This window comes from Streptomyces sp. T39 (assembly GCF_008042045.1).
Lineage (GTDB): Bacteria > Actinomycetota > Actinomycetes > Streptomycetales > Streptomycetaceae > Streptomyces.
This window is the reverse complement of the sequence record NZ_RDBP01000015.1, coordinates 1-100210: the sequence shown is the minus strand read 5'-3', so window position 1 is coordinate 100210 and position 100210 is coordinate 1. Positions and strand designations below refer to the sequence as shown.

General features: G+C 73.0%; 86 protein-coding genes and 7 pseudogenes. 57 read left to right on the top strand and 36 right to left on the bottom strand.

Features of this window, described 5'->3' with window-relative positions:
- Positions 1 to 181: pseudogene (locus EAO77_RS40100) on the bottom strand (LacI family transcriptional regulator); the annotation flags it as partial.
- 65 nt (positions 182 to 246) lie between these two features.
- On the opposite strand from EAO77_RS40100, the gene EAO77_RS18610 reads away from it, so the two are divergent.
- Entirely contained in the window at positions 247 to 1287 is a 1041-nt protein-coding gene (locus EAO77_RS18610) for a LacI family DNA-binding transcriptional regulator (RefSeq protein ID WP_147989406.1), read from the top strand.
- Positions 1288 to 1943: 656 nt separating this feature from the next.
- Here the strand turns inward: EAO77_RS18610 and EAO77_RS18605 are convergent.
- The gene (locus tag EAO77_RS18605; protein ID WP_147989405.1) at positions 1944 to 2540 is read right to left on the bottom strand and encodes a short chain dehydrogenase; all 597 of its coding nucleotides are present in this window, start codon (positions 2538 to 2540) and stop codon (positions 1944 to 1946) included.
- 70 nt (positions 2541 to 2610) lie between these two features.
- Here EAO77_RS18605 and EAO77_RS18600 point away from each other — a divergent pair, with 70 nt between their 5' ends.
- Complete coding sequence (locus EAO77_RS18600) at positions 2611 to 3468, top strand: LysR family transcriptional regulator (protein WP_147989404.1); 858 nt, start codon at positions 2611 to 2613, stop codon at positions 3466 to 3468.
- 231 nt (positions 3469 to 3699) lie between these two features.
- Here the strand turns inward: EAO77_RS18600 and EAO77_RS18595 are convergent, their stop codons facing one another.
- Positions 3700 to 4929 carry a saccharopine dehydrogenase C-terminal domain-containing protein gene (locus tag EAO77_RS18595; RefSeq protein WP_147989403.1) on the bottom strand — a complete coding sequence of 410 codons (1230 nt, stop codon included), beginning with the start codon at positions 4927 to 4929 and terminating at the stop codon, positions 3700 to 3702.
- Positions 4930 to 5160: 231 nt separating this feature from the next.
- On the opposite strand from EAO77_RS18595, the gene EAO77_RS18590 reads away from it, so the two are divergent.
- From EAO77_RS18590 to EAO77_RS18530, 13 genes and pseudogenes are all read left to right on the top strand, one after another.
- On the top strand, positions 5161 to 5859 hold the full coding sequence (locus EAO77_RS18590) for a TetR/AcrR family transcriptional regulator (RefSeq protein WP_147989402.1): 699 nt from the start codon (positions 5161 to 5163) through the stop codon (positions 5857 to 5859).
- A gap of 73 nt (positions 5860 to 5932) precedes the next feature.
- Complete coding sequence (locus tag EAO77_RS18585) at positions 5933 to 6964, top strand: phosphotransferase family protein (protein WP_147989401.1); 1032 nt, start codon at positions 5933 to 5935, stop codon at positions 6962 to 6964.
- Positions 6965 to 7062: 98 nt separating this feature from the next.
- A complete protein-coding gene (locus tag EAO77_RS18580) occupies positions 7063 to 7554 on the top strand; it encodes a nucleoside deaminase (protein WP_147989400.1) in 492 nt (163 codons plus the stop codon).
- A 569-nt stretch (positions 7555 to 8123) separates the two neighbouring features.
- On the top strand, positions 8124 to 10202 hold the full coding sequence (fusA, locus tag EAO77_RS18575) for an elongation factor G (RefSeq protein WP_261994017.1): 2079 nt from the start codon (positions 8124 to 8126) through the stop codon (positions 10200 to 10202).
- Positions 10203 to 10378: 176 nt separating this feature from the next.
- Complete coding sequence (locus tag EAO77_RS18570; RefSeq protein ID WP_147989399.1) at positions 10379 to 11134, top strand: DeoR/GlpR family DNA-binding transcription regulator; 756 nt, start codon at positions 10379 to 10381, stop codon at positions 11132 to 11134.
- On the top strand, positions 11131 to 12078 hold the full coding sequence (gene pfkB / locus EAO77_RS18565) for a 1-phosphofructokinase (protein ID WP_147989398.1): 948 nt from the start codon (positions 11131 to 11133) through the stop codon (positions 12076 to 12078). Before EAO77_RS18570 ends, pfkB begins: the two co-directional genes overlap by 4 nt.
- Positions 12079 to 12187: 109 nt before the next feature.
- Positions 12188 to 12838: pseudogene (locus tag EAO77_RS18560) on the top strand (PTS sugar transporter subunit IIA); the annotation flags it as partial.
- A gap of 233 nt (positions 12839 to 13071) precedes the next feature.
- A pseudogene (locus EAO77_RS18555) lies at positions 13072 to 14241 on the top strand (flavoprotein); the annotation flags it as partial.
- Between the two features lie 31 nt (positions 14242 to 14272).
- The gene (locus EAO77_RS18550; protein WP_147989397.1) at positions 14273 to 14734 is read left to right on the top strand and encodes an ArsI/CadI family heavy metal resistance metalloenzyme; all 462 of its coding nucleotides are present in this window, start codon (positions 14273 to 14275) and stop codon (positions 14732 to 14734) included.
- A gap of 141 nt (positions 14735 to 14875) precedes the next feature.
- Positions 14876 to 15958, top strand: coding sequence for a YihY/virulence factor BrkB family protein (locus tag EAO77_RS18545; RefSeq protein WP_147989396.1), 1083 nt, complete (start codon positions 14876 to 14878; stop codon positions 15956 to 15958).
- Between the two features lie 1005 nt (positions 15959 to 16963).
- A complete protein-coding gene (locus tag EAO77_RS18540; RefSeq protein ID WP_147989395.1) occupies positions 16964 to 19159 on the top strand; it encodes a discoidin domain-containing protein in 2196 nt (731 codons plus the stop codon).
- A gap of 176 nt (positions 19160 to 19335) precedes the next feature.
- Positions 19336 to 21531: a discoidin domain-containing protein gene (locus EAO77_RS18535; protein WP_147989394.1), complete on the top strand. Its 2196-nt coding sequence runs from the start codon at positions 19336 to 19338 to the stop codon at positions 21529 to 21531.
- Positions 21532 to 21680: 149 nt separating this feature from the next.
- Positions 21681 to 22772, top strand: a complete 1092-nt coding sequence (locus EAO77_RS18530; protein WP_147989393.1) for a DUF1996 domain-containing protein — start codon at positions 21681 to 21683, stop codon at positions 22770 to 22772.
- 282 nt (positions 22773 to 23054) lie between these two features.
- Here EAO77_RS18530 and EAO77_RS18525 read toward each other — a convergent pair whose 3' ends face one another.
- The gene (locus EAO77_RS18525; RefSeq protein ID WP_147989392.1) at positions 23055 to 24365 is read right to left on the bottom strand and encodes an ROK family protein; all 1311 of its coding nucleotides are present in this window, start codon (positions 24363 to 24365) and stop codon (positions 23055 to 23057) included.
- 182 nt (positions 24366 to 24547) lie between these two features.
- Between EAO77_RS18525 and EAO77_RS18520 the strand changes: the two genes are divergently transcribed.
- The 4 genes from EAO77_RS18520 to EAO77_RS18505 all read left to right on the top strand — a co-directional run bounded on the left by EAO77_RS18520 (position 24548) and on the right by EAO77_RS18505 (position 29199).
- Positions 24548 to 25864 carry an extracellular solute-binding protein gene (locus tag EAO77_RS18520; protein WP_147989391.1) on the top strand — a complete coding sequence of 439 codons (1317 nt, stop codon included), beginning with the start codon at positions 24548 to 24550 and terminating at the stop codon, positions 25862 to 25864.
- Positions 25865 to 25875: 11 nt separating this feature from the next.
- The gene (locus EAO77_RS18515; RefSeq protein WP_147989390.1) at positions 25876 to 26868 is read left to right on the top strand and encodes a carbohydrate ABC transporter permease; all 993 of its coding nucleotides are present in this window, start codon (positions 25876 to 25878) and stop codon (positions 26866 to 26868) included.
- Positions 26869 to 26941: 73 nt separating this feature from the next.
- Positions 26942 to 27781 carry a carbohydrate ABC transporter permease gene (locus tag EAO77_RS18510; protein WP_147989414.1) on the top strand — a complete coding sequence of 280 codons (840 nt, stop codon included), beginning with the start codon at positions 26942 to 26944 and terminating at the stop codon, positions 27779 to 27781.
- 35 nt (positions 27782 to 27816) lie between these two features.
- A complete protein-coding gene (locus EAO77_RS18505; protein ID WP_147989389.1) occupies positions 27817 to 29199 on the top strand; it encodes a GH1 family beta-glucosidase in 1383 nt (460 codons plus the stop codon).
- 202 nt (positions 29200 to 29401) lie between these two features.
- On the opposite strand, the gene EAO77_RS18500 is transcribed toward EAO77_RS18505, so the two are convergent.
- Positions 29402 to 30619 carry a serine hydrolase domain-containing protein gene (locus EAO77_RS18500; RefSeq protein WP_147989388.1) on the bottom strand — a complete coding sequence of 406 codons (1218 nt, stop codon included), beginning with the start codon at positions 30617 to 30619 and terminating at the stop codon, positions 29402 to 29404.
- Between the two features lie 287 nt (positions 30620 to 30906).
- On the opposite strand from EAO77_RS18500, the gene EAO77_RS18495 reads away from it, so the two are divergent.
- Positions 30907 to 32292 (top strand): MFS transporter, encoded by a 1386-nt coding sequence (locus EAO77_RS18495; RefSeq protein ID WP_147989387.1) that lies wholly within the window; start codon positions 30907 to 30909, stop codon positions 32290 to 32292.
- A gap of 216 nt (positions 32293 to 32508) precedes the next feature.
- Here EAO77_RS18495 and EAO77_RS18490 read toward each other — a convergent pair whose 3' ends face one another.
- On the bottom strand, positions 32509 to 33105 hold the full coding sequence (locus tag EAO77_RS18490) for a TetR/AcrR family transcriptional regulator (RefSeq protein ID WP_147989386.1): 597 nt from the start codon (positions 33103 to 33105) through the stop codon (positions 32509 to 32511).
- A 147-nt stretch (positions 33106 to 33252) separates the two neighbouring features.
- Between EAO77_RS18490 and EAO77_RS18485 the strand changes: the two genes are divergently transcribed.
- The 6 genes from EAO77_RS18485 (at position 33253) to EAO77_RS18460 (ending at position 40715) form a co-directional block, all read left to right on the top strand.
- Positions 33253 to 34833 (top strand): class I adenylate-forming enzyme family protein, encoded by a 1581-nt coding sequence (locus EAO77_RS18485; protein ID WP_147989385.1) that lies wholly within the window; start codon positions 33253 to 33255, stop codon positions 34831 to 34833.
- Between the two features lie 30 nt (positions 34834 to 34863).
- Positions 34864 to 36060 (top strand): acyl-CoA dehydrogenase family protein, encoded by a 1197-nt coding sequence (locus EAO77_RS18480; protein ID WP_147989384.1) that lies wholly within the window; start codon positions 34864 to 34866, stop codon positions 36058 to 36060.
- Between the two features lie 139 nt (positions 36061 to 36199).
- Positions 36200 to 36820 (top strand): TetR/AcrR family transcriptional regulator, encoded by a 621-nt coding sequence (locus EAO77_RS18475; RefSeq protein ID WP_147989383.1) that lies wholly within the window; start codon positions 36200 to 36202, stop codon positions 36818 to 36820.
- Between the two features lie 461 nt (positions 36821 to 37281).
- Positions 37282 to 39231, top strand: a complete 1950-nt coding sequence (locus tag EAO77_RS18470) for an alkyl/aryl-sulfatase (RefSeq protein ID WP_147989382.1) — start codon at positions 37282 to 37284, stop codon at positions 39229 to 39231.
- A gap of 183 nt (positions 39232 to 39414) precedes the next feature.
- Positions 39415 to 39723 carry an immunity 53 family protein gene (locus tag EAO77_RS18465; RefSeq protein WP_147989381.1) on the top strand — a complete coding sequence of 103 codons (309 nt, stop codon included), beginning with the start codon at positions 39415 to 39417 and terminating at the stop codon, positions 39721 to 39723.
- Between the two features lie 122 nt (positions 39724 to 39845).
- A complete protein-coding gene (locus tag EAO77_RS18460) occupies positions 39846 to 40715 on the top strand; it encodes an AraC family transcriptional regulator (protein ID WP_147989380.1) in 870 nt (289 codons plus the stop codon).
- Positions 40716 to 40838: 123 nt separating this feature from the next.
- Here the strand turns inward: EAO77_RS18460 and EAO77_RS18455 are convergent, their stop codons facing one another.
- The gene (locus EAO77_RS18455; protein ID WP_147989379.1) at positions 40839 to 41126 is read right to left on the bottom strand and encodes a putative quinol monooxygenase; all 288 of its coding nucleotides are present in this window, start codon (positions 41124 to 41126) and stop codon (positions 40839 to 40841) included.
- Positions 41127 to 41279: 153 nt separating this feature from the next.
- Positions 41280 to 41909, bottom strand: coding sequence for a hypothetical protein (locus EAO77_RS18450; protein WP_261994015.1), 630 nt, complete (start codon positions 41907 to 41909; stop codon positions 41280 to 41282).
- Positions 41910 to 42001: 92 nt separating this feature from the next.
- Between EAO77_RS18450 and EAO77_RS40095 the strand changes: the two are divergent.
- The 9 genes and pseudogenes from EAO77_RS40095 to EAO77_RS18405 form a co-directional block, all read left to right on the top strand.
- Positions 42002 to 42238, top strand: a pseudogene (locus EAO77_RS40095) (nucleotidyltransferase domain-containing protein); the annotation flags it as partial.
- Positions 42239 to 42339: 101 nt separating this feature from the next.
- A complete protein-coding gene (locus EAO77_RS18440; protein ID WP_261994014.1) occupies positions 42340 to 43317 on the top strand; it encodes an acyl-ACP desaturase in 978 nt (325 codons plus the stop codon).
- Positions 43314 to 44942 carry an MFS transporter gene (locus tag EAO77_RS18435; RefSeq protein WP_261994013.1) on the top strand — a complete coding sequence of 543 codons (1629 nt, stop codon included), beginning with the start codon at positions 43314 to 43316 and terminating at the stop codon, positions 44940 to 44942. The genes EAO77_RS18440 and EAO77_RS18435 overlap by 4 nt, the downstream gene beginning before the upstream one ends.
- 107 nt (positions 44943 to 45049) lie before the next feature.
- Positions 45050 to 45322, top strand: a complete 273-nt coding sequence (locus EAO77_RS18430) for a phosphopantetheine-binding protein (RefSeq protein ID WP_147989378.1) — start codon at positions 45050 to 45052, stop codon at positions 45320 to 45322.
- Positions 45319 to 46542 (top strand): beta-ketoacyl-[acyl-carrier-protein] synthase family protein, encoded by a 1224-nt coding sequence (locus tag EAO77_RS18425; RefSeq protein WP_147989377.1) that lies wholly within the window; start codon positions 45319 to 45321, stop codon positions 46540 to 46542. Before EAO77_RS18430 ends, EAO77_RS18425 begins: the two co-directional genes overlap by 4 nt.
- Positions 46543 to 46698: 156 nt before the next feature.
- On the top strand, positions 46699 to 47625 hold the full coding sequence (locus EAO77_RS18420) for an acyl-ACP desaturase (protein ID WP_261994012.1): 927 nt from the start codon (positions 46699 to 46701) through the stop codon (positions 47623 to 47625).
- Positions 47625 to 48374 (top strand): GDSL-type esterase/lipase family protein, encoded by a 750-nt coding sequence (locus EAO77_RS18415; protein WP_147989376.1) that lies wholly within the window; start codon positions 47625 to 47627, stop codon positions 48372 to 48374. Before EAO77_RS18420 ends, EAO77_RS18415 begins: the two co-directional genes overlap by 1 nt.
- A 193-nt stretch (positions 48375 to 48567) precedes the next feature.
- Positions 48568 to 49158 (top strand): isochorismatase family protein, encoded by a 591-nt coding sequence (locus EAO77_RS18410; protein ID WP_147989375.1) that lies wholly within the window; start codon positions 48568 to 48570, stop codon positions 49156 to 49158.
- Positions 49159 to 49739: 581 nt separating this feature from the next.
- A complete protein-coding gene (locus EAO77_RS18405) occupies positions 49740 to 51074 on the top strand; it encodes an APC family permease (protein ID WP_147989374.1) in 1335 nt (444 codons plus the stop codon).
- Between the two features lie 516 nt (positions 51075 to 51590).
- On the opposite strand, the gene EAO77_RS18400 is transcribed toward EAO77_RS18405, so the two are convergent.
- On the bottom strand, positions 51591 to 52376 hold the full coding sequence (locus tag EAO77_RS18400) for an alpha/beta fold hydrolase (protein WP_147989373.1): 786 nt from the start codon (positions 52374 to 52376) through the stop codon (positions 51591 to 51593).
- Between the two features lie 363 nt (positions 52377 to 52739).
- Between EAO77_RS18400 and EAO77_RS18395 the strand changes: the two genes are divergently transcribed.
- The gene (locus EAO77_RS18395) at positions 52740 to 53486 is read left to right on the top strand and encodes an SAM-dependent methyltransferase (RefSeq protein ID WP_147989372.1); all 747 of its coding nucleotides are present in this window, start codon (positions 52740 to 52742) and stop codon (positions 53484 to 53486) included.
- A gap of 125 nt (positions 53487 to 53611) precedes the next feature.
- Here the strand turns inward: EAO77_RS18395 and EAO77_RS18390 are convergent, their stop codons facing one another.
- Together EAO77_RS18390 and EAO77_RS18385 are read right to left on the bottom strand one after the other, a co-directional pair.
- On the bottom strand, positions 53612 to 54595 hold the full coding sequence (locus tag EAO77_RS18390) for a tetratricopeptide repeat protein (protein ID WP_147989371.1): 984 nt from the start codon (positions 54593 to 54595) through the stop codon (positions 53612 to 53614).
- A gap of 311 nt (positions 54596 to 54906) precedes the next feature.
- Positions 54907 to 55503 carry a TetR/AcrR family transcriptional regulator gene (locus tag EAO77_RS18385; protein ID WP_147989370.1) on the bottom strand — a complete coding sequence of 199 codons (597 nt, stop codon included), beginning with the start codon at positions 55501 to 55503 and terminating at the stop codon, positions 54907 to 54909.
- Between the two features lie 162 nt (positions 55504 to 55665).
- On the opposite strand from EAO77_RS18385, the gene EAO77_RS18380 reads away from it, so the two are divergent.
- The 3 genes and pseudogenes from EAO77_RS18380 to EAO77_RS18370 all read left to right on the top strand — a co-directional run.
- Positions 55666 to 56631: an alpha/beta hydrolase family protein gene (locus EAO77_RS18380; RefSeq protein WP_147989369.1), complete on the top strand. Its 966-nt coding sequence runs from the start codon at positions 55666 to 55668 to the stop codon at positions 56629 to 56631.
- Positions 56632 to 56978: 347 nt separating this feature from the next.
- Positions 56979 to 57887 carry a hypothetical protein gene (locus EAO77_RS18375; protein WP_147989368.1) on the top strand — a complete coding sequence of 303 codons (909 nt, stop codon included), beginning with the start codon at positions 56979 to 56981 and terminating at the stop codon, positions 57885 to 57887.
- A gap of 135 nt (positions 57888 to 58022) precedes the next feature.
- Positions 58023 to 58289 (top strand): annotated as a pseudogene (locus EAO77_RS18370) (Ku protein); the annotation flags it as partial.
- Between the two features lie 103 nt (positions 58290 to 58392).
- On the opposite strand, the gene EAO77_RS18365 reads toward EAO77_RS18370, so the two are convergent.
- From EAO77_RS18365 to EAO77_RS18350, 4 genes are read right to left on the bottom strand one after another with little or no spacing between them, the layout of a single operon-like run.
- Positions 58393 to 59253 (bottom strand): ABC transporter permease, encoded by an 861-nt coding sequence (locus EAO77_RS18365; RefSeq protein ID WP_147989367.1) that lies wholly within the window; start codon positions 59251 to 59253, stop codon positions 58393 to 58395.
- Between the two features lie 11 nt (positions 59254 to 59264).
- A complete protein-coding gene (locus EAO77_RS18360) occupies positions 59265 to 60218 on the bottom strand; it encodes an ABC transporter ATP-binding protein (RefSeq protein ID WP_147989366.1) in 954 nt (317 codons plus the stop codon).
- Complete coding sequence (locus EAO77_RS18355) at positions 60215 to 60559, bottom strand: transcriptional regulator (protein ID WP_147989365.1); 345 nt, start codon at positions 60557 to 60559, stop codon at positions 60215 to 60217. Before EAO77_RS18355 ends, EAO77_RS18360 begins: the two co-directional genes overlap by 4 nt.
- A complete protein-coding gene (locus tag EAO77_RS18350; protein ID WP_187283301.1) occupies positions 60556 to 61056 on the bottom strand; it encodes a hypothetical protein in 501 nt (166 codons plus the stop codon). Before EAO77_RS18350 ends, EAO77_RS18355 begins: the two co-directional genes overlap by 4 nt.
- Before the next feature lie 218 nt (positions 61057 to 61274).
- Between EAO77_RS18350 and EAO77_RS18345 the strand changes: the two genes are divergently transcribed.
- Positions 61275 to 62087, top strand: a complete 813-nt coding sequence (locus tag EAO77_RS18345; RefSeq protein WP_147989364.1) for a DUF427 domain-containing protein — start codon at positions 61275 to 61277, stop codon at positions 62085 to 62087.
- On the opposite strand, the gene EAO77_RS18340 is transcribed toward EAO77_RS18345, so the two are convergent.
- From EAO77_RS18340 to EAO77_RS18330, 3 genes are all read right to left on the bottom strand, one after another.
- Entirely contained in the window at positions 62074 to 62277 is a 204-nt protein-coding gene (locus tag EAO77_RS18340; RefSeq protein WP_147989363.1) for a hypothetical protein, read from the bottom strand. The two genes, EAO77_RS18345 and EAO77_RS18340, sit on opposite strands and share 14 nt — an antisense overlap.
- Before the next feature lie 12 nt (positions 62278 to 62289).
- Entirely contained in the window at positions 62290 to 63261 is a 972-nt protein-coding gene (locus tag EAO77_RS18335) for a Ppx/GppA phosphatase family protein (RefSeq protein WP_147989362.1), read from the bottom strand.
- A gap of 296 nt (positions 63262 to 63557) precedes the next feature.
- Positions 63558 to 64244, bottom strand: a complete 687-nt coding sequence (locus EAO77_RS18330) for an SDR family oxidoreductase (protein WP_147989361.1) — start codon at positions 64242 to 64244, stop codon at positions 63558 to 63560.
- A 119-nt stretch (positions 64245 to 64363) separates the two neighbouring features.
- Between EAO77_RS18330 and EAO77_RS18325 the strand changes: the two genes are divergently transcribed.
- Entirely contained in the window at positions 64364 to 64924 is a 561-nt protein-coding gene (locus EAO77_RS18325) for a TetR/AcrR family transcriptional regulator (RefSeq protein WP_147989360.1), read from the top strand.
- A gap of 290 nt (positions 64925 to 65214) precedes the next feature.
- On the opposite strand, the gene EAO77_RS18320 is transcribed toward EAO77_RS18325, so the two are convergent.
- Complete coding sequence (locus EAO77_RS18320) at positions 65215 to 65706, bottom strand: SRPBCC family protein (RefSeq protein WP_147989359.1); 492 nt, start codon at positions 65704 to 65706, stop codon at positions 65215 to 65217.
- Positions 65707 to 65955: 249 nt separating this feature from the next.
- Between EAO77_RS18320 and EAO77_RS18315 the strand changes: the two genes are divergently transcribed.
- Positions 65956 to 66468, top strand: coding sequence for a DinB family protein (locus EAO77_RS18315; protein WP_147989358.1), 513 nt, complete (start codon positions 65956 to 65958; stop codon positions 66466 to 66468).
- A 128-nt stretch (positions 66469 to 66596) separates the two neighbouring features.
- Here the strand turns inward: EAO77_RS18315 and EAO77_RS18310 are convergent, their stop codons facing one another.
- On the bottom strand, positions 66597 to 68090 hold the full coding sequence (locus EAO77_RS18310; protein WP_147989357.1) for a hypothetical protein: 1494 nt from the start codon (positions 68088 to 68090) through the stop codon (positions 66597 to 66599).
- A gap of 105 nt (positions 68091 to 68195) precedes the next feature.
- Here EAO77_RS18310 and EAO77_RS18305 point away from each other — a divergent pair, with 105 nt between their 5' ends.
- Positions 68196 to 69047: a GNAT family N-acetyltransferase gene (locus EAO77_RS18305; RefSeq protein WP_147989356.1), complete on the top strand. Its 852-nt coding sequence runs from the start codon at positions 68196 to 68198 to the stop codon at positions 69045 to 69047.
- A gap of 171 nt (positions 69048 to 69218) precedes the next feature.
- Here EAO77_RS18305 and EAO77_RS18300 read toward each other — a convergent pair whose 3' ends face one another.
- Positions 69219 to 73613 (bottom strand): serine protease, encoded by a 4395-nt coding sequence (locus EAO77_RS18300; protein WP_147989355.1) that lies wholly within the window; start codon positions 73611 to 73613, stop codon positions 69219 to 69221.
- A 110-nt stretch (positions 73614 to 73723) separates the two neighbouring features.
- A complete protein-coding gene (locus tag EAO77_RS18295; RefSeq protein ID WP_147989354.1) occupies positions 73724 to 74101 on the bottom strand; it encodes a CU044_2847 family protein in 378 nt (125 codons plus the stop codon).
- A gap of 303 nt (positions 74102 to 74404) precedes the next feature.
- On the opposite strand from EAO77_RS18295, the gene EAO77_RS18290 reads away from it, so the two are divergent.
- The 4 genes from EAO77_RS18290 (at position 74405) to EAO77_RS18275 (ending at position 76671) form a co-directional block, all read left to right on the top strand.
- Complete coding sequence (locus tag EAO77_RS18290) at positions 74405 to 74863, top strand: SRPBCC domain-containing protein (protein ID WP_147989353.1); 459 nt, start codon at positions 74405 to 74407, stop codon at positions 74861 to 74863.
- Positions 74860 to 75195 carry an ArsR/SmtB family transcription factor gene (locus tag EAO77_RS18285; RefSeq protein WP_147989352.1) on the top strand — a complete coding sequence of 112 codons (336 nt, stop codon included), beginning with the start codon at positions 74860 to 74862 and terminating at the stop codon, positions 75193 to 75195. The genes EAO77_RS18290 and EAO77_RS18285 overlap by 4 nt, the downstream gene beginning before the upstream one ends.
- 32 nt (positions 75196 to 75227) lie before the next feature.
- Complete coding sequence (locus EAO77_RS18280) at positions 75228 to 75668, top strand: SRPBCC family protein (RefSeq protein ID WP_147989351.1); 441 nt, start codon at positions 75228 to 75230, stop codon at positions 75666 to 75668.
- Positions 75669 to 75834: 166 nt separating this feature from the next.
- Positions 75835 to 76671: a helix-turn-helix domain-containing protein gene (locus EAO77_RS18275; protein ID WP_147989350.1), complete on the top strand. Its 837-nt coding sequence runs from the start codon at positions 75835 to 75837 to the stop codon at positions 76669 to 76671.
- Positions 76672 to 76832: 161 nt separating this feature from the next.
- Here EAO77_RS18275 and EAO77_RS18270 read toward each other — a convergent pair whose 3' ends face one another.
- The 3 genes from EAO77_RS18270 to EAO77_RS38670 form a co-directional block, all read right to left on the bottom strand.
- A complete protein-coding gene (locus EAO77_RS18270) occupies positions 76833 to 78455 on the bottom strand; it encodes an alpha/beta fold hydrolase (RefSeq protein ID WP_147989349.1) in 1623 nt (540 codons plus the stop codon).
- Positions 78456 to 78903: 448 nt separating this feature from the next.
- On the bottom strand, positions 78904 to 79410 hold the full coding sequence (locus EAO77_RS38675) for a polysaccharide biosynthesis/export family protein (RefSeq protein WP_187283298.1): 507 nt from the start codon (positions 79408 to 79410) through the stop codon (positions 78904 to 78906).
- A 47-nt stretch (positions 79411 to 79457) separates the two neighbouring features.
- Entirely contained in the window at positions 79458 to 80873 is a 1416-nt protein-coding gene (locus tag EAO77_RS38670) for a hypothetical protein (RefSeq protein WP_187283297.1), read from the bottom strand.
- A gap of 696 nt (positions 80874 to 81569) precedes the next feature.
- On the opposite strand from EAO77_RS38670, the gene EAO77_RS18260 reads away from it, so the two are divergent.
- A complete protein-coding gene (locus EAO77_RS18260) occupies positions 81570 to 81992 on the top strand; it encodes a hypothetical protein (RefSeq protein ID WP_147989348.1) in 423 nt (140 codons plus the stop codon).
- Between the two features lie 340 nt (positions 81993 to 82332).
- Here EAO77_RS18260 and EAO77_RS18255 read toward each other — a convergent pair whose 3' ends face one another.
- From EAO77_RS18255 to EAO77_RS18240, 4 genes are all read right to left on the bottom strand, one after another.
- Positions 82333 to 82731, bottom strand: coding sequence for a hypothetical protein (locus tag EAO77_RS18255; RefSeq protein ID WP_147989347.1), 399 nt, complete (start codon positions 82729 to 82731; stop codon positions 82333 to 82335).
- A gap of 82 nt (positions 82732 to 82813) precedes the next feature.
- Complete coding sequence (locus EAO77_RS18250; RefSeq protein ID WP_147989346.1) at positions 82814 to 83788, bottom strand: GNAT family N-acetyltransferase; 975 nt, start codon at positions 83786 to 83788, stop codon at positions 82814 to 82816.
- Positions 83789 to 84139: 351 nt separating this feature from the next.
- The gene (gene htpG / locus EAO77_RS18245; protein WP_147989345.1) at positions 84140 to 86056 is read right to left on the bottom strand and encodes a molecular chaperone HtpG; all 1917 of its coding nucleotides are present in this window, start codon (positions 86054 to 86056) and stop codon (positions 84140 to 84142) included.
- A 129-nt stretch (positions 86057 to 86185) separates the two neighbouring features.
- A complete protein-coding gene (locus tag EAO77_RS18240) occupies positions 86186 to 86836 on the bottom strand; it encodes a type III effector protein (protein WP_147989344.1) in 651 nt (216 codons plus the stop codon).
- 128 nt (positions 86837 to 86964) lie between these two features.
- On the opposite strand from EAO77_RS18240, the gene EAO77_RS18235 reads away from it, so the two are divergent.
- From EAO77_RS18235 to EAO77_RS18225, 3 genes are all read left to right on the top strand, one after another.
- Complete coding sequence (locus EAO77_RS18235; RefSeq protein ID WP_147989343.1) at positions 86965 to 87396, top strand: Hsp20/alpha crystallin family protein; 432 nt, start codon at positions 86965 to 86967, stop codon at positions 87394 to 87396.
- 98 nt (positions 87397 to 87494) lie between these two features.
- A complete protein-coding gene (locus tag EAO77_RS18230) occupies positions 87495 to 87890 on the top strand; it encodes a DUF2267 domain-containing protein (protein ID WP_147989342.1) in 396 nt (131 codons plus the stop codon).
- A gap of 177 nt (positions 87891 to 88067) precedes the next feature.
- Positions 88068 to 89342: a HEAT repeat domain-containing protein gene (locus EAO77_RS18225; RefSeq protein WP_147989341.1), complete on the top strand. Its 1275-nt coding sequence runs from the start codon at positions 88068 to 88070 to the stop codon at positions 89340 to 89342.
- Positions 89343 to 89601: 259 nt separating this feature from the next.
- Here the strand turns inward: EAO77_RS18225 and EAO77_RS18220 are convergent, their stop codons facing one another.
- Positions 89602 to 89946: a cupin domain-containing protein gene (locus EAO77_RS18220; RefSeq protein ID WP_147989340.1), complete on the bottom strand. Its 345-nt coding sequence runs from the start codon at positions 89944 to 89946 to the stop codon at positions 89602 to 89604.
- A gap of 214 nt (positions 89947 to 90160) precedes the next feature.
- Between EAO77_RS18220 and EAO77_RS18215 the strand changes: the two genes are divergently transcribed.
- From EAO77_RS18215 to EAO77_RS18205, 3 genes and pseudogenes are all read left to right on the top strand, one after another.
- Positions 90161 to 90694: a hypothetical protein gene (locus EAO77_RS18215; protein ID WP_147989339.1), complete on the top strand. Its 534-nt coding sequence runs from the start codon at positions 90161 to 90163 to the stop codon at positions 90692 to 90694.
- Positions 90695 to 90717: 23 nt separating this feature from the next.
- Positions 90718 to 90927 (top strand): annotated as a pseudogene (locus EAO77_RS18210) (ABC transporter permease); the annotation flags it as partial.
- A 44-nt stretch (positions 90928 to 90971) separates the two neighbouring features.
- Positions 90972 to 91652, top strand: coding sequence for an ABC transporter ATP-binding protein (locus EAO77_RS18205; protein ID WP_147989338.1), 681 nt, complete (start codon positions 90972 to 90974; stop codon positions 91650 to 91652).
- Positions 91653 to 91866: 214 nt separating this feature from the next.
- Here the strand turns inward: EAO77_RS18205 and murQ are convergent, their stop codons facing one another.
- Entirely contained in the window at positions 91867 to 92826 is a 960-nt protein-coding gene (murQ, locus tag EAO77_RS18200) for an N-acetylmuramic acid 6-phosphate etherase (RefSeq protein ID WP_147989337.1), read from the bottom strand.
- A gap of 59 nt (positions 92827 to 92885) precedes the next feature.
- Complete coding sequence (locus tag EAO77_RS18195; RefSeq protein ID WP_147989336.1) at positions 92886 to 93803, bottom strand: MurR/RpiR family transcriptional regulator; 918 nt, start codon at positions 93801 to 93803, stop codon at positions 92886 to 92888.
- A 67-nt stretch (positions 93804 to 93870) separates the two neighbouring features.
- On the opposite strand from EAO77_RS18195, the gene EAO77_RS18190 reads away from it, so the two are divergent.
- Both EAO77_RS18190 and EAO77_RS18185 read left to right on the top strand, forming a co-directional pair.
- Complete coding sequence (locus tag EAO77_RS18190; RefSeq protein ID WP_147989335.1) at positions 93871 to 94227, top strand: hypothetical protein; 357 nt, start codon at positions 93871 to 93873, stop codon at positions 94225 to 94227.
- Positions 94224 to 94493 (top strand): DUF4031 domain-containing protein, encoded by a 270-nt coding sequence (locus EAO77_RS18185; protein ID WP_147989334.1) that lies wholly within the window; start codon positions 94224 to 94226, stop codon positions 94491 to 94493. The genes EAO77_RS18190 and EAO77_RS18185 overlap by 4 nt, the downstream gene beginning before the upstream one ends.
- A gap of 55 nt (positions 94494 to 94548) precedes the next feature.
- Here the strand turns inward: EAO77_RS18185 and EAO77_RS18180 are convergent, their stop codons facing one another.
- The 3 genes from EAO77_RS18180 to EAO77_RS18170 all read right to left on the bottom strand — a co-directional run bounded on the left by EAO77_RS18180 (position 94549) and on the right by EAO77_RS18170 (position 99025).
- Positions 94549 to 95763, bottom strand: a complete 1215-nt coding sequence (locus tag EAO77_RS18180) for a Cmx/CmrA family chloramphenicol efflux MFS transporter (protein ID WP_147989407.1) — start codon at positions 95761 to 95763, stop codon at positions 94549 to 94551.
- Positions 95764 to 95922: 159 nt separating this feature from the next.
- Positions 95923 to 96591 (bottom strand): hypothetical protein, encoded by a 669-nt coding sequence (locus tag EAO77_RS18175; protein WP_147989333.1) that lies wholly within the window; start codon positions 96589 to 96591, stop codon positions 95923 to 95925.
- A gap of 148 nt (positions 96592 to 96739) precedes the next feature.
- Positions 96740 to 99025, bottom strand: a complete 2286-nt coding sequence (locus EAO77_RS18170; protein ID WP_147989332.1) for a heavy metal translocating P-type ATPase — start codon at positions 99023 to 99025, stop codon at positions 96740 to 96742.
- A gap of 249 nt (positions 99026 to 99274) precedes the next feature.
- Between EAO77_RS18170 and EAO77_RS18165 the strand changes: the two genes are divergently transcribed.
- The gene (locus EAO77_RS18165) at positions 99275 to 99973 is read left to right on the top strand and encodes a copper homeostasis protein CutC (RefSeq protein ID WP_147989331.1); all 699 of its coding nucleotides are present in this window, start codon (positions 99275 to 99277) and stop codon (positions 99971 to 99973) included.
- Positions 99974 to 100024: 51 nt separating this feature from the next.
- Here EAO77_RS18165 and EAO77_RS18160 read toward each other — a convergent pair.
- Positions 100025 to 100210, bottom strand: a pseudogene (locus EAO77_RS18160) (copper homeostasis protein CutC); the annotation flags it as partial.

Below are 100210 nucleotides of genomic sequence, written 5' to 3'. Positions count from 1 at the left end.
GCCGGAGGTAGGCGATCGCCTGGGCCCGGGCCGCGCTCGTCTCGGCGAACATCAGCACCGGGTGCATCGAGCGCCCCCGCAGGAAGGAGACCACTCCGCTGACGACCCGGCCGAAGAAGGGGTCGGCGAACACCCGGGCCGCGAAGGCGTCCTGCTCCTCCTCGGAGGCGTCGCCCGCCCCGCCCCGGCGGCTCGTCCGGGAGAGCGCTCTATGCCTCTGGCCGGGCAGAACGTTAGGGTGCGCACATGAACAGACAGGTCCCGACGCTGGAGGACGTCGCACGGGAGGCCGGTGTCTCACGGGCGACCGTCTCCCGGGTCATCAACGGGATCCGCAACGTCGATCCGCACATCCAGGACTCCGTGCGCCAGGCCATCGCGCGCACCGGGTACGCCCCGAACCGGGCCGCGCGGTCCCTGGTCACCCGGCGCGCCGAGACGATCGCACTGATCGTCTCCGGGGCGGGCGACGCCTCCGAGGAGGAGCAGGACGCCTTCGCGGCCCGGGTGTTCGCCGACCCCTTCTTCGGCCGGGTCGTCAGCGGAGTGGTCTCCTTCCTGCGGGGGCGCTCGATGCACCCGGTGCTGATGTTCGCCGAGACGAGCGCGGCCCGGGCCCAGGCGATCGCCTACCTCCGGCAGGGCAGCGCCGACGGAGCGCTCGTGGTGTCCACCCATGCCGACGATCCGCTGCCGCGGATGCTGGCCGAGGAGCACCTGCCCGCCGTCCTGTTCGCCCGGCCCGCCCACCCGGTCCCGCTGAGCTACGTCGACCTCGCCCACCGGGACGGCGCCCGCCTCGCGGCCGACCACCTCCTCGACCGGGGCTGCCGCCGGGTCGCCACGGTCTGCGGCCCGCAGGACGTCCCCGCGGGACAGGAGCGCCTCGCCGGGTTCCGGGAGGCGCTCGCCCGCCGCGGGCATCCGTACGTGCCCGTCGCGGAAGGCGGCTTCACCCTGGACAGCGGTGCCGCCGCGATGATCCGGCTGCTGGACGAGCACCCCGGCATCGACGGCGTGTTCGCCGCCAACGACCTGATGGCACAAGGGGTGTTCCAGGTGCTGCGCGAGCGGGGGCTGCGGGTCCCCGAGGACGTGGCGGTGGTCGGCTTCGACGACTCCAGTGCCGCCGCCGTGTGCCGGCCGCCGCTGACGACCGTGCGGCAGCCGGTGGAACGGATGGCCTCCGCCATGGCGGGGCTGCTGGACGAGCACATCCGCGGCGTGCGGACCGAGCCCACCTCGCTCGTCTTCGACCCCGAACTGATCGTGCGCGCCTCGGCCTGACGGGCCGCCCCCGCACGGCCGGTGTCTCGCGCCCGCCGCTCCCGCGTGCCCGGGCGCAAGGGGAGCCGGGGCCCGCCCGGCCCCGGAGGACGGGGACGGGGCGGGCCCCGGCGTACCGGTCCCCCGGATCGGCGTACCGGGGGACCGGCCGATCGGGGCGGCCGGTGGTGCTCGTCGAGCGCCGCCGGCGTGCGGCGCGGTCCCGACGTCGCGCGAGGTGCATGGCGCTCGCCCGGCTCGGAGCCCCGCCGGGTCCCCCGGCCGGGTCCGGAGAGCGCTCTCCGAGCCTCTCGCCGGGGATGCCGCCTGTCAATGCATCCGGCGTCACCTTCTGGAGAACCATCGGCGGAGGAGCCCTGGAGGTGCCGGAACATCGCGCCGGACGGGCCCTGGAGGACCCGGTCGTCCGTCGGGCCGAGCCGGCTCTCCCTCCAGGACCCGGTCCTCGCCCGGACCGCAACGATCCCGCCACCGGAACCGCCACGGTCCGGCCGCGGACCGGGTCCTTCGGCCGGACCGTGGCGGTTCCGGTGGCGCGCTGTGCGGTCGGTCCTCGTGCGGCGGCAGGGGCCGCACCCCCGCGGGGGGCCGCGGCCCCAGGAGGGAGCCGGACGTCCCTTCCCGCCCGAAGCGCCTCCGCCGTGCCGTCCCGCCTGCTACATCTCGTAGACCTGACCGGTCTGGGCGCCCTCGACGGAGCGGACGTACGCCTCGGTGACCTCCGCGAGCGGGACGGGCTTCATGCCCGGGAAGGAGCTCCCGTAGTCCCCGAGACTCTCGGTGAACACCGTCGGGCTGACCGCGTTGACGCGCCGCGGTGCGATCTCGACGGCGGCGGCCCGCACGAACGCCTCCAGCGCCCCGTTCGCCATCGAGGCGGCGCTGCCGGTGAGGATGGGCACCCGCGCCAGGACGCCGGTGATCAGGGTGAACGACCCCCGCTCCGCGACATGGTCCAGGCCCTGGCGCACCAGCTCGATCTGCCCCAGCACCTTGCCCCGGAAGGCGTCGGTGAAGTCGTCCGGAGTCAGTTCGGCGAACGGCCGGTACGGCACCGACCCGGCGGCGCAGACCACCGCGTCCACCGGTCCCGCCTCCGCGTACAGGGCGGTGATCTGGGCGGGGTCGGTGATGTCGCAGCGCAGGTGGCCGTCGCGGCGTGCCACCGTCAGCACCTCGTGCCCGCGGCCGGACAGTGACTCGTGCACGGCCGAGCCCAGGGTGCCCGAGCCGCCGATCAGGAGAATCCTCATGGCCCCGACGCTACGGCGGGTCCGTCCCGGCGGGGAAATGCCTTCCCGCACGCATTTATGCTCGGGAGTCATGAATGTGGAGCTGCGGCATCTGCGGGCGCTCGCCGCGATCGGCGACGAGGGAACGGTGACCGGAGCGGCCGCCGTTCTGCACGTCGGCCAGCCCGCGCTCTCGCGCACCCTGGAGCAGTTGGAGAGCCGGCTCGGCGTGCGTCTGGTGGAACGCACCACCCGCACCCTGCGCCTCACCGACGCGGGCCGCCGCCTGCACGAGCGCGCTCACCGGATCCTCGCCGACCTCGACGACGCGCTGCTCGACGCCACCCGGGGAGCACGGCCGCTGCGCATCGGCTTTCCCTGGGCCGCCCTCGGCGACCGCACCGTGCCGCTGCTGCGCACCTGGCGCGAGGAGAACCCCGGCAGCCCGGTGCGCGCCCACCGCGGCGACGACCCCGAGGCCGCGCTGCGCCGCGGCGAGATCGACGCGGCCCTGCTGCGCACCCGCCCGGCGCCGGACGCCCGACTCGTCGTGGAGGAGCTGTACACCGAACGCCGTGTGCTCGCGGCCGCGGTCGACGACCCGCTCGCCGTCAGGGGGTCGGCCGGCCTGGGCGACCTGTCCGGCCGGTCCGTCGCCGTGTGCGCCACCGCCGCGACGACGGACGGGCTCTGGCCGTCCGCCGGGCCGCGGACGTTCCAGGTGGCCAACACGGACGAGTGGCTCACCGTGATCGCCACCGGTGAGGCCCTCGGCGTGACCGCCGAGGCCACCGCCCAGAGTCACCCCCACCCGGGCGTGCGCTACCTGCCCCTGCCGGACGCGCCGCCGCTCACCGTCCGCCTGGTCCGTCCACGGGTCCCCACACACCCGGCCACCCTCGCCTTCCTCGCCCACCTGCGCCGGATGACGGGACGTCAGGGCGGCTGAGGCGGCCGGCCGCGGCCGCGGCGACCCGGCGGGTCGGCACGGCACTCCGGCCGCACCGGCCCCGAGCCGCTGCGGCGCCGCACCGGCCCCGCACGGGCACCGCGCCCGCTCCGGCACCGCGCCCGCTCCGGCGCCGGGCCCGCTCCGGCGCCGGGCCCGGCGCCGGAGCGGCCAGGTCCGTTCGACCGGACCCGAGCGCTCCGGCCCGCCGGGGCACCCGGACGGGAGGCCCTACTGTTCGCGCACGCCCCACGGCGAGCCGTACGCGGTCAGCAGGTCGAGGAAGGGGCGCGGGGCGAAGGCCTCGGGGCCGAGCACCCCGGCGCCCGCCCAGGTGCCGTCCGCCATCAGCTCCAGCGCCACGACGGGGTTGACCGCCGTCTGCCAGACGACCGCCTGACAGCCGTACTCCGCCATGGACCAGGCGTTGTCGACGACATGGTGGAGGTACACCTCGCGCGGCGCGCCGTCCTTCGTCCCCTTGACCCAGGTGCCCGCGCAGGTCTTCCCGTGCATCCGGTCGCCCAGCGCCGCCGGGTCCGGCAGACATGCGGCCACCACGTCGCGCGGGGACACCCGGACCTGCTGTCCGTCCTCCGCGGTGACGGTGACCGGCCGGGTGCTGTCGAGGCCGACCCGGTGCAGGACGCGCAGCGTGTCGATGAACTCCCGGCCGAGCCCGTACTTGAAGGTGACCCGGTCCGCGCCCACCCACCGCGGGATCAGCAGCACCTCCTCGTGCTCGACGTTGACGCACTCCACCGGCCCGATCCCGCCGGGGAAGTCGAACACCTCCGGCTCGCTGAACGGGGGAGTGGTGAACCATCCGCGGTCCTTCTCGTACACCACCGGCGGGTTGAGGCACTCCTCGATCGTCGTCCAGATGTTGAACGACGGCGCGAAGTCGTAGCCCTCCACCGTGAGGTCGGCGCCGTCGCGCACACCGATCTCCTCGATGGTGTCGAAGAGTTCGTCCGCCGCGTACCGGGCGAAGACGTCCGACAGACCGGGCTCCACGCCGATGCCGACGAGCGCCAGCCGGCCCGCCTCCTCCCATGCGGGGGCCAGGGCGAACTGCTCGTCCCCGAGCTTGACCCCGGTCCGCTCGTGGGGCAGCTCCGCATGAGGGCGCGACAACGACATCGCCATGTCCAGGTAGTGCGCGCCGGCCGCGAGCGCGGCACGGAACAGCGGCATCACGAAACGCGGGTCGGTGGCGTTCACCAGCACGTCGCAGCCCTCGTCGCGCAGCAGCGCGGTGACGGCGTCCTCGTCGGAGGCGTCGACGCGGGCCGCGGCGAACCGCTCCGCCGGGCCGGATCCGGCGAGCGCCGCCACGGCGGCCTCCGCGCGGGGCAGTGCGTAGTCGGCGACCACCATCCGCTCGAAGAAGCCGCGCCGCGCGGCGATTCGGGTGATTGCGGTGCCGACTCCGCCGGCGCCGATCAGCAGGATACGCATATCAGGTCCTTTCCCTGCACAACGGTCTTCGCCCGGGCTGCACCGATCCAACGCGCCGCGTGCGGTTATGGTCAATGGCGTTGGCATAAGCGTCGCCGACGGCGGACGGCACCGCGGCCGACACGCCGCGCCCGGCCCTCGGGCACACGGCCGGCACAGCAGGAGCGGGGGCGGCGAGGCATCCGCCCCCGCGGGAGAAGGGGCCTCCGCCCTCGCAGGAAAGGAGCACAGGTGCCCAAGAAGGTGGTCGCCGAGGGGGACCGCAGGCGGCGGCGCCCGACGAAGGCGGGAGCGGTGCTGTCGGAACGGCTGATCGTGCTTACCGCCCTGCGCATGCTCCGTGAGCACGGCGGGGAGGGGCTCACCGCGCGACGGCTCGGACTGGCCCTGGGAGCCGATCCCAGCGCCCTCTACCGGTACTTCCGGGGCATGGACGACCTCACCCTGGCGATCGGCGACGAGCTGATCGGCCGGGCGCTGGCGGGCTGGTCGCGCACCGGCGACTGGCGGGCAGACCTGCGCGGGCTGGGCCTGCGCATCCACGCCGCCTACCTCGACCACCCCCAGGCCGCCGTGCTCACGGCCAGCCGTGTCTCGGGCCGCGCACACGAGATCGCGGCCGACGAGGCGATCCTCGACGTGCTGCACCGGGCGGGCTTCGACGTCGGCACGGCCGTGGGCGTCTACCACTGCTTCATCGACCAGGCCCTCGCCTTCGCCGCCCTCGACGCGGCGGCCCTCGCCCTGCCCGAGGCGGCCCGGACGGCCGACGAGGCCGTGTGGCAGGCCACCTACGCCACGCTCCCGCCCGAGACCCACCCCCGGATCGCGCGCGCCGCACCGCGACTGATCGCCGAGATGAACACCAGCGCGTATCCGGCCGCCCTCGACATGCTCATCGAGAGCGCCGCCGCCCGCCTGGATACCTGACCGACCGGGACCGAGCGCCCACCCTCCGGAACACCCCTGTGCCGGGAGGGAACCGGGCGGCACACTGGGGCTCATGGGACAGACGGAGCAGGTGCCGCGGGACGGCCGGACGGACGCGGAGCGGCGGACGGCCGCCCTGCTCGCCGCGGCGGGAGCACCGGACGCGGACGCCGCCGGCTGCGTGCCGCTCACCGGCGGCACCTACAACACGGTGGTCCGCGCCCAGCTCCCGGACGGGCGCCGATGGGTCGTCAAGATCCCGCCCCCGCCCGGCACCCCGGGCCTCGGCTACGAGAAGGACCTGCTGCGCGCCGAGTCGGAGTTCTGCTCCCGTGCGGCGGAGCTCGGGGACGTCCCCGTGCCGCGCCTCGTGCACGCCGCCTTCGGCCCGTCGGACCCCGGCGGGCCCGGCATGGTGACGACGCACTGCCCCGGCACCGTCTGGCACGAGTGCGCCGGCACGATGGACGAGACGGAGCGTCGCCGCCTGCGCCGGCTGCTGGGGCAGCACGTCGCCCGTCTGCACACGGTCACCGGCCCCGGCTACGGCTACCCGGGCGGAGCCCTCGGACCGCTCGCGCCGACCTGGGGCGAGGCGTTCACCGCCATGACGGACGCCCTGCTCGCCGACGCGGAACACCACCTGCCCGAACCACCGCTGCCGCTCGCCCTGATCCGGCGGCGGTTCGCCGGCGCGCGGTACGCCCTCGACGACGTCACCCGTCCCGCCCTCGTCCACTTCGACCTGTGGCAGGGCAACCTGCTCCTGGACGGACCGCCGGGCCGCCGGGTCCTCAGCGGCATCATCGACGGTGAACGCATGTTCTGGGGCGACCCGGTCGCCGACTTCGTGTCGCTCGCCCTGTTCGAGGACATCGAGGACGACCGCGACTTCCTGGCCGGCTACGCCCCGGGCGGGGGCCGGGCCGGACTCGACGACCGGGCCCGGCTGCGCCTCGCCCTGTACCGCGCCTACCTGTACCTGATCATGCTCGTCGAGGCGGGCCCGCGCGGGTACGGCGCGGAGCAGCGCGCCTGGCTGCGCGACACCGTGGCGCCCCGGTTCACCGCCGCTCTCGCCGACGTGGCGGACCGGACCCGCTGACGGAAACCGCGCCACGCGGGGCGGGACGACGGGATAGCGTCGGATCCGGGCCCGGGCGACCGGCCCGGACAGCACGGCGACACACCTTGGGGAGTGCGATGACCGACGATGCCGATCTGCGCCATCTGCGGCGCTGCGTGGAACTGGCGGCCGAGGCGGTGGACGCCGGTGACGAGCCGTTCGGCTCCGTCCTGGTCGCCGGCGACGGCACGGTCCTGGCGGAGGACCGCAACCGGGAGACGTCGCTGGCCGACCAGACACGTCATCCCGAATTCGCCCTGGCCCGCTGGGCGGCGGCCAACATGACGGCCGAACAGCGGCGCGCCGCGACCGTGTACACCTCCGGGGAGCACTGCCCGATGTGTGCCGCCGCCCATGGCTGGGTCGGCCTCGGCCGCATCGTCTACGTCGTCTCGTCCGAGCAACTCGGTTCATGGCTGGCCGAGCTGGGCGTCTCCGCTTCGCCCGTGCGGCCCTTCCCGGTGTCCGAGATCGTGCCCGGCCTCCCGGTGGAGGGCCCGGTCCCCGAACTGGCGGGCGACGTCCACGACCTCCACGTCCGCTTCCGCCGCGCCCGCGCGGAGGGCTGACCGACAGGCGGCCGGTGGGCGCTCCCTCCGGCAACGGGGGCGCGCCGCAGGGCCCTTGCGCGCCGTGCCCGGGACGCGACCCGTCCCGGGCACGGTCGCGTCCGGCGCGGAAAACCGGTGTCGCGCCCCTCGGCAGGCCTCGTACACTCGGCTCGCGCGCCGCACACCGTGTGCCGGCGCAGTCGGCGAACGCCCCGACGGACTGCTGTGGACAGCGGCTTCCGGCGGGCGGGGCCGACGACCGACAGAGGGGAGCCCGGCCGTGCGTGAGAACACCGCCGTCGCCGTTCCCCGGTCCCGGTTCGACGTGATCCCGGTGTCTTCGGACTCCCGGTGCCGGCTGCGCGGCCGCCACCGGACGCCCGTGACGAACGCCTGACCCCGCGCTCCCCGCACGCCCGCGGATCCGCCGCCCCCGAGCGGCTCGGTCACCGAGCCCTCCCACGCCGCGGCCCGCGGGCCGCGGCGACGCGCCACGGGGGAATCCACGGGGCATCCGCCCGCCCGTGACCCGTTCGTCCCGCCATCGCGCCGTCCCCCTCTCCGTCACACCGTGAAAGGCCACGGCCGTGCGCATCAACCTTCCCCAGCCGTCCGCCGTTTCGACGACCACCGTCCGCAACCTGGGCATCCTCGCCCATGTCGACGCCGGCAAGACCACCGTCACCGAGCGGATCCTCTACCTCACCGGTGCCACCCACAAGCGCGGCGAGGTCCACGACGGCACCACCGTCACCGACTTCGACCCGCAGGAACGCGACCGGGGCATCACGATCTTCGCCGCGGCCGTCAGCTGCCTGTGGGACGGACACCGGATCAACCTCATCGACACGCCCGGCCACGTGGACTTCGCCGACGAGGTGGAGCGCTCCCTGCGCGTCCTCGACGGCGCGGTCGCGGTGTTCGACGCCGTCGCCGGGGTGGAGCCGCAGAGCGAGTCGGTGTGGCGCCAGGCGGACCGCCACGGCGTGCCCCGGATCGCGTTCGTCAACAAGCTCGACCGCGCCGGCGCCGACCTCGACACCGCCGTGGCCTCGATCCGCGACCGGCTGCACACCGTGCCCCTGGTGGTCCAGCTGCCCATCGGGCGGGAGGACGGGTTCACCGGGGTGGTCGACCTGGTCCGGATGCGCGCCCTGGTGTGGGACGGCGACACGTGCACCGAGGGACCGGTGCCCGGCGAACTGCTGGAGGAGGCGCGGCGGCGCAGGCGGGCGCTGGAGGAGAGCGTGGCGGAGCTGCACGCCGTGGCACTCGACGAGTACTGCGCCGGGGCATCCCTCCGCGAGGAGACGCTCGAAGCGGCACTGCGCGAGATCACCCTCGGCGGCGAGGGCGTCGTCGTGCTGTGCGGATCGGCCTACCGCAACCGCGGTGTCGAGCCGTTGCTGCGGGCCGTCGTGGCGTACCTGCCCTCGCCGCGGGACGTCCCGCCGGTCAGCGGGACGCACGCCGGCACGGAGCAGCGGCGTCCGGCGGAACCGGACGCCCCGTTCGCGGGCCTGGTGTTCAAGGTGAACTCCACCTCCACCGGCCGGCTGACGTACGTGCGGGTGTACTCGGGAACGCTGGGGAAGGGGGACACCGTGCTGGACGCGGGCGCGCGCCGCACCGAGCGGATCGGACGGATCCTGCGCGTGCAGGCGGACCGGCACGCGGAGGTGGACCGGGCGGTCGCCGGGGAGATCGTCGCCGTGGTGGGGCTGAAGGCCGCACGGGCGGGGGCCACGCTGTGCGCCCCGTCGGCGCCGCTCGTCCTCGAACCGCCCACCGTCGCCGCTCCGGTCGTGTCGGTCGCCGTGGAGGCCCGCACCGCGCTCGACGCGGACCGGCTGGCGACCGCGCTGGCCCGGCTGGTGGAGGAGGACCCGTCGCTGACGGTGCGGACCGATCCCGAGACCGGTCAGACGGTGCTCTCCGGCATGGGGGAACTGCATCTGGAGGTCGCGGTGGAGAAGATCCGCAGGGCCCACTCCCTCGAGGTCGGCGTCGGCCGGCCGCAGGTCGCCTACCGGGAGACCGTCGTCCGCGGGGTGGCCGGCCTGGTGTACCGGCACGTCAAACAGGACGGCGGCGCGGGGCAGTTCGCCCATGTCGTCATCGACGTGGCGCCGCTGGACGGCGCCGGGGAGGAGGAGTTCGTGTTCGAGTCCGCCGTCGTCGGCGGCCGGGTGCCCAGGGAGTACGTCCGCGCGGTCGAGGCGGGCTGCCGTGACGCCCTCGCCGAGGGTCCCCTCGGCGGGCATCCGGTCACCGGGTTGCGGGTCACGCTGACCGACGGCGCGACCCATCCGAAGGACTCGTCGGAGATGGCGTTCAGGACCGCCGCCAGGTTCGCCCTGCGCGACGCCCTGCGGGCCTGCGCGACGAGCCTGCTGGAACCGGTGGTCGAGCTGACCGCCACGGTGCCCGACGACGCGGTCGGCGGGGTGCTGGGCGACCTGGCCGCCCGGCGCGGCCGGGTCACGGGCCAGACCGCCCGGGCGGGCACCGCCGTGATCACGGCGACGGTGCCGCTGGCCGAGCTGTTCGGCTACGCGTCCCGGCTGCGCAGCCGTACGCAGGGCCGTGGCACCTTCACGACCCGCCCCACCGGCTACGCGCCGGTCCCGGCGGCAGTCTCCGGCGCGCTGCCGGCCGCCGGATAGTGCTCCTCGACGGCTCCGCCGCCACGCGGCGGAGCCGTCCCGGCACCGCCCCGGTCCCTCCGGGGCGGTGTTGGTTTTCTGCCCGTTTTCCGCCCGGTTCTGTTTACTTCCCTTCGGATGCCGCGTAGCCTCGGTGAAAACCACATGAACGGTCATGGGAACGGATGTAAAACCACATGTTCGCAGCGGAGCGTCAGCAGGAGATCCTGCGACTGGCCCGGGACGGCGGCCGGGTGGACGTGCTCTCCCTCGCCGAGGAGTTCCAGGTCACGGCCGAGACGGTACGGCGGGACCTGAAGGCCCTCGACCGCGCGGGCCTCGTCCGCCGCGTCCACGGCGGCGCCATCCCGGCCGGCCACCTCGAACCCGATCTCGCGGAGCGGGACACCGTCGCACCCGACGAGAAGGACGGCATCGCGCGGGCCGCGCTCGCCGAACTGCCCGGCGAAGGGAGCGTGATCCTCGACGCCGGCACCACCTCCGCACGGCTCGCCGCCGCGTTCCCGGTCGACTCCCGGCTCACCGTGGTCACCCACGCGCTCCCCATCGCCGCCCGCCTCGCCGACCACCCCGGCATCGCCCTCCACCTCGTCGGCGGCCGGGTCAGACACCGGACCAGGGCCGCGGTCGACGCCTGGGCGCTGCGCGCCTACGGCGAGATCACGGCGGACGTCGTCTTCCTCGCCACCAACGGTTTCGCCCTCGACGGCGGGCTGACCACGCCCGACCTGGCCGAGGCGGCGGTCAAGAGGGCCGCCGTCGACGCGGCCCGCAGGGTCGTCCTGCTCGCCGACTCCGCCAAATTCGGCCGGCAGCACTTCGCCCGCTTCGGCGACCTCCGGGACGTCGACCTGCTGATCACGGACACACGACTCGGCGACGACGACGCCCGCGCCATCGAGGCACAGGGCCCGGAGGTGATCCGCGCATGATCCTCACCCTCACCCCCAACCCCAGCCTGGACCGCACCTACGAACTGCCCGCCCTGCGGCGGGGCGCCGTGCTGCGCGCCGGCCGGGACCGGGTCGACCCCGGCGGCAAGGGCGTCAACGTCTCCCGAGCCGTCGCCGCGGCCGGCTGCCGCACCGTCGCCGTGGTCCCCCTGGGCGGCCCCGAGGGCGCCCTGCTCGCCCGTCTCCTCGGTGAGCACGGCATCGAGGCCGCGGGAGTGCCCGTCGCGGGCTCCACCCGCGTCAACATCTCCCTCGTCGAGCCGGACGGCACCCTCACCAAGATCAACGCGCCGGGACCCGAGATCACCCGCGCCGAGGCGGCGGCCCTGCTGGAGAGCGTCGGCACCCACGCCGCCTACGCCGACTGGATCGCCTGCTGCGGCAGTCTGCCCCTCGGCCTGGCGCCCGAGTGGTACGCGGAGCTGGTCGGCGGTATCCACCGCACCGGCGGCCGCGTCGCGCTCGACACCTCGGGCACCGCCCTCACCGCCGCGCTGCCGCAGCGGCCCGACGTGATCAAGCCCAACGCGGACGAGCTGTCCCAGGCCGTCGGCCGGCCGCTCGCCACCGTCGGCGACGCCGCCAAGGCGGCGGAGGAGCTGCGCGACCTCGGCGCCCGGGCCGTCCTCGCGAGCCTCGGGGCGGACGGGCAGCTGCTGGTCGACACCACGGGCACCTGGTTCGGACACGCCCCGGCCCGCGTCGTGCGGAGCGACGTGGGCGCCGGCGACGCGTCGCTCGCAGGCTTCCTCGCGGCCGGCGGCGGCGGACCGCGTGCCCTCGCCGCCGCGGTCGCCCACGGGACGGCGGCCGTGCAGCTGCCGGGCAGCGTCATGCCGTCCCCGTCCGACCTCGACCCCGCGGCGGTCACCGTGACCGCCGACGTGCCGCTGGACCGCCCGCTGGGGGAGCCCGCCCGATGAGCCCGCGCCCCCCGGCCTCGACCCCGACGCCCGGCACCCCGCTCGTACGGGCACCGCACCACCATCCCACCGCCGCCGCCGAGGCGGACCGCCCGCAAGGAGCCGCGTGATGAGCGAGCTGATCACCCCGGACCTGGTCGACACCGCTCTGACCGCCGAGACCAAGCAGGCCGCCGCCCGGTCCCTCGCCGAGCGGATGGTCGCCGCCGGACGCGTCACCGACCTCGACGGCTTCCTCGCCGACGTCGCCGCGCGCGAGGCGCAGATGCCCACCGGACTCGACGGCGGCATCGGCATCCCGCACTGCCGCAGCGCACACGTCACCGCCCCGACGCTCGCCTTCGGCCGCAGCGCGCAGGGCATCGACTTCGGCGCACCCGACGGGCCGGCCGACCTGATCTTCCTCATCGCGGCACCGTCCGGCGCGGACGACGCGCACCTGACGATCCTGTCGGCCCTCGCCCGCCGCCTGATGGACACCGACTTCACCACCGCCCTCCGCACGGCCTCCGACCCGGCCACCGCCGCCTCCCTCATCCGCGGCGACACCCCGGCACCCCCGGCCCCCACCACCGGATCCGATGCCTCACGGGGTGCCGCGGCCGCTCCGGAGGCCGGCCCGCAGGGCGAGCCGGCCGCGGCCCGGGCGGGCGCGGAGCGCGGGGGCGACGCCGCCGGCGCGCGGCCCGCTGACGCGCCCGCTCCGGACGCGGCGCCCGGCGCGGCTGCCGCCGGTACCGGCGAGGCCACCGTGAGCGGCCCCGCGCCCGGCGTGCCGCCCGCYGACGCGCCCGCGCCGGAGGGGGCCGGGAGCGCAGGTGCCGCGGGCGTGGGCACGCACGCCGCAGGCGGCGCCCCCGTTCCTCCCGCTCCGGTTCCCGGCGTGCCGCCCGCCGACGCGCCCGCGCCGGAGGGGGCSGGGAGCGCAGGTGCCGCGGGCGTGGGCACGCACGCCGCAGGCGGCGCCCCCGTTCCTCCCGCTCCGGTTCCCGGCCCGCCGGCTGGACGAGCCCCGCCCCCTCCGCATACCCCTCCGGCGGGGACTGGGCCGAGCTCTACCTGGAGCCGCTCGCCGACGTCCTCGGCGACCGTGTCCGTTTCGGCGCCCGGGTCACCGGCGTCTCGCGGGCCGGGCGGGACCGGATCGTGGACACCGACCGGGGGCGGCAGCCGTTCGTCGTGCACGTCTCCCACGCCGACGGCCGGGAGGAGCGCGTCTTCGCGCGCGCCGTGGTCGACGCCTCCGGCACCTGGGCCACCCCCGGCCCGGCCGGCGGCAGCGGACTGCCCGCGCTCGGCGAGAAGGCCGCCGCGGACCGGATCACCTACCGTGTCCCGGACCTGAAGGACCCCGCCGTCCGCGCCCGGTACGCCGGCAGGCGGACCGCCGTCATCGGGTCGGGCGCCTCCGCTTTCACCGCGCTCGCCGGCCTCGCCGACCTCGCCACGTCCGGCGACGGCACCGGTACGAAGGGCGTGTGGATCCTGCGCCGGGGCATCTCCGGCTCCACCTTCGGTGGCGGCGAAGCCGACCAGCTCCCCGCCCGCGGCGCTCTCGGCCTCGCCGCGAAGGCCGCCGTCGACAGCGGCCGCGCGGACGCGGTCACCGGCTTCCGCACCGAGGCGATCGAGCGCGACAGCGACGGCCGGCTGATCCTGGTCGGCGAGGACGGCCGCCGCCTGGACGCGGTCGACGAGGTGATCGTCCTGACCGGCTTCCGCCCCGACCTGTCCTTCCTCGACGAGCTGCGCCTGGGCCTGGACGAGCGCCTCCAGGCGCCCGTCGCCCTGGCACCGCTGATCGACCCCAACCAGCACTCCTGCGGCACCGTCTACCCCCACGGTCACCGCGAGCTCTCCCACCCCGAAGCCGGCGTGTACCTGGTCGGCATGAAGTCCTACGGCCGCGCCCCGACCTTCCTCGCGATGACCGGCTACGAGCAGGTCCGCTCCGTCGCCGCCGCGATCGCCGGCGACCTCGCCGCCGCCGACCGCGTCGAACTGACCCTCCCCGAGACCGGCGTCTGCGGCGGCGCCGGCCTCTACGAGCAGCCCGCCACCGGCGACCAGCCCGTCCCCGGCGTCGAGGCCGACGGCGGCGGCTGCTGCGCCGCTCCCACCACCCTCTCCGTCGGTGCCCCGGCACCGTCCGGTGGCTGCTGACCGTCCCACCCCCGACCGCAGGAGGACCACGATGTCCCGCATACAGCTCGCTCTGCGTGTCCCCGACCTGGCAGCATCCGTCGCCTTCTACACCGAGCTGTTCGGCACCGAGCCGGCCAAGCTGCGCGACGGCTACGCCAACTTCGCCGTCGCCGAGCCCCCGCTCAAGCTCGTCCTCGTCCAGGGCACGGCCGAGGACGACACCCGCCTGGACCATCTCGGTGTGGAAGTGGCCGACAGCGAGGCCGTCCACGCCGCCGCCACCCGGCTGAGCCGGGCCAGCCTCGCCACGACGGAGGAGAACGACACCCGCTGCTGCTACGCCCTCCAGGACAAGGTCTGGGTCCACGGGCCGGGCCGCGAACCCTGGGAGGTGTACGTCGTCAAGGCCGACGCGGACACCCTGGCCAAGCAGGCCGGCAGCACCTGCTGCGCCGCCCCGGCCCACGAGACCGAGGTGCCCGAGCCGGCCGCCGCGGGCGGCTGCTGCTGATCCGCCCCGGGCGTGCATCCGCCGACGGCCGTCGGCGGATGCACGCCGCGGTGTCGGCGGATGAGGTCACCACGACGAGGTGGTCGCCGCCGGTTGGTGCTTCTCGTCGCATGGTCCGGCCAGGGCGGGTATCACTCGCTTATGAGCCAAGAACAAAACGGTAGAAATCGTGCACCCCGCTCCGCGGGGGAGTCGGGGCCGCCGGACACCCCGACCGACCTGGGGAAGAAGTCCTGGGGCGCGGTCCTGAAGCGCACCCTCAAGGAGTTCAAGCGGGACGAGCTGACCGACCGGGCCGCAGGTCTCACCTACTACGCCATTCTGGCGCTCTTCCCCGCCCTCCTGGTGCTGATCTCCCTTCTGGGCATCGCGGGAGAGTCGACCACCCAGACGGTGCTCGACAACATCCAGAAACTGGCGCCCGGCGCGGCACGGGATGTGCTGACCAACGCGGTGACGCAGTTGCAGGGCAGTGCCGGTGTCGGCTCCGTCCTCGCGATCGTCGGTCTGCTGGGTGCCCTGTGGTCCGCGTCCGGCTATGTGGCGGCGTTCATCCGCGCCTCGAACGCGGTCTACGACCTGCCCGAGGGCAGACCGGTCTGGAAGGTGCTGCCGGTGCGGGTCGGCCTGACCCTGCTTCTGCTGGTCCTGGCCTGCGCCACCGCGCTGATCGTGGTGCTCACCGGCGGGTTGGCCCGTCAGCTGGGCACCACCTTGGGGGTCGGTGACACCGCGCTGACCGTGTGGTCGATCGCGAAATGGCCGGTGCTGGTGCTGCTGGTCGCGCTGATGCTGGCGATTCTGTACTGGGCCGCGCCCAACGCCAAGGGCCGCGGCTTCAAATTCGTGACGCTGGGAAGCCTGCTCGCTTTGCTCATCTGGCTGATCGCGTCGGCCGGCTTCGCCCTCTACGTGGCCAACTTCGCCTCCTACAACAAGACCTACGGCACGCTGGCCGGCGTGATCATCTTCCTCGTCTGGCTGTGGATCACCAACCTCGCCATCCTGCTCGGCCTCGAATTCGACGCGGAGATGGACCGCGAGCGGGCCATCGTCGCCGGTCACCCGCCGCGGGAGGAGCCGTACGTGGAGCCCCGGGACACCCGCAAGTGGGACGAGGAGGACCGGCGGGCCATGGGTGACACCGGCCCCACGGACCCCGAGGACCGGCGGGCCGCGGGTGACAGCGGCCCGACGGATCCCGAGGGCCGGCGCGACAGCTGACCGAGATGCCGGCTCGCCGTGGACTGCGCCGTACGCCGTCGGCGTCCGCACGGGCAGGGGGCACTCGAGGTCGTGAGGGTGGCGCTCGGCCCCGACCCGGCGGGTGTCGCACCGATCCGCCCCCGGCACCCGGGGGCGGCGTCGACCGGCCGTCGCCGGCGCGGTCACGGCCGCCGGCACGTGTCGTGTGACCCGTCGCCGGCGCGGTCGCGGGCGGCCGGCGCGCCCATGTACGCGTCGAGGACCCCGCTCTCCCGTCGCGCCGGGACCACCGCCGAGGCGAACGGCGCCTGAACGACCCCCGCCCATACGAGGGTCCGAGCCCCGGCCGCGCTCTCCGCAGGTCGCCTGCGGCAGTTCGCGGCCTCCCGGGCGGCAGCCGCCTGTGGGGCCGGCCCGTCACGGCCCGCTGTGTACCTGCGGCCGGGGTCGGTACTCGGATCGGGGCCGGTGAACGCGGTGCCCCAGGGGGCGGCGCCGCGAGGCATGGCCTCGCGAGGCCATGTGCCACGACAAGCGCTCCGGGCGGTACCTCCTCGCCCTGTCGATCCCCGGGCCGATGAGCGGCGTCGCGCCGCCGCCCCCCACCCCTGCCGGCCGCCCGTCGTCCCGCCCTCAGCGGGCGCGGGCGGCCGGCAGGGGTGCGCCCGGGCGGGAGTCGACGCTCACCGCCGGCGGCGCGCCCACAGGTCACCGCGGGGGAGCGGCAGCGGCTCACGGCAGGGGAGTGGCAGCGGCGCGGGCCAGGCGCCCCTCGTGCGGCGCGGCCGCCGGCCGCAGCGCGTACCCGGCGGGCGTGCCGCCCGCGATCCACCCTGTTCACCGTGCCGGCCCGCGCCGCGCCGCCCGTGGTCCCTTGCTCCCGTCGCGTGAGCGAGATGCCCATTCCCCTTAAGTCAAGCCGCAAGAAAAGTCGTGTCAGGGTTATTGACCGTGCCCGAGAGGGCGGGCATGGTTCCGGAGAGCGCTCTCCCATGCGCTCTCTCGCTTCAAGGAGACTCCCTTATGTCAACATTCGGCATGCCTCTGGCGGCCTCACCACCAGCCCGCGGGCGCGTACGGCGCGGGCTCGCGGGCGCCGTCGTCACCGCGCTGGCCGCCACGCTCCTGGCGGTGGTTCCGTCGACCTCGGCACAGGCGGCTCCGGTGCTGCTGTCGCAGGGCAAGCCCGTCACGGCTTCGAGCCAGGAGCACTACGGGACCCCGGCCGCCGACGCGGTCGACGGGAACACGGGAACCCGCTGGTCGAGCGCCGCGTCCGACGGTCAGTGGCTGCAGGTGGACCTGGGCAGCTCCACCGCGCTCAGCCAGGTCGTGCTGCGGTGGGAGACGGCCTACGCCAAGGCGTACCGGATCGAACTGTCGACGGACGGCACCACCTGGTCGACGGCCTACTCGACGGCGAACGGCGCGGGCGGCACCGAGACCGTCCCGATATCCGGCACCGCCCGGTACGTGCGCATGCAGGGTGTGACGCGGGCGACGGGATACGGCTACTCGCTCTGGGAGTTCCAGGTGTTCGGCGGAGGGGGCAACGACGGTCCGGTTCTGCCGGGCGGCGGCGACCTGGGACCCAACGTCCACGTCATCGACCCGTCGACCCCGAACATCCAGGGCAAGCTGGACCAGGTCTTCCAGGAGCAGGAGTCGGCGCAGTTCGGTTCCGGCCGGCACGCCTTCCTCTTCAAGCCGGGCACGTACAACGGCCTCAACGCCCAGATCGGCTTCTACACCCAGATCGCCGGCCTCGGCCTGCGCCCCGGCGACACCACCATCAACGGTGACGTGACCGTCGACGCGGGCTGGTTCAACGGCAACGCCACGCAGAACTTCTGGCGCGGTGCCGAGGGCCTGACCCTCAACCCGGTCAGCGGCACCAACCGCTGGGCCGTGTCGCAGGCGTCCTCCTTCCGCCGTATGCACGTGAAGGGCGGGCTCAACCTCGCCCCCAACGGCTACGGCTGGGCCAGCGGCGGCTACATCGCCGACTCCAAGGTCGACGGCCAGATCGGCAACTACTCCCAGCAGCAGTGGTACACCCGGGACAGCGCCATCGGCGGCTGGTCCAACAGCGTCTGGAACCAGACCTTCTCGGGCGTCCAGGGCGCACCGGCCACCTCCTTCCCCGAGCCCCGGTACACCACGCTCGACACCACCCCGATCTCCCGCGAGAAGCCCTACCTCTACCTGGACGGCAGCGAGTACAAGGTGTTCGCGCCCGCCAAGCGCGTGAACGCCCGCGGCACCAGCTGGGCCAACGGCACCCCGCAGGGCGAGTCCATCCCGCTCAGCCAGTTCTACGTGGTCAAGCCGGGCGCCACGGCCGCCACCATCAACCGGGCGGTGGCCCAGGGCCTGCACCTGCTGTTCACCCCGGGCGTCTACCACGTCGACCAGACCATCGACATCAACCGGGCGAACACCATCGTGCTCGGACTCGGCCTGGCCACGATCATCCCGGACAACGGCATCACCGCGATGAAGGTCGCCGACGTCGACGGCGTCCGGCTCGCCGGCTTCCTGATCGACGCCGGCCCGGTCAACTCCCCGACCCTGCTGGAGCTCGGACCGCAGAACTCCGGCGCGGACCACGCGGCCAACCCCACCACCGTGCAGGACGTGTACATCCGCATCGGCGGAGCCGGCGCGGGCAAGGCCACCACCAGCATGGTCGTCAACAGCGACGACGTCATCGTCGACCACACCTGGGTGTGGCGCGCCGACCACGGCGAGGGCTGGGGCTGGGAGACCAACCGCGCCGACTACGGCGTGCGGGTCAACGGCGACGACGTGCTCGCCACCGGTCTGTTCGTCGAGCACTTCAACAAGTACGACGTCGAGTGGTACGGGGAGCGCGGTCGCACGATCTTCTACCAGAACGAGAAGGCGTACGACGCCCCCAACCAGGCCGCCATCCAGAACGGCACGACGAAGGGGTACGCCGCCTACCGGGTCGACGACTCGGTGAACACCCACGAGGCGTGGGGACTGGGCAGCTACTGCAACTACAACGTGGACCCGACCATCGTCCAGGACCACGGCTTCAAGGCACCCGTCAAGCCGGGCGTGAAGTTCCACAGCCTCCTGGTGGTGTCCCTCGGCGGAATGGGCCACTACAACCACGTGATCAACGACACCGGGGCGTCCACCATCCCCGCCGGCACCTCGACCGTGCCGTCCACCGTCGTCTCGTTCCCCTGAGACACCGTCGCCTCACCGTCCTGCGGCGGTGAGGGCTTCGACTCCCTTCCGGGCCGGGTGATCACGACCCCGCGCCCCGGCCCGGAAGGGCTCGCACGACAAGACCGTGCATCCCCCTCCACACGAACCGCCGCGCGCGAACCGGCCCGACGGTCCGGCACCGCGCGCCCGGCGTCATGAATCAGCCAGGAGCACACGTGTCCAGTCCCCCTTCCGCCTTCCCTCGTTCCCGTCGACGCGACGGTCTGTCCCTCGTGACACTGGGCGCCCTGCTGGCGTCCTCACTGACCCTGAGTCTGGCCCCGCAGGCACAGGCCGCGGAGACGCTGCTCTCCCAGGGCAGGACGGCCACCGCCTCGTCGACCGAGGGCGCCGCCTTCGGCGCGGCCGCCGCGGTCGACGGCAACCTGACCGGTACCCGCTGGGCGAGCCAGTGGACGGACGCCCAGTGGATCCAGGTCGACCTCGGCGCGAGCAAGGACCTGAGCCGCGTCGTCCTGKCCTGGGAGGGCGCCTACGGCAAGAACTACGAGATCCAGGCCTCCGACAACGGCACCGACTGGCGGACCCTGAGGACCGTCACCGGTGGCGACGGCGGCACGGACGACCTCGCCGTCTCCGGCTCGGGCCGGTACGTGCGCATGCAGGGCCTCGCACGCTCCTCCGGCTACGGCTACTCCCTCTGGGAGTTCCAGGTCTACGGCTCCGACGGCGTGACCAACCCTCCGCCGGGCGGCGCGGTCAGGGTGACCGGCTCGCAGGGCAACTGGCAGCTGACCGTCGGCGGGCAGCCGTACACCGTGAAGGGCCTCACCTGGGGCCCGGCGATGGCCGACGCCCCCCGGTACATGCCGGACCTGAAGTCCATGGGCGTCAACACCGTCCGGACGTGGGGGACGGACGCCTCCAGCAAGCCGCTGCTCGACGCAGCTGCCGCCCAGGGCCTCAAGGTGATGAACGGCTTCTGGCTCCAGCCCGGTGGCGGCCCCGGATCCGGCGGCTGCGTCAACTACGTCACCGACACGACGTACAAGAACACCATGCTCACCGAGTTCGCCAAATGGGTCGACGTCTACAAGTCCCACCCGGCCACGCTCATGTGGAACGTCGGCAACGAGTCCGTCCTCGGCCTGCAGAACTGCTACAGCGGCACCGAACTCGAGGCCCAGCGCAACGCGTACACGTCGTTCGTCAACGACGTCGCCAAGAAGATCCACTCGATCGACCCCGACCACCCGGTGACCTCCACGGACGCCTGGACCGGAGCCTGGCCCTACTACAAGCGCAACGCCCCGGACCTCGACCTGTACTCGATGAACGCCTACGGCGACATCTGCGGCGTGCGCCAGGACTGGATCGAGGGCGGGTACGACAAGCCGTACATCATCACCGAGACGGGCAACGCCGGCGAGTGGGAGGTGCCCGACGACGTCAACGGCATCCCCGACGAGCCCACCGACGTCCAGAAGGCCGAGGGCTACACCAGGGCCTGGGGCTGCATCACCGGGCACCAGGGCGTGGCCCTGGGCGCGACGATGTTCCACTACGGTCTCGAGCACGACTTCGGCGGCGTCTGGTTCAACCTCCTCCCGGACGGACTGAAGCGCCTGTCGTACTACGCGGTGAAGAAGGCGTACGCCGGCTCCACCACGGGCGACAACACCCCGCCCGTCATCACCAACATGACCGTCAGCACGCCCACGGCGGCTCCGGCCGGGCGTGAGTTCACGGTCCGCGCCGACATCCGTGACCCCGACGGCGACCCGATCACCCCCAAGATCTACCTGAGCGGCAACTACGCCAACGGCGACAAGCGCCTGGTGGACGCGCAGTGGCGCTCCCTGGGCAACAACACCTTCGCGGTCACCGCGCCCGAGAAGCTCGGGGTCTGGAAGGTCTACATCCAGGCCGAGGACGGCCGCGGCAACGCCGGCATCGAGACGAAGTCCGTCAAGGTCGTCGCCCCGCCCGTCACCGGCACCAACATCGCCCTGAACAGGCCCACCACCGCCTCCTCCGCCCAGGCCTCCTACGGCGACTGCCCCTGCCCCGCGTCCAACGCCACCGACGGCAACACCGGCACCCGCTGGGCCAGCGACTGGAGCGACCCGCAGTGGATCCAGGTCGACCTCGGCTCGGCCAAGCCCATCCGCACCCTGCAGCTCGTCTGGGACCCCGCCTACGCGAAGTCCTACGAAGTGCGGGTCTCCGACGACGGGAACACCTGGCGGACCGTCCACACCACCACCACGGGCAACGGAGACATCGACACCGTCGACGTGACGGCCACCGCCCGCCACGTCCGACTCCAGCTGACGGCCCGGGGCACCGGGTGGGGCTACTCCCTCCACGAGTTCGGCGTCTACAGCTGACGCACCGCCTTCCATGAACGGGGGTGGCGGGGCGCCCGGCAGGACCCCGCCACCCCTGCACCACCGCACGAGACGAAAGCCGTCCACCACGCCAGTCGCGTGGCCCTTCACGGACACGCGAAACCGCCCCCCATGGGCAGGAGATCCCCATGAGATCGAGTCCGAAGCGGCTCCCCGCACTCCTCCTCGGTACGGCCCTCATCGCCGGCGTCCTCGGCATCGGCACCATCGCCTCCGCCGCGGACACGGAGAAGGCGTCCCCGTCCGCCGTCGCCGCGGCCGGGGCCCACAGCGGACACACCATGGCCGTGTCCACCCAGGCCTCGGGCGACGACCCCGACGGCGACGGCTACATTCCGGCCGTCCCCCAGGTCACCGGTGTGACACCGTCCACGGCCACCCCGCCCCCGGCCTACCACCACGAGTTCCAGGCCGGCTGCGCCGTCACCCACACCGCGCCGGACGACCCGATCGTCTACCCGGGCCAGTTCGGCAAGTCCCACGACCACACGTTCATGGGCAACAGATCCACCGACGCCGCCAGCACCACCGGATCGCTCTACGGAGGGAGCACCACCTGCAAGGCGCCCGCGGACGCCTCCGCGTACTGGATGCCCTCGCTGTACAAGGGCGATCAGAAGATCCTGCCCGTGGGTCCGCAGGTCATCTACTACAAGGCGGGCGTCACCGACTACCGGAGCGTGCGGCCCTTCCCCAAGGGGCTGCGGTTCGTGGTCGGCAACCCGATGCAGAGCGCCCAGGAGTTCCGTGCGCACAAGGGGTTCGTCGAGGGCTGGGAATGCGGTGAGAGCTTCTTCAACACCGACTTCCCGGCGAGCTGTCCGAACCGGCCCGACGTCCAGCTCAACCTGCGCATGCAGGCGCCCAGCTGCTGGAACGGCCTGTACCTCGACACCCCCGACCACAAGAGCCACATGGCCTACCCGGTCGTGAAGCCCGGCACCAACGACAACATGTGCCCGGCCTCCCACCCGGTGGCCCTGCCGATGATCGAGTTCAAGATGGCATGGCCGGTCAACGGCGACATGAGCCAGGTCCGACTGGCCAGCGGCCGCGGCTACTCCTTCCACTACGACTTCTTCAACGCGTGGGAGGAGCGCACCCTCAAGGCCCTGGTCGACCACTGCATCGTCGGCGGCCTGCAGTGCGACACACGGGGCTTCGACCTGTACCGCCCCGAACGCGGCACCGTGCTGAACGAAGAGCACCGCCTGCCCTGACCGGGCCGGCGGATCCGCCGAAGCCCGGCCGCCCCCGCTCACCCCGGGGGCGGCCGGGCCCTCGGCGTGCCTGCCCTCGGGACCGCGCACGGCCTCGCGCGGGAAGCTCATGGGTGGTGCGCCCGGCGGGACTCACGGAAGGGGAGTGGCCGGTGATCGCGACGGGCCGGGTGGCGGGCAGCCGACGGCGCGGTGAACGAGGCGGGGCCCCCGAGGACGTGCTCGCCGGACCGGCGGGCCCGGGCGGACGGGCGGAACCGCTCACGCGGGTCCCACTCCGCCCTACTGTGCCGCCCGTTCGCGCAGCGAGGTCTTCCACGCCGGTGCCGTCTGCTCGATCTCCACGGTGTCCCGGCGGCCTCCCTGGGCGAAGAAGTCGGCGAGCGGCAGGATCGCGGCGCCGACCGTGACGGCGTCCGGCCCGAGTGTGCCGAGCTCGACGCGTACGTGGGAGGCGGGGTAGGACAGCGCGTAGAGGGTGGCGTACTGCGTGACGCTGTCGAGGAACCGGGCGCCGAGCTGGAGGCCCGCCCATCCTCCGACGAGGATCCGCTCGGGCTGGAAGAGGTTGATCAGATCGGCGAATCCGGCGCCCAGGTACTCGGCGGTCTCCTCCAGGACGGCCAGCGCCGTCGTGTCCGCCTCCACCCCGGCAACGGGCGGGTAGGCGGCCGCGAGAAGCGCGGTCAGGGCCGTCTCCTCGTCCGCGTCGGCCGGCGGGCGCCCGCCGGCCTCCCGCCAGCGCTCCAGCAGCGCTTCCGCCCCGGCGTACGCTTCCAGGCAGCCCTGGGCGCCGCAGCGGCAGCGGCGTCCCCGGACCCGGACCTTCAGATGCCCCCACTCGACGGCCCGTCCCGAGCGCAGGTCGTCGCTGACGACGCACGCGCCGACGCCGGAGCCGAAGAGCACGACGACGGCGTTGCTCGCCCCCCGTCCGGCGCCGAACCACATCTCGGCCTGACCGAGGGTCTTGGCGCCGTTGTCGATGAAGTACGGCACCGACTGCGGCAGGTGCACGGACTCGCGCAACAGGCGTTCCAGGGGCACGGCGTCCCAGCTGATCGTCTGCCCGTGCACCACCGCGCCGTCCTCCGGCGTCCTGGCGACGATGCCGGGCACTCCCACGCCCACGCCCAGCAGCTGCCCGGGGTCGACACCCGCCTGCCGGACGACCTCCTCGATGCCGTCACGCACGTGCGCGACCACGACGGTGACGTCGTAACGGTCCTCTCTGCGCGGGCCGTTGGCGGCGAGAGGCCGCTCCACGCGGGCCAGTTCGGTGAGGGCCAGGTCGAAGAGCTCGATCCGGACCCTCGTCTCCCCGATGTCGACGCCGATCATGTAGGCGCTGTCCTGGCGGATGCGCAGGAGCGTGCGGGGCCGGCCGCCGGCGGAGTCCACACTGCCGGCCTCCTCCACCAGCCCGTCGGTCACCAGTTCCGCCACGACGTTGCTGACGGAACCCGAGCTGAGGCCCGTGACCGGACCGAGTGAGAAGCGGCTCAGGGGCCCGTCGAAATACAACCGTTGCAAAACCGCTGTGCGGTTCTCCCTCCGCAGGTCACGCACGGTACGACCGCTGTGCACTCTCACCGGACACCCTCTTCCGTAGGTCCTACGCGCAACATACCCCTGCGGCACCTCTTGACGCGACCTTCTCCCGAGGTTTAACTCACATCCTAAATTAAGTCGAGAGGCCGGTAGGGGCCTCCTGCGGGACGCAGCTTCCCCGCCTCCTCCGGCTTTCACCCTCCCCTGATAGGACTCGAGGACCCATGCGCAGAATCAGAACCGCAGCCGTCGGTGCCGTCACCCTGTCCCTCGTCCTCACGGCGGCTGCCTGCGGCGGCGGTTCCACTGGTGGATCGGGGTCCAACGAGCAGCCCAAGACCCTCACCTACTGGGCGTCCAACCAGGGCGCCAGCATCGAGGTCGACAAGAAGGTCCTCCAGCCCGAACTCGACAAGTTCGAGAAGGAGACCGGCATCAAGGTGAAGCTGGAGGTCGTGCCCTGGGCCGACCTGCTCAACCGGATCCTCACCGCCACCACGTCCGGCCAGGGCCCCGACGTCCTCAACATCGGCAACACCTGGAGCGCCTCGCTGCAGTCCACCGGCGCGCTGCTGCCCTGGGACGCGAAGAACTTCGAGGCCATCGGCGGCAAGGACCGCTTCGTCGAATCCGCCCTCGGCTCCACCGGCGTCCAGGCGCAGGAACCGGCCGCCGTCCCGCTCTACTCCATGGCGTACGCGCTCTACTACAACAAGAAGATGTTCCAGGACGCCGGCGTCGAGAAGCCGCCGGCCACCTGGGACGAGCTGGTCGCCACCGGCAAGAAGCTGACGAAGGACGGCAAGGCCGCCATCGGCGTCGAGGGGTCCAACCTCTCGAACAACATCCACCAGGTCTTCGTCCTCGGCAAGCAGCACGGCGCCGACTTCTTCACCCCCGACGGCAAGGCCGACTTCACCGACGACAACGCGGTGGCCGCCGTCAAGCAGTACGTCGACCTCATGGCCGCCCACAAGATCGTGGCCCCCGGCAACGCCGAATACGCCCAGAACCAGTCCCTCAGCGACTTCGCCAAGGACAAGACCGCGATGGTCCTGTGGCAGACCGCGTCCGCCACCTTCAAGGCCCAGGGCATGAACGAGGACGAGTGGGGAGTCGCCCCCGCCCCCGTCCTGTCCGGCGCGCCCGGCGCGGACAAGCAGACCAACTCCATGGTCGCCGGCATCAACATGGCCGTCTTCAAGAACACCAAGAACCTCGACGGCGCCCTGAAGTTCGTGAAGTTCATGACCAGCGACGAGGAGCAGAAGACCCTCAACACGGCATACGGCTCCATCCCGCCGGTCAAGACCGCCCAGCAGGACCCCGCGTTCAACACCCCGGCCCTGGCGGTCATCCGCGACACCCTCGCCACCAGCGCCAGCGCCCTCCCGCAGGTCCCCGAGGAGTCGCAGTTCGAGACCGTGGTCGGCACCGCGGTCAAGGAACTGTTCGCCGACGCCGCCGCAGGCCGGCCGGTCACCACGGACTCCGTGCGGGCCAAGCTCGAAAAGGCCCAGCAGCAGATGCCCAAGAAGTAGGCCGTCCCACCATGACCGATACCGTCATCACCCCACCGAGTGAGCGGACGGTGCGCAGGACCACACCCGGAGCGGCGCGCCCGCCGCGCCGCTCCGGGCGTCGCCGCATCGCCCTGCCGTACCTGCTGCTCCTGCCCGCCCTGCTCCTCGAACTCCTGGTCCACCTCGTCCCGATGCTCATGGGCATCGCCATGAGCTTCAGGGAGCTCACCCAGTTCTACATCCGGGACTGGTCGTCGGCTCCCTGGTCGGCCCTGGACAACTACACCGTCGCGATCGACTTCGACGCCCCCGTCGGCCAGGCGCTCCTCAAGTCCTTCTTCACCACGTGCCTGTTCACCGTGCTGTCGGTAGGGCTGTGCTGGCTCCTCGGGACGGCCGCCGCGATCTTCCTCCAGGAGAACTTCCGGGGCCGCGGCTTCCTGCGGACCCTGTTCCTGGTCCCGTACGCCCTGCCGGTCTACGCCGCCGTCATCACCTGGGCGTTCATGTTCCAGCGGGACAACGGCCTGATCAACCACGTCCTCCACGACCAGCTCGGCATCGGCGACAGCCCCGCCTTCTGGCTCATCGGGGACAACAGCTTCTGGGCCCTGCTGATCGTCTCGGTGTGGAAGGGCTGGCCGTTCGCCTTCCTCACCGTCATGGCGGGACTGCAGAACATCCCCCGCGACATGTACGAGGCGGCCGCCCTCGACGGAGCCGGCGTGTGGAAGCAGATCCGCCATATCACACTGCCGTCGCTGCACTCCGTCAACCAGGTCCTCGTGCTCGTCCTCTTCCTCTGGACGTTCAACGATTTCAACACGCCCTTCGTGCTCTTCGGCAAGGCCGCACCCGAAGCCGCGGACCTGATCTCCCTCCACATCTACCAGTCGTCCTTCCAGACGTGGAACTTCGGCACCGGCTCGGCCATGTCCGTGCTGCTCCTGCTCTTCCTCCTCGTCGTCACGGGCGTCTACCTCCTGCTCACCACCCGGAGAAGGAAGGCCACCGATGCCTGAGCACGTACGCGGGCACCGGGCCGCCCGATCCCCGATGACCGCGCGCCGATCCGCGGGCGCCTCGCGCTCCCCGATGGCAGCGCCCGCCTCGTTCCTCTGGACGCGGCGGATCTTCCTCACCGTGCTCACCGCGTTCGTGGTGCTCCCGGTGTACGTGATGATCTCCAGCTCGCTGAAGCCGTTGGAGGACGTCTCGGGGAAGTTCCAGTGGATACCCTCCGGACTCACGCTCCGCCCGTACGTCGACATCTGGGACACCGTCCCGCTCGCCGACTACTTCATGAACTCCCTGCTCGTGTCGGGGGCGGCCACCGCCTTCTCCGTCACGGTGGCGATCTTCGCCGCATACGCCGTCAGCCGCTACACCTTCCGCGGCAAGCGCGTCTTCACGGTGACGGTGCTGTCGACGCAGATGTTCCCGGGCATCCTCTTCCTGCTGCCGCTCTTCCTCATCTACGTCAACATCGGCAACGCCACCGGCATCGCCCTCTTCGGCTCCCGCGAAGGCCTGATCCTCACCTACCTGACCTTCTCGCTGCCGTTCTCGATCTGGATGCTGACCGGCTACTTCGACTCGATCCCGCGCGAACTCGACGAGGCCGCGAAGGTCGACGGCTGCGGACCCATCGGCGCGCTGTTCCGCGTCATCGTGCCGGCGGCGTCACCGGGCATCATCGCCGTCGCCGTCTACGCCTTCATGACCGCCTGGGGCGAGGTCCTCTTCGCCTCCGTCATGACCAACGACACCACCCGCACCCTCGCCGTCGGCCTGCAGGGGTACGCCACCCAGAACGACGTCTACTGGAACCAGGTGATGGCCGCCTCCCTTGTGGTGAGCGTCCCGGTCGTCGTCGGGTTCCTCCTGCTCCAGCGCTACCTCGTCGCCGGCCTCACAGCGGGTGCGGTCAAGTGACGCCTTTCTCCACACCGATCACGAAGAGGTTCTACGTGTCCGAATCCACCGACTCCCGCCCGCTCGATCTGGAGGCTTTCCCCCCGGACTTCTCCTGGGGCACGGCGACCTCCGCGTACCAGATCGAGGGCGCCGTCGACGAGGACGGCAGGGCTCCGTCCATCTGGGACACCTTCTCCCGGATCCCCGGCGCGATCGACAACGGCGACCACGGTGACGTCGCATGCGACCACTACCACCGCTGGCCCGAGGACATCGCCCTCATGAAGAGCCTCGGCATCGACGCCTACCGGCTCTCCGTCGCATGGCCCCGGGTCGTGCCCGGTGGCGACGGGCCCGTCAACAAGGCCGGACTCGACTTCTACGACCGGCTCGTCGACGGTCTCCTCGACGCCGGCATCGCCCCGTCCGTCACGCTCTACCACTGGGACCTGCCGCAGGCCCTCCAGGACCGTGTCCGCGACAGCCGCGGCGGCTGGACCGAACGGGCCACCGCCGAGCACCTCGCCACCTACGCCTCCGTCGTCGCGGAGCGCCTCGGCGACCGCGTCACGCAGTGGGCCACCCTCAACGAGCCCCTGTGCTCGGGCTGGATCGGCCACCTGGAGGGGCGCATGGCCCCCGGCATGACCGACATCACCGCCGCCGTGCGCGCCTCGTACCACCTGCTCCTCGGCCACGGCCTCGCCACGCAGGCCGTCCGGGCCGCGGCACCCGGGGCACGGATCGGCCTGGTCACCAACCACTCCACCGTCGAAGCCGCGACCACCCGGCCCGAGGACATCGCCGCCGCGCACCGCATGGACGCCCACACCAACCGCTGGTGGCTCGACCCGGTGTACGGCCGCGGTTTCCCCGTCGAGATGCGGGAGCTCTACGGGGTCGAACTCCCGGAGCGCCCCGGGGACGCGGAGACGATGGCCGCGCCGCTCGACTGGCACGGCCTCAACTACTACTTCCCGGTCACCGTCGCCGACGACCGGACGGGCCCCGTGCCCTACGCCCGGGAGGTACGCCTGCCCGACGTGCCCCGCACCGGCATGGACTGGCAGATCGACGCCGGCGGCCTGGAGTCCTTCCTGCTGCGGCTCACCGAGGACTACGGCGTGCGCGAGATCTACGTCACCGAGAACGGCTCCGCGTTCCCCGACACCGTCGGCCCCGACGGGGCCGTTCACGATCCCGAGCGCACCGGCTATCTCGAGGAGCACCTCGCCGCCTGCGCCCGCGCCGTCCGCAAGGGCGCACCGCTGGCCGGGTACTACGCATGGTCCCTGCTGGACAACTTCGAGTGGGCCTACGGCTACGACAAGCGCTTCGGGCTGGTCCACGTCGACTACGCGACCCAGAAGCGGACCATGAAGACCAGCGGCCGGCGGTACGCGGAGCTGATCCGCGCCCACCGCGCCGGCCGCTAGGCGACCTGGCCCCGGTTCCTCGTCGAAGCGGTGCGCGGTCCCGTCCCGCGCACCGCTTCGACGCATTCCGGCGGGCCGCCACCGGGACGGCGCCCGCCCCCGCGCCGACGGCCACACCAGGTGGCCGGCGGCCCGGCCGGCGCTCCCCGTCCCGCCGGCACCGGACCCCGCGCACCGATCCGACCTGATTGAGCCGAAGGACCTACGCCCGAACGGCCGAGGCGAGGTGCGTGCCGATCCGCAGGAACGCCTGCACGAGCGGGACGACGGGCACGGACGGGGAGACCACCTGGGAGCCGAAGTGGACGACGACGAGGTCGAGTCCGGGTGAGACGAACAGGCGCTGTCCATGGATGCCGCTGGCCATGAAGGAGCCGTAGGCGTCGTTCGGGATCCACCACAGGTCGTGGTACGACAGCGTGGCCGGGGAGGTCGCGGGCGCGGCCGGAAGGCGCACACGGCGCGGGTAACCGTCGGGGACGCCGCTGACGACGCCCGCCGCCACCGCCTCGGGGACCACCTGCCGGTCCCCGACAGCACCCCGGCAGCGCAGCATCTCGCCGAGCCGGGCGACATCGCGCGCGGTCGCGCTGAAGCCGCCGCTCGCCGCCTCGACGCCGTCGCCGTCCAGGATGTAGTACGCGTCCTCCTCGGCGCCGATCCCCGACCACAGGAGCTCGCCGAGCAGGGCCGAGGTGCTCAGCCCGGTGATCCGGCGCAGGACTTCCGCGAGGGCCTCGACGTTGCCGTTCTCGTAGCGGAACGCGGTCCCGGGTGCGCCGGCGGCGCGGGCGGTCAGGAGGTGTTCGCGGATCGTGGCGGGACCGTTGTGGTCGTACGGGCGCATGCGGGGGGCGATCACGGCGAAGTACCGCTGGGCCTCGATGGACTTGTCGAAGGGGCGGCCCGCGTAGGTGACCTGGGTGCCCATGTGCAGCAGGTCCTGGATCCGGGCTTCGCCGAAGGCGGTTCCCGCGAGTTCGGGGACGTAGGCGGTCGTCCGGGCGTCGCGGTCCAGGAGCCCCTGGTGGGCCAGGACGGCCGCCATGAGGCCCACGTAGGACTTCGCCGCCGAGGCGTTGAAGTGCGGGGTGTGCGCTGCGGTCCCGTGCAGGTACCGCTCGTACACGACGGAGCCGCGGTGCATCACCAGGAACGCGTCGGTCTGCGCGGCGGCGAACAGCTCAGGCAGCGTGACCGTGCCGCCGCCGTCCAGCGCGAGGGGCAGGGCGTCGAGTTCGGGCGTGCCTGCTCCTGAGGCGTCGAGGGCGGTGGGCAGTTCCCGGCGGCCGCCCGGGCCCCGCCAGACACGGCGGCTCGGTGACAGTTCCCGGCCGGCGGACGTGAAGCGGCGGATCCAGGCCGGGTCCGTGTAGCCGCGCGTCCACAGGAGATCGCTCAGCGGGTTCGCCTCGGTCATGGGTCGCTCCGTTGCTCGGCAGTGAGGTCTCAACAGCTCGCTCGTTACCGTACACAGTGTTCATTTTCAGCAACAGAGGCCATTTTCTGCTGGGGAGATTCGTTGACGTGCTCGCAGTGGAGGTCTACGTTGCCAAATGTTCCGGTCGTTACCGGACAGCTTGTATGGAACGTGTCGTACGGCTGTCGCGTGTCCCGTCGCGGGTGACGTGCGCTCGGGCGCGCCCCCCCTGCCCGCCGGCTTCGCGCCCTTCCCCTTCTTCCTCCAGAGCCGCAGGAGTGTGTCCCATGGCCGAACCGTCCTCGTCCGCACCGCCGCTCGACGCCCCCGGCGGTGTCCACGGCATCGACGGCAGGGGTTCGCCGGCGGAGCCGGCGTTCGACCGGCGGCACGCCTGGCTGATCGCCGCGATGATCGTGGCGTTCATGCTCATCAACTACGCGGACAAGTCCGTACTGGGGCTCGCCGCCGTCCCGATCATGGACGAGCTGGGGATCAGCAACAGCATGTACGGGATGATCTCCAGCTCGTTCTCGCTGCTGTTCAGCCTCTCGGGCCTGGCCGTCGGCTTCGCGTCGGCCCGTGTCTCCAGCCGGGTCCTGCTCTTCACGATGGCCGTCCTGTGGGCGGTGGCGCAGGTGCCGGTGCTCGTCGTGGCGTCGGTGCCGGCGCTGGTGGCCGGGCGCGTCCTGCTCGGCGCGGCGGAAGGGCCCGCGGCGTCGATGTCCATGCACGCGCTGTACAAGTGGTTCCCCGCGGACCGGCGTGGCCTGCCCTCGGCACTGCAGATCAGCGGTGCCGCGCTGGGCATGCTGGTCGCGGCCCCGGTCGTCACCTGGCTCATCACGGGCTTCGGCTGGCGCTCGGCGTTCGTGGTCCTCGCGGTGACGAGCGTGGTGTGGAGCATGGTCTGGTGGTGGGTGGGCCACGACGGCCCGTACGGCGGCCGGTCCGCGGGCCGGGCGGACGGCCACCGGGCCGCGGCGGCCGCTCGGCCGGCCGGGGCCCCGGGCGTGTCCGCACCGCCCGAGCGGCTGCCGTACCGGCGGCTGCTGCTGAACGGCACGGTGCTCGGGTCCATCGCCGCGGCCTTCGGCGCCTCATGGGCGCTGGCGCTGAGCCATGCCTGGCTGCCCGCCTATCTGCGCACCGAGCTCGGCATGACGCCGGGCGGGGCGGCGACGGTCATCAGCGCGATCTCGGCCTTCAGCCTCGTGCTGCTGCTCTCGGTGCCGGTGCTGGTGGACACCCTCCGGCGGCGGGGCCGTTCGAGCCGCTGGTCCACGGGCGCACCGCAGGGCGCCGCCGTCGCCGTCGCGGCCCTGGCCATGGCGGCTCTGCCGTTGGTCGACGGGCACGGGGCCCATCTGGTGCTGCTCGCCGTCGCGTTCGGCGGTCACGCCATCGTCTTCCCCCTGCACTACATGACCGCCTCGGCCGTGGTCCCGGCACTCCAGCGTGGAGCGGTGTTCGGCGTCGTCGCCGCGGCCGGCACGCTGCCGGGGCTGGTCTCGCCGTATCTGACCGGCCGTCTGCTGGACTCCGCCGCCACGCGGAGCGACGGCTGGGGACAGGCGTACCTGCTCTCCGCCGGCGTCATGCTGGTCTGCGCCGTCGTCGCCCTGGTCACCATCCGGCCGGAGCGGGACGCGCGGAGGCTGGGGGTGGGCTGACCGCCCGGCGCGCGCCCACCGCGGTGCGGGCGCCGTCCCGGGACGGCGCGGCCGCTGGGCCGGGCCACCCGCCGCGACCCGGACGGGTGGCCCGCGCGGCGCTCCCGTCACCCCGCGGCGGTGACCGCCCCGGAGTCCTTGCGCCCCGGGGGCGGCCTCCGGGGCGCAAGGGCTCCGGGGCCGGGGCCGGCCGACGCGGCGTGCGCCGGTGCGGGATCAGTCCCGCGTCTCGAAGCCGCTCGCCCAGTACCTGCCGCGCAGGGCCAGATCGAGCAGCATCCGCACGACCTCCTCGGCGGGCAGCGACGGTGTCTCCTGCTCCACCCACCAGCGCAGCACGGCGATCTGCTCACCCACCCACACGCGGGCCAGCAGTTCGGGGTCGATGCGAGGCTGCACCGCGTTGCGCTCCGCGCGGGCGCGGAACTCCTCGGCCGTCGCCCGCGCGACGGCGTCCGTGAACATCTGCAGCGGCCTGCCGTCGCCCTCGCCCCGCAGGACGATCCGGTACAGGTCGCGCTCCTCCCGGGCGTGCCGCAGCATCTCCAGGACCGGTTTCCCGGTGAAGCCGACCGCGCTGTCGGCGACGGCGGGCTCCAGGCGCTCGGCGAGCCCGGCCAGCAGATCGGCCGTCACCCGGGCGAACAGGTCCTCCTTGTCGCGGAAGTGGGCGTAGAACGTGGCGCGGGCGACGTCCGCCCGCTCGGTGATGTCCTCGACGGTCAGCGCGGCGCAGCCGCGCTCCAGCACCAGCTCCACCAGGGCGGCCCCCAGGGCGCGGCGTGACCGCCTCGTCCGTCTGTCCTCGGCCAACGAAGCCACCTCTCCTCGATCGTCGCGCTGCGCGGGCGCCCAGTCTAGGAGACTCTTGACACTCCACAAGTTACTGAACAAGCTGTCTGTAATTGAACGTACTGTGCAATCGCTCGGTCCCCTCCTCCCGATCTGGAGCAGTGCTACATGAACCTCGGCACCTACCTGACACGCAGCGCCCGCTACTGGCCCCAGGCCCCGGCCCTCGTCTGCGGGGACCGCACATGGACCTTCGCCGGACTGGAGAGCTCGGCGAACGCCCTGGCCTCCGCCCTCGCCGCCCGCGGCCTGCGCCCCGGCGACGCCGTGGCCTCCGTCGCATGGAACCGCGGTGAACTGGTGGAGGCCGAGTTCGCCCTCTACAAGGCGGGGTTGACCCGTGCGCCGATCAACGCGCGCCTCGGACGCGGCGAGATCGCGCACATCCTGCGCTACGCCCCCGTACGCGCCCTGGTCTTCGACGCGGCCCACCGCGAGGACGCGCTTGCCGCGATCGCCGCGGCCGGCACCGGCTGCCTGGCCGTCCCGCTCGACGACGAACCGGACGACGCGGCGGACGCCGTGCCCGGCGTCGGCTGGGCCGCTCTGCTCGCCGAGGGCGAGGCGGGAGTCCCCTTCCGCGTCGAACAGGACGAAAACGAACCCTGTGTCCTGAACTTCACCTCCGGCTCCACCGGAGCGCTCAAGGCGGCGGTCCAGACCGTCGGCAACCGGCTCGCGAACATGCGCAAGCTGCTGATGTCCGACGAGTCACGCCCCCGGCCCGGCACCCGCTACCTCGCCTGCGGCCCCATCACCCACGCCACCGGCATGGGGCTGCTGGCCGGTGTGTTCGGCGGCGCCACGACGTACGTCCTGCCCTCGTGGAGTCCGCAGAGCTTCCTGGAGACGGTGGAGCGGGAACGCATCACCGCCACCTTCCTCGTCCCGGCCATGGTGAACATGGTGCTCGCCCACCCCGGTGCACGGCGCCACGACCTGTCGTCGCTGACGAGCGTGCGGATCGGCGGCGCCCCCATCTCGCCTCAACGCCTGCGCGAGGCCGTGGAGTTCTTCGGACCCGTCGTCGCCCAGGGGTACGGGCTCGGCGAGACCACCAGTGTGGTCGCGGGCCTGAGCGCCGACGAGATCAGCCGTGCCGTGCGGGAGGACCCCGAACTGCTCCAGTCGTGCGGACGCGCCTCCTACGACACCGAGGTGCGCGTCGTCGGCGAGGGAGGCCGTGAACTCGGCCCCCGCGAGGTCGGCGAGGTCATCGTGCGCGGCCCCGACTGCGTGCGCGAGTACTGGCAGGAGCCCGAGCTGTCGGCCGACACCTTCCGTGACGGATGGGTCCACACCGGCGATCTCGCCTGGATGCGGGAGGACGGCTACCTCTTCCTCGTCGACCGCAAGAAGGACATGATCATCTCGGGCGGGTTCAACATCTACTGCACCGAGGTCGAGGCCGCCCTCTACGAGCACCCCGCCGTCCAGGAGGCATGCGTCGTCGGCGTCCCCGACGAGACGTGGGGCGAGGCGGTCAGGGCCGTCGTCGTGGCCGGCCCCGGCGACACCGGCGTCACCGCCGAGGAACTGATCGCCTTCTGCGCCGAGCGCCTGGACAGCTTCAAGAAGCCCCGCGCCGTCGACTTCGTGACCGAGCTGCCCCACAACCGCAACGGCAAGCTCGACCGCAGGGCCGTGCGCGAACCGTACTGGGCGCACGCCGCCCGCCGTGTCAACTGACGCCTCCCCGCCCGTTCCCCAGGAGCACCCGTGACCTTCTCCCTGCGCCCCGACCACGACGACCCGCGCACGGCGGAACTCGTCGCCCGCCTGCGCGACTACCTCGACGGCGAACTCGCCGACTACGAACGCGAGCGCGGCATCACCGCGTCGGGGCGCCTCACCCGCGCCGATCTCGAACCCGTCTGGCGCCGCAGCCGCGACCTCGGCTTCTACGGCATCCACCTGCCCGAGGAGTACGGCGGGCAGGGCCTCACCCACACCCAGCTCGCCGCCCTCAAGGAGGAACTCGGCGCCAGCGGACGCGTCCTGGCGCACAGCGTCCTGGGTGACATGGGCGGCCCGCTGCGCGCGGGCGACATCCTCCGGCACGCGACCCCGCATCAGCTGGACACCTTCCTGCTGCCGCTGATCCGCGGCGAGCGTGCCTGCTGCTTCTCCCTCACCGAGACCGATGCCGGATCCGACGTGCGCTCCATGCGCACCGTCGCGGTCCGCGACGGCGACGGATACCGCCTCACCGGGCACAAGGTCTTCTCCTCCGCCGGCCCGTTCGCCGACTTCGCGATCGTCGTCGCCCGCATGGCCGGCACCGGCGAACAGCCCGACGAGAAACCGCGGTTCTCCGCGTTCCTCGTGGACCTCGACAGCCCCGGCTGCCGTGTCGAGGACGGCGCGACCCCGATGTCCGGAGAACACATCGAGAGCGACATCGTCCTGGACGACTGCCGGGTGCCGGCCGCCAACCTGCTCGGCGAGGAGGGCGAGGGGATGCGCATCGCGCTCGGCCGGGTCACCACCAACCGGCTGCTGCACTGCCCCACCGTCCTCGGCGCCACCCGCCGGGCACTCGACCTGACGCTGAACCGCGCGCGCACCCGCCTCGTGGCGCAGGGCCGGCCCCTGCTCTCGCTCCAGGCGATCCAGCACAAGGTCGCCGACATGGCGACCGGTCTGTACGCCGCGCGTTCCATGACCTACGCGGCGCTCGCCGCCCTCGACGAGGGCCGCGAGGTCCACACCGAGGCGTTCATGTGCAAGCTCTTCGTCGCCGAGACCGCCTTCCGCATCCTCGACGAGGCGGTGCAGATCCACGGCAAGGAGGGGCTCACCCAGGGCAACGAGATCGAGTTCCTGTTCCGCAAGATCCGGATGTTCCGTGTGCTGACCGGAACCTCGGAGATCCAGCGCAACGGCATCGCCAGAGCACTGGCCTTCCAGCACTGACGAAGGCCGGGCCCGATGTCCGGACGGCCCGACGTCCGGGCGGCCCGATGTCCGGGTGCCTCGCCGGACGTCCGGTGGGTGTCCGGCCCAGGGGCGGACCGGCGCGCCCGCCCAGTCGCAGGTGGCAGGATGGCCGACCGTGAGCGGACGCGGTGTGGGGCAGGACGGCGGGACGGCGGAACGGGAGCCCCGGCGGCGGCGCGATCCGCAGTGGACGCGCGGGGCCCTGCTCGACGCGCTCCTCGAACTGATCGCGGAGGGTGCGGGGGAGCCGACCCGCCGGGCCGTCGCCGAGCGGGCCGGCGTGTCGGAGCGTTCGGTCTTCGTCCACTTCGCCGATCGCGAGGCGCTCTACGTCGCCGCGGCCGAGCGGCAGGCGGAACGCTGGCAGGCGCTCGCCGACCACGTACCGCCCGGGTGGAGCACCGCGCGCAAGATCGACGCCCTGCTCGACCAGCGCGGCCGGATGTACGAGGTCATGACGCCGATCCGCAGAGTCGGGCTGGCCCTGGAACCGCAGTCGCCGGGGCTGCGGCGGGTGATGGCCAGGGGCGACCTGTGGTTCCGCGACGACCTGGCCGCGATGTTCGCCCCGGAACTGCGGGAGGCGCCGGGCGCGCCGCTGCCCGGCGGACTGCTGGACGCCGTGGAGGCCGCCGCCTCCTGGGCCGTCTGGGATCACCTGCGCACCCGGCGCGGCCTTGCCGAGGAGGCCGCCCGCTCGGCGATGGCGCGCACGCTCCGGGGCCTGCTGGGCTGAGCGCAGGCGTTGCGTCCTCGGTCGCGGCCYGGTCGAGCGCTGCCGTCCGGTCCTCCGAGACCCCCTGGCCGCGTGTTGCCGTCCGGTCCTCCGAGACCGCCGGGTCGCGTGTTGCCGTCCGGTCCTCCGGGACCGCCGGGTCGCGTGTTGTCGTCCGGTCCTCCGGGACCGCCGGGTCGAGCGGTGCCGTCAGGTCCTCGGCGACCGTTCGGTCGAGCGCTGCCGTCCGGTCCTCCGGGGCCCCCTGGCCGCGTGTTGCCGTCCGGTCCTCCGCAACCGCTGGGCCGGGGCCCACCGTTCCGTCTTCTGCCGCGTGGCGCATTCGCGCCGGCTGCCCCTTGACCACTATTGCAGTCGTACTGCAATAGTGGGAGCCGTCGGCCGCGGCCGACGGCGGACACCCGTTCGCCCTCCCCTCCCGTGCCGTGACGTCCGACCGGCCCAGAAAGGTCACTCACCCCATGACGCCGATGAACAGGCGCGGCTTCGTCGCCGCCACGGCCGGCGCAGCCGCCGCAGCCGTCTCGCTCAACCCCCAGACCGCGCAGGCCGCTTCGGGCCTCCGCCGGCCAGGGACCACTCCGGCGCCGACGCGCACGGACGGCCTCCCTTACGACGACACGGACGACTTCGCCGACGCCCACCGCGGATTCGTCGCCGCGTTCACGGGCGGCCCGATCACCACCGCCGCCGGCAGGACCGCCTGGGACCCGGACGCCTACCGCTTCCTCGAGGACGCCGGAGAACAGGCGCCCGACACCGTGGACCCCAGCCTGTGGCGCCAGGCCCGGCTCCTGTCACATCAGGGCCTGTACCGGGTCACCGACCGCATCTACCAGGTCAGGGGCCTGGACCTGTCCAACATGACGATCGTCGAAGGAGACACCGGCGTCATCGTCATCGACCCGCTCATCTCCGCCGAGACGGCCGCCGCGGCCCTGCGTCTCTACCGCGACCACCGCGGCGAACGGCCCGTCACGGCGATGATCTACACCCACCCGCACGTCGACCACTTCGGCGGCTGCCGCGGCGTGCTGCCGGACGGCGCGGGGGACGTGCCCGTCCTGGCGCCCGACGGCTTCATGGAACACGCCGTCAGCGAGAACGTCTACGCGGGCCCGGCCATGTCCCGCAGGGCCTCCTACATGTACGGCTCCAGACTTCCCGCCGGTGCCACGGCCCAGGTCGGGTGCGGTCTCGGCCTGACCGTCTCGCTGGGCACCGTCGGCCTCATCCCTCCCACGCACTCCATCAGGGCCACGGGGGAGGAGACAACCCTCGACGGGGTCCGGATCCGCTTCCAGATGACCCCCGGAACCGAGTGCCAGGAGGAGATGAACTTCCTCTTCCCCGACCTGCGCGCCGTCTGCATGGCGGAGAACGCCACCCACACCATGCACAACATCGTGACCCTGCGCGGCGCCCAGGTGCGCGACGCGCATGCCTGGGCGGGCTACCTCACCGAGTCGATCGGCCTGTACACCGGCACCGCCGATGTCGCGTTCGCCTCCCACCACTGGCCCACCTGGGGGAACGACGCCATCGTCGAACTCCTCACCCACCAGCGGGACCTGTACGGCTACCTCCACGACCAGACCGTCCGGCAGATCAACCAGGGCATGACCGGCACCGAGATCGCCGAGGACTTCCGGCTGCCGCCCCAACTCGAAGAGGTCTGGGCCAACCGCGGCTACTACGGCTCCCTCAGTCACAACGTCAAGGCGGTCTACCAGCGCTACATGGGATGGTTCGACGGCAACCCCGCCCATCTGTGGGAACACCCTCCCGTCGAGGAGGCCCGCCGCTGGGTGGAGACCATCGGCGGGCAGGCCGCGGTCCGTGCCCGTGCCCGGCACTACACGGACAGGGGAGACCTGCGTTTCGCCGTCACCCTGCTCAACCACGCCGTTTTCAACGACCCCGGCGACAAACGGGCCCGCCGCGACCTGGCCGCGCTCTACACCCGCCTCGGACACGCCGTCGAGAACGCCGTCTGGCGCAACTTCTACCTCACGGGCGCCCAGGAACTCACCCACGGCATCGCGCCCGCCGCCGGGGCGGCCCTCGGCCCCGACATGCAGCAGGCCCTGACGGTCGGTCAGCTCATCGACGGCCTCGCCGTCCGGGTGAACGGACCGAAGGCATGGACGACCGACCTCACGATCGACTGGCGCATCGGTGACGGCCACTGGCGCCTGCGCCTCGCGAACGGGCTCCTCACCTGGACCACCGGCCCGCGGCGGACCCCCGGCGCCGGCCTCACCATGACGATGACCAAGGCCCAGCTCCTGCGCATGCTCGCCGGGCAGGGCACCGACGGCATCACCATGGACGGCGACGCCACCCTCCTCACCCGGCTCCTGTCCGTCCTGGACAAGCCGCATCCCGCCTTCCCCGTCGTCACGCCCTGAGACAGCGTCCCGATGCGCGCACGGTCCCGGCCGGATCCGCACCGGATCCCGGCCCGCCGCGAGGACCCGGGACCCGGGCCGGAGGCTGCGGTGGCCACAGCCCGGGACGGCGGCGACGGCCGGGCGCCCACCCGGCACAGCGGCCCGGCGCGCCGTGCGGTCACCGCACTAACCTCTCCTGTCATGAACGATTCGGATCACCTGCTGGCCTGGCTGCAGGACTGGTACGCGAAGCAGTGCGACGGCGACTGGGAGCACGAGTGGGGTGTCAAGATCGCCACGCTCGACAACCCCGGCTGGACCCTCACGGTCGATCTGGAGGAGACGGACCTGGAGGGACGCGACTACCCCCGCCGGGACCTCACGCGCAGCCCCCAGGACTGGGTCCGGGCCTGGACCGCGGAGAACACCTTCCGCGCAACTTGCGGCCCCGGCAACCTCACCGAGGTCCTAGCCCTGTTCCGCACCTGGGCGACCACCGGCGCTCCCTGACGCCGGTGACGGCCGGCCGCCACCGCATGCCCCGGCCGAGCGGCCGCATGATCGGATCGGTCCGCAGCGATCGGGTGGAGCAGGGCCGTCCGCTGCCAGGGTTGGATGCGAAAGGAGGCCTCATGATCGCGGCACTCAACCACCTCGTCGATCGTGTCGAGGAGCACCTCGCCGAGGAGATCGACGTCGGTGCAGTGGCGGGGGTGCACGGCACGACCGAGTACCACCTGCGCCGGATGTTCTCGTCGCTGGCCGGCATGCCGTTGTCGGAGTACGTGCGGCGGCGCCGCATGACCGTCGCTGCCGCGGACGTCGTCCGGGGTGAGCGCGATCTGCTGGGCATCGCCGTACGCCACGGATACGGCTCGAGCGAGGCGTTCGGACGCGCGTTCCGAGCGGTTCACGGTGCCGGCCCCGGCGATGTGCGCCGTGACGGAGGCCCCTTGCGCACGCAACCGCAGCTCAGGTTCCGCCTGACCGTCGAAGGGAGTACCCCCATGGACACCCGCCTCGTCGACCGGCCCGCATTCCGGCTCGTCGGACACGCAACCCGGGTCCCGCTCATTCATCAGGGCATCAACCCGCACATCCAGCAGCACATCGCCGCGCTGCCGCAGGAGGAGCATCAGCGGCTGAAGGCCCTCGGCGACACCGAACCGAAGGGCCTGCTCCAGGTCAGCGACGACCTCGATCCCGACGGCAGGGAGGGGAGTGAACTGACGTATCTGCACGGAGTCGCCCTCCGCCAGGACACGCCCGCTCCGGACGGCCTGGACGTCATCGAGGTACCGGCCGGGACGTGGGCCGTCTTCCTCATCAGCGGCCCGCACCCGCAGGCCCTGCAGACGGCCTGGGCGGCGACCGCGACCGAGTGGTTCCCCTCCAACCCGTGGCGGCTGCGTCCGGGCCCCTCGGTCGTCGCGTTCCTCGACCGGGCGGACGATTTCAGCACCGCGACCTGCGAGCTGTGGCTTCCCGTCGAACCCGCGTGACGCCTGCCGGCCACGCATGGGTGGGCGCCCCGGCCAGGATGCGGGTCCGGCCCCGGACTCCCCTGGTCGGGGCGCCGCCCCCGACGGCGCGGCGCGCACCGGGGCGGCAGCGCTGTGCTCCGCTCAGGTCAGCGGGCGCACCGCCGCGACGTCGTACTCGGACACGGACGCGGAGAGCACTGCGGCGCCCTGTTCGCCGCTGGGGCCGTCGCCCCGGAACGACTCGACGGCGGCCTGCGACTCCCACCGCTCGAAGATGTTGACGCGCCCCGCATCCACGAGGTCCGCGGTGACGGTGAAGTCGAGACAGCCCGCCGCACGGCGGGCGAGTTCGACCACGTGCACACAGCTCGCGAGGTAGGAATCGCGCTGATCGGGGTCGACGACGACATGCCCTGCGACGATCACCATCTGCTGCCTCCTGCTGGTCCGGAACCACGCGTCGGCGGGCAGGGCCACTTCACTGCACGCCGGTCGTACCGTGGGCAGTATCCCGCGGATCACCTGCCGTCGATCCCGCGACGGCAACGACCTCAGCGGGCAGCCGTCGTCCGGACCGCTCGGTCAGCGGGGTCGGCCGGCAGCACTCGGTGCGCGACCCGCCAGCCAGTCGGCGATCCGCTTCTGCAACGGCTTGTCGGCGCGGTCGTAGTCCCACCGGGCATACCGTTCCAGCTCCCGCAGGACGTCCTCCGAACGGTCCGGACGGCGCACCGCGGTCACATCGACACCGACCTCGCCCGTGGAGCAGCTGATGTACACGCTGCTGTCGAGTGCCAACATGCCGAAGCCCGGATGGCCCGGGCGGACGCCGAGGAACGACGCGGCGCCCCGGCCCATGACGTCCCAGCGCTCCAGGAGGCGGACGCGCGTCCAGGCCGTCGGCGTGCGGGGACCCCAGTGCATGGTGTGCAACCAGGCTCCGTGCGTGACGGTGCCCCGGGGAAGCATGACGAGGAACTCGCGCCGGTCGTCGAACAGACCCACCGAGACCGCCAGGTCGTGCCAGTCCGCGTTGAGGCGCTCGACGAGCCGCGAGGTCTCGTAGGGGTGGGAGAAGCCGCCGATGATGTCCTCGCGGCCGTATCCGAGGACCAGCGGCATCGTCCCGTCCGGCACGGCGTCCGGTATCACGTCGAGGCCGGCCCGCCGCAGCGGCCGGTACACCTTGCGTTCGCGCTCCTGGATTCCCACAGGTCAGTGTTCTACCAGGGCCGGAGCGCCGACGGTCCCCCGGCCCGGTGCCTTGCTCGCGACCTGCTCGATCGGGTGCATCGGGCCTGCCGCTGGGGAGGCAGACCCGCTCTCACCGGGACTTGGACCTGATGCACCGTCAGGATCAGGAGCCGGCTGTCCTCGCGACTCCTGCCGAAGCCGGCTTCACCGAGACGCTCGACCGGCGCCCCGCCCGTTTCGTCGTCGCGGATGCCTCGGGCCGCGTGATCGACCTGCGTCCTCTGGTGTGCGCACCCGACGGAAGCGCCGCCCAGGCTTCGCTGGAACCGGGGAGGCCGTTCGGGCATCTCCTGCGGGTGCGGCGTGTCGGCGCGGGACGGAGCAGACTGGTCCATACGTGTGAAAAGGGATTTGCCACCGGATTCCGGGCGCGCAACGATCTTGTCCCGTGGAGAGACGAACGCGCGACGACGCGAGCCTGATCACTGAACTGGAGCCGGTGGTGGCCGGGTTGGTGGACCGCCATGTCGCGGCGGCGCGGGAGTGGTTCCCCCATCAGTACGTGCCCTGGAGCACGGGCCGGGACTTCGACGGCCCCCTCGGCGGCGAGCCGTGGAAGGAAGACCAGTCCGTGCTGGAGCCTGCGGCGCGTTCGGCGCTGATCGTGAACCTCCTGACCGAGGACAACCTGCCCGGCTACCACCACGCTCTGGCGGTGAACTCGACCCGCGACGGGGCGTGGGGGGAGTGGCTCAACCGGTGGACCGCGGAGGAGGACCGGCACGCCTCTTCCATCCGCGGCTACCTCCACGCGACACGGGCGGTGGACCCCGTGGCACTCGAGCGGGCCCGGATGGCACAGGTCGGCGCGGGCTTCGAACCCCCCGCGGCAGGATTCCTGAGCGGGGTGGCGTACGTGGCGCTGCAGGAGCTCGCCACCCGGATCAGCCACCGCAACACCGGCCGGGCCAGCGGCGATCCGCTGTGCGAACGTCTGATGACGCGGATCGCGCAGGACGAGAACCTGCACATGGTCGTCTACCGGGAAATCCTGCGGGCCGCACTCGAGGTCGCCCCGGACCAGGTCCTGGTGGCGCTGGAGGAGAACGTGCGGTCGTTTCGGATGCCGGGCCACGCGATGCCGGGCTTCGCCCCGATGGCGGCGCAGATCGCCGTCGCCGGCGTGTACGACCTGCGCCTCCACCACGACGACGTCCTCGTCCCGCTCCTGCGCAGCCTCAAGATCTTCGACCTTGCCGGGCTCGGACCCCGGGGCGAACAGGCCCGTGACTCCCTGGCCGCGCACCTCGGGCATCTCGACGCCCGGGCCCGGCTGTTCGTCGAGCGCCGTGCCCAGGCACTGGCGGCTCGCCGGCGCCGCGCCCGCGAAGACCAGACGGCCGGGGCCGCTCCGGTGGCCACGTGAGCGGGCGGCCGGCCGGCTCCGGCCCGGCGCAGCCGACCCCGCCGTCCGGCGAGTCCTTCGAGCAGAGGACGGGCGGGGCGGCCCGCCGCCGGGCGTGGGCGAGCACCACGGTGGTGTGCTCGGCCCTGTTCCTCCTCGGGCTCGACTTCACCGTCCTGAACGTGGCGATCCCCGCGCTCCAGCAGGACCTGGGGCCCTCGATGGCCCAGACGCAGTGGATCGTCGACGGGTACGCCCTGGCCCTGGGCGGTTGCGTCCTCGCCACCGGCACCCTGGGGGACACCTACGGCCGCCGGCGCGCGTTCGTCGCCGGACTGCTCCTGTGCGCCCTCGCGTCGGTGCTCGGTGCGCGGGCGGACGGCGTGGAGCAGGTGATCGCCGCCCGCTGCGGCATGGGACTGGGCGCCGCCCTGTTCATGCCCGCGACGCTGGCGACGATCGTCCACGTCTTCTCCGACGACGCCGACCGCCGGCGGGCCATCTCGCTCTGGGCGGCCGTCGCGGGCATCGGCGCACTCACCGGCCCTCTCGCCGGTGGCTGGCTCGTGGAACACTCCACCTGGCGCGCCGTGTTCTGGCTCAACGTGCCCCTGGCCCTCGCCCTGGCCGCCCTGGCCCTGCGGGTGGTTCCCGAGTCACGCGACGGGCGGCCGGGCCGACTCGACCGGGTGGGCGCCGCGCTGTCGTGTGCCGGACTGCTGGTTCTGGTCTGGGCGGTCATCGAGGCACCCGGCCGGGGCTGGACCAGTACGACGGTCGTGGGCGCCTTCGTCGTGGCGGCGGCGCTGCTGGGACTGTTCGTCGCCTGGCAGGCGCGCACGGCCCGGCCGATGGTCCCGCCCGCACTGTTCAAGCGCGGTCCGGTGGGCCCGGCGTGCATCGCCCTCGCGGCGATGTCGTTCTGCGGGATGGGCGCCATGTTCGTCCTCACCCTCTACCTGCAGCAGGTGCGCGGTCACAGCCCCTGGGAGGCGGGAGTCCGCACGATCCCGCTCTCCCTCGCCCTGGCGGCCGGTGCCGCCCTCGCGCCCGCGCTGTTCCGGCACTTCGGTGCACGCACACCGGTGACGGCCGGCCTGCTGCTGGTCGCCGGCGCCTTCGCCGTGATGGCCGGCCTGGAGACCGGCTCGGGCTACGCCCAGGTCCTGGCGTTCGAGGCCCTGGTGGGGGTGGGCAGCGGACTGGTGGCACCGGTGGCGACCGAGCTCGTCCTGACCGCCGTGCCCGCGGCGAGGTCCGGCCTCGGGTCGGCCCTCAACGACGCCACCCGGCAGGTCGGCTCCACTCTCGGCGTCGCCGTCCTCGGGTCCGTCCTCGCCACCGTCTTCACCGCGCGGATCGAGGACCGTCCGGCCGCGCGGGACCTGCTCCGCGACCGGAGCGGCCTGGACCTGCTGGCGGGAGCCGGCCACCCGGGTCCGGCCACCGGGTCCGTCCTGGCGCACGAGACGGGCGCGGCCTTCGTAGACGGCATGACGGCCGCCGCGATCGCGGGCGCGGGCGCCGCGCTGCTGGCCGCCGCACTGTCCTGGCGCAGACTGCCGGCCTGCGAGAGCCCACGGACCGGTCCGTCCCGAACTGCGGCGCAGCCCGCCGACCCGGTTGCCGCCGTACCTCACCGCTGACCGCACCCGCCCGCCGACCCGGCTGCCGCCGGACCCGAGCGCCGACCGCACCCCCCCGACCCGTACCCGTGCTCCCCGGGTTCCCTCCCACCGCGAAGGATCTGACCATGACCGCGACGTACCGGATCATCACCGACTGCCTCATCAACGACTTCGAGGTCCCGGCCGATGACGTCACCCCCGGCACCACTCTGGCCCGGCTCGACCTCGACAGCCTCTCCCTCGTCGAACTCTCCCTGATCGTCGAGGAGCGCCTCGGCCTGGCCGCCGCGGACATCCGCCAGGACATCACCCTCGCCGAACTCGCCGCGCTCGCCGACGCGTCCGCAGCCGGTCGGGCCACCGCCCGGCCCGCCGCCGCTCCCGGCGCGCAGCTGTGACGAGCCAACCGGTCGCGGTCACCGGCCTGGGCTTGGTGACGCCCGCCGGAATGGGCGTGCCCGCCACCTGGGAGCACCTGTGCACCGGCATCCCGACCGCCACGAGCGACCCCGAACTCGCGGGCCTGGCCGTGGACTTCTCCTGCCGGGTACCCGATCTCGACGGCCGGCGGCGCCTGGGCGCCCGGCTGGCCATGCGCCTGGACCGCTTCGGACAGATGGCGGTCGTCGCCGCCCGCGAGGCGGTCACCCACGCCGCTCTGGACCCCAAGGCGTGGAACGCCTCCCGCGTCGGCGTCGTCCTCGGAGTGGGAGCCAACAGCCTGAGCACCTACCCCGTCGAATTCGCACGCTTCCGGGACGGCCACGCCGACAAGGTCTCCCCTCTCGCCCTGCCGCGCAGTGTGCCGAACATGGTGGCCGGCGCGGTCAGCCTGGACCTGGGAGCACAAGGCCCCAGCTTCACCACCAGCAGCGCCTGCGCCTCCGGCACCACCGCCCTGGCCGTCGCCTGCGACCTGCTGCGCAGCGGCGCCTGCGACATCGTGGTCAGCGGCGGCAGCGAGAGCGGGACCTCGGCCATGTGCGCGGTGACGTTCGGTCAGATGCAGGCCCTGTCCCGGCGCCGCCACGACCCGGCCGGCGCCTCACGGCCCTTCGACGCGGACCGCGACGGCTTCGTGCTCGGTGAGGGCGCGGGCATCCTCGTCCTGGAGCGCACCGGTCACGCCCGCGCCCGCGGAGTCCGGCCGCTCGCCCATCTCGCGGGCCACGCCTCCTCCTGCGACGCCCACCACTACACCTCACCCCACCCCGAGGGCGACGGCCTGGCCCGCGCGATCCGCTCGGCGCTGTCCGACGCCGGCCTGGCCCCGCACGACATCGGCCACGTCAACGCCCACGGCACCTCCACCGAGCTCAACGACAGGACCGAGGACCGGGCCCTGCGCCAGGTCTTCCGCAGGCCCCCGCCGGTCACCGCCAACAAGAGCGTCATCGGACACACCCTCGGCGCGGCCGGCGCCATCGAGGCCGCCCTGACCGTCCTCACCCTCCGTCACCAGCTGATCCCGCCCACCGCCAACCTCGACCGCATGGACCCCGCCATCGACCTCGACGTCGTCACCAAGACCGCGCGCCCCACACGGATCGACGCCGCGCTCACCGTCTCCAGCGGCTTCGGCGGGCAGAACGCGGCCCTGGTCCTCACCCGAGCCTGAAGGCAGCCGGCCTGCCGCCCCGGCTCCAGCCCTCGGACGTCGCGCCCGGGACCGCACCCCGGTGCGCACCGCTCCCCGACCGGGGGAGCGACGGGGGAGCGGCGCCCGCTCCACCGCCTCGTCCGGATCCGCCCACCCCGACAGGAAGGTTCTCCCGTGCCGGAGCACTCCGCAGACTGGTTCGCCGACATGGAACCGGTGGTGGCAACCCTGCTCGACCGTCATCTGTCGATGGCCCAGGAGTGGTTTCCCCACCAGTACGTCCCCTGGAGCCGAGGCCGGGACTACGAGGGCCCGCTCGACGGCGTGGCCTGGCAGGACGCGCAGTCGGCGCTCAGCCCGGTGGCGAAGTCGGCGCTCGTCCTCAGCGTCCTGACCGAGGAGAACCTCCCCGTCTACCACCACAGGCTCGCCGCCAACGCCCCCCGCGGGGGCGCCTGGGACGCCTGGGTCCACCGCTGGACCGCCGAGGAGGACCGCCACGGCACGGCGATGCTCGCCTACCTCCACACCACCCGCGCGGTCGACCCCGTCGCACTGGAACGCGCCCGCATGCGGTACATGTCCACGCCTCCTCACCCCGACGATCTGCCTTCCGACCCGCTGCACGGTCTCGCCTACGTGCTGATCCAGGAGCTGGCCACCCGCGTCGCGCACCGCAACACGGGCCTGAACTGCGGCGAGAGCGTATGCGCCCGGCTCTTCGCGCGCGTGGCGCAGGACGAGAACCTCCACATGGTCTTCTACCGCGACCTCTACGCCGCCCTCCTCGACCTCGTGCCCGACCAGGCCATGGCCGGCCTGTGGCGGGCGGTGAAGGGTTTCCGCATGCCCGGCCGGACGATCCCGGGGTTCGCCGAGATGAACGCCCGCGTCGCGCTGGCCGGCTGGTACGACCTGGAGATCTTCCACGGCGACGTGCTCACACCCCTCCTCAGGACCCTGCGCGTCCACGAGCGCACCGACCTGGGCCCTGAAGGAGAACACCACCGCGCCGAACTCCTCACCCACACCGAACGCCTCCACCGGACGGCCGTCCGTCTCCGGGAACGGCGTCCTGCCGCCCTGGCACAGGAGCGGTGATGCCCCGCCCCCGGACACTTCGCCGGCTGACCCGCGCCGGGCGGCGGATCGCCGCGGACCTCATCGCCCGCGCACTCGTGAGCAACGGATTCCGCCCCCACCGGCACACGGCATTCCCCCACGCCGACGGCACCTACGGAGACCACGACGGCCCACCGCTGTCCCTGCTCCTCCTCGGGGACTCCATCGCGGCCTCCCTCGGCACCTCCGCCGTCCAGGAGACCCTCGGAGCACAGTGCGCCACGACCCTCAGCCGCGCCACCGGCCGCCCCGTGCACCTGCGCGTCCTGGCCCGGCCCGGCACCACCACCGGGTTCATGAAGCACCAGCTGCGCAGAGCTCTCCGTCACCCTCACCCCCCGGGTGTCGCTCTGATCATCGTCGGCGGCAACGACATCGTCGCCGGCACCCCTCTGCGACGTGCCGCCAAGGACCTCGCCCGTCACGTCACCCGGCTCCGCCACGCCGGCTGGCACGTACTGGTCGGAACCTGCTGGGACGTCGGCGACGTGCCGGCCGTCCGCCGCCGGCTGCGCACCGCCCTCTCACGCCGCAGCCGACGCCTCGAACACCTCCAGACCACGGCGGCACGACGAGCCGGAGCCGTCGCCGTCCCCCTGCGGGACCCCCGGCACGGCACACAGCCGGAACTCTTCGCCGCCGACCGCATCCACCCCTCCGCCCACGGCAACGCCCTGCACCTCCAGGCCCTCGCAGCCGCCCTCACCGGCACGACGCCGACACCGTGACCGGGATGCGCCCCGGACCGTGGGCGCAGGGTCACGGGCAGTCGGCGGGACGCCGGAGCCCCGGTGGTGCGAATCGTTCCTGCGGTGAATGTCCTCAGCCGTGCGGGTGAGCGCGGCTTCCATCCGGCTCCGGTGCAGGTGCGGGGGCTGCTAGAACGCACGGGTCGTTTCCGTCGCAGTGAAGGAGTGCGTGATGAGCCGAGGTCTGATCGTCGTCGATGTGCAGAAGGACTTCTGCGAGGGCGGCAGCGTCCCCGTCGCGGGCGGCGCGCGGCTCGCCGCCGCGATCGCCGAGCTCGTCGAGCGGAGCGCGGGCGCCGACTACCGGTGCATCGTCGCCACGCGGGACCACCACATCGACCCGGGCGGCCACTTCTCCGAGACTCCCGACTTCAAGGACAGCTTCCCCGTCCACTGCGTCGCCGGGGACGAGGGCGGCGAGTTCCACCCCGACTTCGCTCCCGCCGTCGCCGGCGGAAAGGTCGACGCGGTCTTCTTCAAGGGCGCGCACAGCGCCTCCAAGAGCGGCTTCGAAGGAGCCGACGAACAGGGCACCTCCCTGGCCGACTGGCTGCGCGCCCGCGGGGTCGAGGACGTCGACGTGGTGGGCATCGCCACGGACCACTGTGTCCGCGCGACCGCCCTGGACGCCGTGAAGGCCGGCTTCCGCGCGCGGGTACGCCTGGACTACTGCGTCGGTGTCGCCGAGGACACCACGGCAGCCACCCTCGAAGACTTCCGCCAGGTCGGCGTCGCCACCTCCGGAGCCGTCCCCGTCCGGTGAGCGCGCGGTTCACCGATTCCGTGCCCCGGAGGCGTCCCTGACGCCGTCCCCCCTGCCGGGATGCCGGGGAACCGGCCGGTGGCGTGCACCGGGCCGGTTCCGTCACGGCGGTCGCGCCGTCCCTCAGGTCAGCCGGGTGGCGGCGCAGAGCGCGACGGCGTCGCGCTGGTACACGGCCGGCCCCGGGGCGATCGCCGTAGTAGCGGTACCCGTTGGCGCCGATCCGGGCCGGCGGCAGCAGGCCGGTCCCTTGTCGTCATGGAGTGGCCGATCTCCGAGGTGGCCCGGATGGCGGGGATGACCGCCCCGCCACTGCGTCACTACGCTCCTCGCCCTCGCACGGGGACGGCCGCCACCCCGGAGCGGTACGGACTCCGTCCGCGGCCCGTCGGAGCCGACCGCCAGGTACGCCGCCTCCTGACGAACTCACCTGCCGGCCGGCACTTCCGGGCCGCGCACCCCCCGTCGGCTCCCGCCCGTGGTCCGGTCCTGGGGCCCGGGCGCAGGGGGCGCGGAGACCGGCGGGTCCCGTTCGGGCGCCACGAGGGCGTAACCCGGACGCGGAGGGGAACCGGCGCCGTATGCCAGAGATCGATGCTCCGCCCCGGCACGGGGGCGACACGCCGGTGCTCCGCCGTGTGCTGTCCACCCGGCTGCTGTACTTCTTCATCCTCGGCGACGTCCTGGGGGCCGGCGTCTACGTCCTGGTCGGACAGGTCGCCGCCGTCTCCGGCGGCGCGGTCTGGGTGCCCCTCGCCGCAGCCCTCGTCCTGGCCCTGCTGACGGCGTCCTCGTACGCGGAACTGGCGACGAAGTACCCGCGCGCCGGGGGAGCCGCCCACTACGCCGGCCGTGCCTTCGGCCCGGGGGCGGGGTTCGTGGCCGGTTTCAGCATGCTCGCCGCGGGCGTCGTCTCGGTCGCCGCGCTCGCGCGCGGCTTCGCCGGTGACTACCTGTCCGCCTTCGTGACCCTGCCCGTCGCTCTCGTCGCCGTCCTGTTCCTGGTGGTGCTCGCGCTGGTCAACGCGCGGGGCATCAAGGAATCGATGACGGCGAACGTCGTCGCCACCGTCGTCGAGGTCGGTGGGCTGGCGGTCGTCGTGGTCCTCGGGGCCTGGATGCTGCTGCGCGGCGACGCGGACACCGGACGCCTCGTCCAGCTCGGCACACCCGAGAAGGGTGCCGCGGCGGCGGTGCTGGCCGGGTCGGTCCTCGCCTACTACTCCTTCGTCGGGTTCGAGACCTCCGTCAACGTGGCCGAGGAGACCCGCGACCCGCGGCGCTCCTATCCCCGCGCACTGTTCGCGGCACTCGCCACGGCGGGGCTGGTGTACCTCCTCGTCGGCCTCGCCGCCTCCGCGGCCGTGCCCACAGCGCGACTGGCGGAGTCCAGCGGCCCGCTGCTCGAGGTGGTGCGCGCCGCAGGCGGCGTGCCCCCGCTCCTGTTCAGCGCCGTCGCACTGGTGGCGGTGGCCAACGGGGCCCTGCTGACCGGCATCATGTCGTCCCGCCTCGCGTACGGCATGGCCCGCGACGGACTCCTGCCCGGCTTCCTGACACGGGTGCTGCCCCGGCGGCGCACCCCGTGGACGGCGATCGCGGCCACCACCCTCCCGGCGCTGCTGCTCGCCCTGACCGGCAGCGTGGCCACGCTCGCCTCCACGCTCGTCCTCCTCCTTCTCGTCGTCTTCCTCCTGGTCAACCTCGCGGTGCTGGTCCTGCGCAGGGAGCCGGGAGAGGACGGCCACTTCCGCGCGCCGACGGCGCTCCCGGTGCTCGGCGCGGCCTCCTGCGTGCTGCTGGCGACACAGGTGGAGGCGGCGGTGTGGGCGCGCGGATCGGTGATCCTGGGTGCCGCCGTCGTACTCGGCCTCGTCTCCGCCCGGCGGCGGCGGCGCCGAGCGGAGAAGGAATAGGCCGTTCGCGGACCAGGCACACGACCAGGCACAACCCGTTGTGGAAGCGCCGGCGGGCCGGGGGCACCCGCGAACGCCGCACGGCCTCGCAGCGGGACGCAGGACCATGCGCTTCCGCCTCGGACCGCGCGAGAAGCGGCGGCCGGCTGTGCGAGGCGGTCCCGGCGGCGGGTGGGACGACGGACGTCACTCCGTGTGGAGCCCCCGCCACCGGACCGCCGGTCCCTGCCCCCGGTCCCCGTCCGCGCCGTCGTCCCGTCCGGCGGAACGGTCGCCGCGGTGGCGCGTACCGGGCAGGAACTCCACGGCGGCCAGAACGGCCCGGGTCGCTTCGAGCGCGCGGATCGGGGCGTCGAGCGCGGCCGAGCCGCTGACGACACGAGCCGTTCGAGGTCCGGCCGCCGCGCCTCGGCCGGGGCACGGAACAGGAGCCGCTGCCTGATCCGGAGGCAGCCGGAGCGGTGCAGCCGGCGAACGCGTGGTGACGCCTGTCCGGCGAGTCACCTCTCCGGCGAGTCAGAGGGTGGCGACGCCGCCGACCGAGGCAAGGAACTCCCCGACGCAGGCGGCGAAGGCGTCGGGCTGGTCGTGGTGGACGACGTGGCCGGCCGGCAGTTCGACGAGGCGGACGGACCGTTGTGCTGCCATGTCGCGGGCGTGGGAGGCCGACAGTTCGTCGCTGTGCGCGCCCCTGACCAGCAGGGTCGGGCAGCGCACGCTCAGCCAGTCGTGCCAATGCACACCCGAGAGCGCCTGCTGGGACCGCACCGTGTCGGCCGCGTCGAAGGAGAAGCCCCAGCCTTCCGCCCGCTCCCTGAACGTCCGCTCCAGGTACGGCGCCGCCGCGCCCAGGGCCTCGACCAGCCCGTCCCGCGTCGCGACACGAGGGGGCAGGTTCTTCGCGAAGGTCAGGCCGATGTCGCAGACCGCTCCGGCGTCCTCGACGACGAGCGCCGTGACGCGGCCGGGATGCCGGGCGGCGAACTGGTAGGCGTTCACACCGCCCAGCGAATGACCGAGCAGGGCGACCCGCGTCAGGCCGAGGTGGTCGAGGAAGGCCCTGACGTCGCCGACGTAGCCGCTGCGCTCGTAGTCGCCTGCCCGATCGGACTCCCCGTGTCCCCGCTGGTCGAGTGCGATCACACGCCACGCGGAGCCCAGCTTCTCTGCCAGCGGTGCGAAGTCCGCGCCCTCGCTGAAATGCCCGTGCAGAGCGACCAGGACCGGGCCCGGTCCGCCGAAGTCGAGATAGGAGAGTCTGCGCCCGTCCACCTCGAAGCTGCCTCGCACACGGTGATCCATGACGGGGGAGTGTACGGGGCCGCCGGCGCGCGGAAGGCACCGAGCCCGCCCCTGAGGTCCGCCGGCGGGCCGTGGACACATCGCGCCGGCGGACGGTGAACGCACCCCACCCCCGGCCGCGTTGGAGCCCGCTGCGGGCGCACCCGCCTCGCCGAGCGCCGGCGGCCCCCATGGCGCGAGAAGCGTGCGCCGGCAGGTGAAAGGCGATGGACACGATGATCCCAGCGGTCGTACTCTCGACCGGTCCCAGACATCCCACGTCCGAAGAGGTGCATTTGATGACGGTTCAGGTACGCGCGGCCCGCTCCCACCGGCCGCATTGCCCAGCCGTCGACACCTCCGAGGACCGAAGGAACCCCTGTAGTGGATCTGCCACGTAGCTTCACCATCCGCGAGAGCAGCCATCGCATCTGCAACCCGTTCACCAGTGAGAAGCTGGCCCTCCTGGGCCGGGCCGTCAGCCCGTCGCCGGGCACCCGCATGCTCGACCTCGCCTGCGGCAAGGGCGAGATGCTGTGCACCTGGGCCCGGGACCACGGTGTGGTCGGCACCGGGGTGGACATCAGCACCGTCTTCCTCGACGCCGCCCGCGGGCGGGCCGCGGAGCTGGGCGTTGCCGACCGGGTCGGCTTCGTGCACGCGGACGCCTCGGGCCATGTCGCCGAAGGTCCCGTCGGCATCGCCGCCTGCGTCGGTGCCACCTGGATCGGCTCCGGCGTCGCGGGCACCGTCGAACTCCTGCGGCGCAGTCTCGCTCCCGGCGGCATCATGCTGATCGGCGAACCGTACTGGCGCCGCGAGCCCGAGGACCAGGCCACCGTCGAAGGCTGCCACCTCGCACGCAAGGACGACCTGCTCCCGCTGCCGGAACTGCTCGCACAGTTCGGGGACCTGGGCTGTGATGTCGTCGAGATGGTCCTGGCCGACCAGGACAGCTGGGACCGGTACGTCGCGGCACAGTGGCTCAACATCCGACGCTGGCTCGATGCCAACCCTGATGACGAGCTCGCCGACGACCTGCGTGCGGAACTCACCGCGGCACCCGTCCAGCACGTCACGTACCAGCGCGAATACCTCGGCTGGGGTGTGTTCGTCCTGATGGACCGCTGACACACCACTCCCCGGTGAGCCCCGGCACCACCTGCCGGGGCTCACCCGCGTGGCACCGCACCTCGGTTCGCAGCCCGGTGGCCGGCTGCGCACGTGCCGGCGGCACCGGACGACACCGCAGCCCGTCAGGTCGTGCGGATGCGCCGGGCCGTGGCGACGAGTTCCGCGGGCAGATCCGGACCCGCACATGCGTGGTCGATCAGCAGGTTGCGGTAGGTGGTGTTCGCGAGCTCCGGCGCGAGAGCGATCAGGGTCGTCAGATCCTCGGACGAGCCGGACAGGCGGACTCGGTAGGCGGCACCGGCCGCACGCAGGGACACCTCGTCGGGCTCGTGTTCCAGGCCCTGCGCGGCGAGGCTCGCGGCTGCGGCGAAATCGCCCTGCTCGGCGCGCACATCGGCCAGGTCCAGGTAGAGGGACCAGTTGCCGGGGTCCAGGAGCACGGCGCGTTCGTAGGCGGCGGCAGCCTCGTCCAGGTTTCCCATCGCGCGCCAGGTGGCCGCGCGTGCGACGGCGGTCCACATGACGTGGTCGACGGCATCGGCGCGGTCGCACAGCGCGAAGGAGAGGTCGTACCGGCCACAGGCCCGGGGCAGCCGGGCCATGGCGGCCAACGACTCCGGTACGGGCACCCGTTCGGACACCACGTCGAGGGCGTGGAACCAGGGGGCGAACCGCTCCCGCATCCCGTCGGTGTCGAAGTCGTGGCCGTAGTCCAGCGTCCGCAGACACGCCTCGGCCAGCGCCTCGGCACTCACCGCGCCGAGGAACCGCGTGTCGCCGAACCAGGGGGCGGCTCCCCACGCGACGTCGGGCCGCACGCCCGTGACGGAACCGACGGTCATGGCCGCGTCGTCCATCTTCCCGTCGAGGAACAGGAAGTACGCCTGCGCCGGCACAGTGCTCAGGGAGCCGTCGCCTTCGAGGCTCTCCTCGAGTTCCGCGCGCCGGTCCTGCCACAACTCGGCGAGGGCCGCATAGGGCTCCGGAGCCGCCGGCGCCGAGGCCATCGCCCCCACCAGAAGCTTGACGGCGCCCACCGGGCTTCCGCCGCAGTGCGCCATCACCCCGGCGAGATCGACGGTCGCCGCCACTGACCGATTCGACATCGCCCGAGGATACCCGTGGCCACAGCGGCGGGCGGCGGCCGCCCTGAGGGCGTGATCGCCGGGCGCTCGTGGCCACGCCACCGCCCCGTGGTGCCGTCACCGAGGACCCGAGGGCCTCGTTCCGAGCCCGGAGACGCGCGGTGCGGCCGGCGGTGGGGGACCGGAGCAGAAGGGGGCGGCCGGCGGGTCGCACGGGATCGGGGATCCCGCTCCGGCCCGGAGGCATCGTGCCGGGTTCTCGCGGTCACCGCCGGACGGTCGCCGGCCACGCACCGGGACGGCCCACCGGCCCTCGGCGTCCGGTGCCGGAATCAGGACCCGTCCGGCTGCCGAAGTCCTTCCAGGAGGAGGGCGATCAGGCGGCGCGGGTCGTAGCGGGGGTCGTCGTCGCGTCCGATGCAGAGGTTGCCGATGCCGCGCATCAACTCGTACGGCTGCGTGCCGGCCCTGATGTCCCCGGACGCGACCGCCGCGTCGAGCAGGTGGGCGCAGACGGGCAGCAGGCGGTCGAGGAAGTGCGCGTGCAGCGCGGCGAAGCGGTCGTCGTCGGACTGGAGGGCGTCGGCGAGTCCGTGCTTGGTGACGAGGAAGTCCACGAAGAGGTCGACCCACTGACGCAGCGCGTCGAACGGGGAGCCGGCACCGGCCAGCAGCTTCGGTCCGGCCTCGGCGCACGCCTCGATCTGGTGCTGGTAGACGGCCGTGACGAGGTCCGCCCGGGTCGGGAAGTGGCGGTAGATCGTGGCCATGCCGACGCCCGCCTCGGCCGCGATCCGGCGGATCGGCGCGTCGACGCCGGCGGTGACGAACACCTCGGCGGCGGCGTCGAGCACCGTCTGCCGGTTGCGTTGGGCATCGGCCCGCCTGCCCCGGCCCTGCGGCTCCCCGGCGGCGCTGTCGGTGGTCATCACGCGTTTCCCTCCTGGTGATTGACAAAACGGAACGCTGCTCCGGATACTAAATGGAGCAGTGTTCCGCTTCAGGGTAGTCGAAGCGGATCACCCCTGTCCGCCTGCCCGCCGCCGGTTGCGGCCGCGGGGCAATCGGCAGGCGTCACCGAAAGGAACATCGTGATCACCTCCACCGCCCCCGGCGCCGGCGTCCTGGGCGCGCCCGCTCCTGTCCTCTCCTTCAGCCCCGTCGTCCTTCCGGTGCCCGGGCGTCCCGTCGACCTCCAGGTGCGTGTCTCCGCACCCGCGACCGGGACCGGGCTCCCCGTCGTCCTCCTCTCCCACGGGCACGGACCCTCGAACAACCTCTCCTCGCTCAACGGATACGCGCCGCTCGTCGACCACTGGGCCGCCCATGGCTTCGTCGTCGTCCAGCCCACCCACCTCACCTCCAGGACGCTGAGCCATCTGGTGGCCGACGCACCCGGGGCTCCCGACTTCTGGCGGTCCCGTGCCGAGGACATGAGCCACATCCTCGACCGGCTCGACACCATCGAACGCACCGTGCCGCAGCTCGCGGGACGCATCGACCGCACCAGGGTCGGCCTCGCCGGGCACTCGCTCGGCGGCTTCACCGCCGCCCTCCTGCTGGGCGCGGGCCTCGACGACCCGGAGACGGGCAGGACCGTGCACCTCGCCGACCCGCGGATCACGGCGGGCGTGCTGCTCGCCGCGCCCGGCAGCGGCGGCGACGCCTTCAACGGGCCCATGGCCGCGCAGTGGCCGATCATCGGCGCCGTCGACTTCTCCACCATGACGACACCCGCGCTCGTCGTCGTCGGCGACAAGGACGACCCGCGGCACTTCACCGACAGGGGACCGGACTGGCACGCCGACCCCTACACGCTCGCTCCCGCGCCCAAGACCCTGCTCACCCTGTACGGCGCGGAACACGGGCTCGGGGGGATCGCCGGATACGACGCCGCCGAGACCACCGACGAGGACCCGGGTCGGGTCGCCGCGCTCGCCCTCCTCACCGCGGCCTGGCTCCGCACCCGGCTCCACCCCGGCGCCTCCGCCTGGGAGGACGCGCTCGAGGCGCTGACGACCGGACCCGACGCGGTGGGGCGGGTCGCCTCCACGTAGGCGCCCGCGGATGTTCCTCCCGCAGTCCGCCGTCCGCCGTCCGCCGACCGACGGCGGTGCACCGCGGATGTTCCTCCCGCCGTCCGCAGTCCGCAGGCCGCCGTCCGCCGACCGACGGCGGTGCCGTGCAGACGGTCCTCCGGCAGCCGTGGCGCCGGACCGGTTCCCCCGGGGCGCCTCCGCCTCGACCGGGGTGCACCCGCCCGCGGCTGCGTCTACGGTCGCTGCGAGGCCACCTGACAGCACAGAGGCCGAGGGCGGCCCGCGCCCGCTTCGCACGGGGCACCGGGCCCGCCCGTCCTCGCCGGAGACTCCTGCGACGACTCTTGCGACGGGAGCGGACCATCATGGGAGCCCACGGACAGGGCCGGGACCGCGCGGACCCGCTGGACGAGCTGTACGCGACGGCGCCGCCGTCCTTCGTCGAGCGCCGCAGGGAGCTGGCGGCCCGGGCCGCCGCGGCGGGTCGGGCCGACGACGCCCGGCTGATCCGCGCCTCCCGCCGCCCCACGCTCGCCGCGTGGGCGGCCAACCTCCTCAGGCGCGCGGACCCCGAGGAGAGCGAGCGATTCCTCGACCTCGGACACCAACTGCGCGAGGCCTACCGCACCCTCGACTCCGACGTCATGAGGGACCTCTCCGCCCGCCGCGGAGCCGTCGTCACCGCGCTGGCCCGGGAGGCGGCCCGCCTCGCCGAGGCAGCAGGGCACCGGCTGTCGGACGCGGCGCAGCAGGAGGTGGCCACCACGCTGCGAGCGGTCCTCGCCGACCAGGAATCCGCCGACCGGTGGGCGGCCGGGCACCTGGAGCGCTCCCTCACCCCGCCGACGACCCCGGCTCCCACGGCGGCCCCGGCCCCGGACTCCACGCCGAGGCGAAGGGCGCCGGCCGCGCAGGAGGCCGGCGGAGGCGCACACGAGGACGAGCTCGCCGACCGCCGCCGGCGGCGCGAGGAGCTCGCAGCGGCGCGCCGTGCGGCCACCGAGGCGGACCGGGCCCTCGCGGCCCGACGCGACGAGGACACGGAGGCGGCCGAGCACCTGGAGACCGCGCGCCGGAAGACCGCGGAGGCCGAGGGGCGCGTCGAGGCGGCGCGAACGGAGCTGCGCCGCGCCCAGGATGCCGCGAAGGAGGCCCGGAGCGAGGAGAAGGAGGCCGAACGCCGTGTCCGGGCCACCCGCGAGGCGGTGCGGGTGGCCGACCGCGGTGCGCAGGCAGCCGCCCAGGCTCTCGCCGACGCGGACGGCCCCCGCTAGACCGAGAAGAGAGCAGGTCAGGGCTCGCCGCCGGAGCGGCCGCGCCGCCGGCGCGCGCCGACGACCCGGTGGTGCGAGCGTGGACCGTGGGCGGCAGGCACCCGCGCACCCACTTCGCGGAAGGGACAGGCGGTCATGGCCCGTGCGGTCTGGACCGGGGTGATCACCTTCGGGCTGGTCACCGCACCCGTCGGCCTGTTCACCGCCACCGAGACCCACACCGTGCACTTCCACCAGCTCGAACGCGGCACCGCCGACCGGATCCGCAACCGGCGCGTCAACGAGCGCACCGGCGAAGAGGTGGGCACCGACGACATCGTCAAGGGATTCGAGGTGGGGGAGGGGGAGTACGTCGTCGTCGAGCCCGACGAGCTGGACGAGATCGCCCCCGGCCTGCTGCGTGCGCACGCGGTGCGGGACCGTGAGCGATCGCCGAGCACCTCGCACACCTCGCGTCCAGGCGTGGGCGGCCGGCAGCCCCGGCCCGCCGTGGTCGCGAGGCCGCCTACGCGGCCGGCGCGCCGCTCTGCGCCGCCTTGTCCTGGCGCGCGCTCAGCCGCGAGCCGGACTCGCGGCGGGCGGCGCGGCGCAGGAGCGGTACCGCGAGGAGGAACCCGAGGACCGCCCAGGCCGTGAGGACCAGGGCGACCATGGGAAGTTCCCAGGAGCCGGCCGCCTCGGCGGCCCGTGCCGAGTCCGGGAGCAGCGCCGAACGAAGGCCCTGCGCCATCCACTTGAGCGGAAAGACCGAGGCCACCTGCTGGACGGGCACGGGCAGTTCGGTGATCGGGAACACCGTCCCCGAGGTGATCAGCAGCCCCATCGTCGGCAGCATGATCAACGCCAGGGCCTCGCGGGGGTTGGGCAGCACGGCGCCCACGGCCGCGCCGAGCGGGACGACGGCGAGCAGCCCGAGGGTGGTGACCCACAGCAGCGTCAGCCAGTCGCCCGGCCCGTGCGGCAGTGGCCCGTCCGCCAGCAGCGCCCCGGCGGCCAGGAGCAGCGCCAGGGTGCCGACCGCCAGGACGACCACCAGCAGGCACTTGGCGACGAGGTAGGCCGGTATCCCGCCGGGCGTGGCGCGCAGCCGCAGCAGGGTGCCCTCCTCCCGCTCCGTCACGAGGATCTGCGGGAGGTTGATCAGGCCGACCTGGAACAGCAGGTAGGCGGCGAAGCCCGCCAGCACCAGATGCGTCATCGGGGTGCTGGTCCCGGGCACGTCGTCACCGAGGTAGGCGGCGACGAGCAGGGCGACGACCACATTGGTCAGATGGCCGGACATCTCCTTGCCGTTGCGCAGCAGGTGCCGCAGCTCGATTCCGCCGCGCTGGAGCCCGGCCCGCCAGCTGTTCGTCCTGTGCGTCATGTGTGCCCCCCTCATGCGGCCGGTGCCTCCTCGTCCGCGTTCCTGTCCCTGTCGTCCGCGTCCCTGCCCGTGTGCTGTGCCCCGTCCGTGCCGACGGCCTCCCGGTGCACCATGTGCAGGTAGGTGTCCTCCAGCGTCGGCCGGCGGACCTCCAGGTCGGCGATCGGGCCGTCCGCGTGCCGGTGGAGTTCCCAGACCAGCCGTGAGGGGTCCTCCGTGCGTTCGCGGCGGGGCGTCCCGTCGTCGGCCGTCCACCGGACCTCGGCCTGGGCGGCGGCGCGCCGGGCCAGTTCCGCGGGTGTGCCGCAGGCCCGGATCCGGCCGCCGACCAGCATGGCGATCCGGTCGGCGAGCCGCTCGGCCTCCGCCAGGTCGTGGGTGGTGAGCAGGACGGTGACGCCCTCCTCGCGGGCCAGCCGTTCGACCAGGACGTGGAACTCGTGCCGTGCCTGGGGGTCGAAGCCGGTGGTCGGCTCGTCGAGGAAGAGGAGTTCGGGGCGGCCGACGATGCCGAGCGCGACGTCGAGGCGCCGGCGCTGGCCGCCGGACAGCCGCTCCACCTGCCGGCCGGCCTGGTCGGTGAGGCCGACCAGGGCCAGCAGTTCGGCCGGGTCGCGCGGGTCGGGATAGTAGGCCGCGAAGTGGGTCAGCAGCTCGGCGACCCGCCAGCGGCGGTGGTCGCGCCAGGACTGCAGGACCAGGCCGATCCGGGCCCGCCACGCGTCGCCGCCCCGCTCGGGATCCGTGCCGAGGACGCTCACCTCCCCGCCGGAGCGCTGCCGGAAGCCCTCCAGGATCTCGACGGTGGTGGTCTTCCCCGCGCCGTTGGGCCCGAGCAGCGCGAAGACCTCGCCGCCGTGGATGTCCACGTCGACGCCGCGCAGGACGTCGACGTCGCCGTACGCCATGGTCAGATCGCGTACCCGGATCACGGGCCGGACGTCGGTGCGCACGGACGCCGTCATCGCTCGGCCTCCGCACGGGGCTGCCGTGGTGCCGCCCCGGTCGCCGGTCCGGCGCTGTCGACGATGGCCCGCAGTGCCGCCACATGTCCGTCGAAGGCGGTGCGACCGCATTCCGTCAGCCGTACCTTCGTACGGCGGTTGCGGCCGCCGCCCTCCTTCTGGACCTCCAGGTATCCGGCCCCCTCCAAGGTGTGCAACTGCTTGGAGAGCGCGGAGTCGCTGAGCGAGAGGCTGTCGCGGACGAACGCGAAGTCCGCCCACTCGGTGGCGGCGAGCAGCGCGACCACCGACAGCCGCGTGGCGGGGTGGATCAGCTCGTCGAAGCCGGCGGGGGTGCTCATCGGCCGGCCTCCCCGTCGGCCGCCGGTGCGCCGCCGCTCCTCACCGACTCGGCCACCCAGCGGTTGGCGCGACCGAGGGTGAGCAGGTACACGGCCACCCCGGCCGTGGCCTGGACGAGGCCGCCATGGACCGGCCCCAGCGGCTCGGTCAGGTGGTCCGCCAGCACGATCGTCCCGCCGACCAGCACCGCCGCGGCACCGAACGCGGCCCACATGCGCCCGGGGCAGCGAGTGTGGTGCAGTTGCATCCGGCTCCGGCGGCTGCTCAACACGATCAGCAGGCTCAGCAGGCCGACGTAGGCGGCCACGGACAGTCCGACGCCCCACCCGGGCAGGTCCATGCCGACGCCGGCGAGGAACACCCACATGAGCGCGGCCATGCCGTAGGTCGTACCGCGCCCGCCGGACGCGGAGCGCTCGAACTCGTCGTACACCCGCTCCTGCGGCACCCGGATGCGCTGGAGATCCTTCCATGCCTGTTCGGCATCCACCGGCATGCTCACGGCCCTCACCTTCCCGCCCCGATGACTTTCCTACAAGGAAAGTACTCTCGGCTTTCCTGGCAGGCAAGTCGGAACTCGCCGGTCCGGGGAGGCGGCGCCGCGCCGCTTGCCACCGGCCGGTCCCTGGAGCAGCGTGGACACCGGCTGCCCCCGTGCCACGGCACCGGATCCGGACAGCCCGAGGCAGGAACCGGAGCGAGGAGACGAGACCGATGACCGCACCGACATCCGGCCCGGAAGCCGTGCCCGTCGAACGCCGCCGGGACGAGTCCGACAGAGTGTTCTGGGAGCCGAGCGAGCGCTGGGTGCGTGCGACGGCGGGGGAGATCACGGTCGTGGACAGCCGCAGCCCGGTTCTCGTGTGGGAGCCCGGTCGCCCCGTCCCCCTCTACGCCTTCCCGGCAGGAGACGTCCGGACGGACCTGCTGCGGCGGACGGAACGATCCGCCGGCCCGCGGCGGCACGCGGGGGCGACGGTCTTCTACGACCTCGTGCTCCCCGACCGGACCGTCGGGGCCGCGGCCTGGACCTACCCCGGGGAGGAGCTGGCCGGCCACATCGGCTTCGAATGGTTCGGACGCGAGGTCCTCGACCACTGGTACGAGGAGGACGAGGAGATCTTCGTCCACCCGCGCGACCCGCACAAGCGCGTGGACGCCCTGCCCAGCGGCCGGCACGTCCGGATCGAGATCGAGGGCACCGTCGTCGCGGACACCCGCAGGCCGGTCCTGCTGTTCGAAACCGGTCTGCCGGTGCGCTTCTACCTCCCGCGGGAGGACGTCCGCCTCGACCTGTTCACCCGTACCGACGGGCGCACGCGCTGTCCCTACAAGGGTGTGGCGAGCGAGTACTGGTCCTGGGCGGGCGACGGCGACGTGCGGCCCGACATCGCCTGGAGCTACCCCGACCCCCTCCCCTCCGTGGGGATCGTCAAGGACCGGGTGGCCTTCTACGACGAGTCCGTCGACGTCGTCGTCGACGGAGTGCGGCGGGAGCGGCCGGTCACGTTCTTCAGCCGTCCCTAGCGGTGGTCCGCGAGCCGGGTGCGGGGCCCGGCGCGGTGTGCGGGGCGGGACGCCGGACGTGCGTTCCGCCGTGGACCGTGGGACGGCCTGGGTGCACGGAGCCCTCGACGGCGACCCGGATGCCGGTCATCGCCTCTTCCGCGAGGCAGACCTCGCCGCCGATGCCGCGCATCTCCTCGGGCAGGGGCACGACGTGCTCGGGTCAGGCGGAGTGCGTCGACACGGACACGCCGGCGATCGACGCCGTCTGCTCGGATCGGGCCCTGTCCTCGTATGCCCGGAGGAGGACGCCCTCGCGGATCGCCCACGGGCAGATGAGGACCGAGTCGACGTTCATCGTGCGCAGGGCGGTCTCCGCGACGATCGCCCCGGCCAGGCACTGCGCCGAGCGTGCGGGGGAGATCCCCGGCAGACGGGCGCGGTCGGCTGAGGGAAGACGCCTCAACTGCCTGATCGCCTGACGCAGTTCCGCATGGAGGAGCCGCCGCGTGCCGGACGGTTCGTCGGTGCCGGGAGAGCACAGGCGCGACAACTGATCGAAGGTGCGGGAGGTGGCCACGACCGTGCGGGGCCCGATGCCGCGTACCTGCGCGGACACCTCGGCCATCTGCTCCCGCGCGTACCGCCGCACCTCCTTGACCCGCGAGGGCGAGGGAGGGTCCTGGCCGGCGAAGTGCTCCCGGGTGAGCCGCCCCGCGCCCAGCGGCAGGGAGACGGCGAGGTCCGCCGTCCCGCCGTCGCCGCAGGCCACCTCGAAGGACCCGCCGCCGATGTCGAGGACCGCCAGCGGACCGGCCTGCCAGCCCGTCCACCGCCGGGCCGCGAGGAACGTCAACTCGGCCTCCTGCGAACCCGGCAGCACAAGCACCGGCACATCGCACCGCGCGCCGAGCGTCCGGAGGATCCGGTGCCGATTGGGGGCGTCGCGCACGACCGCCGTGGCGAACACGACGGGTTCGCGCACCCCCCACCGGCGGCCCTCCCGGCAGGCGGCGGACACCGCGTCGGCCAGCCGCCTCATCGCCGCCCGTCCCATCGTGCCGTCCCGGTCCACCTGTTCCGCCAGCCGCAGCCGCCACTTGGCCGTGTGCACGGGATGGAGCCCGTAGTGCTCGACATCGGCGACGAACAGCCGGACGGTGTTGGAGCCTGCATCCACCACAGCCATACGCATGCGAGCCCTCTACCCCGCCCACAGCCGACGATGCCGCGGGCTGCGCCACCTGCCCGGCACCGGGCCCCCGCTCGCAGCGCAGTCGATGCCGCGCACGGACGCCGGACGCGTCGCGGAGGGGAGGGGCCCTCCCGTTGCCGACGTTCAGCAGGGGGACGGGGCCACTCGTGCCGGGCTGTTGCCGGGTTCGGGGGGTGTGCCTCCCGGTGTTTAGGAGCCCCCGCCAATGCGGTGGGCGTCCGTCACCGGCGCGCCGTGGCAGGGCATCGAGGCCGGCGCGTCCGGCGAGGTGTGACTCACGCCGCGTTCGGCGATGCGGCAAGGCCCTGCTTCACGTACCGGGTGGTCTCGTCCGCGAGGATCTCGGGCAGGCCCGCCTCGATGCCGGACAGGGCCTGGGCGGCGACCTCGGCGGGGTCGGCCTTCTGGCCGGCGGGAACGCTCTCGGCCATCTCGGTGTCCATGTAGCCGACGTGCAGCGCCGAGACGGCGATGCCGCGGGGTGCCAGTTCCTCCCGGGCCGCGCCGGTCAGCGCCCATGCGGCGGCCTTGGCCGCCGCATAGCCTCCGAGGCCGGCCGGGTGCAGCCAGGACAGCACCGACAGCACGTTGAGCACCGCGCCGCCGCCGTTGGACTCGATGACGGGGGCGAAGGCCCGCGTCACGGCGAGCGGACCGAAGAAGTTCGTGTCCATCTCCAGGCGTATCGCGTCCGGGCTGCCCGCGATCAGCGGGGTTCCGGTGGATATTCCGGCGTTGTTCACCAGCAGGGTGGCGTCGGACGCGGTGCGGGCCGCGGCGCGGATCGACTCCTCGTCCGTCACGTCGAGCCGCAGCGGGGTGACGCCGGGCAGGTCCACCGTCTCCGGCCGCCGGGCCGCCGCGTACACCGTCGCTCCGCGCTCCACGAGCTGGGCGGCCAGATGCCGTCCAAGCCCCCGGTTGGCGCCGGTGACCACCGCGACCGCACCGTTCAGTTCCATGCCCGCTCCCAGGGTTGCGTCCGTCGGCGAGCGGCCGACGGCAACGTTTTAGATTACGGCCATAATCTAACCACCGGTCTAGGATAGATGCCAGTCGACATCCGAACGGGAGGTGGCTGATGGGCCGCGTATCGCAGGCGCAGGCCGAGGAGAACCGCCGGCGGGTCGTGGAGACCGCCTCTCGCCTGTTCCGGGAACAGGGCACTCACGCCAGCGTCGCCGACATCATGAAGGCGGCTGGACTGACCCACGGCGGCTTCTACAAGCAGTTCGCGTCCAAAGAGGCGCTCATCGACGAAGCCACCGCCCACGCCTTCGGCGAACTCGCCCGGCACCACGAGACGGGACTCGAGCAGCACGGCGGGCAGCGCGCCGCCGCCCAGAAGGCGTTGATCGACACCTACCTCTCCCTCGGACACCGCGACAGCCCGGCGGACGGATGCCCCGTCGCCGCGCTCGTCACCGACATGGCGCGCGAAAGCGAAGGCCAGGAGGCCCGCCGGATCTACACGGAAGGCGTGGGCGACTTCGCCGCGCGGCTCGCCACCGGGGACCAGGACGGCATCACCCGGCTGTGCACCATGCTCGGCGCCCTCGTCCTGGCCCGGGCCACCACCGGTTCCCCGCTTTCCGAGGAGATCCTCACCACCGTGCGCGCGGAACTCACGGCATCCGACTGATCCGCGCCGAGCCGCCGATAGGCGCGGCGAGGGGCTGACACCCGCGAAAGCCGTGCCGCGACCGCCGCCCGGAGCCGTCCGGACCGGCTGACCGGGCGGGCCGCACGCGACGGAGGGGGCGGTGCGCCCCCGGCACGGCTGGACGGGGGAGCCGGGACGCCCCCGGCCTTCCCTGGCCCTCCGCGTGGCGACGGGCCGAGGCGGCGCCGGAGGAGCCCGTACCAGCGGTCATCGGTGCACGAAGGGAGATCGGCACGCCACGCCGTCGGCTCCTGACCGGTGACGGCAGGTCAGTCCCTCGCCTCGCGGACGTCCTCTCCCCGTTCGGCGAAAGCCTTGAAGTCCTGCATGTGCTGCCGCGACTGCTTGCGGAAGGCGCCGGGCATCAGGAGTCCCACCAGCTTCATCAGAAAGCCGCTGAACCGGTATTCGTTCTCGCTCTCCCAGAACGTCGTGTCCGGGCCGGCCTCGGTCAGCCGGTCGCGTACAGCACTCCACATGCCCTCGCCGACGATCTCGCGGTCGAAGTGGACGACGCTCGATGCCGGGATCCCGCGCAGGTCCGCCGGTTCCCGGCGTGTGATGGTCTCGGTGGCCTCCATCGTCCGCCCGCCCATCTGCATCACGACCCGCGACGTGGTGCCGAGCTGCCCGTGCTCCCCGCTCAGCGGCTCGTGCAGCACCAGGCCCCGCAGCCATTTCGGCAGCTGTGCCGGGTCTGCGAGCAGCTGGGCCACCTTCTCCCGCGGCAGGGCGATCTCGGTGGAGACGGTGTATTTCATCGTGCGCATCATTTCCTCGGGGGACAACGTGTGTCCGTCAAGTACGGGGTGGCGAGGCGCACGACGGGTATCTCCGGTGCCTCTGCCTGTCGGTCCTGCCCGCCGGGCGGCCGTGCCCCTCACGCGCGGAGAACCGTGGAAAACCGCGGAAGACCCCTTCCCGCCCTGCCGGCGCCGCATCGGGCGGCGTTCGCCGTGCTGTGCGGCCCCCGACCGCCGCGGGCTTCGGGCGGTGGTGATAATCGACCGATGAGCGCCCTCGAACGTCCCGTGCCGCCCCTGAACGCCGACGAGCGCACCACGCTCGAGAGCTGGCTCGACTTTCATCGCGTCACGCTCGCCATGAAGTGCGAGGGCCTGGACGACGAGCAGGCCGCTGTCGCGTCCGTGCGTCCGTCCGGCTTCACCTTGACCGGCCTCGTCCAACACATGGCAGAGGTGGAGCGGAACTGGTTCCGGCGCGTGTTCGCCGGAGAACAGGCTCCGCCCATCTACGACCCGCATGCCGACCCGGACGCCCCCGACGGCGGCTTCGAACTGGCGGAGGGCGCCACCCTGGGCGACGCCCTCGCCACCTGGCACGCAGAGATCGCCCGCGCCCGCGAGCACTGCGCGGGCCGCGCTCTGTCCGATACGGGCCGTTTCATGGGGCAGGACGTCAGCCTCCGCTGGATCTACGTCCACATGATCGAGGAGTACGCCCGCCACAACGGCCACGCCGACCTGGTCCGGGAACGCGTGGACGGCACCACCGGCGCATAGCGGCGGAGCGGGCGACGTCTGCCCTGTCGCCGGCTGCGCTCCCGCCCCGCCGGCGGTTCGCCGGAGGCACAGTGCACATCGTGGACGGCACCCTCGCACCGGCCCTTCACCGCCTTCCGCGTCACCCTTCAGGGCTGCGACAGGGCATCCCGGACGGCGTCGACGCCGAGGGCCAGGTCCGCATGGAAGCTCTGGTGGAGGTCGAAGTCCCGGGTCATGTCGACGTAGTAGCCGTCAGGCAGGGTCGACTCGGCACGCGACAGGTCGCTGTTGAGCTCGCCGAGCTGGAGGATCATCCGGTGGGCGTTGCTCAGGGACTGCGTGAGGGCGTCGGCGAGCGAGCCGCCGGACCGAGGGGAGGTGTCCGCACCGGGCCGGTGCGACGCGCGCAGCGCCGCCCGCACCGCCGCGCGCCGGAACTGCGCCAGGGCGAGGGACGCTTCGATCCCGTCGTAGGAGACCTCGTTCGTCCAGGGGCCGTCATGGGCGAGGCTTCCCGCCAGGAAGCCGAGGCGGCGTGCGACGCCGAGGTCCTCCACCGCGTCGAACATCGGCGCGGCGAGCGCGGCGTCCTGTGCCAGTGCGACCGCGAACGCCCGGGCGTCCTCCGCCGGGAACTCGTCCCGGGCGGCCCGTGTCCCGGACCTTTCGGCCTCCCGCCGGAATCGCTCCAGCTGCAGCGCGAACACCGCTCCGAGCCGTACGGCCGCCAGCTCGACCGCGGGAAACCCGCCGCGCGCAGCCTCGCGTTCCTGGGCGCCGCACCGGGCGAGGCCGGCCGCGTACGCCCGTACCCCGGACGGCGTCGGCTCGGCGAAGGAGCGCAGCACCGGTGCGCCGAAGGGCGGCACGGGGAGCGCAGGGCCGAGGTTCCACAGCGGCGGTACGGGGGCGCGGAGAGCGGTGGTCCCGTCCGCACCGATGGCGCAGCTCACCTCGTCCAGCCCGGCCCGCAGGTCGAGTACGGGATCCAGCGCGGCGGTCAGCTCGCCGAGCAGCTCCGCGCACCTGACGTCCGCCTCCGCGGACCCCCCGGCCGCCCCGGCCCCCTCGGTCCCTCCCGGCGTCTCGGCACCTCCGGCCCGCCGTGCCCCCGCCGGGTCTTCGAGCAGCTTGCCGACATGGCGCAGGGTGCGGTGGACCTTCGGGACGGACAGGCCCAGCTCGTACCCGATCGCTCCCGGCGCACAGCCGGCCAACCGGAAGGCTGTGACGTTCAGCTGGCGCTCGTTCAACTCTGCGAGCGGGGCGAGTGCCACCACCGTCCGGGCCTGCACCAGGGCGTCGGTGCTGCCCCTCCCCAGGAGGGCGGGCACCGTCCCGTGCGCGGGACGGCATATTCCGCAGCCGCCGCCGACGGTCATCCGGCACGTCCAGGACCGCAGCGCCTGTGCGGTGACCACGGGGGCCCTGGTGTCCCTCGCGGCCACGGCCGCGTTCGTGCCCACGAGGTCCATCCACCGCCGGGCCACCGCCATCGCGTCCTGGGCGAGTCGAGCCGCCTCCACCAGGTCCGCGCCCCGCAGCAGCGACAGGGCGACGAGCGGTCCCGCATGCGCCCGGTAGTAGTCCCCGAACCCGACCCCGCTGACGGGCACCGCATCCGCCGGATCTGTAGCCATGGACCCAACTCACTTTCCCTCGGCCCTACTTGTGCAACCCGTGGGAGTTCACGGTAGAGGCTCCGCAGGGGGCCGCCGACCGGGCTCCGTCGATACACTCCGCGCATGAACGCCAACCGAGTGTCCCTTTTCTGCGACACCGCTCTCGCCGCGCGTATCGAGCGGGCCGAGACACAGCTCATCACCAAGGGCAGCGAGGCCGCACAGCGTCGTGACGCGGGCCGGGCGGGGTTCGTGCTTCCCCTCGCCGGGGGAGTGGCGAGCTACGCGGAAGAGGGCTCACCGCTGAACAAGGTCGCAGGGCTCGGCTTCGGCGGCGTGCCGAGCGAGACCGAGCTCGACGACGTGGAAAAGGCCTTCGCGGACCGCGGCGCCCCGGTGCAGATCGAGCTGGCGCACCTCGCCGACCCCGGGATCGGCGCCCTCCTGACCGAACGAGGCTATCGGCTCGCGTCGTTCGAGAACGTGCTCGGCCTGTCCCTCGGTGGTGGGCACGAGCTGGTCACTCCCCGCGGGGTCGAGGTCCGGCCGAGCGGTGACGACGAGTTCGAGCCGTGGCTCGACGTCGTCGCGGAGGGCTTCGCTCACCCCGACACGCAGGGCGTTCCCTCGCACGAGGAGTTTCCCCGTGAGGTCATCGCGAGTGCCGTGCGCGACCTGGCGGCGGCAGCCGGCATCGTGCGCTACGTCGCCGTGCTCGACGGGGACGTCGCAGGTGGCGCCGGCCTCCGCATGGCAGATGGCGTCGCCCAGCTCACCGGGGCGGCGACCGCGCCCGCTCGCCGCCGTCGTGGAGTCCAGACCGCCCTGCTCTCGGCCCGGCTCCGCGACGCCGCGGCCGCCGGCTGCGACGTCGCGGTCATCACCACGCAGCCGGGATCCCGGTCCCAGCACAACGCACAACGACGGGGCTTCGACCTGCTCTACACCCGCGCCGTGCTGCTGAAGCAGCCCTGAGCACGCAGCCGCCGGGCCGCCGGGCCGCCGGTGGGAGTCGACCCGGCGAGCCTGACGACCGTCCCGCGTCCGTGGGCCCCGCCTCTGCCGGTGCGCCCGCCGGCTCGGATCACCTGCGGCACATCGACGCGCCGGCCTCGGATCCGCCCACTGCGCACAGTACGTCCGGCCTCAGTCCTGCGCCGGGTCGGGGCAGATCCTCTCCGGCAACTCTGCGGACAGCGACGTGCGTTCGTCGGGTGTGAGATCGCGGCCGACGACCTTGCACAGGTGCCTCTTCCAGAGCGCGGGATCGATCCGGAAGAGCGTCGGCCTGCCCCCCGGGTCGGACGGGTCCTCCAGCTCGCCCTCCACCGGCATGCTCAGCAGGCTCCTGCCGTCCTGGGTGGCGTCCAGGAATCGCTGGACCTGTGAGAACACCAAGGTGTCCCGGTACTCGGGATCGTCGGCCCTGAGACGGACCATGATGTTCTCGTAGGCGAGGAAGAAGCCGGATCCCCCGGAGGTTCCCATGGTCCAGCGATGGGGTTCGAGCGGTCCGAACGGCCCCAGCACCTTCTTCGGCGCCGACCGGTTCCGCACCGACCAGAGTTCGACGATCCTGCCGGTGGTGAGCACCGCCATGTAGCGCGTGTCCGGCAGGTACTCCGCGGTGAGCAGGTCATCGGCGAGACTGACGAGCTGCTTCCCGTCCTCACGTCCCGTGCGCAGGTCGACGGTGTGGACGTCGGGTTCTCCCTGCACGCTCACCGTGACATGTGCCGGATCGGGATGGGCCCCGATGGTGAAGAACGGGTCCTCGGCGGTACTGAGCCCGAGGCCGGTGAGTTTCACGGCGGACGAGAGGCGGCGCCCTTGCCGTGCGTCCCAGTACTCGAGGACCGAGCCCGACAGGGTGACCACCTCGTCGTCGCTCCGGAACATGATGTCGATCGTGCCCGGTTCTCCGGTCTCCTTGTCGAGAGGCGGGGCGGACACGGCGAATTGGCTGATCCGCCGCAGACTGGGCAGGGCGCGGATCGTGACCCTGTTGCCGTCCGAGAGGTCCGCCACCAGGGTTTCGGCCTTGTCGGTGACGAGGGGCTGCTCCTCGGGGGGTGGTGCACCGGGCGTCCGTGCCCGGGCGAGGGTACGGGCCCCGGGACGGGTCTCCACGATGCGCAGCACGCTGCCGCCGTCGGTGCGGACGAGCATCCGACCACCGTCACCGAGCAGCGCCGGATATCCGTACGCCGGCCTGGAGGGACCGAGGGACATGCCGACGCCCGTGACGGCACGGCCCTCGGCGAACGGCATCACGACGTCCGACCCGGACATCAGGACGGGCAGGCGTTCGACCCCGATCGAGGTGGAGAGGCGCCGGCGGGGCACCAGCCGTTGCGGTGCCTCGTCACCGTGGACCACGACAAGGGACCAGGCACTCGCTTCGCCCTCGACGGCGAAGTAGCGGCTGGTTGTGTCGAACTCCGCTTTCCGGCACGGCTGCTTCAGCTCCTGGCTGCGCAGCACCCTCCCGTCCGCCACGCGGACGGCCTGGTAACGAGAGGTGTTCTCCCGCATCTCCTGGCACGCGACAGCCGTTCCCCCGTCCCAGGAGACCTCGGGAACGGAGGCGAAGTCACCGGCCAGTTCACGGGTGGAGCCGGTGGCGACATCAATGGCGAACAGGGAGGTTCGCTCGTCCCGCAATCGGAGGCCCTTCCACGCGACCAGGGTGCCGTTGTCGGGGCCGAACCAGATCCAGCGGACGTCGGTGATGTTCCCCGGCACCCGGTGCGAGCGGCCGCTGGAGAGGTCCCACACCAGGAGCGGCAGGCCGTCGGGCACCCGGGAGGCTTCCACCAGATACCGCGAATCAGGCGAGAAACGGGATGCCTTGACGGCGAGGACGGTGCCGTCCTCGTTCCGCGCCTGCTCGTGCCGGAGCGGATGAGCCGGGCCGGCCAGGGGCTCGGCGGAAGCGGTCACCTCGTGCCAGGCGAGGAGCCCGTCGGCCTCGCGCAGGTAGGCGATTCTGCGGCCGTCGCCGCTCACCTGGGGGTTGCGGATCTTCCGGCCCAGCCGCAGGTTCTCCTGTCGCACCCGTCCGTCGTCGGAGCGGACGAACAGGGTCGCACGGCCGCCCACCGTGGTCACCAGGGTCACCTTGCCGTCCGCGCTCATACTCGCCTGGTCGATGTCCGAATCCAGTCCGGACAGGACCCAACTCGCCTTCATCGTCTCCGAGTACCGTCGCATCAGTGCGTTGCGCGCCTCCTGCGTCGGTGACGTGTCGTAGCCCGCTATCGCGGCCAGCGCGGCGTGGGCGGGATTGGTCTCGGCCAGTTCGTCCGCCTGCACCGCCAGGGTTCTGGACCGCCCCTCCGCTGCCCGCTCCTCGCTCACCCGGGACTCCAGGACGAAGAACACCCCCAGGGCGGCGATGAGCGCGAGAGCGAGCGCGGCGGCGGCCCAGGCCAGCCGGATGTGCCGCTGCCGGACACGGCGCTGTTGCTGCACCGTGTGCTGTTGCCGGACCGCAAGATCGAGGAGCTCGGTCTCCGCCGCCGTCAGTTCGTCGGTGCGGCCCGCGAGACGGCTCCGGAGGGAACCGAGGTGCGCCCCCCGCGGCAGGAGCTCGTCAGCACGCCCCGTGCTCTCCCAGCGTTCCCGGTCGTGCTGCACCTCCGCCCGCGCGGCGAGGAAGTCCCGGTCCTCGCGCACCACGTCGGCCAGCGTCGGCCAGGCCGTGATCAGGGCTTCATGGGCGAGCTCCACACTCTCCGGCACGCCGGCCCCGCCATGGAGCACCAGCAGACGCTCGTCCTTCCCTGCGAACAGGACGGCCAGGCGCCAGCGCTGTTCGCCGGCCTCCGTGCGGGTCAGCACCCGCCGCAGCGCGGGGGCGCCACTGCCCGGCACCACCCGCACCAGGCCGGCGAGGAGCCGCCGCGCGTGCCTGACGGCTTCGGCCGGGTCGACGCTCTCCTGTGTGCCCGCCGAGCCGAGGGAACCGGTCCCGGACAGGACGTGCCTCCGCCAGGCCTCCTGTGCGTGACTGCGCAGCGCACCGGAGACGCCGCCGGCTCTCTCGTACGCCTCGACCCTCAGGCGACCGCCCGACTGTTCCTCCCACAGGTGCCGCAGGACGAAGCCGAGGAGGGGAAGGGCGCCGGGCTCACCGCCCGCGTCCTCGAGGATGCGGCGGGCCAGCCCCGGCTCGTAGGAGACACCGGGCACGCGGTCCACCGGGTGAGTGATGACGGCATGGAGCTGCGCCCGGGTCATCGGGGTCAGCGGCAGGACCACTCCCCGTTTCAGCACCGGCCCGAGGTGCTCGTCGCTGAGGGCGGCGTCGATGAAGTCGGCGCGCAAGGTGAGCAGCACCCGCATCCCGGCGGTGCGCCGAGCGGGGAACACCACCGACAAGAGGGCCGTGAGGTCCCCCGCGGGCAGGTCGAGCAGGGCCTCGGCCTGGTCCAGCACGACAAGGAGGTCGGTGGTGGCGGAGCCGGTGAGCCGGTGGACGGTGTCCGCGAGGCCCGCACCGGCCAGCCAGGCGACGACCCGCTCGACGCCGAGGGCGCGCGGCGGACCGGACCCCGTGCGGCGAGCCAGTCCGAGAAGTTCGACGGCCAGGGCGCTCACGGGACGGGAGGTGCGGCCGCAGTGGACGACCACCACCTCGCGGCCGGGACCGCGCATGACGGGCACCACGCCCGCGAGGGCGAGCGAGGACTTGCCGCACCCCGACGGCCCGCACAGCGTCACCACCGCACGGTCACCGCGCAGTGCGGTGATCACGGTCTCCGCGTCCTCCTCGCGGCCGAAGAAGACCCCGGCGTCCTCCTCGCGGTAGGGCTCCAGGCCACGGAAGGGCGAAGGGGCCCGGAACACCTCGGTGAGGGCGGGGATCTCGTCGGCGAGCGCCCCCAGGTGCAGCATGTACGCCTGCTGGTCGTCCCGTACCGGTTCCGCGGCCACGATCATGCCGACGACGGCGCCGAGAGCGTTGTCCCAGACCGGGCTGCCGCTGAAACCGCCGCTGACACGCACCGTCTGCCCGTCGGCCCGGGACAGCTGCACCCAGCCCTTCCCGGCGGAGCCGAGGAGACTGCCCCGCTGCCACACGGGCCGGTCCGAGCGACCGGTGAAGCCGACGATGCGGGACCCGTGCTCCCACAGACGCCGGGACAGGCTGGTCGGCAGCGGCCGTGCCCGCGGGGCCGGTGCGAGCAGCCGGAGCACGGCCACATCGCCGCTCCGGTCCTCCCGGATCGGCACCCAGTGCACCACTTCCGCCTCGATGCCGTGCCCCGGGGTCGTCGGCCCGGCGAGGAGCGGCATGTCGACGGTGACGCGGGCCGCGGGGAGCTCCTCGGTGTCGCGGGGTTCACCGAGCGCGTCGCACACCACATGGGCGCACGTGAGGACGAGCCCGTCGCCGACGAGGAATCCGGTTCCGGCGGAGTCGCCGTGCCCGTCACGGAGCCGGACCGTCCCGGCGGCGAGGACGGCGTCGGCGTCCTCCTGCCCGCCGTGACCGGCCCCGGCCGCGGTTCGGCCGGAGCCGTCCTGGTCGTACACGGGGCCTCCTCGATGCGGCGATGGGGAGCGTCAGGGTGCCGGCAGTGCGAGGGTGCGTCCCGGCCCGCCCTGCGGGGACCCCTCCGGCGGCGGGGCTGCCCCGCACGGCCTCAGCCCGCGGACTCCGGGCCGGGCGCGGGCGCGGTCGCCGGCGCCGCGTCCGTGTCGGCGGTGCTGTTGTGCCAGGTGAGGCTGACGGAGAAGTTGGCCTCCGCGGAGGAGCCCGCGACGAGGATCTTCGCGTCGGCGGAGAGCGACATGCCGAATTCGAGCGTCGCCTCGTCGGGCGGCCGGAGCATGCCACGGCAGCGGCCGACGAAAGCGTCCGCGACCGGCCGTACGACATCCAGCATGTGTTCCAGGGACTGCTCGGCCCGGACGACGGCACGACTGCCGCGTCCGACGCGCACGACGTCCTCCCCGGCGTCGTTCACCTGCACTCGTACGACCCGGCCGTCGCTCCCCAGCGGCACGTCGACTGTGTACATGGCTTGACCCTCCGACGGCGGCATGACGTTCCCCGATCGTAACTGCGCCTCGGGGCATACGAGTTGGATCACGCATGAAGCGCAGGAGACGCTACCCGGCTGCATGCCGGGAGTCACGGGGCCGACCGGGGCGGCGTGTCGGCGTCCCGTGGCCCGTGCCGGCACACGGCCCGCCGGAAGCAGCCCCGTGCGCCCCGGCTTCCGGGGCAGCCCACCAGCACGCGCAAGGAAAGGTTGCACATCGGGTCGGGCCGTCGTAGAGTCATGAGCAACCAAAGGTTGCGTGATGGCGGGAGCGGAACAATGGAATTCGGCAGTGTCTCGCGGGAGATCCGCATCGAGGCCACACCCGAGGTGGTCTACCAGGTGATCAGCAGGCCGGAGCATCTGCGGGAATGGTGGCCCGACGAGGCGGAGCTGGAGGCGCCGGTACCGGGCGGCACCGGAACGGTGACCTTCGGCAGCGGGCCGGAGGCCAAGTCCGAAGTGCTGACCGTCGTGGAGGCCGACCCGCCGCGGCGGTTCTCGTTCCGATGGGTCTGCGAGGACGGAGCGACCGCCGGGCCCGGCAACTCGCTGCTGGTGACGTTCGACCTCGAAGCCGTCGGCGAGGGCACCCTGCTGCGGTTCTCCGAGTCGGGCTTCCGCGAGCGGGGCTGGGAGGCCGCCGTGCTCGAGCAGGCGTACCGGGACCACGCCAGTGGCTGGGACCACTTCCTGCCCCGGCTCGTCGACTACGCGGCCAAGGCGGCGGTGCGATGAGCAGCGCCGTCGACGACGAGCTGTGGTCGGCGGTCGGAGACCCGATACGCCGGCAGGTGCTCGACCTGCTGCTCGCGGAGAACGGCGGAACCGCCACCACACTCAGCAGGCAGCTCCCGGTGACCCGGCAAGCCGTGGCCAAGCATCTCGGCGTGCTCGACCGCGCCGGCCTCGTCAGCGCCACGCCGTCCGGCCGCGAGCGCCGCTACGAGGTGGACGAGGCCCAGCTCGCACGCGCCGTCGCCCAACTGACCTCGGTCGGGGCCGCCTGGGACGCCCGGCTGCACCGGATCAAGCGGATCGCGGAAGCGATCCAGCGCGGGCAGGACTGAGCGGCCCGCGCCCCTGGAAGGAGACATCGGACATGGCAGACATCCTGCACCGCATCGGCGTCACCGCCGCACCCGAGGACGTCTACACGGCGCTCACCACCGTCGGCGGCCTGTCCCGCTGGTGGACCGAGGACACGGACGGGGACGCCTCCCTCGGCGGCGTGGTCCGCTTCCGGTTCGCGCCCGGCGGCTTCGACATGAAGGTCCTGGAGGCGAGCCCCGGCAAGCGCGTGCTCTGGGAGGTCGTCGACGGCCCCGAGGAGTGGAGGGGCACGCGGATCGGCTTCGACCTCGAGCAGGAGGACGACTTCACCGTCGTGCTGTTCAGGCACGAGGGCTGGCGCGAACCGGTGGAGTTCATGTACCACTGCAGCACCAAGTGGGCGACGTTCCTGATGAGTCTCAAGCATCTGCTGGAGACCGGCACCGGCGAGCCCGCCCCGCACGACGTCCGGATCGGCAACTGGCACTGACCGGCCCCCCGGTGCCGCCCGCACCACGCCCACCGGCTCCGGCGGGCGTGGTGCCGCATCAGGCGTGATCGCCGTCCGGAACGGGGACGGCACATCAGGCGCGGCACCCGGTGGCCGTTTCGGGTGGTGATCCCGTCCGGGCTCGCCGATTCGTACGCTGGCGAGCGTGGAGGACCATGCGGCTACCAGGGTCGACGCACGTCCGGCGCCCGCCTTGCGGCGGTACGTCCGCTCGTATGTCGGTTTCGACCTTCGCGGGTTCCCGGCAGGGGTGCACTGCGGTCCGCCGGGCCGCGTGCTCACCGCGGTGATCAGCCTGTCCGACCCTCTGGAGGTGGCGCCGGGCGTCGACGACGGGTCGCCGGTCACCCGATTCGGCGGCGTGGCCGGCGGTCTGATGTGCCGGTCCGTCGCGATCCACCACGACGGACGCCAGCAAGGCGTGCAGGTGTCGCTGACACCGCTCGGCGCTCGTGCCGTCTACGGCATGCCCGCCGCTGCGCTCGCCCACCGACTGGTCCCGCTCGACGACCTTCTCGGAGCGCTGGGCGGCGAGCTGGCCGACCGGCTCCGCGCGGCGACGACCTGGGCCGCGCGGTTCGCCGCACTGGACGAGTTGCTCATGCGAGCCGTCGGCCGCGCCGCCGGCGGCGACCCCGCGTCCCGGGTGCGCCCCGAGGTGGCCCAGGCATGGCGACGCCTCGTCGCGGCCCGGGGCCGCACCCAGGTGGGGACGGTCGCCGCAGAACTGGGCTGGAGCCGTCGGTACCTCACCGAGCGGTTCCGCGGTGAGGTGGGCCTGTCGCCGAAGACCTTCGCCCGGGTGCTGCGCTTCGAGCACGCGCACGAACTGGCGACATCGCCCGACCCGCTCCCGTGGGCCGAGGTGGCGACCGCCTCCGGCTACGCCGACCAGGCCCATCTCGTCCGGGACTGGCGCGAGTTCACGGGCCGGTCGCCGACGGCCTGGCGTCGCGGCGAACTCCTCCTCACGACCGGGTAGCCGCCGACCGGGAGCGCCACCCCGCCGGCGTCATCGGTCTCCGTGCAGAGAACCGGGGTGAGGGGAACACCCCTCGCGGATGTCTCGCACACGGAGGCCCACCGGTCGCGTGGGTCTGCCGCTTCGCTCCCGGCAGCGAGTCGGTCGCCGCCTGCCGCCGGTCAGCCGTATCGCTGCAGCAGTCCGTCCACGTAGGCCTCCAGCCGTGCTCCCAGTACCTCGGGCGTCAGATCGTCGCGCCCCAGCTCACGCCACGGGCCGGCCGGCTTCGCCGCGTCGGGGCAGTAGTGCAGGGCGTCGAGCAACTGCCAGTACAGATGGTCGGGGCCCTCGGCGAGTTCGCGGCCGCCCTGTGCCTCGTACCGCTCGCGGAAGCCCAGCCCGTACGCCGGTCCGTGCAGCAGCGCGAGCGCCGTCGAGCAGTGCGCCACGTCCAGGTCGGCAGGTCCCCAGGAGGTCTCGACCCAGTCCACGACACCGGTGATCCGCAGCCCCGGCCCGGTTCCCGTGAACAGCACGTTCCCGGGGTGGAAATCGCGGTGGAGGAAGCAGCCTTCGTACGGCGGCGGGCTGCGGCGGATGACGTCCACGGCCCGTTCCCACAGTCGGCCGCCCGGGGCGCGGACCCGGTCCGGGGACGTCCACGCCTGGTAGGCGCGCGGTCTTTCGTCCGGCAGGACGGCGTGGATGCGGACGAGCTGTGCCGCCAGCAGGTCCAGGCGCCGGTCGAGATCGCCCTCGTCGACGCGGACGCGGCCCGGCAGCGCGGACATCAACGACGTCGGGTGGTCACAGTGCTCGGCCGTGGCGTCCACAGCGACGAGCGCGGGTGCCGGTATGCCGTCCTGCCCGGCGAGCAGAGCCAGCACGGACGCCTCGCGGGACAGCAGCCCTGGTCCGTGACGGCGGAAGAACGGTTGCACGAAGGTTCGTTGCACCAGATCCGTGCCGTCGTCGACCGTGAGCCGACGCATCTGGGAGCTCCAGCCGCCGGAGAGCAGCCGCGCATCGGTGACCGTACGGCCGTGGCCCAGCTGCTCGGCCACCCACGTGCGCGTGGCCGACCACCCGCGGTCGTCGAGGCCGGTCAGCACCGCCTCGACGAACGCCCGCCGGTCGTCGCCGTTGTCGCGGAACCACGACCCCAGCCGGTGCTGTGCGTCCGGAAGGTCGAACCGCGTGTACTGGGCGCGCGCGGCCAGCGCGTCCTGTACGGACTCGGTCACCGCGGCGGGGATCACCGCGTCGGTACCCGGCACGGCGAGCACCGCCCGGCCCTCGTACGCCCGCAGCACCCCGAGCGCCGGTGACTCCCGCCAGCTGTCCGGCCGCCGGATGAGCCTGCTGAACCGGCCGCTCCCGTCCCCGAAGGGCACGTCCCACGCCTCGGCGGTGTACACGGCGGGCGCGCACATCCCGATCGCCGCCACCCGGCTGCCGAAGTGCCGGACCAGATCGGCCACCGTCTGCCCGCTCATGCTGAAGCCCACGAGGACCAGCGGCCCGACCGCCCCCGCGTACGCGTCGATCACGGCGACGGCCTGCTCCAACCGTCGCCGCAGGCTCAACTGCTCGAGCTTCCCGGTGCTTTCGCCGTGCCCGGAGAAGTCGAAGGCGATCCCGCGGCAGCCGTGGGCCACGAACTCCTCCACCAGCGGCAGCAGTCGCTCCATGCTCCCGTTGCCTGCGCCGTGCAGCACGACGGCGGTGCCCTCGGAAGGCTCACCGCCGTACACACCGCTGAGCCGCTCACCGTCGTGGTCGTGCGTGAAGTCGACAAGCATGCCCCCATTCACTCACGAGGTGGCGCTCGTCCTTCGGGCGTGTACCGCCGGCCCCCCGCGGGTCTCGTACGCGGGCGGTCGGGCGGGGCCGCCCGCCACGACGGTCATCGGGTCCGGCGCATCCGAGGACGGACGCAGAACGGTAGTGAGGTGCGGGGCACGCACAGCCTGGGCCCCGACGCCCGAGAGGGGGGAGCAAGCCACCCGATGCCACGACCCGCGCTACCCGCACTGCCTTCCGACGTCGTGACCGCCCGTCTTCCCGACGGGCGCCACCTCATCGCCCACCTCGACCCCGCGTTGCGCCCGGAGCACAGCCCTCTCCAACGCGTCCTGAACGACTACAGGGGAACGCGCTCGGGCGAACTCCTGAGCGTCCCTCGCCCCGGTGGAGCACCCGGGCCGGGCGGGTGAGACCCTCCTGCCCCGGCCCATGCCGCTGGAGGGCTCAGAAGAGCTCCACGCGGGTCACGTTGACCAGCGGCTGCGTGAAGATCTGGGCATCCAGCAACCCCTGCTCGATCTGGTGTTCTGCTTCGAAGAAACGGTTGTCGTGGACGAGGACCCCGCCCAGGAACGGCATGTTGATACTGCCCGAGGCGTCCACCGGGAACGAGCCGGAACTCGCGTCGATGGTGCCGTCGGGGTTGAGCATCCGCACGAAGAGCTTGTCCCCCGGTTGGACGGTGTTCTCCAGGTCCACCCTGTCGCCCCGCATCCCGAGATTGACGGTGACGGTGGTGAGTACGCCGTCCGTGATGAACCGGTTCTCGATCTCGGCCCGCAGGTCCGGCGTCAGTGGCTTGCCCTCGGCGAGGATCATGTTCAGCGAGGGAATCCGCAGCAGACAGCTGGCATCGACCGCGTAGTCGTGCGAGAAGTCCGTCACCACCCCCGCCGCGTCCCGTACCTCGACCTGGACGATGTCTCCCAGTTCCAGTGCTGTGGCCGACATGGTCGTTCCTTTCCCGGTGTGCCGGCCGCCCGTTCGTCCTGGGCGGCTCAGGCCACCACCAGCGTCATGACCGTCAGCGGCTCCACCGGGGTACCGGGGGCCGGTGACTGCGAGGTGATCCGCGAGCCCGGACGGCCGGCGTCGCCCCGGACATCGGGGGTCACACCGCTGCGGAGCACGGTGAAGAAGAAGTTGCCCAGTTCCCTGCGGTCGAGCCCGAGCGCGTCCAGCCGAGGCCCCACGAAGTTCAGGCAGTGGTCGACACCTTCCAGGTTGATGCAGGCCAGCAGGTCGACGACCGGTTCCGCCATCTGTCCCACGAGATTGGGCATCGCGTTCGGCGCGGCAGGCGGTGGGGTGACCGGAGGGAGGATCTCCTTCTGCTTCGGCATGTTCGCCGGCAGCCCGGTGAGCCGGAAGTCCGCCTTCCCGCCGATGTCCCGCATGAACACCTCGGGGTCGCGAGCCTCCTTCAGGTTCTCGATGGCGAAGGACGCGGCCTCCTCGATCACGTCGAGGTCTCCGGCGAGCGCCGCCCGCAGGGCCTGGAGGTCCGGTCCGTCCGGCGCGAACTCGAACTCGTCGGTGTGCCGGATGTCGAGGATGTAGTCGACCAGGTTGAGCATGTCGATGCTCTGTGAACGCAGCTTCGCGCAGCGGATCAGCACCCGGCGCTGCTTCTCGATGTCGGCGATGTTCGGCGGTGTCGGCCCCAGTGCGATCACGTAGGGTGCCAGCGTCACCGTGTACGACCGCGGCTCGGTGCGCACGCTCGCGGTCCACTCGTCCATCGCCTTGTAGAGCTGGTTCACCAGCTCTACCGGGTCTCCGCTGCGCGGCTGGGTGGTGAAGGTGCCGCCGTCGTGGAGGATGAACGCCTCGGCCCGCGCCTCCGCGTTCCGCATCGCCTCCGCGATGCTGATCCGCACCTCGGCAGAGACCGTCACCCCGTAACTGCCCTCCAGCGCGGCGTTGAGCGACATCTTGGACTGCACGCTCTTGGTGTCGATCCGCACGACCCCGAAGAACCGGCCGCCCGTGCCGATGCCGCGCACGAAGTAGTCTCCGAACTGTTCCCCCAGTGGCTTTCCCCGCTCCACCAGCTTCGCCGCCGCCTCCGACAGCACTGGCGAGTCCATCTGTTCGAAGGCGAAGGTCCGCGAGTTCGCCACCATCACGGTGAGGGAGCTCGACTGGACCCGGCACCGCTTGGAGAAGTCGAGTGAGGCGGAGCCGCTGAAGAGGCCGATCCCGGCGGATACATCCGCCCCCACGCCGAGTTCCGACTCCAGATCCTGCGTCGTCTCGATGCGCCGGAAGGTGAAGGAGCCTGTTTCGCCGCCGCCGACCTGCGGCGGGGTCACCACCCCTGTTGCACCGAGGGCCATGGGGCTGCCGCTCGCCATCGACACCCCGATGCCGATGTCGTATCCGTCGCGCATCGGAACCGTTTCCTGCTTCATCACCATGGCGCATCCTCCGTCCGGCTGTGGGGCCCGGCGGGCCCGGGAGGGCGTCGGGCCGGCGGTTCGCCGGCCCGCCCGGCCAGTGGTCCTCGGCCTGCCGGTTCCGGTCTGCCGGTCCGCCTGCTGTGTTCTCGGTCCGGCCGGGGCGGCAGGCACGGGCCCGGGGCGGACACCGCTGCGGTGGTTGTCGGGGGTGGGCCGGGAGCGGGCCCCGTTGCGCGTCCCGCCGGGTCCGGACCGTAGCCGGACCCGCATCCGGGCCGGGCGCCGCACGCTGCCGGTCCGGGCCGCACCGGCAGCCGGCCGGGCCCTTCGCGTTCCGCAGACTCCGGCGGCTCGGTGACCGTCGGCGGCCGGGGCGGAAACTCCGCTTCCATTGTCCACCCGGGTGCCGAAAAGGGCATGCCAGGAAGGCAGTTGCCCCGGGCGCCCGAGTCTGCGCGGCCCTGGAGCAGGGCTCATCATGAGCAGGGGCAGGCCGGGTGAACACGCCCCGGGCGAGGCGGGGGCTCGCCGCCATGTGAGGCCCCGAGTCGTGACACGACCCTCGAGGTACCCGCCCGAGCGGCGCAAGCGCGCGGATGGACTGGGGACCTCGCCGGGGCCGTCGATTCCTGGCGTGGGAGGCTGAGGCGGGCAGGGATGGCCGAAGGCGCGCGGGCAGAGCGGGTCTCGACGTCGGAGGGGTGACCGGTGGACCAGGACGAGGATCGGATACTGGCCGCAGAACTTGCGGCCCTGGGCGCCGTGAGCGGGGGCAGCGGCCGGCTGACCGGGCTCGTGGCCAAGGTGCTGAGGACGAACGCGCATGAGGTCGATCTGGTCATCGCCCTGCCGTTCGACGCCTGCGTGCGGCATGTCGCCACCGTGCTGGAGCGCGCGGGACGGCCGGTGGCGTCCCCTCCTGTGGAGCCGGGCGGGGGCACTGCGTCGGTGCGCGTCGTCGCGGGCGGTGGTGCCGGCGGCCTGAATCCCGTCGTGGTCACCGCGTGGGTGGCCCGCGGCCCGCAGGACACCTGCACCGTCAGGCTGCGGGGCGCGGCCAAGGAAGGCCTGATCAAGCAGCGGGCCGGGGAGAAGACGGCCACGCGTCTCGCGGCACTGCTGAGTGCCTAGCCCACACCTCGGGTACGGGCTTTTCGGACCTTCCCTGCCCGCACGGCCGCCGCGTCCGCAGGCCCCCCCGGCTGGCGGACGCGGCACCAGCCCCCCAGGTCCGTCACCTCCAGCCGTCGCTGCGCCGCGTGCGCCGGGAGCGGAGCGCGGCGCGGGCGGCGACGATCACGCAGGCCGCCGCACCCGCCGCCACCAGGTAGCGCGGGACGAGGGTCGCGAGGCCGTCGGTGTCCCCCTCCGGTGAGGCCCGGTCGTCCCCTTCCGGTGAGGCCAGTGCGTCCTCGTCGCCCCGCTCCGGCGTCGGCCCCTGTCATGTCGTGGACACGATGGAGGACGTCGCTCACCCCCGGTCGGTTCTGCTCAGCGTTCCCGTCACGCTGATTCCCGGGTCGTGGATCCGGGTGGTGCGGGGGAGGGGGACCTCCGTGAGCCTGCCGTCGTACAGCATCCAGAGGCCGAAGCAGTCGTCCTCCTCGTCGCGGACCAGGACCTGCACGGAGTGCGGGTCGGGCCACGGCAGGGACTCCAGCCGGGGGAGCAGCCCCCGCCAGTTGTGCCGGATGAACTGGATGACCCAGGCGTAGCACTCGGCCGATCCGGAGCCGTTGCCGTCGAAGACGGAGTCGTCGACGCGGGTGAAGCACTGGTGCCAAGCGCGGTCCGGATCGGGGCGGGTGAGCGGTTCCATCACGGATTCCGCGTTCCGAGCGAGGACGATGACCTCTGCGTATCTGCTCATGACGCCGAGTGTGCCGTGCCCGGGCCGGTGGCTCGCGCAGCGGGTCGGCGCGGGTGGCTGGAGGGGGTCGGCGGACGTGCGCTCACGCGTCGAGGGTGTAGCGGACTTCGGTGCGGGCGACGGTGAATCCGGCCCGCTCGTACAGACCGTTTCCGCCGGCCGGGCTGTCGGCGTCCGTCTCGACGCTCACCCGGTCGAAGCCGTCGTCCCGTGCGGAGCGCAGCGCGCGGTGGACGAGTGCGGTGGCGACGCCTCGCCTGCGGTAGGCGCGGCGGGTCGCGAGGGTCATGACGTGCGCGTCGCGGACGCCCGTCGCCCTGGTGTCCGCGTCCCAGGAGAAGGTCAGCAGCACGCCGGCAGCGGTTCCGCTGCCGGCATCGCGCAGCAGGAAGCTGAGGTCCGGGCGGAAAGCCGGCCAGCCGAGCAGCGCACGCCACTGCTCCGGCTGCGTCGGTGCCCCGGCCCAGCGGTCGAGGAAGGCCTCGTTCCTGACGGCGAGGAACTCGGCGTCGTTGTCGGCCGAATAGCCTTCGAGGGCGAGGCCGTCGGGCGTCGTCACCTCGACGACGGCGGCCCCGAGCGGATGCCGCAGGTGCGAGTACCAGCGCACGGGGGTCATGCCTGCGGCCCGGTAGCAGGCGAGCGCGCCGTCGTTGCGCGCGTTGTTCTGGACGTCGACGGCAAGCGGCAGGCCGGGGTGATGCAGCGCATGGAGCGCCTTCGCGCTCGCGGTTCCGGCGGCCAGCAGCTCTGCGCCGAGGCCGCGGCGCCGGTGGTCCGGGTGCACGCCGCCGCTGACGATCACCCGGTGCACCCCTTCAGCGAGGGGTCGGTGCGCAGCGGAGGAGTAGCCGACCATGGTTCCGCCGTCGAAGACGCCGACGGTGCCGCGGTCCAGGTCGAGCAGCGGGGCGTTGATCTGGTCGGCAGCGTCCTCCTCGGAGTAGTACTCACCGAACGTGTCGACTGCCTCGATCGCGTTGAGCAGCTCGGCCAGGGCGGCGGCGTCCTTCGGGGCGATCGGACGGCGGGTGAGACCAGCGAGGTCGACGGTCATGGGCCGACCCTAGGGATCACCGAGTCGTGCTGTCATCCCGGTTTCCGGCACCGCCGCCCGCGCACCCCCCGGCATCTCCTGCCGGAACGGATACGGAACGGGCGCCGCTCCGGAACGGATACGGAACGGGCGCCGCTCCGGAACGGATACCGGAACGGGCGCCGCTCCGGAACGCCGCCTCCTCGAACCGGTCCCGGTCCTCGCCGGATTCCCCGACCGCCACTTCTGTCGACGACATCACCGTCGAACCCGCCCGCCACGACTCCCCGGGTGTCGTGGCGGGCGGGCCCATGGGGCGTGGGAGGGTGCGACCGGGGCGTTTCGGCCGTGCCGCCGGGCCGCACCCAAGGCCTACAGAGCGCGGGTCAGGCGGTCGGTGAGCAGCCGGGTGAAGCGGGCCGGGTCCGGCAGGTCGCCCCCTTCGGCGAGCAGCGCGCTGCCGTAGACCAGCTCGGCGATCTCCGCCAGTGCGGGGTCGTCGGCGTCGGCGTCGTGTGCGGTGCGCAGGGCCGTGATCAGGGGGTGTGCGGGGTTGAGTTCCAGGATCCGCTTGACGGTGGGCAGTTGCTGTCCCATCGCCCGGTACATCTTCTCCAGGGTCGGCGTCACGTCGTCGGCGTCACCGACGATGCATGCCGCCGAGGTCGTCAGGCGCGACGACAGGCGGACCTGCTTGACCTGCTCGGACAGAGTGGCGGCCAGCCACGGCAGCAGGGACGCGAAGTCCTCCTCGCGCCGGGCCTTCTCGGCGTCGGTCTCCTCGTCGCCGTCCGCGGAGTCGTCGAGGTCGACCTGGCCCTTGGCGATGGACTGCAGACGACGGCCGTCGAAGGCCGGGACCCGCTCCACCCACACCTCGTCGACGGGGTCCGTGAGGATCAGGACCTCGTATCCCTTGGCGGTGAAGGCCTCCATGTGCGGGGAGTTCTCCACCATGGCGCGGGTCTCGCCGGTCAGATAGTAGATGGTGTCCTGGCCGTCCTTCATCCGCTCGACGTACTGGCGCAGCGTGGTGGTCTTCTCCGGGTCGTGGGTGGAGGCGGCCGACACCAGTTCGAGCAGGGCGTCGGTGTTGTCCGTGTCCTCGATCAGGCCCTCCTTCAGCGCCCGGCCGAACTCCGCCCACACCTTCGCGTAGCGCTCGGCGTCCTTGGCCTGCATGTCCTTGAGGGCGCCGAGGACCTTCTTGACCAGGCGCCGGCGGACGCCGCGGATCTGGCGGTCGTGCTGGAGGATCTCGCGGGAGACGTTCAGCGACAGGTCGTGGGCGTCCACGACACCCTTCACGAAGCGCAGGTAGTCGGGCATGAGCGCTTCGCAGTCGTCCATGATGAACACCCGCTTGACGTACAGCTGCACGCCGCGCCTGGTCTCGCGGGAGAACAGGTCGAAGGGGGCCTGCGAGGGGATGAACAGCAGCGCCTCGTACTCGAAGGTGCCCTCGGCGCGCATGTGGATCGTCTCGGCCGGGGCGAGCCAGTCGTGGCTGATCTGCTGGTAGAACTCGTTGTACTCGTCCTGGCTCACCTCGCTGCGCGGCCGGGCCCACAGCGCCTTCATCGAGTTGAGCGTGTCGACGTCGTGGGTGGTCTCGCCCTCGGTGCCGGTGCGCTCGGCGGCCATCCGGATGGGCCAGCGGATGAAGTCCGAGTACTGCTTGACGATCTGCCGGATCTTTGCCGGGGACAGGTAGTCGGCGAGCCCGTCCTCGCTGTCGGCGGGCTTGAGGTGGAGGGTGACCGAGGTGCCCACGGGGAGTCCGTCGACGTCCTGGATGTCGTAGGTGCCCTCGCCGTCGGACTCCCACCGGGTGCCGGACTCGGTGCCGGCCCGCCGCGTGCGCAGGGTGACCTTGTCGGCCACCATGAACGCCGAGTAGAAGCCGACGCCGAACTGGCCGATCAGGCTCTCGGCGGTGGCGGCGTCCTTGGACTCCTTGATCTTCTCCAGCAGGCTCGCGGTGCCGGACTTGGCGATCGTGCCGATCACCTCCACGAGTTCGTCCCGGGTCATGCCGATCCCGTTGTCACGGACGGTCAGTGTGCGGGCGTCCGCGTCGACCTCCAACGAGATGTGCAGGTCGCCGCTGTCGACCTCGAGGCTGGAGTCGGTCAGCGACTCCAGCCTCAGCTTGTCCAGGGCGTCGGAGGCGTTCGAGATCAGCTCGCGCAGGAAGATGTCCTTGTTCGAGTAGATCGAGTGGATCACCAGCCGGAGCAACTGGCGGGTCTCCGCCTGGAATTCCAGCGTCTCGACACTGCTGCCCATGGGGGTCTCTTTCTGTGGGAACGTCATGAACGGATGGGGCTCGGGCCGGGGCGGGGCGTGTCCCGCCTGCGGCGCGGTTCGGGGGCGGGCCGGAATGCACCCGCATGTCCGTGGAGCTTCGTGGGGGAGTCAGCCGTCGTCGGCCGCCGACGTCGTGAGCCGGTCGTCGAGGGCGTCGAGCCGGGTGACGAGGTCGGTGTGGTGGGCATCGAGGTAGGGGCGCATGCCGGTCAGGGGGGCGATGAGCTCGGCGGCGTCGGCGGCGCCGAGGGCGGCATGCAGGGCGGCCTGGGCCGGGCGAGCTTCCGGCGCGAGGTGGGCGAGCGCGGTGATCTGGCCGGCGAGCCGGCGCAGGTCGGCGGCGTTGGCGCGGGCCCAGGCAGCGGTGGCGCGTTCGGCCGCCCTGGCCTGGCGGGTGGCCGTCACGCGCTGCTCCCCGGTGGTGCCGACGGCGCCCGGGCGGCCGCGCAGGTATCGGCGTTCGGCGGCCTGGCGGCTGGCGACGCCGAGGGGCCGGGCGAGGTCCGCCCAGCTGGCGCCCGCCTCGCGGGCGGTCTCGATCAGACCCGTCTCCCAGCCGGCGAGCTGCTCCCGCACCTGCCGCAGCAGCATCAGGGAGGCCAGCGCCTGCTCGGGACCGGGTTCGGCGGCATCGGGGGTTTCGTGCTGGGCATCGCGCAGGGCGTCGTCGATGGCGGCGAGAGCCGCCGCGGCGGCGAGAAAGGACGCCGGGCTGTGGGCGTCGGTGCTGGTCGTCGACGGTTGTTCGGCTGCGGTCACGGGCACCTCCCTCGGGTTGTCGTCACGTGGACGACGACATGTTTGTCATCCATCAGATGACATGTTACAACGGAGTCAGTGAAGCGCATTGGCAGCAACTGCCTGAACCTGCTGGAGGTGTTTTCACGATGTTGATGCGCACCGACCCCTTCCGTGAGCTGGACCGGCTGGCGCAGCACCTGATGGGCCCGGGTACCTGGTCGAAGCCGTCCGCGGTGCCCATGGACGCCTACCGCGAGGGCGACGAGTACGTCGTGGCCTTCGACATCCCAGGCGTCACCGCGGACGCGATCGACATCGACGTCGAGCGGAACATGCTCACCGTCAAGGCCGAGCGCCGACCGGTGGCCAAGGCCGACGACGTGCAGATGGAACTGTCCGAGCGGCCGCTGGGCGTCTTCTCCCGCCAGCTCGTCCTCGCCGACACCCTGGACACCGAGCACATCCAGGCCGACTACGACGCGGGCGTGCTCACGCTGCGCATCCCCATCGCCGAGCGCGCCAAGCCCCGCAAGATCTCCATCGGCGCCGGCTCCGGCCGCAAGGAGATCTCCGGCTGACACCGGCCGGACCGGCGCGGAGGGCAGGCACCTGATCTCCCCCTCACCCCGCCCTCCGCGCCCCACGGATGTTCCGAAGAAGAACGGGGAGGCGCGAGATGACCCTGCGACGCGAAGCGTTCCTCGACCACGTGAGGGAACGCGGCGAGTACGTCACTCCGGAGGAAGCCGATCGTGCGGCCCGCGTGGTGCTCGCCCTGCTCGGCGCGCACCTGGTCGGCGGGGTCCGCGCCCAGCTCGCGGCACGCCTGCCGGAGAGCTTCGCCCTGATCCTGCTCAACCCGCTGCAGAGCGCCGAGCCGCTGTCCCCTGAGCGGTTCGTCCGCGCGACCGCCGCCTGGATCGAGGGCGCGACCGAGCGGACCGCGACCTGGGACGTCAGCGCGGTGCTGTCCACCGTCGCCGACGCGGCAGGCGAGGACCTGATGGGGCAGATCCTGCTCCAGCTCCCCGTCGGCTACGACCTCCTCTTCGGCCGCCCTCAGCAGTCCTGACACCAGCGCCCGGCCGACGGCCGGGATGCCCCTGGCCGGTGCCGTCACCGCCTGCCGGGCCACGGACACCCGCCCGGCGGTCCGGATCGCCTGCCGCGGAGCCGGCGCGTCGTCGCGGGCGCGGCAGGCGTCCCTAGACTGGCCGGGAGCATGTGACGGTGGGGGGCGGCCTTGGGCGTGGGCACGGTTGCGGAGGGCGCGGCGGAGAACGGTTCCGCCCTGTTGGCCGCGGTGAGGGCGGGGGACACCGCCCTGGTGCAGCTCCTTCTTCACTCGGGCACGGAGGAGCTCGGCACGGTGGATGTCGCGTTCCGCCTGGCGGTGCGGGCGCACGCAGGGCACATCGCGCAGCTGCTGCTCCGGTACGGGGCGGATCCGGGCGCGAGCCCGCCGGAGGAGCTCCCGTCGCTGCGCGAGGCGGTCGACTCGGGGTCGCCCGCGCTGGTGGAGGCCCTGCTGGACGACCGCATCCGCGCCCGCCGTTCCCGTACCGAGCTGTGCGGGATGCGCGATCTCGCCAACGCCCGGCACCAGGCGGGGGCCGAAGCGGAGCTGCGGCGCCGCACGGGCTCGCCCGACGGTGTCGTCCGCACCCGGGTCCCGGACGACGAGTTCGACAGCGTCGTCGAGTTCACCCTCGGCGGGGTGTCCGTCCGGGACGGACACGGGGCGATCCTCACGATCCTGGAGCAGCGGCTCGGCATCCGCGCCCCGTTCGAGGATCTGCTGGCCCGCGCGTTGCGGCACGACCCGGACCACAGCACATGGGGGCATGCCGCCACCGAGCTGGCCGTCCGCCGGGACGGGGAGACCTGGGCGTCCGCCCTGGCGCTGCGCACGCACGCGGCACCGTGCCACCGTCTCTTCGGCGCCGCGGTGCTCCGTCTGACCCATCTTTTCGACGGCAGCGACGAGGACGCGTTCGCCGGCCCCGCGCTGGATGTGTTCACCGACTGGTCGACGCAGGAGGAGGACGTGGCCGTGCTCACCGAGGTGCTGGTCGCGCTCGGCGAGCACGCCGATCCGCGAGCCGACGCCGCCCTCCTGCGTCACGCCGGCCACCCGGACGCGGGGATACGGCGCGCGGTGGCGAGCGGGCTCGGCACCTGGCGGGAGCAGCCCGCCCTTCCCGGCGACGTGGGTGAGACGGTGCTGGCGCTGATGAGGGACAGGGACGCGGCGGTCCGGCAGGCCGCCTGCGGCACGCTCGCCGAGAGCAGGGTCCACGACCCCGGCTTCGCCGACGCCATGGCCGCCCTGCTCGACGACACGGACCACGAGGTGCGGTGTGCCGCCGTGTACGGGCTCGCGCTGCACGACGACGAGCGGTGCGTCGAGGCGTCGCGCCGGCTGCTCCCGCCGTCGCCCGTGCTCCCGCCGCCGCCCGACCCGTTGCGCGAGCGGTGTCTCGACGCGGTGATGCGCTACACGTGGCGCCGCGACGGCCGCTGAGCACGGCCGTCGCAGCGTTCTCCGTGCACGTGTCCGCGGGCGCCGTACGCGCTGAACCGGTGGCGGCCGGCCCGGAGGGCCACGCAGCCTCTGACCGCCGCCACGGATCTCGCGGTCGGCGGCGGTGACGGACGGGCAGCCGGGTCGATCACGGTGTCGGGGAGGAAGGCGTCCGGGTTCTCGCCCCCCTGCCGGCGGAGGGGGAGGAGGCACCGGAGTCCGGCCGGCGGCCCCCACCGGGACGGCGCCGGGCCCGCCGTCATCGGGTGATCGCGTACACCTTGCGCAGCGTCTCGTGGACGGTCCACGTCGTGCGGTCGCCCTCCCGCAGGATCGCCATGTCTCCGGGCCCGACGGTGAACGTGGCGCCGCCCGCCACCTCGATGGTCGCCGACCCGCTGAGGACGACGAAGAGTTCGTCGGCCTCGACGTCGGTGACGACACCCGGGGTGATCTGCCAGACCCCTCGGACCTGGCGTCCGTCCTCGGCCTCCCAGATCACCTTCCCGGACACCTCCGGGGTGCCGGAGAGGATCTGGCCGGATGCGAGCGGCTCGGGGTCGAGGTCCACGTCCGGGACGTGGAGGGCGAAGCTGTGTGTCATGCGAGGACCGTAGACAGCCCGTGCGCCCTGCGGCCAGGGACAGTGTGTGCGCCGGACGGCCCGTGGGGCGACACTTCGTCGTGCCGCCGCCGGGATGCCGCCTCGCCGGGCCCTGCCTTCCGGATCACGCCGGCACCGGCACACACCTCGCTGCCCGGGGCTGGCCGAGGACGCCCGGCCGGGGGTGTCCGTCCCCGTTGGTAGCGTCGCCACCATGGCAAACCGTTCGTATCTCTATTCCGCAGACTCGATGCCGAACGAGGCAGAGCTCCCCCGGCGGATCCGGTGCATATCCGAGCACAACTGGGACATCCCGCTCGCGCACAAGCTCATGGCGGGGCGCGGAACGACGATCGTCCCGTCCATGATCTGGAACCCTCCGATCGGCATCGCCGCGGACTACGCCGAAGGGGCGGCCCTGCTCCGCGACCTCCTGCGCGTGGTCGGCCAGGGCCTGGAGGACGACGCCGAGTTCGCCGACTGCGTTGCCCGGACCACGGCTCATCTCGAGAAGCAGCAGGCGAAGTACGTCGTCCTCGAGACCGGGGAGATCGTCTCGCTGACGGACGACGACCCGGCGGCGAGCGTGCGGCGTCTGGCGTCCGACGACATCCCCGACGCCGTCGCCCGGGCCGAGGCGGCGATCGCCGGCCGGAACGACGACTGGCTGGCAGCCGTCCGAGCCGACTGGCAGAAGCACTTCGCGTCCTTCTACAGCGAGGCGCTCTACTTCTCCTTCCCCGGCTGACGGGCCCGCGGCGTCGCGCGGCCGGCGGGATGCGGGTGGCCGGGCCGGGCGGGGCCGGGGGCCCCGGGGCCTCCACGCGCGCCCTGGACATCGTGCTCACCGCGCCCGTCTCGCTGACCACCATCGGCCTGGCCGTCGCGCTCGCCGTCGCCGGCGGGCTCGTGGCGGGCGGCTTCGGCGGCTGGCGCGCGTCGCGCCTGCGCCCGGCGGACGCGCTGCGCCGCGTCGAGTGACGCGCCCCGGCCCCCTTTCCCTCATCGCACAACAGGAGTTGCAGATGTACCAGCTCAGCGCCGTCACCAAGAGCTACCGGCGGGGCAAGGAGACCGTGCACGCCCTCGACGGGGTCGACCTCACCATCGAGGACGGCGACCGCCTGGTGATCAAGGGCCCGACCGGCGGCGGCAAGTCGACGCTGCTCCAGATGCTCGGCGGGCTCGACAGGCCGACCGGGGGCAGCGTGCTGCTCGACGGCACGGACCTCGCGACGCTCCCGGAGGCACGGCTCACCCGGGTGCGCGCGGAGAAGATCGGGTTCGTCTTCCAGGGCTTCAACCTGATCCCGACGCTGACCGCCCAGGAGAACGTGGAGACCGCGCTCGTCCCCCTCGGCCTGCGGGCCGCCGAACGCCGCGAACGCGCGGGCGAGGCGCTGGCGTCGGTGGGGCTCGGGGAGCGGCTGCGGCACGTGCCCGGGGAGCTGTCCGGGGGGCAGCAGCAGCGGGTGGCGATCGCGCGGGCGTTGGTGAAGCGCCCGGCGGTGCTGCTCGCCGACGAACCCACCGGGAATCTCGACGAGTCGATGCGGGACGAGGTGATGGACGTCCTGGAGACCCTCTGGCAGGAGCACGCCTTCACCTTCGTGATGGTCACCCACGACTCGGTCCTCGCGAAACGCGCGAGGCGCGTGGCGACGATTCGCAAGGGGAGGGTGACGGTGAAGGAGCAGGTGGGGTGAGGGGGCGGCGGCCGCGTCCGCCGGCGTGCGGCCGGGTCCGTGGGCGCGGCCGGGTGCGGCGGGGCGCTGCCCCGCACCCCGCGCCGCAATCGCCGGCGGGGCTGAGTTGCCCGGGGCTCAGGTGCCGGCGGGGCTGAGCTGCCCGGGGCTCAGGTGCCGGAAGGGTCTGAGTTGCCCGGGGCTCAGTCGCCGGCGGGGTTGAGCTGCCCGGGGCTCAGGTGCCGGAAGGGGCTGGTGGGGTCGAGGGCGGGAGGCACCGGGTGAGGGCCGCGCGGAGGTGGCCGTGGGTCGCCGTGAGGAGGGACGCCGCGCGGGCGGCGTCCACCCCGCCCAGGATGACCAGGATCGCGTGCTTCACCTCCCCGCCCGTCGCCGCGAGGGCCGCCTCGATCTCCGCGTCGGAGGCGTCCGTCGCCAGGGCGACGATCCGCCGGGAGCGGGCGTGCAGCTTGTCGTTGGAGGCGCGGACGTCCACCATCAGGTTCCCGTACGTCTTGCCCAGACGGATCATCGTGATCGTCGAGATCATGTTGAGGACCAGCTTCTGCGCCGTCCCCGCCTTCAACCGGGTCGACCCGGTGAGCAGTTCGGGCCCCGTCACCACTTCGATGCCGTGGTCCGCGGCCGCCCCCAGCGCACTGCCCGCGTTGGAGGACAGGCCGATGGTGAGCGCTCCCAGCGATCGCGCGTGCTCCACCGCGCCGATCGCGTAGGGGGTGCGGCCCGACGCCGAGATGCCGATCACCGTGTCGTCCGGGCCGGTCTTCAGCGCGTCCAGATCGGCCGCGGCGAACTCCTTGCTGTCCTCCGCGCCCTCGACCGCCGTGACCATCGCCGTCGGGCCGCCCGCGATCAGACCCACGACCTCCGAGGGGTCGGTGTTGAACGTCGGCGGGCACTCGCTCGCGTCGAGCACCCCCAGCCGGCCCGCCGTGCCGGCGCCCGCGTAGATCAGCCGGCCGCCCCGGGCCATGCGCTCGGCGGTGGCGTCGATCGCGGCGGCGATGACGGGCAGCTGGGCGGCCACGGCGGCGGGGACGGAGGTGTCCTCGCCGTTCATGATCCGCGCGATCTCCAGGGTGGGCAGGCGGTCGATGTCGGCCAGCTCGGGGCGGAACGCCTCGGTCGTCAGGGAGGCGAGCTGGGCGCGGAGTTCACCGTAGGTGGAGGTCATGGAGGGCGGCTCTGCTTTCTCGGGCATACGGCGAGGGGGTGCGGTGCGGGCAGGAGGTGTCAGCGGCCGCGCGGGCTGTGGCGGTGCGCGAGTGCCTCGTACGACGCGGCGAGGGCGGGGGCAGCCGTCTCGTACGTGCGCTGGGCGACACCGATGAACAGGCAGTCGACGACGAGCAGCTGGCTGGTGCGGGAGGACATGGCGGCCGGGCGCAGCTCGCTCTCGCGGGCCGTGGACGTGGTCAGCACATGGTCGGCGTACTGCGTCACGGGGCCGTCGGGCCGGCCGGTGATCGCGACGGTCGTCGCCCCGCGGTCGAAGGCCGCCCGCAGCGGCTCGATGACGTCACCGGTCGACCCGGAGTGGGTGATGGCGATGGCGACGTCGCCCGAGCGCAGCTGCACCGCGTTGGTCACGGCGAGGTGCGGATCGGTGTGGGCGTGGGCGATGAGGCCGATCCGCAGCAGCTTCTGGGCCAGGTCCATGCCGACGAGCGAGGAGGCGCCGACGCCGTAGATGTCGATGCGGCGGGCCGTGGACGCGGCGGCGACCGCCGCGCCGAGCTGCACGGTGTCCAGGCCGGCTGCGGTGTCGGCGAGCGTCTGCTGCTCGTCGTAGGCGAGCTTGGCGACGACGTCGCCTATCGGGTCGTCGACGGCGATGTCGGTGGTGAGGGCCGGCGCCCGGCCGGACTGCTGGTGGGCGGCGAGGCCGGCGAGGGCCAGGCGCAGATCGCGGTAGCCGGGGTAGCCGAGGAGGCGGGCGGTGCGGACCACGGTCGCCTCGCTGGTGCCCGTGAGCTCCGCGAGTCCGGTGACCGTGAGGGCCGCGCAGCCGGCCGGGTCGTCGGCGACGGCTTCGGCGACCCGCTGCATGGAGCGGGTCATGGACGGGGAGAGCGTACGCACCTTCGCCGCGAGAGCGGCGGGTGCGGGCGGTGCCTCACCGTTGAAAATTTCCTTCACTGGATAGGTCACCTGTGAAAGGTATTTTCAGGATTCGCCCGCCGTCAAGACCCCCGGGCGCCGCGGGACAATGGGGCGCATGGACGAGACGAACCCGCTGGAGCAGGCCCTGCACGCCGCCCGGGCCATGGTCCTCGCCGACCTCGCCGCACGCGACGTGGCGGACGCGGATGTCGTCTCCCTCGTGGAGGACGCCGTCACGCACCGCCGCTGGTGGGTCGAGCAGTGGCCGGACGGCGTCGCCTACGTGACGGGGCTGGTGGCCCAGGACGTGCAGGACGCGCTGCTGGAACGGTACGGCCGCTGGCCGCTGTGCCCGGTCTGCGACGCGGGCGACCCGCACGCGCTGGAGGTCGAACCCGAACTGGGCACCGATCCGCGCTGGGTGTGCACGAAGGCGGGGGCCGTCGTCGCCCCGGTGGGCGGTCTGCGGTGACGGTCTACATCGACCCGCCGAACTGGCCGGGCCACGGCCGTATGTGGTCGCACATGGTCAGCGACGTCTCCTTCGAGGAACTGCACGCCTTCGCCGACGCGATCGGCTGTCCGCGCCGCGCGTTCGAGCGCGACCACTACGACGTGCCCTCCCACCGCTACGCGGACGCCGTGGCGGCGGGCGCGGTCGAGATCGGCTCCAAGGAACTGGTCCGCCGCATCACCCTCGCCGGCCTGCGCCGCCCGAAGCACCGCCCGGCGTCGTAGCGGGGCACGGCCGGCCCGGACGCGCCGGCCGTGCCCCGCCGCGACGCCGGGGGCGTCAGACGTGCTCGGTGCGGTGCGCGGCGGCGGGCCGCGCGGGTGCTCCCATCGCCCCCATGACCACCCGGGAACGGCTGTGCAGACGCAGGGAGACGGCGACCAGGGCGATGGCCACCAGCGTCATCGCCGCACCCGCCCAGGCCGTGGAGGCGAAGCCGAGGCCCGCGTCGATCACCGTGCCGCCCAGCCAGGGACCTCCCGTGTTGCCCAGGTTGAACGCGGCCGTCGTCGTCGCGCCCGCCAGCGTGGGCGCCGCACCCGCCACGTTGAACATGCGCGCGTTGAGCGCGGGCGCCGTGTAGAACGCGGAGAGCCCGAGCAGGAACGACAGCGCGATCACGGCGGCGGGGCTGGAGGCGAAGAGCGCGAGCGCGGCCAGCAGCACGGTCGACGCGGCGGTGCCGGAGAGCAGCACCCCGAAGAGATGGGCGTCGGCGACCCGCCCGCCGACCGTCGTGCCGACCAGCGCGCCGAGGCCGAACAGCGCCAGCACCGTCGGCACCCAGCCGTCCGGCAGCCCGGCGACGTCCGTGAGCAGCGGCGCGAGGTAGGAGAAGGCGCAGAACACCCCACCCGCCGCCAGCGCGGTCACGGCGATCGACAGCCACACCTGCCGGTCGCGGTAGATCGACAGCTCGCCCTTCAGGCGCGGGCGCCGCTCGGGCAGCGGGATCCGGGGGATCAGCGTCACCACGCCGACGAGGGCGATCGCGGATGCCGCGCCCACCGCCCAGAACGCGGAGCGCCAGCCCAGGTGCTCGCCGAGGAACGCGCCCGCCGGGACGCCCAGGACGTTGGCGATCGACAGCCCGCCGATCATCACGGCCATCGCCCGGGCCCGTGAGGTCATCGGCACCATGGCGATGGCGACGGCCGCTCCCACGGCCCAGAAGCCCGCGCACGCCAGCGCGCTGATCACGCGCGAGGCGAAGAGGATCTCGTACGTCGGAGCCAGCGCACCCGCGACCTGCCCGATGCCGAACACCGAGATCAGCGCGACCAGGGTGGTCTTGCGGGGCAGCCGCAGCGTCGCCACCGCGAGCAGCGGCGCGCCGATCACCATGCCGATGGCGAACGCGGAGATCAGCAGCCCGGCGCTGGGGATCGACACGTCCATGTCCTCGGCGATCGGCGGCAGCAGCCCGGAGAGCATGAACTCGCTGGTGCCGAGCGCGAAGACGGACAGGCCGAGTATGTAGACGGCGAGCGGCATGCGGGTGCCGGCGGGGCGTGCGGAAGGTTCGGGCATGACAGGTGCCAACGACGTCGTCGTTCCTGTCATTCCCCGCGGTCCGGCCGTCTCACGATGCGGCCGCCCACCCGGTGCCCGGCCCTCCGGCGAGGGCGTCCGCCCCTCCGGTGCGCCGGCCGCCTACGACGCGGCCAGCAGCTCCAGCTCCACCGTGAGGTTGTGCCGTGCGGGCTTCTCCCAGTGCTCCCGCCCGTACGGGGTGCGGAACAGCGCGGGCAGCGCCAGCAGCTGGCGCAGCACCGCCGCCCGCCCGTCGCGGAACGCCTCCTCGGGCACGAACGCGTACTCCTCGCGCACGGCCGCCGCGTAGGCCGCGTACGCCTGCGGGGAGGCGGCCAGGATCGCGAGGTCGGCGTCGCAGAGCACCTCGCCGTCGGCGTCGCCGGGGGCGGGGTCGTGGGTGACGGTGAGGCGTACCAGCCGGGCGACCTCGGCGGTGCGCCGTTCGTCGACGCCCAGCTCGGTGAGGGCGCGCTCCGCGAGGTGGGCGGAGCGCTCCTCGTTCTCGGAGCGGTCCGGAAGGTAGACGGCGTCGTGGAACCAGGCCGCGAGCCGGACCGCCGCGACGTCGCCCGCGTGCCCTTCCAGCTCGTCGATCCGGTCGAGGACGGCGGCCAGGTGATCGGTGGTGTGGTACCGCCGCTGCGGCTCCGCCCAGCGGGCCAGGAGCGAGTCGGCGTAGCGGTCCGGCTCGACCCCGGGGTCGTCCGAGCCGAGCGCGGCGACGAGGGTGGCGCGCCAGCGGCTGCGGAGGCTGTCGTGGGCGGGGTGCGGGGGGAGTGCGGCCATGCGCAACATTGTGCCGCCGCCGGGTGTCCGGCGTGACGCCGCGTGGTGGCCGCGGCCCGCTGGCTGAAAGGGCGCCCCCGAAGAGGCACCCCTCGTACGCGCCGGGCCCCGGCCGGAGGCGGCCGGGGCCCGGGTGGGGAAGGGCAGGTCAGGCGGTGGGCTTGAAGCCGCGCAGTCGCAGCGAGTTCCCGACGACGAACACCGAGGAGAAGGCCATCGCCGCCCCCGCGATCATCGGGTTCAGCAGGCCCGCCGCGGCGAGCGGCAGCGCGGCCACGTTGTAGGCGAAGGCCCAGAAGAGGTTGGACCGGATCGTTCCGAGGGTGCGGCGGGAGAGCCGGATCGCGTCGGCCGCGGCGTTCAGGTCCCCGCGTACGAGGGTCAGGTCGCCGGCCTCGATCGCGGCGTCGGTGCCGGTCCCCATCGCCAGGCCGAGATCGGCGGCGGCGAGCGCGGCGGCGTCGTTGACGCCGTCGCCGACCATGGCGACGCTGCGGCCCTCGGCCTGGAGCCGGCGGACGACGTCCACCTTGTCCTCGGGCATGACCTCCGCGATCACCTCGTCGATGCCCACCTCCGCGGCGACGGCCTCGGCGACGATCCGGTTGTCGCCCGTGAGCAGGATCGGGGTGAGTCCGAGGGCGCGCAGCCTGCGGACGGCCTCCGCGCTGGTCTCCTTGACGGCGTCGGCGACCTCCAGGACCGCGCGGGCCTCGCCGTCCCAGGCGACGGCGATCGCGGTGCGCCCGGCCCGTTCCGCCTCCTGCTCGGCGGCGGCGAGCTCCGGGGTGAGCTCCATCCCCTTCCCCCATCGCCCGCCCGTGCCCAGGAGCTTCTTGCGCCCGACGAGGACGGCGTGGCCCTCGACGACGCCCTGCACACCCAGGCCGGGCGCGTTGGCGAAGTCCTCGGGGGCGGGCAGGGCGCCGACGCGCTCGGCGGCGCCCGCGGCGACGGCCCGGGCGACGGGGTGCTCCGAGGCGTTCTCCAGCGCGCCGGCCAGGCGCAGGACCTCGTCCTCGGTGACGCCGTCGGCGGTGTGGACGGCGAGCAGCGTCATCCGGCCCGTGGTGACCGTGCCGGTCTTGTCGAGCACGATCGTGTCGACGGAGCGGGTGGTCTCCAGGACCTCGGGTCCCTTGATCAGGATGCCGAGCTGCGCGCCGCGTCCGGTGCCGACCATGAGCGCGGTCGGGGTGGCCAGCCCGAGGGCGCAGGGGCAGGCGATGATCAGGACGGCGACGGCGGCGGTGAACGCGGCGGTCAGACCGGAGCCGTTGCCCAGCCAGAAGCCGAGCGTCGCGAGGGCGAGGCCGATGACGACGGGGACGAAGACGGCCGAGATCCGGTCGGCGAGGCGCTGGGCCGCCGCCTTGCCGTTCTGCGCGTCCTCGACGAGCCTGGCCATCCGGGCGAGCTGGGTGTCGGCGCCGACGCGGGTGGCCTCGACGACGAGGCGGCCGCCGGCGTTCAGGGTCGCGCCGGTGACGGCGTCGCCCACGGAGACCTCCACGGGCACGGACTCGCCGGTCAGCATGGACGCGTCGATCGCGGACGACCCCTCGACGACCGTGCCGTCGGTGGCGATCTTCTCGCCGGGGCGGACCAGGAAGCGCATCCCGACCGCCAGCTCCGACGTCGGGACGGTCTCCTGCCGGCCGCCGCGCAGGACGGTGACCTCCTTCGCGCCCAGTTCCAGGAGTGCCCTCAGGGCGGCGCCCGCCTTGCGCTTGGAGCGTGCCTCGAAGTACCGGCCCGCGAGGATGAAGGCGGTGACGCCGGCCGCGGCCTCCAGGTAGATGTTCCCGGCGCCGTCGCTGCGGGCGACGGTGAACTCGAAGGGGTGGGTCATGCCCGGGGTCCCGGCGGTGCCGAAGAAGAGCGCCCACAGGGACCACAGGAAGGCCGCCGAGGTGCCGACGGAGATCAGGGTGTCCATGGTGGCCGCGCCGTGGCGGGCGTTGGTGAAGGCGGCGCGGTGGAACGGCCAGGCCGCGTAGGTGACGACCGGCGCGGCGAGTGTGAGGCTCAGCCACTGCCAGTACTCGAACTGGAACGCCGGGACCATGGCCATCGCGATCACGGGCACGGAGAGCACGACGGCGGTGACCAGACGCTGCCGCAGGGGCGCGAGCTCGTCCGGCTCGCCGCCGGCGTTCTCGGCGTCCGCCTCGCGGGCGGGGCGCTCGGGCGCGGGTTCGTGGGCGGTGTAGCCGGTCTTCTCGACGGTGGCGATGAGATCCGCCACGTCGACGCCGGGGGCGAAGGAGACCTTCGCCTTCTCGGTGGCGTAGTTGACGGTGGCCTCGACGCCGTCCATCCGGTTGAGCTTCTTCTCGATGCGGGCCGCGCAGGAGGCGCACGTCATGCCGCCGATGGCGAGTTCCGTCTCGCGGGCTTCGCTGGTGGCCGGGTGAGCGGCTGCGGTCGGCATCTCCGGTGCTCCTTCGTCGGTCTCGTATCCTACTGCGCAGATACCCCCTGGGGGTATCTTGCCCCTCTTGTATACCCCCTCCCTGTATATGGCGCAAGGTGTGACGGGGAATCCGAGGGGGTGAGGGTGTCGCGCGCTGCTGCCGGGGAGCCGGATGGGCATTAGGGTGGACATTGGACTAGACCTGTTGGGCGGGCTCGTCCGAGCCGCGCCGCACCGTCAGCAGTACTTCCTGGAGGAATGGGCCCCATGAGCAACCGTGCACTCCTTGAGGTGATCGCCCTCGACGCGGAGGACGCGGTCGCCGCCCGGGCCGGTGGAGCCGACCGGCTGGAGCTGGTCACCGACATGGCGGCCGACGGCCTGACCCCGCCGATCGAGACCTTCCGCAGCATCCGCGCCGCCGTGGACATCCCGCTGCGTGTGATGCTCCGCCTCACCGACGGCTTCGCGGCGGGCGGCCCCGACGACGTCGACGCGCTGGTGCGCACCGCGTCGACACTGCGGGACGCCGGGGCCGACGAGTTCGTGCTCGGCTTCCTCGACGACCACGGGCTGCCCGACCTCGTCACCGTCGAGCGCCTGGTGGCCGTCCTCGACGGCTGCCGCTGGACGTTCCACCGGGCCATCGACCGGGCCGCGGACCGCGACGCCCTGCGCAAGCAGCTCGCGGACGTCCCCGGCCTGGACACCTATCTGACGGCGGGCTCCCCGGCGGGCGTCGACGACGGACTCCCCACGCTCGTCGCCGAGGCGGCCCGCCTCGGCGAGCCGGGCTACGAGCCGACCCTGCTCGTCGGCGGCGGCCTGCGCCTGGAGCACGTCCCCGAACTGCGCCGGGCCGGCCTCACGGCCTTCCACATCGGCGGCGCCGCCCGCCCCTCCGGCTGGACGGCCCCCGTCTCCGCCCCCGCCGTCCGCGCGTGGCGCGAGGCCCTCGACGCCTAGCCGCCGGGCGGGCGGACGCCGGTTCCGGGCCGGTCACCCGCGCCCCTGCCCTCAGGGTGGCGCGCCCGCCGGGGAGCCCGCCGTCAGATAGGTGTCCAGGCCGGGGACGTCCGCGAGCTGCTTGCGCAGGGCGTCGCGGTCCGCGGCCCGGTCGATGGCCCGGTGGAACGTCCAGCGGCAGCCGTCGAGGACGGCCACCAGGCGCTCGACGGTGACGAGGTCGGGCAGCCCGTGGTC

Coding starts and splice junctions, on each gene's coding strand:
- EAO77_RS18470 (WP_147989382.1), top strand. CDS start 37,282: ATGACGCCGATGAACAGGCGCGGCTTCGTCGCCGCCACGGCCGGCGCA.
- EAO77_RS18610 (WP_147989406.1), top strand. CDS start 247: ATGAACAGACAGGTCCCGACGCTGGAGGACGTCGCACGGGAGGCCGGT.
- EAO77_RS18355 (WP_147989365.1), bottom strand. CDS start 60,559: ATGAGCACCCCCGCCGGCTTCGACGAGCTGATCCACCCCGCCACGCGG.
- EAO77_RS18285 (WP_147989352.1), top strand. CDS start 74,860: ATGAGCAGCGCCGTCGACGACGAGCTGTGGTCGGCGGTCGGAGACCCG.
- EAO77_RS18170 (WP_147989332.1), bottom strand. CDS start 99,025: ATGCCGACCGCAGCCGCTCACCCGGCCACCAGCGAAGCCCGCGAGACG.
- EAO77_RS18385 (WP_147989370.1), bottom strand. CDS start 55,503: ATGACCACCGACAGCGCCGCCGGGGAGCCGCAGGGCCGGGGCAGGCGG.
- EAO77_RS18410 (WP_147989375.1), top strand. CDS start 48,568: ATGAGCCGAGGTCTGATCGTCGTCGATGTGCAGAAGGACTTCTGCGAG.
- EAO77_RS18485 (WP_147989385.1), top strand. CDS start 33,253: ATGAACCTCGGCACCTACCTGACACGCAGCGCCCGCTACTGGCCCCAG.
- EAO77_RS18375 (WP_147989368.1), top strand. CDS start 56,979: ATGGGAGCCCACGGACAGGGCCGGGACCGCGCGGACCCGCTGGACGAG.
- htpG (WP_147989345.1), bottom strand. CDS start 86,056: ATGGGCAGCAGTGTCGAGACGCTGGAATTCCAGGCGGAGACCCGCCAG.
- EAO77_RS18320 (WP_147989359.1), bottom strand. CDS start 65,706: ATGAAATACACCGTCTCCACCGAGATCGCCCTGCCGCGGGAGAAGGTG.
- EAO77_RS18520 (WP_147989391.1), top strand. CDS start 24,548: ATGCGCAGAATCAGAACCGCAGCCGTCGGTGCCGTCACCCTGTCCCTC.
- EAO77_RS18205 (WP_147989338.1), top strand. CDS start 90,972: ATGTACCAGCTCAGCGCCGTCACCAAGAGCTACCGGCGGGGCAAGGAG.
- EAO77_RS18540 (WP_147989395.1), top strand. CDS start 16,964: ATGTCAACATTCGGCATGCCTCTGGCGGCCTCACCACCAGCCCGCGGG.
- EAO77_RS18530 (WP_147989393.1), top strand. CDS start 21,681: ATGAGATCGAGTCCGAAGCGGCTCCCCGCACTCCTCCTCGGTACGGCC.
- EAO77_RS18175 (WP_147989333.1), bottom strand. CDS start 96,591: ATGGCCGCACTCCCCCCGCACCCCGCCCACGACAGCCTCCGCAGCCGC.
- EAO77_RS18390 (WP_147989371.1), bottom strand. CDS start 54,595: ATGTCGAATCGGTCAGTGGCGGCGACCGTCGATCTCGCCGGGGTGATG.
- EAO77_RS18345 (WP_147989364.1), top strand. CDS start 61,275: ATGACCGCACCGACATCCGGCCCGGAAGCCGTGCCCGTCGAACGCCGC.
- pfkB (WP_147989398.1), top strand. CDS start 11,131: ATGATCCTCACCCTCACCCCCAACCCCAGCCTGGACCGCACCTACGAA.
- EAO77_RS18270 (WP_147989349.1), bottom strand. CDS start 78,455: ATGCTTGTCGACTTCACGCACGACCACGACGGTGAGCGGCTCAGCGGT.
- EAO77_RS18415 (WP_147989376.1), top strand. CDS start 47,625: ATGCCCCGCCCCCGGACACTTCGCCGGCTGACCCGCGCCGGGCGGCGG.
- EAO77_RS18595 (WP_147989403.1), bottom strand. CDS start 4,929: ATGCGTATCCTGCTGATCGGCGCCGGCGGAGTCGGCACCGCAATCACC.
- EAO77_RS18515 (WP_147989390.1), top strand. CDS start 25,876: ATGACCGATACCGTCATCACCCCACCGAGTGAGCGGACGGTGCGCAGG.
- EAO77_RS18455 (WP_147989379.1), bottom strand. CDS start 41,126: ATGGTGATCGTCGCAGGGCATGTCGTCGTCGACCCCGATCAGCGCGAT.
- EAO77_RS18495 (WP_147989387.1), top strand. CDS start 30,907: ATGGCCGAACCGTCCTCGTCCGCACCGCCGCTCGACGCCCCCGGCGGT.
- EAO77_RS18250 (WP_147989346.1), bottom strand. CDS start 83,788: ATGACCGTCGACCTCGCTGGTCTCACCCGCCGTCCGATCGCCCCGAAG.
- EAO77_RS18350 (WP_187283301.1), bottom strand. CDS start 61,056: ATGCCGGTGGATGCCGAACAGGCATGGAAGGATCTCCAGCGCATCCGG.
- EAO77_RS18290 (WP_147989353.1), top strand. CDS start 74,405: ATGGAATTCGGCAGTGTCTCGCGGGAGATCCGCATCGAGGCCACACCC.
- EAO77_RS38675 (WP_187283298.1), bottom strand. CDS start 79,410: ATGTCGGCCACAGCACTGGAACTGGGAGACATCGTCCAGGTCGAGGTA.
- EAO77_RS18180 (WP_147989407.1), bottom strand. CDS start 95,763: ATGCCGCTCGCCGTCTACATACTCGGCCTGTCCGTCTTCGCGCTCGGC.
- EAO77_RS18605 (WP_147989405.1), bottom strand. CDS start 2,540: ATGAGGATTCTCCTGATCGGCGGCTCGGGCACCCTGGGCTCGGCCGTG.
- EAO77_RS18165 (WP_147989331.1), top strand. CDS start 99,275: ATGAGCAACCGTGCACTCCTTGAGGTGATCGCCCTCGACGCGGAGGAC.
- EAO77_RS18585 (WP_147989401.1), top strand. CDS start 5,933: ATGGGACAGACGGAGCAGGTGCCGCGGGACGGCCGGACGGACGCGGAG.
- EAO77_RS18365 (WP_147989367.1), bottom strand. CDS start 59,253: ATGACGCACAGGACGAACAGCTGGCGGGCCGGGCTCCAGCGCGGCGGA.
- EAO77_RS18280 (WP_147989351.1), top strand. CDS start 75,228: ATGGCAGACATCCTGCACCGCATCGGCGTCACCGCCGCACCCGAGGAC.
- EAO77_RS18545 (WP_147989396.1), top strand. CDS start 14,876: ATGAGCCAAGAACAAAACGGTAGAAATCGTGCACCCCGCTCCGCGGGG.
- EAO77_RS18215 (WP_147989339.1), top strand. CDS start 90,161: ATGGCAAACCGTTCGTATCTCTATTCCGCAGACTCGATGCCGAACGAG.
- EAO77_RS18315 (WP_147989358.1), top strand. CDS start 65,956: ATGAGCGCCCTCGAACGTCCCGTGCCGCCCCTGAACGCCGACGAGCGC.
- EAO77_RS18405 (WP_147989374.1), top strand. CDS start 49,740: ATGCCAGAGATCGATGCTCCGCCCCGGCACGGGGGCGACACGCCGGTG.
- EAO77_RS18295 (WP_147989354.1), bottom strand. CDS start 74,101: ATGTACACAGTCGACGTGCCGCTGGGGAGCGACGGCCGGGTCGTACGA.
- EAO77_RS18500 (WP_147989388.1), bottom strand. CDS start 30,619: ATGACCGAGGCGAACCCGCTGAGCGATCTCCTGTGGACGCGCGGCTAC.
- murQ (WP_147989337.1), bottom strand. CDS start 92,826: ATGACCTCCACCTACGGTGAACTCCGCGCCCAGCTCGCCTCCCTGACG.
- EAO77_RS18330 (WP_147989361.1), bottom strand. CDS start 64,244: ATGGAACTGAACGGTGCGGTCGCGGTGGTCACCGGCGCCAACCGGGGG.
- EAO77_RS18430 (WP_147989378.1), top strand. CDS start 45,050: ATGACCGCGACGTACCGGATCATCACCGACTGCCTCATCAACGACTTC.
- EAO77_RS18335 (WP_147989362.1), bottom strand. CDS start 63,261: ATGCGTATGGCTGTGGTGGATGCAGGCTCCAACACCGTCCGGCTGTTC.
- EAO77_RS18230 (WP_147989342.1), top strand. CDS start 87,495: ATGACCCTGCGACGCGAAGCGTTCCTCGACCACGTGAGGGAACGCGGC.
- EAO77_RS18255 (WP_147989347.1), bottom strand. CDS start 82,731: ATGAGCAGATACGCAGAGGTCATCGTCCTCGCTCGGAACGCGGAATCC.
- EAO77_RS18325 (WP_147989360.1), top strand. CDS start 64,364: ATGGGCCGCGTATCGCAGGCGCAGGCCGAGGAGAACCGCCGGCGGGTC.
- EAO77_RS18465 (WP_147989381.1), top strand. CDS start 39,415: ATGAACGATTCGGATCACCTGCTGGCCTGGCTGCAGGACTGGTACGCG.
- EAO77_RS18510 (WP_147989414.1), top strand. CDS start 26,942: ATGGCAGCGCCCGCCTCGTTCCTCTGGACGCGGCGGATCTTCCTCACC.
- EAO77_RS18400 (WP_147989373.1), bottom strand. CDS start 52,376: ATGGATCACCGTGTGCGAGGCAGCTTCGAGGTGGACGGGCGCAGACTC.
- EAO77_RS18460 (WP_147989380.1), top strand. CDS start 39,846: ATGATCGCGGCACTCAACCACCTCGTCGATCGTGTCGAGGAGCACCTC.
- EAO77_RS18235 (WP_147989343.1), top strand. CDS start 86,965: ATGTTGATGCGCACCGACCCCTTCCGTGAGCTGGACCGGCTGGCGCAG.
- EAO77_RS18550 (WP_147989397.1), top strand. CDS start 14,273: ATGTCCCGCATACAGCTCGCTCTGCGTGTCCCCGACCTGGCAGCATCC.
- EAO77_RS18305 (WP_147989356.1), top strand. CDS start 68,196: ATGAACGCCAACCGAGTGTCCCTTTTCTGCGACACCGCTCTCGCCGCG.
- EAO77_RS18580 (WP_147989400.1), top strand. CDS start 7,063: ATGACCGACGATGCCGATCTGCGCCATCTGCGGCGCTGCGTGGAACTG.
- EAO77_RS18360 (WP_147989366.1), bottom strand. CDS start 60,218: ATGACGGCGTCCGTGCGCACCGACGTCCGGCCCGTGATCCGGGTACGC.
- EAO77_RS18190 (WP_147989335.1), top strand. CDS start 93,871: ATGGACGAGACGAACCCGCTGGAGCAGGCCCTGCACGCCGCCCGGGCC.
- EAO77_RS18600 (WP_147989404.1), top strand. CDS start 2,611: ATGAATGTGGAGCTGCGGCATCTGCGGGCGCTCGCCGCGATCGGCGAC.
- EAO77_RS38670 (WP_187283297.1), bottom strand. CDS start 80,873: ATGAAGCAGGAAACGGTTCCGATGCGCGACGGATACGACATCGGCATC.
- EAO77_RS18220 (WP_147989340.1), bottom strand. CDS start 89,946: ATGACACACAGCTTCGCCCTCCACGTCCCGGACGTGGACCTCGACCCC.
- EAO77_RS18570 (WP_147989399.1), top strand. CDS start 10,379: ATGTTCGCAGCGGAGCGTCAGCAGGAGATCCTGCGACTGGCCCGGGAC.
- EAO77_RS18310 (WP_147989357.1), bottom strand. CDS start 68,090: ATGGCTACAGATCCGGCGGATGCGGTGCCCGTCAGCGGGGTCGGGTTC.